The following is a 115,343-nucleotide window of genomic DNA, read 5'->3' as shown; positions in this document are numbered from 1 at the left end:
AGCGAGAAGATCGATCTGGCCTTGCGCGTTGGCGTGCCGACCGCCGACCCTCGTCTCATCGTGAAGCGGCTCGGCCACAGTGCGCGATGCGTCGTGGCAAGTCCGGCGTACTTGCAGAGGCGAGGCCATCCACACGCAGCTTCGGAACTCGTTGCACACGACTGTCTGCGGTTTGCGTATAAGCCCGGCAACCGGCAGAAGTGGGTATTCCGCTACCCTGACAGAAGCGAATCCGTCGATGTCGGCGGTCAATTGTTGACGAACAATCTCGACATGCTCGCGGGCGCGGCGCTCGGCGGGCTGGGCATCGCTCTGCTGCCGCAATGGCTCGTCGGGGCGTCGGTACGCGACGGATCTTTGATTGCCTTGTTCGACGACGCGCAGGTCACGCCGGAGGGCGGCGACGCTTTCGTCTATGCGACTTACCTGCCTAACCGGCGTCATTCGCGAAAGGTGCATGCGTTCATAGACTTCGCACAGCGCGCGATTGCGGCGCCGGGTCATGCGGTCAGAACCGGGCCTTAGTCCGTCGATACCGCATCAAACAAACCGCGCCAGCATCGGCAACAACACCGGCACGACGAACGCCGTGAACACACCGTTCAGCCCCATTCCAAGCCCGGCAAACGCGCCCATCTCCTCGCTCACCTGAAACGCGCGCGCCGTTCCGATGCCGTGCGACGCCACACCGAGCGCAAACCCGCGCGCTTCGACTTCGTTCACACGAAGAAGGTTGAGGATGCCCCGCGCGGCAACCGCACCGAAGACGCCCGTCGATATCACCAGCACCGCCGTGAGCGACGGCACACCGCCGACCTGTTTGGCAACCGCCATGGCGATAGGCGTCGTAGCCGACTTCGGCGCAAGCGATGCCACCGTCTGGCGCGATGCGCCCATGAGCGCGCCCACCGACACCGCCGAGACGATCGCCGTCAACGAGCCCGCCGCAAGGCTTACGATGATCGGCAACGCGAGCCGCCGCAGATTCGCAAGCTGCCGGTAAAGCGGCAACGCGAGCGCAACGGTCGCGGGTCCGAGCAGAAAATGCACGAACTGCGCGCCATCGAAGTACGTGTCGTACGGCGTGTTGCTGGTCTTTAGCACGACGACGACGATCGCCACCGCGATCAACACCGGGTTTGCCAGCGGATTGAATTTGAAGGCTGCGTAGATGCGCTGCGCAATGAGGTAAGCGAGCAGCGTGATCGTGAGCCCGAGCAGCGGCGTGGCCGCCAGATAGACCCAAATACCTCCGAGGCGTGGGATCGCGGTCATGCGGCGCCTTTCGTATCGTTGGAGAGGCGGCGCTGTCGGCGCAGCATCGCGCGCATGACGAGCGCGGTGACCGCAATCGCCAGCGTCGTGCTAACCGCGATGGCCACGACGACCGCGACGAGGTCGCCACTCAGCGCTTTCGCCGACACCATGATGCCGACGCCTGCAGGCACGAAGAGTAGCGAAAGATGACGGAGTATTTCGAGCGCGGTGGGTTCGAGCGCGTTGGCGGCCTGCGGACGTATCGCGAGAAAGCCGAGCAGCATGAGCATGCCGACGACAGGTCCAGGAACGGGAATGCTGAACAAATAGGAGACGCCTTCGCCCAGACACTGGAAGACGAGCAAGGTGGCTAGCGCTGCGAGCATGGAGTCTGTGTGGTCCGATTGAGAGAACGCGTTGCGCCCGTATTCTAGTCAATCGAACTCCGATGCGCCGCGTGACGCATCGGATGCCTTGCCTGCGAAGAGACGTTACTTGCCTTGCGTGGCGCTGGCCGTGGCAGGTTCTTCGCTCGTGGAACTCTCCGGGTCCTCGGCTTCCAGTTGAGTGCGTGCCTGCTCCCAGAATTCTTCGGCACGTCCATCGGGGCTGCCTTCTCGTTCCCATAGTTCATAGGCGCGGCGGCGAATGCGGTCCTGTTCCTTATGATCTTCCATGTCTTCTCCATGATTGGCTACGAACCGGCGCCGACGCGCTACCTAGAGTCGAAGCCCCGGCAATTGTGAATACCCTCAACAACGCTTATTGCCGCAATACCAGTCCGACCAACGAGGTCTTGTCATAGATCGCCACTTTCCAGCACAACGAAGCCGGATCGGCTGCGCGCCTGCTTGATCATCGCCGCCCGGCCGATTGCCGGCGCATGCCTGATGAACAGAGCGAGTTCGGGCTCGGATACACCTGGCACGCCGTGACGATCGCGCAAGGCGTCGTGCGTGACGGCTCCGCGGTGCTCCACGCCACGCACATTGAAGCGAAAGTTGACCGCTTCGGAAAAGCTGTCGTCGACCGCGCCGAATACGTCGGCGGAATCGATGTTCCTTTGGGCAGCGCTTTCCTCATCGACCAGACCTTTTCCCTTCAGAAACTGGGAAAACTGGCGACCCATGTCGAAGGACACGCGTTCGAAGTCCACGTTCTGAAGAAATGCGAATCTCATGGCTCTCTCCGTTGCAGCATTTGAGTTACGACAAGCAGGCGGCGTGCCGGGACGGATTTTCTCTCCGACGACTGTGCGCAAGCGCACGGCCGCGGTGCGTTCACATGCATCGGAAGACTGTGGATCGGGCTGCGCGCGACTACCGCTGTCGCTAGGCATGGCCATTGCAGAGCCGAGCCGTAACCGTCGCTTACGCTAAATCCAGAATCAGCGCCCTGAAATGACGCCGCGAACACTCATCCCTTTTTGCAAGTAAGGAACGAAACGATGACCGCAACGAAGAACCAGTACACGATGCAGGACCCGCTCAAGCAGTACCCCGGTCCCGACTTCGAGCGCCAGCCGCAGTCCGCGCCCGGCCTCGCTCAGGACATGAAGCCGCGTCCCGATCACGGCGAGGACAGCTATCAAGGGTTCGGCCGTCTCAAGGGCCGCCGCGCACTGATCACGGGCGCCGACAGCGGCATTGGCCGCGCCGTGGCGATTGCCTTTGCGCGTGAGGGCGCGGACCTCGTCCTCAATTATTTGCCGTCCGAGGAGCCGGACGCGCGCGAAGTGCTTGAACTCGTGCAAGCCGCAGGCGTGAAGGCCGTGGCGCTGCCAGGCGACATCGGCAGCGAAACCTTCTGCGGCGATCTCGTCAGCCGCACGGTTGCCGAACTGGGTGGACTGGATATTCTCGTCAACGTGGCGGGCAAGCAAACGTCGGTGGAAACCATCGTTGAACTGACGACAGAGCAATTCGAAGCCACTTTCCGCACGAACGTCTTCGCGATGTTTTGGCTGTGCAAGGCGACGCTCCCGCATATGCCGCCGGGCGGGACCATCATCAATACGACGTCCATCCAGAGCTATCAGCCGAGCCCGTCCTTGCTCGATTATGCGCCTTCGAAGGCCGCGATCACTGCGTTCACGCATGCGCTCGCCAAACAGGTCGCATCGAAGGGCGTGCGCGTGAATGCGGTGGCGCCGGGCCCGGTGTGGACGCCGTTGCAATCGAGCGGCGGCCAGCCGCAGGACAAGATCGAGGTATTCGGTTCCGAAGTGCCGATGAAGCGGCCCGGCCAGCCCGCCGAACTCGCGCCCATTTACGTGCTGCTTGCATCGCAAGAGTCTAGTTTCGTGACCGGAGAAGTCTATGGTGTGACAGGCGGCAATCACTTGCCTTGATGCCTCGGTGCGGGCGGGCGCGATTGGCGATCAACATTTATGATGCTCGTCATGGCTCTGGCGCCTCGACGCCAGAGCCGAACCGAACCGAACCATGCTCCCTTAGGCGAAGAAACCATGACCAAGATGCCCTACCGCAACGCGTTGATCATCGGAGCGGGCTCCGGCATCAGCGGATCGCTCACCCGGCTTTTGCGCGACGCCGGTCTGCCGGTCGTGATTGCCGCGCGCAACATCGACAAGCTGAAGCCGCTCGTCGATGAAACCGGCGCCATCGCCCTGACCGTCGATGCCGCCGATCCCGCTCAGGTCGAGCGGCTCTTTGCGGAAACCGAAGCGCGCATCGGCGCGCCGGAGATCGTCGTGTACAACGCGAGCGGGCGAGTGCGCGGTCCCATTGCGGAACTCGATCCGGCGGAGGTCGGGAAAGCGCTCGGCGTCACGGCGTTGGGCGCGTTCTACGCGGTGCAGGCAGCGGCGAAGCGCATGACGCCCGCGGGCAAAGGCGCCATTCTGCTGACGGGCGCGACAGCGGGCATCAAGGGCTTTGCGCTCTCCGCGCCTTTCGCGATGGGCAAGTTCGCGCTACGCGGTCTTGCGCAGAGCGCGGCGCGCGAGCTAGCGCCGAAGGGCATTCATGTCGCGCATATCGTCGTCGATGGCGGCGTGCGGGCGGAGCATCGGCCTGATCCCGTGGACAAGCCCGACAGCACGCTCGATCCGGATGCCATCGCGCAAACTTATATGGATTTGCTGCGACAGCATCGCAGTGCGTGGTCTTGGGAGATCGAGGTTCGGCCTTGGGTGGAGACGTTTTGAGGGGATTTTCCTTTCGATACCGACGCTCCCCATGAACCTCTCCTTCGAAGTCCTCCAGGCCCTCGACGCCATCGACCGCACCGGAACCTTCGCAAAAGCGGCGGAAGCGCTTCACAAAGTCCCCTCGTCGCTGACGTATCTTGTTCAGAAGCTGGAACTCGATCTCGGTGTGACGCTCTTCGACCGCACCGGGCGGCGCGCGACGCTCACGCAGGCAGGACGCCTCGTCGTCGATGAAGGCCGCCGTTTGCTCGAAGCCGCCGCCGATCTCGAACGCAAAGCCAAACGCGTGCAGCACGGCTGGGAAACGGAACTGCGGCTCGGCATCGACGAAATCATTCCGTTCGACATGTTGTGGAAGCCCGTCAGCGCCTTCTACAGTCTCAAGCTCGACACGCGCCTCGTGCTCTCCAAGGAAGTGCTCGGCGGTTCGTGGGACGCGCTGCTCACGCGCCGCGCGGATCTCGTCGTCGGCGCGGCAGGCGAGCCGCCGCTCATTCCCGATCTCATCGCCAAGCCAATCGGCTCGCTCAAGCATGTGTTCGTGGTCGCGCCCAATCATCCGCTCGCGTCGGCAAAAGGGCCGCTTTCCGCCGATACCGTCGCGCAGCACCGCGCCGTTGCCATCGGCGATACCTCGCGCGAACTCGCGCCGCGCACCATCGCCATCGGGCCGAATCAGGAGGTGCTCACCGTGCCGTCGCTCGAAGCCAAACTGCACGCGCAGTTGCAAGGCATCGCGGCCGGCACCATTCCCGAATGTCTCGCCGATGAACATCTCCGGCGCGGCACGCTCGTCAGCAAGGAAGTCATCGGCATGCGAGATATCACGTACTTCTATCTCGCGTGGCGCAGCGATCGCGTCGGACGCGCGCTGCAATGGTGGGTCGATCAGCTCGATCGCCCGGACCTGATCGATGAAGCCGCGCATCAACGCATCGCGGCCGCGTGATGGCGATGCGGTTATGAAAGGCGTGCGGCGGACGCATCGCCGCATGGCGCTCGCGTGAGATCGGCTCAACGCCGCCTTCCATCGAATGCGCCGAATCGAACGCGTTCTTAGCGTATTCAGAGGGCACGGAGCCGCGCACAAGTTTGTCCAACTCGCGCGCCAGAGCAAGCAAATGACTCAGCGCCGCGCTTCCCTTGAATCCGCGGAATCCGCCGAATCCGCTGAATCGCACGCGGTCTTGAGCGTGTTCAAAAGGCGCAACGCCGCGCGAAAATCGTCCCACTCGCGCCATTGCGGAAAGCGCGCGCACGCCGTTTCCAGCACCGTCATCGCCTGCGCGTTGCGGCCGCTCGCATGCAAGTGACGCGCGTAGCTCGTGGCCGCGGTCAGATAGAACGAATCGCTACCCTGCATCGACGCCGTTTCCAGCGCGGACGCAAAGCAGACTTCCGCATCGAGCGACGCGGCCTCGCCCGGCGGCCCCATCAGCAGAAGTTCGCCCTGCGTGCGCAAGAGTTCGCTCGCATACCACGCGTCGCCATTGTCGTTGCAACGCTTGAGCGCGCGCACGGTCGTGTCGATGGCCTCGCCGTGCCGTCCCGCCTGCCCGAGCGCACGCGCATATTGCGCGGCAAGCATGGAGCGCGGCGCGTTGAAGCCGAGCGTATCGAGTTCCTTCAACGCCGCGTCGAACGCTTGAAGGACGTCGGGCGTGATGTCATCGAGCGAAATCAGGTACGCGTCGAATGCCGCGCCGCACGCCTGCGCAACGTTCAAACCCGTGCGCATCGAAATCCCAAGCAGCATGTCGATAGCCTGCCGCGCCGCCTCCCGTTCGCGCGAGAGCAACGCCAGCGGGATGCGCGCTTCGATCAGCACATAAGCGGTCACGATAGCCTGCTCGGCGGCGCATGCATCCACGACGCACGCTTCGGCCAACCGCCGCGCCTCGTCGCGCGCGCCTTGCAGCCAGAGCACGCGCGCAAGCGTGGCCTCCCCGACGATCCGCTGATCGACCGATCTCCCAAGCGGCATACGCGTCTGCAAGCGCGCCGCATGCTGCAGAAAGTGTTCGAGCGATGCCCGCGCCTTCGCCTGTTCGCCCGCATAGTGGGAAGCAATGCCGAGCAGCCGGTAGCCGAGCAGCACATCGGTCGATTCCGGCTCGGCGTCGGTGGTCTGCGAATCGGCGGCGAGTGCCGCGAAGCGCCGGGCGAACGACAACGCGCTGCGCACTTCGCCCGCGCTTTGGCTCGCGTTCCACATGCCCCAGAGCGCGCGTGCCTCGAAGACGCGATCCGCCAGCGCCAGCGACAACGCCAGCACCTCCGACCACAACGCGCGAGTCTCCTTGTCCGGACCATGCACATAGACGAGCGCGGCAGCAAGCGCCGCCTGCAAACGCATCCGCACGCGCATGCAGCGATGCGAGAAAGCTTCCGCCTCGCGTCCGGTTTGCAGCGCGGCAAGCGAGCGCCGCGCCCACACGCAGCATTCCTCGACGAGCGAGAGTTCGAACAGCAGCGAGACGAATTTCACGCACAGCGTTTCCGCCAAAATGGCATCGCCTTTGGGCGAAAGCGTCCATGTCAGCGCGGCGCGCAGGTCGCCGAGCATGTCGCGCATGCGCCGTTGCCAACCTTCGGAGTGATGTCCGCCGCCATGCTGCGCGTCGTCGTTCAAAAGGCTCGCGAAATGATTGGCGTGACCGAGCGATACGCGTTGCCGCTCGCCGTTGTCATCGAGTTTTTGCAAAGCATAGGCGCGTGTCGATTCCAGCAGACGATACGCCGCTCGGCCGTTCCCCGTCTGCCGTGCGACGAGCGATTTCTCCACGAGTCCCGATACCGCCGCGATCACATCGAACTCGCGCAATGCATCGTCGCCGACAATGGCGACCGCCGCTTCCATCGAAAAGTCCGCCACGAAAATGCCGAGGCGGCGCAGGGTCGTGCGTTCGGCGTCATCGAGTAAGGCGTGGCTCCAGTCGAGCGTCGCGCGCAAGGTCTGATGCCGTGGCAGCGCCGTGCGATTGCCGCCGGTGAGCATGCGAAAGCGGTCATCGAGATGCGCCGCAAGCGTTTCGACACCGAGTATCGTGGCGCGCGATGCAGCCAGTTCGATGGCGAGCGGTATGCCGTCCAGCCGCCGGCAAACGGTGCCGATGAGTTCCATACTGCGTTCATCGCACGAAAAGCGCAGGTCGATGGCGCGCGCGCGAGCCAGAAACAGTTGCACGGCGCTGCATCGCTTTATGTCGACGCCCGAGGCGCTTGGCGCGGGCACGCTGAGTGGCGCGACCCAGTAAAGATGCTCGCTCACCACCTTGAGCGGTTCGCGGCTCGTGGCCAGTACGCGAATGGAATCGCTCACCGTGCAAAGCGCATCGGCGAGACTCGCCGCAGGCGTGAGAACGTGTTCGCAGTTATCGAGCAGGACGAGCATGCGGCGCTCGCGCAATTCCTGCGCGATGACGGCAAGCGAGCGCGACCCCGCCGCCGGATTGATGCCGAGCGTGCCGGTGAACGCCGCCAGCACGCTTGGCAAATCTTGCGCGGGCGAAAGCGAAACGAGATACACGCCGTCGGGGAAGCGGTCGAGCGAACGCCGTCCGGCTTCGATCGCAAGGCGCGTCTTGCCGATCCCGCCCGCGCCGATCAGCGTCACATGCCGCGCCGCTTCGAGCGCGAGCAGGATATCGGCGATGGCGGTATCGCGTCCGACGAGCGGGGAGGTATTCGAAGGCAGGTTGTGTGCAACGCCGGCGTTGGCGACGCTCGTGGGCGCATCGGCCGGTTGCCTCGTCCTGACGAGCCGGTAACCGCGTCCCGAGACGGTCTGGATCAGCACGCGGTTCGAGCCCAGCACCTTGCGCAGCGCCGACATGTGCACCTGCAGATTGTTCTCTTCGACGAGCGTATCCGGCCATACCGCCGCGAGCAGGTCGTTCTTCGAGACGAGCGCGCCGTCGGCGGCCACGAGCACGGCGAGAATATCGAACGCACGGCTTCCGAGTCGAACAAGTTCGTCATCGAGCAGCAATTGCCGACGCTCGAGATCCACCTGAAGCGGTCCGATGCGAATCATGCGCAATGGTCCAGCATATGAAGGTTTGAACGTAGCCCCGGCGCCGCACCCAAAATTCTGGCGCCCGGAAAGTGCCCCCGAAGCATAGAGCACCCGCCTTCTCCCATGTTTGGAAAAAACCGGGCTTATCGTTCAATAATTTTGCACATGCGTTTTGCACATGCGGCGCAGCGTCGAACCTAGTCGGGCAACGCGGAAGCCAAGATCATGGCGCGTGCATTGCCCAACGAAGCGTTGCGCCGTTGCGGCTTGTAGACGATATCGCCACGCACGATCCCCGCGCCCGTGAGCGCGCAACGGCCAATCTTGCGCGCCTGGCAACGCACCCAGACCTGATCCGCATAGCGGCAACGCGTCGCGTCCTGCCAGAGAATCGCGATGGTTCTCGACGACAGCCGCTCCAGCACCTCGATGCGCGCATGGTCCGCAAACGGCTGCGTCTCGCGTCCGCGCATGCGCTTCAAAGCTTCCAGCGCCGCACGATGCGCCATGTCGTTGCCGCCTTGCAGCGCATCGATCACATGCGTCCAGACCGCGCCGCGCGTGAGATTCGCGATCACCTCCGCCCCTCTTGCGGCACGCGGCGGCAGGGTTCTACGTTCTGCTACGAGGGCTTCTGGCATCGCGCATCTCCGCGTGGTCAGGCGCCGGGCGCGTCAATGGCCCGGATCGCCTTCGTAGTTGACGGGCACCCACTCGTAGCGGGCGCCCTCCTTTCTCACATGTCCCAAACCCGGAAACGCGATGTGCGCCGCCGCCACGAGATCGCCCTCGCGCGCCACGAGATCGAGCGCGGCGCGACGCGAACGGCGCGCGGCCGGTGCATCGGTGTCGTACTCGACGGACGCCTGCGGATTGCGCAACTGAATGCTCGCCACGTGGATCACGTCGCCCCACGCGAGCATCGTCTTGCCGCCGCTTTCGATGCGATACGTCGTGTGTCCCGGCGTATGACCCGGCGTCGCGATGGCGCGAATGCCGGGTTCGAGTTCGACATCGCCCGAGAACGGCACGAAACGGCCCGCCGCCACGTAAGGCGCGACGGAGGCGCTCGCGGCATCGAAGAAAGTCGAGAGGAACGCAGGCGCCTTCGGCTTGTTCGCGGCATCGAGCCAGTAGTCCGCCTCGGTCCGGTTCACGCGCAGCACGGCGTTTGGAAACGCCATCGCGCCATCGACGATGACGCCGCCCACGTGATCCTTATGCAGATGCGTGAGCAGAATCTCGTCGACGTCTTCCGGCCGATACCCCGCCGCCCGCAGGTTCGCCATCATCCGGCCGCAGCACGCACCGTACAACACGCCCGCGCCGGAGTCGATCAAAATCAGCTTCGCGCCCGTGTTGACGAGGAACGCGTTGATCGAGCCTTGAACCGGCGCATCGAGGAAATCGCGCTGCAAGTCCTCGGCGATTTCCTTCTTCGATACACCCTCCACCACCGTATCGATGGGAAACGGATGCGTGCCGTCGGACAGCGCCGTGACTTCGAATCGCCCGAGCATCAGGCGATAAAAGCCCGGCCCTTGCGTGCCGACCATCGGCGCGCGGGCGAATGCCGCGTCCGTCGTCATGAAGGCGCTGACGCAAAGCACGAGGCATCCGAGACTTCTCCACTTCGACATGAGCGTTTCCCTTGCACGCACCGGTTCTCACGAAGCATAGCCACGCATAAATCGGCAGACGCGCTAATCGTCCTTAAATGTTATTAATCGGCGGTGACCGACAAGCTCAGGTACGCATGAATCTGACTGACCACCGCCGCGCCGTCGCCGACCGCGGAAGCCACGCGCTTGGCCGATTCCGAGCGCACGTCGCCAACCGCGAAGATGCCCGGCACGCTCGTCTCCAGCGCGAAGCGCAGCCGCGTGCCGTGTTCCGTGCGCCCCGATCCCGTCATCACGAAGCCGCGGTTGTCGAGCGCGACGCCGCTCGCCGCGAGCCAGCGCGTCTCCGGGTCCGCGCCGATGAAGAGGAACAGATGCCGCGTCGCGATGGCCTCGTCACGCGCCTCGTCCGCATGATGGACGCGAACGTGCGTGAGGCCCGCCTCGTCGCCTTCGAGGCCGCTCAACGTGCAGCGCGTGCAGAGCATCACGTTCGGCAGGGAAGCAATGCGGTCGATCAGATACCGCGACATGCTCGCGCTCAGGCTTTCGCCGCGCACGAGCACCCGCACGCTGCGCGCGAAGTTAGCAAGAAAGACGATCGCCTGACCGGCCGAATTGCCGCCGCCGATCAACACGATATCCTGCCCCTTGACGAGCCGCGCCTCGATGGTCGACGCCCAGTAGTACGTGCCGCGCCCTTCGAAGCGGTCGAAGTCCTCGACGTCCGGCTTGCGATACGCCGCGCCGCTCGCCGCCACGATCGTGCGTGCGCTCACGCGCTGGCCATCGGTGAGCGTGACGACGAAGACGTCGTTCTCGGGCGTGACGCACGTCACCTTGCCCGGAATGGCGAGGTGCGCGCCGAACTTGAGCGCCTGCTGAAACGCGCGGGCCGCCAACGCCTGACCCGAGATGCCGGTGGGAAAGCCGAGATAGTTTTCGATCCGCGCGCTCGCGCCCGCCTGACCGCCCGGCGCGCGCTGATCGAACACGGCCACCGAAAGCCCTTCGGTGGCCGCATACACCGACGCCGCGAGCCCGGCCGGTCCCGCGCCGACGATAGCGACATCGTAGATATGCGAAGGCTCGAACGCCGGCACGAGTCCCAGGCACGACGCGAGTTGCGCCTCGTCCGGCGCGCGCAACACGTAGCCGTTCGGGCAGAAGACGAGCGGGAAGTCGTCCGGACCGGTCGTCATGCCGGAGAGCAGCGTCACCGCTTCGGGATCGGTGCGGGCATCGACCACGGTTGCCGGGTGCGCGTTGCGGCGCAGGAAGCCTTGCAGACGGATCAGCCGCGCATCGTCTCCATTGCCGACGATGATCGGCCCGAGCCCCTGCTCGATCAATCCGAGCCGCCGCAGGATCAGCGCACGCATGATGTGCTCGCCGAGTTGCGCGTCGGCGACGATCAGCGCGCGCAGCTTGTCGGGTTCGATGACGAGCGTTTCGGCGTCGGTGAGCGCGACGCCGTCGATCAGCGCGGGCTTGCCCGAGAGTTGCGCCATCTCGGCCATGAAATGCCCGTCGTCGTGTTCGGTGACGAGCGTGGAGCGCCCGAAGCTGTCGCGCGAAGAGATACGCACGCGCCCCTTCAGCAACACGAAAAGACCGAGCGCCACCTTGCCCGTTTCGAAGATCATGTCGCCTTTTTTGAACGACATGGGCCGCGCGAAACGCCGCACGCTTTCGATCTCGGTATCCGAGAGACGCGGAAACATCTGGTGCTGACGAAATTCAAGCGAGGAAAAAGGCACTTCGAGTTCGGATGGCGTCGCGGCACGCCCGAACGGCCTCGGTAGATCGGAATCGCTCATGACTCAGGCTCCATCGAATGCTTTACCAGCCGAACTTGAGTTCGGCGCCCACGTAGTCGGCATTGCTCGCGCCGAGATCGCGCAAGGACGAGCCGACTTGAAAATGCACGGCCTCGACCGAGGCCACGAGATTCGCCGCGACGTTATAGTCCGCGCGCACTTGCGTATAGAAGCCGGTCCAGCGCGAGCCGCGCCCGGCTGTTCCCGGCACGACCGCCGAGCCTTGTCCATAGACGGCGTCCGCGGTGGTCTCACGCCATTGCAAGCCGACGCCCGCGAGCAGCGAGAGCTTGCTGTTGGGCTTGAGCGTGAGCGACGGCTTGATATGAATCAGGTTGGTGTATCCCGTGTAGCCCGCGAGCGTGAAGTAATAGCCGTTCGGAAAGAGCGGATTGAACGTGCCGACGCGCCCATCGCCCGGATGACGGTCGCCCGAGGCGGCATCGATCTGAATGCCCAGACGCGGGGTCCAGGGCGCCGCCGCCAACGTGTAACCGGCGAGCGAACCCACGGCCCATGCGCTGATCGTCTTCTCGCCGACATGACCGCTTTGATACATGCCTTCCACGTCCCAGTCGATATGCGAGACATTGCCCGCGTATCGCATGTCGAAGACATCGCGATGCTCGTCGCCGCTGGCATCGAGAAAGCGCGCATTGCTGCGGTTATAGCGCGAGTAATATGCGGACAGATCACCCGGCCCCACGCCCTGACGTTCGACGCGCGCGCCGCTGAAGGTGAGATGACGATTGGAGACATCGTCGAAATCCGTGTTGAAGCGATACTGCACCGGCTGCGTTGCATAGGCGATCCAGCGCCACGGACCGGTCTCGTAGTCGCCCCAGAAACCGTCGAAAGCCTGCCGCACGTTCGGGCCGTCGCGCACCGATACGAAGCGCTGCAAGTCGAACGCCATCTCCTGCCGCCCCGCGCGAAATTTGACGAGCCCGCCCGCGAGCGGATGCGTGAACGCAATGAACGCCTGACGCAGATCGAGCGGATTCTTGTCGACGGAGGTCACGTTGTCCTTGCCATACGGACGCGCGTCTTCCAGTTGCGTGAACACTTGCACATAGGGGCCGAGATGCACATCGGCGTGGACTTCGAGACGTTGCAGCACGTAGGTATCGTCGCGGCCGGAGCCTAAGCCGAAGAGCGGCGCGTCGTTCATCTCGACGCGTTCTCGCAGCACCGCGCCGAGCGACACATACGCATCCGGATTGCCGAACAGCGGAATGTACTTGAGCGCGTCGAGCGGGCGTTTCGGCACGCAAGGCAGACCGAGCACGGACCAGTCTTCCTGCCAGCGATTGAACTTGATCGCCGGCCGCGCGCACGATGCCCCCGGCGCGGCGCTGGCGTTGGTATCGTCGCCTGCGCTGCCGAGCGCCGTATCCGCCGCGGATACGGGCAGCGCCGCCGCGATCCCCGTGCCGATCAAGAACATACGCAGCGAACGCAGCGCACGGCAGCGTCTGGAACGATCAGCGGCCATCGTGGATTTCGGCGATATATCCGCCCGGGAACTCGACCATCGCCGTCTTGTAGCTTGCGCTCGCATAAGGCGGGACCAGCACCTTCGCGCCTGCCGCTTGCGCACGTTGCAGGGTCGCGGCGAGGTCATCGACGCCATAGCCGGTCGTTTCCTTGCCGAACGGAAACGGCAGCTTGCCATCGGTTACGAAGACGACCATGCGCCCAAAGTTCGAGTCGATGCGAATCTGCCGGAACGTCTCGCCCGGTTTGCCGATCACGCCCGCATCGGCACGCGCATTGTCCGAGACCACCTTGCCGTGAGAAAAGCGCAGCCAGCGGCGCACGAAGTTATTCGCTTCGTAACGCGAGACATAAACGCGGTTGTCGGGCACGCTTTGCAGCGGCGCGTAGTTCGGCGCCTTGGTGTGCCAGTAGAGCTGCATGACGAGGCCGCCCGGCCACTGGATGATCGCGTCCTTGCCGATGGGGTCGTCGAACGGTTCGACGATCACGTCCGCGCCCGCCGCGCGCGCGGCCTTCACGGCGTCGTCGATATCGGTCACGAGATAGCCCGTGCGCTCGTTGCCGAACGGATAAGGCACGGGCGTTTCGAAGCCGAACACGGACAGCATGCCCACGGGCGTCTGCACGTATTGCGAAGCCGTCTTGCTCGGCGTGGGCGTCACGGTGAAAACCGCCTTCTGCGATGCCTTGCCGCCGAAGGTCGCGAGAAAGCTCTGCACGAAGGTATCGACATCGGCGGATGCGACGTAGACGTGGGTCGTATCGTATTGCGGACCGACCGCGACTCGACCCTTGATGGCGGACGCGGCGGTAGCGTCATGCGGACCGGCATCCGCCAACGATGCGAGAGGCGCAATGCCGATGAGAAATGCCGCCGCGATGGCGCTTGAGCGAACGAGCTTGATCATGTCGATACTCATTGATGTTTGAAGTGAGCGAACCATAAGTCACGCCGCCCGGGCAACGCGCGGCGGCCATGCGAGCAACAGAAGCAGCGCGATGGGCAAGATCAGGCCGTAGAACGAGAGATGCACGAAGGCGAGCGCGCCGCCCACCGCGCCGATAGCAAAGGCAAGCATGGCCGTGAGCGTGGCGCGCAAACGCGCAAGCACTTGCGGCCCTTCTGCATGATGCGAACCGCGATGCGCGAGATCGACCAGATCGAGCACGATCTGCGTGACATTGCCGGTCATCACTGTGTTGGGCAGCCCGGGCTTCTGCAAGACTTTGGGGCGCGCGTTCTGCACGCCCATTGCGGTGGCGCCCAACACGCCGCAGAGCAGCACCATGCCCGATGAAGCGTCATCGATAGGCAACGCGAGCAGTCCTGTGCCGAAGAACGCGAACAACAGCAACGCTTGCCACAGATGCAATGCTGCGGCGATGTAGGCGTCGCCACGTGCCTTCATGATCTTTGCCGCCACGCTCGCCGATCCCACGCCGACGATGAACGCCGGAAACGCCAGCAGCTTGAGCAGCACGCCTTGCCCCACGCCCGCGACCTCCGCGCCGATCAGCACGAAGTTGCCCGTCACATGCGCCGTGAAGAGGCCGAACAACGCGACGAATCCCAGCGTATCGACGTATCCCGCTATGAACGCGAGCACCGTCTCTTCATGCTCTTTCAAGGGACTTCTCCGGTGAAACCTCAGCCGCCTTCACGCGACGTGCCTGCCTTGTCCTTCGATACGACGTTCACGCTTTCGGTTTGCGCGAAGAACTGCGACTTCACGACCGGTATTGCGTGTTCGCCGAGTACCATGCCGAGCAGTCCCGCTAGCGCGATCAAAGGCGGCGCGGGTGACTGCACGCGCAAGAGCCAATAGAGCAGGCCGACCGCGAAGCCCACACCGAGTGAAATGACATAGCCCATGTTCTCTGTTCCATCCTTTCCTAAAGAAGAAACGCTGTCTCTCCCTTAAGGGAAAGCCTAGCAAGCCGATTGATAATTGGCCTTGGATAAAGCTTAAAAAACCTTAAGACCTCAAAAGGTCAATTGATGAAAACGCTTCACGCTCTCGCGAATCCATCCGAAAAGACTGCTATGTTCCGATGCCTGCCCGGCAGGCGCCGCGCGCAACATCTGGTCGCTCGCCCGATGCTCGGAAAGCAGCCTGCACATCTCGCTCGTGACCTCGGGACGTCGCGCGAGGATGGGCGTGAGCGCCTCCTTGTCGAGCCGGTACACGACGACGCGCGTCGTCGCACGCACGGTCACATCGCTTTGCACGCCCGCGAGAATGCCGGATTGACCGATGGAATCGCCGGGTGCAAGTCTTCGCACTTCGAGATCGTGCGATGCTTTCGGCACCGTCACGCTTGCCACGCCACGCGCAATGATGTGCAACGCCTGACCTTCGTCGCTGCCCGCTGCAAACACCGTTTCGCCCACTTCGAAAACATGACGTGTGAGGCGTTTGGAGAGCTCGTTCAGTTCGTCCGCATCGAGCGTATGAAAGATGGTCACATCGCGCAACAACACGAGCTTCTCGTCGATGGCTTGCGTCGTTTGCCGTGGCGCCGACAACGGACGCAACACGACCGCACGCGAACCTAGATGCCGATGCGCCAGATCGAAGAGATCGCTGCGCACCGCTACTTTCTTGTCGAGCGAATCGACGTAACAAAGAATCTCGTATTCGATGGCGTCTTCGGTCGCGCGCCGCACACTTACGACCGGCGCGGGACGGCCGATAACGTCGATGCAACTCGCTGCGGCATCGCCGAGCGCATCGAGCACGACAGCGGGACGCACCGATGGATCCACCGAGAGCACGACGCTGATGCCGTTCGTATCGAACGGCTGATTCGAATTAACGATGTTCGTGCGCGCCGCGACGCTGTTCGGGATCACGACGATATTGCCCTGCCCGTTGAGCAGGCTTGTCGCGCGCCAGTTGCTCTCGACGACCTTGCCTTCGGCATCGCCGATAGTGATCCAGTCGCCCAGACGAAACGGCTGCGTCGCGTTGAGCACGATGCCCGAGAACACATCGTTGAGCGTGCTTTGAATTGCAAGTCCGATGACAATGGCCACCGCGCCCGAGGTCGCCAGCAACCCGCGCACGGGCAGCTGCAACACGAACGCAACGGCCGCGACCGCGGCAGCCAGATAGACGAGCGCACCGAGCACGTCCTGAAAGAGCCGCTCCTTGTGCCACGCTTCGGGCAGCACGATGCGGTCGAGCATGATCGTGACGAGCCGCGCGCCTTGCAGCCACCACATCAACTCCAGCACTTGCGCAAGCAGATGCCGCAGCGGTTCGTTGGGCCAGGGCGCCGCAAAGAGCGGATTCATGCCGTGCGCGAACAACACCCACGTCGATAACGCGAACATGGACGCACGAAACGCGAGCCTCATAGGCTCGCTTCTGCGGTCCATGAAGCGCCACGCGAGGAAGTCTACGACGAGTATCGCGATGCCGAAGAGCAGGCCGTCGGTCAGGGTCGGCATCGCGTCACTCGCCCTTGTTCAAAACGCGAAACAACTGCATCCCAGCGCGCCCCAGAAGCCGTTCGAGTCGCTGACAGGTACGTTCTTGCGCCACGCGAAACCGTGCGCATGCGCATGCACGTTGCAAAGATTCACGCAACCGTCCACGCAGGCAACCGCGGTCGGCTTGTAACGGCTATAACCGCCGAACTCCGCCACCGGCGACCATGACGGACTCACCGGCAAGTCCGGGGGACCGTACGGGGTGAACTCGTCGCTCGCATAGACGACCTTGCCGCCCACCACGGTCATGACCGAATCGAGAAACTTGATGCGGCTTTCATCGACGGTGAAGAAGTCTTCCGATAGCACCGCGAAGTCCGCGAACTGCCCCGCGACGAGCGCGCCCTTGCGATCGTCCTCGCTTGAAAACCACGCGCTGCCAACGGAATAACGGCGCAATGCTTCCATGCGGTCGAGTTTGTTCGCGCCGTCGTACATGGCCGTGCCACCGACCGTCTTGCCCGACACCATCCAATAAAGCGAGACGAACGGGTTGAAGCTCGCCACGCGCGTGGCATCGGTGCCCGCGCCCACGGGCAGACCGGCATCGAGCATGTGGCGGATAGGCGGCGTGCGCTTCACGGCTTCCTCGCCGTATCGTGCGATGAAATACTCGCCTTGATACGCCATGCGATGCTGGATTGCGATACCGCCGCCAAGCGCCTTTACACGGTCGATATTTTTCTGCGTGATGGTCTCGCAATGATCGAAAAACCAGCGCAAGCCATCGAAGGGAATGTCGGCATTCACACGTTCGAACACATTGAGGAAGCGTTCGATCGATTCGTTATAGGTGGCATGCAGACGGAACGGCCAGCGGTTTGCAACGAGCAGACGCACTACCGCTTCGAGTTCGGTTTCGAGCGTGTCGGGCAGGTCGGGGCGCGGTTCCAGAAAGTCTTCGAAATCAGCCGCCGAGAACACCAGCATTTCGCCTGCGCCGTTCACGCGCAAGAAGTCGTCGCCTTCGCCGGGCTTCGTCATCTTCACCCACTTCGCGAAGTCTTCAATCTCCTTCTTCGCGTTCTGCGTGAAGAGGTTGTACGCGATACGCACGGTCAATTCGTTGTGCTTCGCCAAGTCCATGATGACCGCGTAATCGTCGGGATAAGCCTGATATCCGCCGCCTGCATCGATCGCGCTCGTCACGCCAAGACGATTCAACTCGCGCATGAAGTGGCGCGTGGAATTGCGCTGCTCGTCGGGCGGCAGCTTCGGACCCTTGGCGAGCGTCGCGTAAAGAAGGCCCGCGTTGGGCCGCGCAATCAGCATGCCGGTCGGATTGCCGCGCTTGTCGCGCTGAATTTCGCCGCCGGGCGGATCGGCTGTTTCCTTCGTATAGCCGACCGCGCGCAAGGCCGCCGCGTTGAGCAATGCGCTGTCATACAGATGCAGGATGAACACCGGCGTGTCCGGTGCAATCGCGTTGATCTCTTCGAGCGTCGGACCACGGCGCTCCGCAAACTGAAATTCGTTCCAGCCGCCGACCACGCGCACCCATTGCGGGGCGGGCGTGCGTGCAACCTGCTTCCTCAGCATGTCGAGCGCGTCCGCAAGCGACGGAACGCCATCCCAACGCAATTCCATGTTGAAGTTGAGGCCGCCGCGTATGACATGCAGATGCGAATCGTTGAGGCCGGGAATCACGGTGCGCCCGTTGAGATCGATGAGGCGCGTCGCGTCGTTCGCATGACGCATCACGACTTCACGCGATCCTGCTTCGATGACCTTTCCATCGGCAACCGCGAGCGCATCCGCGAACGAACGCTTGTCGTCCTGCGTGGCAATCTTGCCGTTGAAGAATACGGTATCGGCGCGCGCGGGCGTGCCAGAACCCGTGCCTGAGCTCGTGCTTGAATTCATGGGCGTTCTCGTGTGAGGCGTGCCGCGACGCGGCGCTTGCTGGAAGCCGGCGCGATGAACTTCGCGCCAGCCTTTTCGATACGACTGCGAGCCGAATCAGCCCGCTTCGCTTGCGTGTTCGCCGAGAATCGATTTCGCATAACGCACGCCGATGCCATACGCGCTATGCGACTTGAGAATGTCCATGCAACCTTCGTAAGTCTCGGTGCGGCCCCAGTCGCGTTGCAGTTCGAACATGAACTGAAGCGACGTCATTGGCACCGCGCCGGCCTGGATGATTCGCTGCACGGCGCGTTCGTGCGCTTCGTGCGTGATGTCGCCACAAGCATCGGTCGGGACGTAGATTTGATAGCCTTCCGCGATCATCTGCACGGTCGGAAACGTCACGCATACTTCCGTCCAAAGACCCGCGAGCACGATCTTCTTGCGGCCCGTCGCTTCGATTGCTCGGCGAAAGCCCGCGTCTTCCCACGAGTTCATCGAGGTACGGTCAACCGGCTGCTGCTCCGGAAACACGCCTTGCACTTCGGGCACCATGTCGCCGCTAAAGGTTTTGGCGGCAACGGTAGTGAGAATGGTCGGCACCTTGAACAACTTCGCCGCCTTGGCGATAGCCTGCACGTTATGCAGGATGGTGGTGCGTTCATGCGAGGTCGTGCCAAAAAACATCTGCGGCTGATAGTCGATCAGCGCAACCGCGCAGGTATCCGGGGTCAATAGTTCTTGCGGCATTTGCAGGCTCCGTTGGAAAAGATGCGGCAGTCAGGACGAACATGCCGTGCTCGGGTGAGCGGCTGGAAGGATTGAGATGGATGATAGCCACGCGTCTTCGCCGAGTCCTTGAAAAATCCCTTAATTGTTCTTAACGAATATTCGCTAAGAAAATGCACTTCAATCTTTAGCGCGTGGGATTTTCAGGAAATGAATTTCAGGACTTCGCCTTTCGCTGGCGGGAGCATGCACCGCGATTAAACCGCCTTAAGAACAATTAATCTTTTCTCAAGTTCAGGCGTCTTCCACGCGGCTAAGATTCGGTCAACGCGTCGCGCTCAAGGAATGATTCTTAGCGCACGCGCTCGACCAACATCGCTAAAGGACACGCCATGAGCACCGTAAAGACCAAGGACGGCACGAATATTTTTTATAAGGACTGGGGCAGCGGCAAGCCGGTGGTCTTCTCGCATGGCTGGCCGCTTTGCGCGGATGCATGGGACCCGCAAATGCTGTTTTTGGCGCAGAAGGGATACCGCGTCATTGCGCATGACCGTCGCGGTCATGGCCGCTCCGACCAGACTTCGGAAGGCAACGACATGGACACGTATGCGGACGATCTAGCCGCCGTGCTCGACGCGCTCGATCTGAAGGACGCCATGCTCGTCGGCCATTCGACGGGCGGCGGCGAGGTTGCGCATTACATCGGACGTCATGGCAGCGGGCGCGTCTCGAAGGCCGTGCTGATCGGAGCCGTGCCGCCGATGATGCTCAAGTCCGAGAGTAATCCGCTCGGCTTGCCGATGTCGGTGTTCGACGGCATCCGCGACAATACGGCTTCGAATCGCTCGCAATTCTTCAAGGATCTGGCCGTACCGTTTCTGGGCTACAACCGTGACGGCGCGAAGGTCATACAAGGCAACATCGACGAGTTCTGGCGGCAGGGCATGATGGGCTCGATCAAAGGCCAGTACGAGTGCATCAAGCAATTCTCGGAAGTGAACTACACCGATGATCTGAAGAAAATCGACATTCCCACGCTCGTTTTGCATGGCGACGACGATCAAATCGTGCCGATAGAAGCGTCGGGACGACGCACGGCGGAGATCGTGAAGAACGCGACGCTAAAGGTTTATGCTGGCGCGCCGCACGGCATGTGCACGACGGAAGCCGATCGCGTGAATGCGGATCTGCTGGCGTTCTTGCAAAGCTGATGCTGCACGTGACATGCTCGCTACGAAGCGAGCATGTCAGCCGACCGAATAGTCAGTACCGCGCTTAATCCCGGATGCTTATCGGCGAATTCGATTTTGCCGTGATGCAACGTCGCCACCGCCTTGACGAGCGCGAGCCCAAGTCCCACACCGGGCGTCCCACGGCTCGCGTCGCCGCGATAGAACCGCTCGGTGACCTTGTGCTTTTCCGCGTCGGGAATACCGGGGCCATCGTCGGATACGGATAACTCTATGCCGTCATCGCGCGCCAGGAGCGACACTTCGACCTCGCCATTTTCACGCGCGAACTTGATAGCGTTATCGATCAGATTGCCGATAGCCTGCGCCAGCAGCAAGGGATCGACCACAGCATACAGTTCGTCCGCCTGCGTCATGGAAAGCGTCACGCCACGCAGTTCCGCCACGGGCTGATAGAACTCGACTGCATCCGAGACAATGGCGAGCAAATCGCTGGACTCGAAACCCGAGCGACGCACGCCCGCATCGATTTCGGCGAGCCGCAAGAGCGCATTGAAGATGCCGATCACGCGATCGACATCCGCAAGCGCGGGCTCCAGTTGCGCGAGCGTGGCTTCATTCCCTTCCTTGCGCAAGCCGATCATCAGCACTTCGAGACGCGAACGCAGTTCGGCAAGCGGCGTACGCAAATCATGGGCGATTGCATTCGACACGTTGCGCACGCCGTTGATGACTTCGATCAGCGCTTCCTGCGCCTGCTTGCGCGTGTTGACCTCTTCCTGAAGCCGCAAATTCTGCTCGCGCTGCAACTTCTGCAAGGCCCGCAACTTGAGATGCGTATGCACTCTCGCGGCGACTTCCTCCATGTGCAGTGGCTTGGTGACGAAGTCCACGGCGCCAGCGCTGAAGCCCGTGATCTTGTCCTCGGTCTGCGTGAGCGAGGTCATGAAGATGACCGGAATGTCGCGCGTGTTCGGGTTGGCCTTGAGCTGACGGCAGGTCTCGAAACCGTCGAGACCGGGCATCATCACGTCGAGCAGAATCAGATCGGGCTGCACGAGTTCGGCGCGGCCCAGCGCCTCGCGGCCATCGCGCGCAACGGTCACGCGCAAGTTGTTTCCTTCGAGCGCATCGACCACGAGGCCGAGATTCGTTGCGGTATCGTCGACAACGAGAACGACTGGCGTGGCGGTATCGGGTAAGTCTTGCGTACTCACGAGCTTGGGTCCAGATGTTCTTCGATCAGGGACAACAGCGCTTGCGATTCGTACCCGGCGGCAAGACATCGCAGACGCGTTGCGAAAATTTCATAGCGCTTGTCGAGTACCGTCAGATGCTCGGCCCGCTCAATGATGTCGCGCATCGAACCGAGCAGCGCAAAGCGATGCAGCAGCGCCATTTCCTCGGGCGGCGGCACGACGAGCGCTTCGTCGGCCCGAGCATGTCTTCCCGTACGCGGCGCCCATTGCAACGCCAGAAGGCCGGTGATCTCCTTGAGCAGCACATGCAGGTTCAGCGGCTTCTCGATGAACACATTGGCGCCCGCCGCGAGATTGGCCTGCGCATTGCCGCGCGATGCATCGGCCGATACGGCGATCACCGGCACGTCGCGCAACGCTTCCAGCGCGCGCAGACGCTCCAGCATCTCGATGCCACCCATCACCGGCATGAGCGTATCGACGACGATCAGATCGGGCCGGTCCTCGCTCGCCATCGCAAGTCCCTCGCGGCCGTTCTCTCCTTGCGATACGCGAAAGCCGCTACGTTGCAAGGTATCGACGAGCAGGATGCGATTGGCCGCGACATCGTCGAGCACGAGTATGTGACGCTCGCGGCCTTCATAGCGCGTGACGCCCACCGGCAGAATCGCGGGCACGGGTTGCGCCGTGGCGCCGGGCGCGTCGAGTTCGAACCAGAACGCGCTGCCTCGGCCAAGCGAACTCGCGACGTGAATATCGCTTCCCATCATGCGCACGAGTTGCCGGCTGATGGCAAGACCGAGTCCCGCGCCGCCGCTCCGACGCGTGAGTTCGCCCGCCTGCTCGAAGGGCTGAAAGATCACATCGAGCCGGTCGGGGCTGATACCTATTCCCGTGTCCTTCACTTCGAAGCGCAGACGTCCGGGCCATATTTCCGAAACCGCGAGACTGACTTCGCCCTGATCCGTGAACTTCACTGCATTGACGAGCAGATTGAGCAACACCTGACGCAAGCGCTTTTCATCGACGCTGATCGCGCGCGGCAGATTCGGCGCCGCATGATAGTGGAGTTGCAGGCGCTTTTGCTGGGCGCGCACGCCGACGATCTCCGCGATGACATCGAGAAACGGACCGAGTGGCACATCGCGCACCTGCATTTCGAGCTTGCCCGCACCGATGCGCGCGAAGTCCAGCAAATCGTTGATGAGCATGAGAAGATGCTCGCCACTCTGTTCGATCACGCCAAGACTAGACAACTGTCTGCGGCTCAACGTTTCATCGCGTCGCAGGATTTGCGCATAGCCGAGAATGCCGTTGAGCGGCGTGCGCAATTCGTGGCTGATATTCGCGAGAAACTGATCCTTCGCCTTGTTGGCCGCTTCGGCGGCGTCGCGCGCCACGCGCACCGCATCTTCCAGTGCCTTGCGCGCCGAGATGTCCTGAATGATGGCGATGGTGTGACTCGTGTGCCCGGAAGAGTCGTATTGCAGCGCCACCGATAAATTGACCCACACGCGCTGACCGTCGCGTCTCACGAGCGGTTTCTCTTCCGAGTAATGCGAAACGCCGCCCTCGGTCAACATGAAATAGCGTTGCAGGCTTCCGGTCACGAAGTCGTCGTCGGTGACATCGCGCAGGCGCTTGCCGAGCAACGCATCGCGTTCGTATCCGACGATCTCGCAAGCACGCTGATTCACGCGCAAAAAGCGGCCTTCGAGGTCGCAATGCGCAATACCCACTGCCGCGTTCTCGAAGGTGCCGCGAAAGCGTTCCTCGCTCGCGCGTAGTTCGTTCTCGGCGTGCTTGAGCTCGGTGATGTCCACTAGACTCCCGACGAAGCGCACGGGCTTACCGCTCGCATCGCGCCTTGCCATGCCGCGTACCAGCACCTTGCGATCGCTGCCATCGCTATGCAAGAGGCGGTTCTCCATCTCGAACACGCCATTCGCATGTTCGAGATAACGCTCGACGGCCGCTTCGGTCGCGGCCCGTTCCTGCGGGTGCACCACGCTCATGTACGACTCGTAGTCGAGCAATGGCTCCTTGCCGCCATAGCCGAGCCATTCCCAGATGTTCGAGAAGCGTGCCTTGCCGTGGCGGAAATCGCCGTCGGGCATGTCGATTTCCCATACGCCGACATTCGATCCGCACATCGCCGCTTCGAATCGTGCATTGGTCTCACGCAAAATCTCCGCTTCTTCCGCGCGCCGCCGTTGCGTGACATCGCGGAACACGAACACGATGCCGAGCCCTTCGCCGCGTTCATCGACGATAGGCGAACCGCTCGCTTCCACCGGCACTTCCTGGCCGTGACGCGCGATCAGCAGATTGCGGCTCGGCAAGCCGATGTCTTCATCCGCGCGCAAGAACGACGACACCGGCTCGCGCGTGATTTCATCGACGACGCAAAAGACCTCGCCCAGCAAGCGGCCGCGTGCTTCATTGCGTGGCCAGCCCGTCAACCGTTCGGCCACCGCGTTCATGAAGTCGATGCGCCCTTCCGGGTCCGTGGCGATCACGCCATCGCCGATACTCGACAGCGTCACCGCATAGCGCTCGTCGCTTTCGCGCATGCGCCGCTCGGCCGCGTATTTGTAGAGCGCCATTTCGACCACGGTGCGCAATTGCGTGTCGTCGAATGGCTTGAGCACATAACCGAACGGCTCGGCCGTGGTGGCGCGCTGCACGGTTTCCTCGTCGGCATAAGCGGTCAGGAACACGACCGGCAGCCTGAATTGCTCGCGCAGAAGCCGCGCCGCATCGATACCGTCGAGCTCGCCTTCGAGCCGCACATCCATGAGCACGAGATCGGGACGCACTTCCTTCGCCAGCACGAGCGCATCTTCGCCGCGCGCGGTCGAGCCGACCACCGTATGACCGTTGCGGATCATTTGCTGGGCGATATCGCGGGCGACCACTCGGTCGTCTTCCACAATCAGGATGCGTGCAGGTGCCATCGTTCGTTGAGGTCAGCTTGCTTCGGCTTCGAAGGCTATGGTGAAGACCGTGCCGCCTGCGCGGTTCACATCGACATTGCCGTGCAATTGATGCGCGAGATCATGCACGAGTTGCAGCCCGAGCGTGTCGGCCTGATCGAGCGAAAACGCGGGCGACAGTCCCACGCCATCGTCGGCGATCACGAGGCGGCAACGGTCCTTGTCCGTGATACGAAGCTCTATACGCAACAGTCCGCCGCGTCCCTCCGGAAACGCATGTTTGAGCGCATTGGACACGAGCTCGTTGATGATGAGCCCGCACGACACCGCGCGATTCATGTCGAGCTGGATATCGTCGACGACCACGTCCATGTCCACGCTGAGACGCCGCATGTCGTAAGCCTGCGCGAGATGCTTGCACAGGTTCCTCACGTGCGGCGCCATCATGATGCGAGCGAAATTGCCAGCACGATAAAGGTTTTCGTGCACCATCGCCATCGATCGCACACGGTTGCGGCTTTCGGCGAAGAGTTCGGCTACCGCCTTGTCTTCTACACGCGAAGCCTGCAGATTGAGCAGGCTGCTGATGAGTTGCAGATTGTTCTTCACGCGATGATGCACTTCGTGAAGCAACGCTTCCTTCTCTTCGAGCATGGCCTCCTTCTGTTCGAGCGATGCGTTCTCGAGCGAAATAGCCGCCTGCGACGCAAGCAGTGTCAGCACCGTGATACGCGCTGCCGTGAACACGCCGGGCGCGAGATCGTTCTCGAGATACAGCACGCCCTTGAGCTTGGCCTGCTTGATGATGGGCACGACGAGCACCGAGCGCGCGCCGCTCGAACGCAGATACTCGTCGGCGGAGAATTCATTGGGCAACGTGGCGTCGTCGATATGCACGCGCTCCCGCATGCGCATGGCGAAGTGCACGATGGATACCGGCAATTCACGCGGCGTCATCGGAGCGCTTTCCATGCGGACCTGCACACCGTCCCTGCCAGATACGGCCTGCGCCTCGATCCACAGTTTCTCTTCGCGCGGCAAGACGAGCACCGCGCGACGCGCGCCCGCATGTTCGAGCACGATGGTCATGAGCGTGCGCAAGAGCCGTTCGAGCACGATCTCGCCTGAGATTGCTTGCGACGCCTGCACGACGGTTTCCACATCGAAGCGTTCCGCCACGACATTCCTTGCCGTCAGGCTTTCCTCAGGGCTTTCGACGAGTTCCGGATAAAGCCGCTCCAGCGCGTGAACCTTCGCCATCGCGCCCCAGCGCAGATACGCGCGCCGTGCATGGCCCAGATAGACATGAGCGATCGTCGTGAATTCGCGTTCGATGTAAAAGCGCGCGGCCGTTTCATGGGCCAGCGCTTCGATCTGCACAAAGCGATGTTCGCGTGCGAGCGCGATAGCGTCTTCGTAATGACGCATCGCGTCGAACGGCCGGTTCTCGATGCGCGCGACTTCGCCTTCCACGAGCGCCGCCCGGCAGCCGAAATTCGCCGGACCGTGATAGGCCCAGACCTGCAACTTGCCGTGATACTCCGCAAGTGTTGACGACACATCGTGTTTGCGCGGATCGTGCATGCGTGCAAGCACCAGCGCCGCATGAAAATAGTATTCGGCCATTTCGAAGTGGCCGGCGGAGGTCCACAAGAGCGGCCTGGCTTTATCGCCCGCGGCGGCGGCGCCCGCTATGTCATCGGCGAAATGGAGCCATTGCTGCTTGCGAATCCAGTACCAGCATGCGGCAATCGCGAGACTGGCATCGGCTTCGAGGCGGCGCTCGAACTCGGCTTCGTCGAATCCCGCGAGAAGCACGCTGTCGCCACGCAAGTGACCGATCAGCCGCAACTGCGAAGTAACGATATCGACGATAAGCCCGAACTTCGCGCTCTTCACGACCGACAGCCGCTCTTGTGCCTCGCGCTCCACGTCTGCAAGCGGTTCGCCCGCAGCCAGCAGACTCGTGATCAACGTGCAACTGCTGAAGCCCGTATAGGTCAGATCGCCGCTCTCCGTCGCGGCATCGAACGCGCGGCGCAACAAGGGCAGATTCGTGCGAATGTGCCGCGTCCACGGCGTGACGTGATACGCGAAGCACATGTAGACGCGCGCCTTGAAGCGGTCGAGCGCGCGTTCGTCGACGAGCGCAAGTCCCAGGCGTCCAAAGCCGAACCCCGCCTGATAGTCGCCGAAGATAGGACCCGTCACCATGCCGAGATAGGCATAGCCGAGCGACGATGCATCGCTGTTGCCGTGCGCCACGCTCAGATTCGCCATGCGGCACAGCACCAGGCAGACGAGGTCTTCGTCGCTGAAGAACGCGGGCGGCAGCACGGCCGTGAGCACATCGAGCGTGGCGGCGAGATCGGACGATTCGAGCAAGGGCAGGTCGATCAGGCGTTCGATCGGCTTCGAGCCGATCTGCCGAAGCAGCGCGTCGTATTCGAGGCGCGCGGCGGCGCGTCCCGGATGCGGCTCCCACTCGATACCGACGTGCCGCAAATACTCCAGACACGTTTGCACGGCAAGCTGCATCTGATCGAGCGCGGTGTAGAGCGTGACGCGCAGGAACGTGACAATGGCGCGATCCGGCAGCGTGTTTGCCCGCTCGGCGAGTTCGGTCAGTCGCTTGCACGCGGCTTGGGTATCGCCTGTCAGGAACTCGCACTCGGCGCGGTTGCTTTCCAGCGCGAACTTGCGCGCATAGTCGTCGTGCCATCGAGCGGTATCGAGAAGATCGCTTCCCGTCGAGAAGTACGTCAAGGCGGAACCGAACGCCGACGAAGCCTTCGCGCGCTTGCCCGCCTGCAAATTGAGCTCGACGATTCGCTCGCGCTCCGCCGCGTTATCGACCAATGCGATCGCGCGATCGTACTGATTGACGATCTCGAAGATGTCGGCCTCGGCGTCATGCGCTTTGGTCGCATCGAACATTCGCGCGATTCGCAAGTGCGCGAGCGCGCGCTCGCCGGGCGGAATCATCGCGTAGGCTGCTTCCTGCACGCGGTCGTGAACGAATGCATAACCGTTCTCGCGCCTATACACGAGACCTGCTTCGACCGCATTGCCGAGCGCGGCGTCGATGTCGCCTACGGCATCGGCGCACACTTGCGCGAGCGTCGCATCCGTTGCCGCGTTGCCGAGACACGCGAACCACTTCAGCATGTCTTGCGTCGCTTGCGGCGCGCGCGCAATGCGCTCCACCATCAGATCGACGACGCTTTCCGCAAAACGCGCCGCACGAATGCGGTCGATTTCCCAGCGCCAAACGCGTGTATCGCGGTCGAAATGCAACAGCCGTTCTTCTTCGAGAATGCGCAGGAACTGCACCACGAAAAAAGGATTGCCACCGGTCTTGTCGAATAGCAGGCTGGCGAGCGGTTCTGCTTCAGCGGCGTCGGCATGCAGCGTATCGGCCAGCAGATTCGATACATCGCCGGGCGCAAGGGGCGCCAGCAGAATGAGATGCAGCGGCGTGCTGGTTTCGCGCACCGTCGCGAGCACGCGTGAGAGCGTGTGCGTGGGGCCCACTTCGTTGTCCCGATACGCGCCGATGAAGAGCACGTGACGCGTATCCGCGGACGCCGCCATATATTCGATCCAGCTGCTCGTGCCGGAATCGAGCCATTGGAGATCGTCGAGAAAGAGCACGAGCGTCTCGCCTGGACCACAGAACGTGCCGATGAAACGCGCGAGCACCGCTTGCAGACGCACATGTGCCTCGCGTGGCCCGAGCGCCGGCACAGCGGGTTGCGGACCGATCACACGTTCCAGGTCCGGCACGAGATCGACGATGAGTTGCGCATGCGCGCCAAGCGCATCGGCAAGACGCGTCTGCCATGACGGCAGGTCGAAGGCTTTATCGTCGAGCAGTTGGCGGATCAATTGCTGAAAAGATTGCGCGAGGGTGGCGTAGGGAATGTCGCGCTTGTATTGATCGAACTTGCCTGATGCGAAGCGCCCGTTACCGGCCACGAGCCTCTTTTGCAGGTCGCCAACGAGCGCCGATTTGCCGATACCCGAGTAGCCCGACACCAGCACGAATTCCGAGCGACCTTGCTGCGCCACGCGCTGAAATGCGTTCGCGAGCGCCGCGCTTTCGACTTCGCGTCCGTAAAGGCGTTCGGGAATGAGCAAATGTTCGGGCGCGTCGTGCTCGCCCGGCGTGAACGCTTCGATACGCTCGCTGCGTTGCCATGAATCGAGACAGCGGCGCAAATCGTGTTCGAGCCCGAGCGCGGTCTGATAGCGTTCCTCGGCGGCTTTCGCGAGGAGCCGCGCGACGATGGCGGCCAACTGTCGCGGCACGTGAGGCGCTTGTTCGGCAAGCGGAATCGGCTGACGCGCGATATGACAATGCAGCCATTCGGCGGGCGACGCGGCGCGATACGGCAGCTTGCCCGCGAGCATCTCGTAGAACACGACGCCAAGCGAATACAAGTCACAGCGCGAATCCACACCGCGATTCGTGAGCCCCGTTTGCTCGGGCGAAAGGTAAGCGAGCGCGTCCATGGTCACGGGCGCGAGTTCCGTTGCGGGACGTTCGCGCGTTGCTCTCGATGCGCGTCCGAAACCCGTGAGCGCCACTTCGCCGCTCGCTACATCGACGAGTATGTTGGCCGGTCGCAAGTCCTTGTGCATGACGCCGCGCGCATGCAGCACCTTGAGCGCCGCTGCAAGATTCACCGCGATGCGCAAGCTCTCATGCACGCCGAGTGTTCCCGCAGATATCGATGCAAGCGAAACACCGCCGCGATCTTCGAGCAGAAGCGTGGCCGCGCCACGCAACTCCACCAGCGCATGCGGCCGCGTGAGAACCGGGCTGTCGAGTAGCGCGCGCAGTTCGAACGCACGCGTGAGCCGCGCCTGACTCTCCACGACTTGCGCCACGTGCGCCACAGCAAGCCAGGTCTGCGCGTCTTCGCGACGCCACAGCCGCGACAGGACGAACTCGCCGTCATCGCACAGGGTTCGCCGCTCGAAGTTCCGCAGTTCCAGCATGCTCGCGCCCTCCCGCTACGCTTCTGCGGTCAGCATATAGCCGGCATTGCGGACGGTCAGGAGCAGCGACTTGTCGAAGCCGGTATCGATCTTCTGACGCAGCTTGCTCACGTGCACGTCGATCACGTTGGTCTGCGGATCGAAGTGATATTCCCAGATGTTCTCCAGCAGCATGGTGCGCGTCACGACTTGTTCCGCGTGGCGCATGAGATATTCGAGCAGCTTGAATTCGCGCGGCTTGAGCACGATAGCCTTGCCCGCGCGCACGACCTTGCGCGAAAGCAGGTCGATGCTCAGATCGCCTACCTTCAACGCCGTGTCCACGAGGTTTTCTTGCGAGCGTCGCGTCAATGCGTCGAGCCTCGCCGCGACTTCGCCCAGCGCAAAGGGCTTGACGACGTAATCGTCACCGCCGGCCTTGAGGCCGCGAATGCGTTCATCCACTTCGCCAAGCGCGCTCAGAATGAGGATAGGCACCTTGTTGCCGGTCGCGCGCAACGCCGAGATGATGCCGAGGCCGTCGATACCGCCCGGCAGCATGCGGTCCAAGATGATCGAATCGTAGGTCTCGCCGGCCGCGAGAAACATGCCGTCGCGGCCATTGTCCGCGCAATCGATGACATGGCCCATTTCGGCCAAACCCTTGCGCAAGAATCCGGCGACTTGCTCGTTGTCTTCGATGACCAGGATTTTCATTTTATGGCTCGTAACAGGCTCGAAGCGCACTCTGATTTTCGAGTACAGTGCTTCCCGCCGTGCATTATGCGCCCGCATGGTCCGCGCATAAATCCGGTCATTATTAAATTAAGTTAACGTGCGCGCGGAAAATGGCAAGGTATTCCCGAATTACTAATGAAGGCGCGGAGTTAACTAAGCTTAATGATTTTCTCATCGGGCGCAAAGGCTGAAAAGCATAGGATCGGTTATGTGATCGGACATCCATCGCAAACGGAACGACACCATGAACGCCATTGCCGAGTTGCCCTTACCCGGATCGCACAGCGGCATTATCGATCTGGGCGGCATACGGATCGACCTCGAAGCGCGTACCTTGCACCGTCAAGGCGAGATCATGTCCGTGGGCTCGCGCGCATTCGATATTCTCGTCGTGCTGGCTAAAGCGGAAGGGCGCCTCGTCACCAAGGACGAATTGATGAGCGCGGTCTGGCCGCGCACCGTCGTCGAAGAAAACAATATCCAGGTTCACTTATCCAGCCTGCGTAAAAACCTGGGCAGCGATCGCGACATTATCGTGACCGTGCCGGGCCGTGGGTACAGACTGACAAGGCGAACTGTCAGACCTTCGTGTCCGCATGCCGAGGCGCGTTTCGCTCGACCGGAACTCATCGGGCGAGAAGACGCGCTTGCCCGTATTGCCACGATGCTCGCCGCGACGCAAGTGCTCACGCTCGTGGGCGCGGGCGGCATCGGCAAATCGGCGCTCGCGCTCGAAGCGGCGCGTCAATGGACAGCGGCGCGCGCAGAGCCGATCTTCTTCGCCGATCTCGCGCGACTCGACCACCCGCGCTCGGTGCAAGAAGCCATCGCGCGCGCATGCGGTTTGCCGGAACACGAGCCGCTCGACTTCTCGTCGCTGCCCGAGCGTGGACTCGTGTTCATCGACAATGCCGAGCATGTGATCGCGCATGCCGCGCAAATAGTCGATGCGCTCGCCGCCGCCAATGACGGCATCCGCGTTCTGGTTACGAGCCGCGAGCCATTGCGCATCATGTCCGAGACGCTCTATCGCGTCGATCCGCTCGACGTGCCGCGCGCCGGATCGACGGATGCGCAAACGCTCGAACATGCTTCCGTGCGGCTCTTTCTCCGCCGTGGCCGCGCCGTGCAGCGCAATCTCGGCGACGACAGCGCGCAGATCGGCCGCATAGGGACGATATGCCGGCGGCTCGACGGCAATCCGCTTGCCATCGAACTGGCGACGGCGCGTCTTGCCGCGCTCGGCCTCGAAGATATTCATCGGCGGCTGGACGACCGTATGTCCATGCTCGCTGGCGGATACCGCACCGCGCTGCCGCGTCATCAGACGTTGCGTGCGAATTTCGACTGGAGCTACGGGCCGCTCGCCGCGCAGGAGAAGACCTTGCTGCGCAGGATGGCCGTTTTCGAAGACTCGTTTTCGTTCGAAGCCCTGTGCGCTGTCGCATGCGATGACGGACTTGCGCTCGCAACCGTGATCGACGCCGCGAGCGAACTCGCCGCGAAATCGCTGTTGATCGTCGAATATGGCGGCCCCGTCGTGCGCTACCGGTTATCGGAATCGATGCGTGCGTATGCGCTGGAAAGACTCGCGGCGGAGAACGACAGCACGGCAATCGCCAGGCGTCTCGCGCATTATCTGGAACGTTGCGCCGACTTCTCCGGTGCCGACGAAGCGAATGAGCCCGACACCCCGCGAGGTCTCGTTGTCGAGTAAGGTTAGACGTTAAGCGAAGCGTGAGAAGATCACGCGGCACCAGGTCAATCCCGCCACGAAAGCCGAGGAACGCATGGACCGCCTGACCGGCATCGAAGTATTCGTCGCGACCGTCGATGGCGGCAGTTTCGCCGCTGCCGCGCGACGTTTCGGGTTATCGCCCGCGATGGCCGGCAAGTACGTGAGCGCAATCGAAGCCGAACTGAACGCGCGGCTTCTGCATCGCACGACGCGCAAGCTGAGTCTGACCGAGGTCGGCCAACACTATTACGAGCGATGCAAACGCATCCTCGAAGCCTACGAAGAGGCCAATCGCGAGGCGAGCGACGCACAGGACACGCCGCGTGGCGTGTTGCGAATCGCGGCGCCCGTCACGTTCGGAGCGATGCATCTCGGCGATGTCCTCGCTGCATATCTTGAGCAGCATCCGCATGTCACGATAGAAGTGTCGTTGAATGACCGCTATGTCGATCTGCTCGAAGCCGGCGTGGACGTGGCGATACGTATCGGTCGCCTCAACGACTCCGGCCTCGTCGCGCGCAGGCTCGCGCCGTGTCGAATGGTCATCTGCGCATCGCCCGGCTATGTCGAACGACACGGCACGCCGCGCAACCCCGACGACTTGCGGCAAGCGCCGCGACTCGCGTTCAGCGAAGCGGTGTCGGTGGGAGACTGGACGCTCGCCGATACGAAAGGCCGCGCGCATGTCATCGACGGGCCATGCCGCATGGCCGCGAACAACACGCAGATGCTGCTGGCTGCGGCGCTTGCGGGCGCGGGTATCGCGTATGGGCCGACCTTCGTGTTCGGCGAACACATCGCGCGGGGGAATCTCGTCGCGCTGCTGCCGGACTATCGGACGCCGGAGTTGGCGATTCAGGCGGTTTATCCGAGCGCACGACATATGCCGCTGAAAGTGCGGCTTCTGCTCGATAGTTTGGTCGCCGCGTTCGGCGACGAGCCGCCTTGGGACCGCACGTCACGCTGATTCCGTTCAACGCGCTTGCAGTTCGTCGATGAACTTTTCGATAAGCGCAGCGACCGCTGCTGGCGCTTCAAGTGGCGATAAGTGCCCGACGCCGGGCAAGACATGAAGGCGCGCGTCCGCTATGCGAGGCAACAGTTCCTTCCGCAAGGTCTCGACGCGGTCCACCTGGTCGAGTTCGCCTGAGATCACCGTGACGGGAACACTGATCGACCCGACTTCATTCGTGATGTCTTCGAGCATGGCGGCGTTCGGCCACGCCGCCTTGGCTTGCGGCGCGCCACGCAAGCTGTCGGCAATCACTTGCTCGCGCAACTCGGGCGCAAGCGGACTTGCGGTGAGCACGTTATCCATGACCCATTCGACCGATTCGCGCGAGTCGTAGGCTGCGGCCATCGCGGCTCGCTGGGCATCGGGAAGCTGCATCGGCGAGGGCGGCGAGGGCGCGATAAGCACGACGCCCTGCAATCCGCGAGGCCTGCGCGATGCGAGCAATTGCGCGACCTTGCCGCCCATCGAATGACCGATCAGGATGTAGCGCTGCAAGTGCAGTGCTTCGACGACGTCTGCTGCGTCGTTTGCAAGATCGGCTATTGCGTAGGCTTGCTCGGTCGCGCCGGATTCGCCCCATCCACGATGATCGAGCGCGATGGTGTGTCGAGCGTTCGACAATGCGCCGATAACGCCGTCCCATGTCCGTGACGACCCGCCCCAGTAGTGGAGAAACACGAGTGCCGGCTCGCTGCTTCCTTGTTCCTTGACGTGAATCCTCGCTCCGCGTGTTTCGATGTTCATGGCGATGCTCCTTGGGTTTAGTGATGAAAGAGCATCTTAGGTGCGATCGTTTGGATTGATAATTCGCTCAACATGATCGGCACTCGATCACGCCGGGATCGAATTCGATGCCTTGGCAAAGCGCCGGACAGCGCGAATCGTGGACGTAAGGGAGGAAAGCAGAGCACCCCGGATGCCGCTCAACACCATGCATCTCACTTAGAATCGCCATCGGGTCTTGTCGACTTGGAGCGTTTTCATGATCAAGAGAGTGCTGACGACCGGTGCAATGCTCGCGAGCATTGTCGTGACGACGCCTGCTCACGCCGATGCAAACGCCGACAAGGCCGCGATCGCGCAAAGGCTGCAAGCATGGTCAAAGGCTTTCAACGCGCGCGATGCCAAAGGCGTCTGCGATATCTTCGCGCCCGACCTGGTTTCGACCGTCCCGGAAGCGCTCGATGGCAATCGCGACACGATCTGCAAGAAGCTCGCGGTGCTGTTTGCAAAGCCCGGACTAAGCTTGAAATACGACAGCCCAGACATTCGCGAGATCATCGTTTCCGGCGATATAACCATCGTGCGATTGTTCTGGACGCTCACCGCCCGCATGGGTGACAAAGAGAGCGTGACCGAAGAAGCAGGCATGGACATTTTCCAGCGGCAACCGGACGGTCAATGGTCCATCGCCCGCTTCATGTCGTTCAGCGCGACGCCTAACACCGTACTCGAATAAGCGAGAGCAGAACCAAGGGAATATTCCGCGCGCCCGGTTCGTTTAGATGGAGGATGCCGTGTCTTGCGGCCGCCTCGTAGCTATTCGACCTGGAGTGACCCATGAAACTCGTTCGTGCGTTTTCGCTATTGCTTGCCGTGCTCGCCCTATCCCTCGCTGGCTGTCAGACCGACGGCGCCGGTGCAAGCTCGTCGGGCACGTCATCGAGCAGCGGCAGCAGCGGCGGCTATTGACCCGCGCGGTGGCGACGCCGCCTCCGCGCGAATTTAAAAGCGCGCTGACTGCGTTCATCGACATAGTTGGCCGCGCCGCCGTGCTTTCGTTCAATGAGGCGCAGCCTGCTTATCTCGATCCTTTCGCTCCCGGCGATGCCCGCATGTGGCAAGCGTCAGCGGTCGTCATGCCATCAAGCGTGGAGCAGATCCGCGCGGTCCTGCAAGTGGCGAACCGATTCAAAGTGCCGCTGTGGAGCGTATCGACGGGACGCAACTTCGCTTACGGCGGCGCGGCGCCAAGGCTTGCGGGCAGCGTCGTGCTCGATCTGCAACGCATGAACCGCATACTCGAGATCGACGAAAAACTGGCTTATGCGCTCGTCGAACCCGGCGTGAGTTACTACGACCTGTATCGTGAATTGAAGGCGCGTGGCACGCGTTTATGGCTCGATCCGCCGGCGGCGGGCTGGGGCAGCGTCATCGGCAACACGCTCGAGCGCGGTTATGGCACGACGCCGTATGGCGACCATGCCGCGATGCAATGCGGCATGGAAGTGGTGCTTGCAAACGGCGATGTCGTGCGCACCGGCATGGGCGCCATGAACGCGAGCCGCGACTGGCAAGTGTTCAAGCCCGGTTTCGGTCCTTCTTATGACACCATGTTCGCGCAGTCGAATCTGGGCATCGTGACCAAGCTCGGCGTGTGGCTCATGCCCGAGCCCGAGGGCTACATGATCGCGCGCTATGCCTTCAAACGCGATAACGACCTCGAACGGATCGTCGAAACGCTGCGGCCATTGAAGCTGGACGACACGATACAGAGCAGCGCTGTCATCGAAAGCGCGGTGCGCTGGGCGGCGGGCGTATCGACACGCAAGCGGTGGTACGACGGCCCCGGTGCGATGCCCGAAGCGGCCATCGACGCAATGGCGCGCGACATCGACATCGGCCGCTGGAACCTGCGCTTCTGTCTTTATGGACCGCGCGAACTGGTCAACGTGCGGCGCGACATCATCCATCGGCGCTTTGCATCGATTGCCGATGCACGCCTCTTCGACATGCCCTATCGCGACGCATCCGATGAACCGACAGGCGGCGGCGATCGCAGTCAGGTCGGCATTCCCGGACTCAATGCGTTCAACATGCTGAACTGGCGTGGCGGTTCGGGCGCGCATGTCGACTTCTCGCCGATATGCCCGCCAACCGGCGCCGATGCAACCAAGCAATACATGATGGTGCGTGACCGCGCCGCACAGTTCGGCTTCGATTACTACGGCGGCTTCACGGCGGAACGGCGACACATGCATCACATCTTCGCGGCCATTTTCGACCGCGACGACAGCGCTCGAACAAATGCTGCGGGCACGCTGGTGCGCACGCTGATCGAGGATGCGGGCCAGGCCGGCTATGGCCAATATCGCACGCATCTCGCGTATATGGACCTTGCGGCTTCGCAATACGACTTCAACGACCACGCGTTGATGCGGCTCACGAACACGCTGAAAACCGCGCTCGATCCGAATGGCATTCTGTCGCCCGGCAAGCAGGGTATCTGGCCTGCCGCTCGGTCGAAGGACGCTCGATGAGACGCGCCCGCCGCGAATTCTTGACTGGCGTATCCCTGGCGGCGGCGTATGCGTGGGCCATCGGAAGCATCGGCGATACGAAGGCGGCACGCATGCGTCTCCTCGTCGTATGCGATGAACGTTGCTCGGATAGCCGCGCGTTTGCGCATCGCGCGAGCTTGAACGGTGCGCGCGTCGTTGCATGGCGAAACGATGCCGGCTTGCTATGGCACGAACGCTTGCTTCCGGATGCATCGCTCGGCGTACCCCTTGCCGGTCTGACGACATACGCGGATGCCTTCGTTCTCTCGCGTCTCGCATGGACGTGCGGCCTGCGCATGACGAAGCTTGCATGCGATGCCGAGGCGCTCGTCGCATGGCGCATGGAGCAACTGAACCAATCCTCTGTTGATTGAAACACCGTCTACCTGCCGATCGATCGACGCAAACGCTTTCGGTTGTCGACCTGCAACACCGCTCGACGCGTTTGAAAAAACGTATATGCGAATCGTTCGCATTTCACTAAAATCGCAGCACGCATGCATCCGTCCTCTCGCGACGACCGCATCGCATCTTCTCGGCACCACACGTGGCAACGCATAGCACCTCTAACAGCGGTTCTCCTTCGGATTTTCTTCGCTATGTCAGCAACTGCTCTGTCGCGCCCGCGCGTTCGCAAAGTTTATGCGGCGGTTCTTCGACTTTTTGTCTGCGCCGTGTTGCCCGCCTCTTTGAGTATCACCGCACGAGCGCAAACAGAGCCGCAGGCATCGCCGGCCAATGCAGACACCGCGCTGCCCGCCGTGAACGTGCGCGGCGTCGCCGAAACGCTTCCCGGCGATTTCGAACCCGCATACGCGGGCGGACAGGTTGCGCGCGGCGCCCAGTTCGGCGTGCTGGGCAGTCAGAAGCTCATCGATGTTCCGTTCAGCATGACGAGTTATACGGCAAAAGCGATCGAGGATTCGCAAGCGCGCACCATCGGCGATCTGCTGGCGCACGATCCCGCCGTTCGTCCCGCATATGGCTTCGGCAACTTCTCTGAAGTATTCGTGATTCGCGGCTTCCAGCTCAATGGCGACGACATCTCGCTCAACGGCCTGTACGGCATCACGCCGCGTCAGCTCGTCTCGCCTGATGTATTGGAACGCGTCGACGTATTCAAAGGCGCCAACGCGTTCCTGAACGGCGCGTCGCCGACTGGCTCGGCAATCGGCGGCGGCATCAATCTCGAACTTAAGCGCGCCGACGATAAACCGCTCACGCGCGTCACCGTCGATGGCAGCGCGTCCGGTCAGATCGGCACGCACGTCGACGTGGGTCGGCGCTTCGGCAGCGAAGGACAATTCGGCGTTCGCGTGAATGGCTCGATAGACGGCGGCGAAACCAGCATCGACGACGAGTTCCGCCATAACCAGACCACCGCCGTTTCGCTCGACTGGCGCGGCGACAAGCTGCGTTTGTATGGCGATTTCCTTTACCAGCGCAAGAACATCGACCAGGGCCGCTCGACGGTTTCCGTCACGGGCGACGTGGTGCCCGAGCCGCTGTCCGCCACGCACAACTTCGCGCAGCCGTGGACGCATAGCACGCTGGAAGACACGGTAGGCATCGCGCGCGCGGAATACGACTTCTTGCCTGGATGGACCGCATACGCCAGTGGCGGCATCCGGCGCACACACGAGGACGGCACGTATTCGTCACCGACCTTCAACGCGCTCACGGGCACCACGAGCACGCGCGGCGACGTATTGCGCACCACCGACGCGCTGTCCGGCGAAGCCGGCGTGCGCGGCCGCTTCGTGACGGGTCCGGTCTCGCATCTCGTCTCGGCGGGTTTTGCCATCACGAGCGTCGAAGACCGCGAGGCATTCGCCTTCAGCGGGCCCTTCCCGACGACGCTCTATGGCGGCGGCGTCGTGCCGGAACCGGCGGCGACGAGCTTCGTCGCGGGCAGTTTCTCCGATCCGGGTCTCGCGGACCGCATCCTCACGCGCAGTTTCGCAGTATCCGATACGCTCGGCTTTCTCAACGACCGCGTGCTCTTCACCATCGGCGCGCGTCATCAGCAACTGCATCAGAACAACTATACGGTCGGCACGGACGCGATCTCGAACACCTATGATCAGTCGATCAACACGCCGATCTTCGGTCTCGTCGTGAAGCCGACCAACACGATCTCCCTCTTCGCGAATCGCGCCGAGTCGCTCGCGGCAGGACAGACGGCGCCGTTCGGTGCCGCCAATGTCGGGCAGACGCTCTCGCCGAACCGCACGAAGCAATACGAAGTGGGCACGAAGTACGATACGAATCGGTTTGGCGCGGAGCTCGCGCTGTTCCAGATCGAGCAGCCCACGGCGTACACGGACAGCACGAACAACATCTTCGCCACGAACGGAACGCAACGGCATCGCGGAATCGAAATGTCGGTGTATGGCGAACCGCTCAAGGGCGTGCGCGTGCTCGCCGGCGCGACGTTGCTGAACGCGAAGCAACTCGATACGAACGGCGGCGCAACCGATGGTTATCGGCCCATTGGTGTGCCGAGTTATCTCTTCAATTTGGGCGGCGAATACGATCTGCCTTGGGTGCCCGGCCTGACGTTCAACGCGGCGTGGATCCACACGAGCAATCAGTATCTGGACGCGGCCAACCATTTATCGATACCCGCGTGGGACCGCTTCGATCTCGGCGCGCGCTATACGACGACCGTGTTCAAGCACGTAACGACGCTGCGCGCCACGGTGGAAAACGTGACGAACAAATCGTACTGGTCGTCGACGACGGGCGCCTATCTGACAATGGGAAAACCGCGTACGTTGCTGATGTCGGTGACTGCGGACTTTTGATGCCGCGCGCGCGATCTTCGTTACGCTGATAATCGCGCGCCGGTTCAGTTAGAGGAAGTCGCGCCTGCGCCCGGCTTCACCGTACCATCGGCCTGTGGAACTTCCACGGGTTTGACTTCGACGGGCGCGGTGCCGTTTTCCTTCAAGCCGAGCTTATCGGCGGTTTTCGGCGATACATCCACGATCCGGTCTTTCACGTAAGGACCGCGATCCCTGATCTCGACTACGTCGCTATTGCCGTTCTCCAGATTCGTCACGCGCGCTTTCGTACCGAGCGGAAGCGTCTTGCTTGCCGCCGAATTGGACTGCGGATTCATCGGCGTACCGTCGGCCATTTTCTTCTTGTAGAAGTTTCGGCCGTAATACGAAGCCTTGCCCTTGCGTTCCTTGCCGGAGCGGTCGAGATTCACGGGTTCCGCAGCTGCCGCTTTTGCTGTCGCATTTACGTTTGCCTGGCTATGACGCGCATGCTTCTGCGCGCGCTTATGCGCGTGTGTGTGCGTTTGCGTATGCGTTTTTTCCTGCGCCGCCGGGAATGCGGCATTGAGCCAGCACGTCAGCGTGACGAAGACAAGCGCTCGAATCTTCGATCTTTGCGCTCGTTCCTTCAGATGTATCGTGCTGAGGGTGTCATTCCCCATCGTACGAAGTCGCATTCGTCTCTTCTCCTTGGGCTTTGTGCAGCCATTGACGCCTCGTATGTTTGATTTTGATTACTCGTACGACGAGCATGCGGTGCTCTCCGTGCTTTCCATCCATTCGCTACGCGTGCCGTGGATGCACGAATCGCTCCCGAACGACAAGTTGACGCTCGATGGGACCACGCTCTAACGTAAGATCTTTGGTGCGCGATACGCGCGACCTAGATAACGATGACGGAGTCCACGCAATGAGCCATGATCTCGACAACAAAATCGCCCTCGTCACGGGAACATCGGGAATAGGTGCGTCTGTCGTCTTGCGAATGGCTGCGGGAGGCGCGCACGTCGCGGCGTTAGGCATCGATGAAACGTTGAACGCCGCCTTGCGTCGACGCGCCGAGGATGCGGGGCTGAAAGTGACCGTGCTCAAGGCGGATGTGTCGGACCCGGCGCAAGTCGAAGCGGCGATGCGCGAGACGGTCGAACTATTTGGCGGGCTCGATATCATCGTCAATTCGGCGGCCATTCATCCTTATGGCGATCTCGTCGAGACATCGCACGAGACGTTTGCGCGCTGCATGAACGTGAACGTAGGCTCGATTCATCTGACCGCGCACTTCGGCGTGCCCGAAATGCGCAAGCGCGGCGGTGGCGCGATCGTCAATATATCGAGCGTTCAGGGCTTTAGTTGTCAGGCAGGCGTCGCGGCCTACGTGGCATCTAAAGGCGCGATCCATGCAATGACGCGAGCGATGGCAATCGACTTCGCACCCGACAAGATTCGCGTCACGTCGGTGAGCCCCGCATCGGTACGCACGCCGATTCTCGAACTCGCCGCGCGAACCTTCGACGGACCGGACGCGAACGTCGAGGAAGCCTTCGCGCGATTCGGCGCAGCGCATCCGCTCGGGCGGATCGGCGAACCCGAAGAAGTGGCCGAACTGGTCGCGTTCCTCGTGTCGGATCGCGCGCTTTTCATCAGCGGCTCGGATCACAAGATCGATGGCGCGTTGCTCGCAGGGCTTGGAGTTCGGTAAATGAATGGCACGTTCGCGGCTTTTTGGAATCGCTGCATCAAGCGGTGGAGGTGTATAGCAGATCACGTTGCGATGAAGTTTTCGCGAAGCTTCCTCACCGCCTGACAGTGAGGCCGGCAATACGCCGGCTTCCGATGGTCGATCATCATGTCAACCGTCTACCAACTCGACGACAAGTCGCCCGGACGCGCCTTCAGGGCTCCATCGAAAGTACAGGCGTTGCGTCCAGCGCGCTGGCCCATGCAAGCAACTCGTTCGCTGGCAATGCTTGCGAGAAGAGAAAGCCTTGCAGTTCATCGCAACCGATGCCGCGCAGCGTATCCGCCTGATGTTCGCTCTCCACGCCTTCCGCAACCACACGCAAGCCCAATTCGTGCCCGAGATCGATGATCGCCTTCACGATAGCGAGATCGGCTGGCGCATCGAGCATGTCGTGCACGAACGCTCGATCTATCTTGAGACGGTCAAGCGGAAAGCGATTGAGGTAACTGAGGCTCGAATAACCGGTGCCGAAGTCATCGAGCGAGAGCTTCACGCCGAGCGCACGAATCGCGCGGATGGCCGCGACGTAGCTCTCGGCGTTATCCATGAGCACCGTTTCGGTGATCTCGAGTTCGAGAAACTGCGGCAACACGCGATACTTCGTGAGACTGCGCGCGAGCACGCCCACGAGTTCGGGATCGCGCAATTGAATCGCCGATACGTTCACGGAAGCGCTTATTTCCAGACCATCGCGCTCGCGCCACGTTGCAACCTGACGACATGCTTCGTCGATGACCCACGCGCCCATCGGAATGATGAGCCGCGTCTCTTCGGCCACGGGAATGAACTGCGAAGGCATGACGGAGCCAAGCGCCGGACTATCCCAACGTAACAAGCCTTCGACGCTCGTCAGCATGCCGGTGCGCGCATCGAGACAAGGCTGCCACGCAATGCGCAATTCGTTGCGTTCTATCGCGGTACGCAGACATGCTTCGAGCGAGAGCCGATAACGCACGTGCTCTGCCATGTCGGCCGAAAAGAACTTCACGAGATTGCGCCCCGCCGCTTTGGCCTGATACATCGCGGAGTCGGCGTTTTGCATGAGCGTGTCGATGTCCGCGCCATCTTCCGGATACAGCGCGACGCCCACGCTGCACGACACCTGCAACGTCACGCCGCTCACTTCATGCGGCTCACGCAAGAGCGCGAAGAAACGCTCTTCGACGGTACGCAGCACATCGGCTGCGTTGGTCACGCCGTTGAGAATGACGGTGAACTCGTCGCCGCCAAGACGGCTGACCGTATCGTTGCTGCGCACGGCCTTGAGGAGACGCCGCGACACCGAACGCAACAGACCATCGCCGATATGATGACCCAGCGAATCGTTGATATTCTTGAAGCGGTCGAGATCGATGAACAGCACCGCTACGCGTTGCCGCGTGCTTTGAGCTTGCGCGATCGCCACTTCGAGACGCGTGCCGAACAACGCGCGATTCGGCAGTTCCGTGAGCACGTCATGCTCCGCCAGAAACTGGATACGCGCCTCGCTCTTCTTGCGGTCCGTGATGTCGATCAACGTGCAGATATAGTGCGACACGCTGCTATGCTTGTCGCGCACGGTGCTGACCATGAGCCACGCTGGATAATCGCCGCCTTGCCTGCGTCGCACCTGCGCTTCGCCGTTCCACGTACCGCTGCGTTCAATTCGATTCGCAAGCCGCGCGATGATGCCGCGCTCATCGCTTGCGTCGTGTGCCGCGATAAACGCGGGCGGCTTGCCGACCACGTCATCGCTGCGATATCCGGTTGCACGATAGAACGAGGGATTCGCGGTGACGAGCCGCGCGTCGGCATCGAGAATGACGATCGCCTCCGACGATGCCTCGAACACCCTGCCCCAAAGCTCAAGACGTTGCTCCATCAGCTTGATCTGGTTGATCGGCGTAAAGGCCGTGAGAATGGCGTCGCGGCCCTGGAAATTGAGGCGGCGCGCGGAGAGCATCGCCCACGTGGGTTGCGCCGTGGCTTTCCAGTGAACCTCGAACTCGTCGATAGCCTCGCGGTCGGACAGTTGCTGGAAAAAGCGTGCACGCGTCGATGAATCGAGACCGAAGGCCCACGGGTCTGTTGCGCAACCGTTGAGCCAGAAGAGGCCGGGCGTATTCGCGTGCAGCACTTCGTGGCCGGGAACGGCGGTGACGACCATCGGCACGGGCGTGGCTTCGACGAGTGCGTATTGCGCGGCGGATGCGCGCGTCGTGGCCGCGAGTTCCTTCTGCACGTCGCGTTCGTGGTCGAGTTGCGCAAGCATCTCGTTGAAGCCACGCACCAGTTGACCGATTTCGTCCTGACTATGCCAGCTTGCACGTTGCGAATGATCGCCCGTTCGCCGCACGATATCCATCACGCGCGCGAGCTTGCGCAAGGGCGACGAAATCTGCTGCGCGACGCAATACACCATCGCCAGAATGCCGCATAAGAGAAAGAGCGCGGTGCCCAGATGCAGCCACATGCGTGAGAACAGCATATGTACACGCACATGCAGCAGCTCGTCGAGTTGCGTGCCTGTCACGCGCCAGCTCGTGCTTGCGCTTGCGACGAGCGCTTGCTGCGCGGTATCGACGATGGATACGACAGCGGGATCGGGCGCGGCGTTGCCATCCACGACGATGCGCGCCGCGTGACGAAACGCTTCGACCGAGGTACGCATGCGTGCAAACGAAGGCGTGAGCGTTGCATCGAGTTCGTGATTCGCGGCGCCTGCTTCAGCGAAGTCGGAGCGCAGACCTTGCATGACGCCATCGAGTTGTCCTTCGAGCACGAGATAGCGCGTGCGTACTTCCTCGCGCGAGCGTGCTGGATCGAGCCCTTCGTGCAGATGTTTGCCGATGCCATCGACTGCATCGATCAGCGCCGGATAGCGCAGAATCGATTGCGACATCGCGTAGTAGCTGTCGAGGTCGGGATCGAGAATCAGGTTCGATTGATTGCCGATGCGTGTGATGAGTTCGCGGCAGGCATCGAGCGCGGCGCTGGTCGTCGCGGGCTTCGGCGGCGTTTCGTGAGAGAGCGCGTCGAGCGCTTCGCGCAAGGTCCCGTTGAGCTCGGCGCTCTTCATGTGCTCGCCGTATTGCGCTTCCGCGTTCGCGAGATCGTCGATGGACTTGCGCCATGCACCCGATGGCAGACGTTGCCCCGCGCCCGCGAATGCGACTTCGACGAGCGCGTCTTTCACCACATGCACATAGGCGTTGCCGACGATCTCCTTGTTCGAGAAATCGATGGCTAGATACTTCTCGTGGATCAGGATGCCGCTGATGTAGATCACCGCGCTCAGGTCGAGCAGATAGATGAGCAGCAGCTTGTGCCCGACCCGCAGGCGCGCGAGCAGCCGGAAGAAAGGATTGCGCTTCATGGAGCGCTTCGCTTCGCGCGACTCAGCGGGATCAAGTGAACCTCGTGCAATGGTTGGCGCGCCGGCACTCGATGAGCCGGACCGATATCACGCGCTAACGGCCGGAGGTTATTGAACTTTAGTTATTGATCGAAGTTCACTGTTCGGGTGCTGGAGTGGGCGATTGAGGTGCGTAAAATGCGCTAAAGATGCGCGGAAATTTGCGTTTCACGGTGCTTAGTGTCGGTTCACGATCCTCAATCCAACTCGTGTATGCCATCCCATCGGCCGCCTCGGCCACACTCGACGACGCCCTCCTCAATCGCAAGGCTTCCGGCGTTTCGTTCAGCTCTTCGTCGCGCCCTTCTACTCCCGCGAAGACAACATCGACGAATAACGAACGACGTTACCCCGCAATCGACGCCTCCACCGCCGCGAGATACGCCGACAAAGCGCGCCTCACTTCACGCAGATAACGGCCGGCAAGCTGCACATCGCCCATGGCGGGACGCAGCTTGATGGCAAGCGCGCCCGTCGCGAGCGCATGCAGCATGTCCACATACAACGCGCGCTCGGACGCTTTCACGCCAGGAATGCGCGCGTCGAGGACCTTGCGTAACGTGCCCGCCTTGCGCTTGTTCTTGTGATCGTCGTCGTGCGGCATGATCGACATGAGAATCAGGCAGTCGGGATGCTGCTCAAGGTACGTGATATACGGCGTCATGAAGCGGTCGATCACCGCTTCCGCCGAAATACCGCGCCAGTAATCCGTATCGAGTCCGACTAGCTCGGCTTCGATCTCGTCGGTCGCCGCCATGTGGCGGTCCCACAGCGCGTTCAAGAGACTGTCGCGGTCCGGAAAGAAGTGATACATCGAGCCGATCGGCGTGCGTGCCTGCCGCGCGACGCCGTGCATGGTCACGCCAGTCAGCCCCTTTTCGACGATCAGTTCAGCCGCCGCATCGAGCACCGTCTCGATGCGCGCGCGGCCACGCGCCTGCAATGGCGCACGCGCGCTGCTGCCGCGATCGCTCGCTGTCGTGGCTTCTTCCCGTGGCGACGATGGCTTCTTCATTGTCAATCCCCTCCATGATGAAACTGGACGCGTCCGTCTAGTTTGCGTCATACTAGACGATATCGTCTAGTATCAGCGGCCCCGATTGCGTGCCTTACACGCGTAATTATCTCGCGGTCGCGTTAAACGTTGGAGAGAAACATGGCAGCAGAAGCGCCCGCCGATAGCGGCAAGATCAACGACACCACCACGCGCAAGCCGTCGCGCAAGGGCGTGCTTATCGTCGTCGGTATCGTCGCGGTGGTAGTCGGCATCGCATGGGGCGTGCGCTGGTGGACGGTCGGCCGCTTCATCGAAACCACGGACGACGCCTATCTCAAGGCCGACAGCGTGACCGTCGCGCCGAAGGTGAGCGGCTATGTCACCGAAGTGCTCGTCGCGGACAATCAGACGGTCGCCGCCGGCGCGCCGGTCGCGCGGTTGGACACGCGGCAGTATCAGGCGCAACTCGATCAGGCCAAGGCCACGCTGGACGCCCGCGCCGCCGACATCCTCCGTGCCGAGGCCGAAGTCAAACAGCAGCAGGCCAACGCAGAACAGGCGAAGGCGCAAGCGGAGGTATCGCGCGTGAGTTTGCGGCAAGCCGAAGCCGACGTGCGCCGCTACGAGCCACTTGCCGCGAGCGGCGCGGAAACCGCCGAACGTCTTGCCAATCTCGTCAGCACGCGCGATCAGGCGCGCGCCACGCTCGCCGCGAATCTCGCGGCGGCGCGTTCGGCCAGCACGCAGATCGGTGCGACCGAAGCGCAAATCGTGCAGGCGAAGGCACAGATGGAAGCCGCACAGGCGCAACTGGATCAGTCCAGCCTCGACGTGCACGACACCACGCTTTATAGCCCGCTCGCGGGGCGCGTAGGCGACCGCAGCGTGCGCGTCGGTCAGTATGTGCAGCCGGGCACGCGGCTCATGACCATCGTCCCGGTCGAAGCGCTCTATCTCGAAGCGAACTTCAAGGAAACTCAAGTGGGCCGCATGCGCGTAGGCCAGCCGGCCACGCTGCATGTCGACGCCATCAAGGGCGCCGATCTGCATGGCGTGGTCGAGAGTTTCTCGCCGGGCACTGGCGCGCAGTTCGCGCTCTTGCCGCCGGAAAATGCCACCGGCAACTTCACGAAGATCGTGCAGCGCGTGCCGGTGCGTATTCGCGTGGATACGGGTCCGCAAACGCGCAAGGTGCTGTTGCCGGGTCTGTCCGTCACCGTCGATGTCGACACCCGCTCCGCCACCGACGACAGCCGCCATATCGCCGAAGAGAACAGTCATGACTGAGGCCCGTGCCGCGCGCGCGAGCGCCGGCGACTGGATCGCCGTCACGGCAGGCGCGCTCGGCGCGCTGATGGCCACGCTCGACATCTCCATCACCAACTCGGCGTTGCCGCAAATTCAGGGCGAAATCGGCGCGACGGGCACCGAAGGCACGTGGATCTCGACGGGCTATCTGATGTCCGAAATCGTGATGATTCCACTCGCCGCGTGGCTCACGCGCGTTTTCGGCCTGCGCAACTTCCTCCTGAGCAACGCAACGCTCTTCACCGTGTTCTCGGTGATGTGCGGTTTCTCGCACTCGTTGCCCATGATGATCGCTGGCCGCATCGGCCAAGGCTTCACCGGCGGCGCGATGATTCCCACGGCGCAGACCATCATCCGCACGCGGCTGCCGCGCGAGCAGATGCCCGTGGGCATGACCATCTTCGGGCTGATCGTGCTGCTCGGGCCGTTGCTCGGTCCCGTGCTCGGCGGCTGGCTCGCGGAGAACATTTCATGGTCGTGGTGCTTCTTTCTCAACATCCCCGTGGGCGTCGCGCTGATCGCGTTGCTGATCACCGGTCTGCCGCAGGAAAAGCCGCAGTGGGACGCCTTTTTCAAGGCGGACTGGCTCGGCATCGCGGGACTCGCCATCGGGCTGAGTTCGCTTACCGTCGTGCTCGAAGAAGGTCAGCGCAATCAGTGGTTCGAGTCGAGCGAGATCGTCTTGCTCACGTGCGTCACGGCATTCGGCTTTTTGCTGATCGCGCTGTCGCAAGTCTTCGCGAAGCGGCCTATCGTGCGGCTGTCTCTGTTGCGCAATCCGCGCTATGCAAGCGTGATTCTCATTGTCTTCGCGGTCGGCGCGGGGCTTTACTGCGTGTCGTTTCTGCTGCCGCAGTTCCTGAGCATCGTCGCGGGATACAACGCGTTGCAGTCCGGCTCGATCATGCTGGTGTCAGGCGTGCCGGCGTTTCTCATCATGCCCGTGTTGCCGCGTCTGCTCGGCAAGTTCGATTTCCGCGTGCTCGTCATCACCGGCTTGCTGTTCTTCGCGGCGAGCTGTCTGCTCGACATATCGCTGACGGCGCAAAGCGTCGGACACGACTTCTACGCCTCGCAAATTTTGCGCGGCTTCGGCCAGATGCTCGCAATGATGCCGCTCAATCAAGCCTCCATGGCCGCGGTCTCGCGCGAGGAATCCGGCGATGCCGCGGGCCTCTACAACATGGCGCGCAACCTCGGCGGATCGGTCGGGCTCGCGATCATCGGGACGGTCATCGACCGGCGTAATGACTTTCACGGCGAGGCCATCCGCGAGACGCTCACGGCCAATTCGGTGCTCGGCCAGGACCGGCTCGCGGCCAACGCGGCGGGATTTTTCGCGCAAGGCGGCGACATGGCGCACGCCAAGATGCAGGCGCTCGGGCAATTGTCCGTGCAGATCGGCCAGCAAGCCATCGTCATGACCTACTCCGAAACCTTCTTCATCCTCGCGATCGCGTTGCTGGCCTGCGTGCCGCTCGCCCTTCTGCTCAAAACGCCGCGTCATCAGGCTGGCGAAACGCCATCCGCCGGCCACTAATGTCATGACTGATTCAACGATGTCTCTCAACTCCTTCCGCTGCCGGCGCGCCGTGCCGTTCTTGCTTGCGCTCATTTGCTCCGCGTGCACGGTGGGTCCGGATTACCGTGGCGCGCCGGATATCGCGGCGGAATCGCTCAAAAGCGGGACGTTCGTGCGTACGCCGCAGCAGGGCGTCGACGTCTCGCATGCACCCGCCAAGTGGTGGCTCGCGCTGAACGACCCGAAACTGAACGATCTTGTCGATGCAGCGCTTTCCAGCAATCCCGATGTGAAAATCGCGCAGGCGAAACTGCGGCAAGCGCGCTCGCAATTGCGCGGGCAAGAGGCCAACGGCATGCCGAAGGCGTCGGCATCGGCGGCGGCGTTGCGTATGCGCTCGCCCGATCTCGGCAGCTTCGCTGCATCCAATGCGGGAGGTTCGGATCAGGGCACGGCGACATCCAGCGGGCGTGGTCCGCTCGACTTCTACACCGCCGGCTTCGACGCCTCGTGGGAACTCGATCTCTTCGGCGGCACGCGTCGCGCGGTCGAAGCGGCATCCGACGAAGCCGACGCTGTCAAAGCGGATCTCGCCGACACGCAGGTGTCGCTCGCGGCGGAAGTCGCGTCCGCCTACGTCGGCTTGCGCGACCAGCAACGACGTCTCGCGCTCGGCCGCAGCACCGCCGAATATCAGCAGCAAATGCTCACGCTCACCGAGCAGCGCCGCGCGCGCGGCACGGCGGCCGACGTGGATGTCGAGCGCCTCACGACGCAAGTGGATACCACGCGCGCGACGCTCGTGCCGTTGCAGGTGCAGATCACCGATTCGCTGGATCAACTCGCCGTGCTCACGGGCCGCGCGCCCGGCGCGCTGGACGCGCAACTCGGTGAGGCCGCGCCCTTGCCCGACCTGCCAGCTTCGGTGGCTATCGGCGAGCCATCGGCGATGCTGCAACAGCGTCCGGACATCCGCGCGGCGGAACGGCGCCTCGCATCGAGCAATGCGCAGATCGGCGAGCATGTCGCGGACTATTTTCCGAAGGTGACGTTGCTCGGCGATATCGGCTTCACGGCGTCGGACCCGGGACATTTACTGCGCAAGCAGAATTTCTCGTGGCTCGGCGTGCCGTATCTGCAATGGAACGTGCTGGACTTCGGCCGCACGGCGGCGAGCGTGGATACCGCGAAGGCTTCGCGCGACGAAGCCGAGGCGCGTTATGAAAAGACCGTGCTGGCCGCGCTCAAGGACGCCAATTCGGCGCTCGCGCGCTACGGCTATCAGCGCGAGCATCTAGTGCGGCTCGAAGAGGTCAATGCGTCGTCGGAGCGCGCCGCCATCCTCGTGCGTCAGCGCTACAAGGCGGGCGTGTCGACCTTGATCGATCTGCTCGATGCCCAGCGCACGCAGTTCGCCGCGCAGCAGGACGTGGTTGCGGCGCAGGGCGAATTGCTCAAAGACTTCGTGTCGCTACAAAAGAGTCTTGGCCTCGGCTGGCAACAGGGAGATGACACGAACCAGCTTGCGGCGGCGCATTGAGCCGTTTAGAAGCCAGCGTCTCGTGCGCAAACCGGAATGCGCGCGGTGAACCTCGTGCCGATCTCGGCGCTCGATTCCACTCCGAGCGTTCCGCCGTGCGCCGAGACGATCTGCTTGCAGATATAGAGCCCGAGTCCGAGCCCGCCGCCCGGTGCGCTCGTCGCGGGACGCCAATAAGGCTCGAACACTTTTGAGAGCGTCTCCGGCGCGATAGGCTCGCCGCCATTGGTCACCGACAGCGTGAGGTGATCGCGCTCTACCGCAATCTCCACCGTGACGGGCGTATCGGCGCCGCCGTGAGTCATCGCGTTGCCGAGCAGGTTGGAAAGCAACTGCTGAATGCGAACGAGATCGCAACTGACCGCGGAATCAACCTGTATGGCGCGATTCACCGCGCGCGACGGGTTTGCCACGCAAAGCTCGTCGACGACCGCGCGCAGGTAAGGCGCGATGTCATCCACCGCGACGATGCTAACCGACATGCCCGAGCCGAGACGGCCGCGCGCGAGATCGAGCACGTCGTCGATCAGCCGCGCCATGCGCGCCGCCGTCGCCTTGAGCCGATTGCCGATACCGACGAGATCCGGCTCGCTCTTGCGCCGGCTCAACAATTCGCCATTCGCGCTCACGGCGCTCAACGGATTGCGCAAATCGTGACCCAATACCGCGATGAACTGCTCCCGAAGATGCGCCGTCTCGCGCTCGTCGAACAGTTGCGCTTCAGTGGACCATTGCCGCTTTTCGCTGGCGAGCTGCATGCCGATGAGATTCGCGAACACCTCGAACATGCGCACGACGCGCGGCTCGGATACCTTCGCCGGACGCGGATCGACTGCGCAGAGGTTGCCGAAATACTCGCCGTCCGGCAAAACGATAGGCACGGAAATATAGCTTTCGAGACCGTAAATGGCGGGTGTGTGATGATCGCGATACGTGGTGTCGCTGCTGAACCGATCGACGATGATCGGCGCACGCGAGGCCCGCGATTCCGAGCAGAGCGTGGTGCGCAGTTCGAGTTGTCCGCCCGGCACCAGTCCGAAATTGATGTTGTCCTGAACGGCGCACGCTGTCCAGGTCGAGTCGGTGACGCGCGCGACGGCCGCGAAACCCATTCCGGTTTCGTCGCAGATCATCTTGAGTATCGACGGCACCGCGCCGATTCCAGCCACGGCGCCCATGTCGCGCGCCAATGCCTCTCGCGAATCCGCCGGTAAAAGTGGTCTATTCACGGCTTCCCTCCTCATCCGCGACATTGTGACAGAGCACGCTCATGCGGTACCAAAGTTTTACGGATAACCGTGCGGCAAATAGCCGATCGATCTGCGCTGCCATGCACCGCAAAGGTTTGCGCATCGCGCGTTAAACATTATTCAGCGGGTTTGAATGTGCAAGCCGTCAATAAATACGCTGTGAGCCCGATAACAGGTGATTCCCGCTTATTTAAAGGATGCGAGGGACGTGGTGCGCGGCTCGCGTGCGAGTTGCATGATAATGAATCTTCATGCATAGAACTAAAACGATCTGGGGCCGACGAAATGCCGGCTGCGGTTATCGATCTCGCAAAGCGCACTGCAAATCCACTCACGGATTTGCAACATTGGACGCGCGGAATCAAATAACTTTTTCTCGGGAACCGGCTGCGTAGCATTGCAGCGCGAGCGCGCAAGGCGCTCTTTGGTTCGGCTCGGATCGCTCGGTCTTGTTCGAGCAATCGCGCCTTTTGACTCTCACTCTCACTGGCATAGCTGCTTCCTCCACATGGCCGGCCGGTCACGCGCGTGGCGCCAAGGACATAGGCCATGATGCACAACTTCCTCTCCAATAATCGCTCAGAGCTGGTGGAGCGGTGTCGAGCCAAGGTTGCGAGCCGCCCGACGCGCGCAGCCTCAGATGCGCAGCTCGAAAACGGCGTACCGATGTTTCTCGACCAATTGATCAAGACGCTGCGCATCGAGCAAGGCAGCGATCCGCTCGCGAGTCGCGCGGTATCGGGTGCGGCCGGCGGCATCATGACGGAATCGGAGATGGGCGCAACGGCCGGACAGCATGGTCACGCGCTGCATTTGCTCGGTTATACGATCGCTCAGGTCGTGCACGATTACGGCGATCTTTGTCAGGCCATTACCGATTTGGCGCACGAGCGCGATGTGCCATTCCAGATCAATGAATATCGGACGTTAAACCGCTGTCTCGATAACGCTATTGCGAAGGCTGTCACCGAATTCAGTTATCAACGCGCGCAAAGCACAAATCAGGAACAACAGCGCGCCGCTCAGGAACGGGCGGGTGAACTTGCACACGAACTGAGAAACGCACTGTCCATCGCGACAACGGCCTTCGAAGCCGCAAGAACCGGAAGTCTGAGCCTGACGGGCGCCACGGGAACGGTACTTCAGCGTGGCCTGGCTTCGCTGCGCACGCTAATCGACGGCTCCATTGCGGACGTCAAGGAATTGGCGGACGGCGGGACGTCGGCGGCGACGTTTTCGTTGGCCGACTTCATTACCGAGGTGGCGCACGCGGCTGAACTGGCAGCGCAAGTGCGAGGCGTGAAATTCACGGTGTCTCCCGTCGACAGCACGCTTGCCGTCAGCGCCGACCGCGATGCGCTTTATTCGGCACTCGGCAATCTGCTGCAAAACGCGTTTAAGTTCACGCGCCCGCAAAGCGAAGTGTCGCTCAACGCTTATGCCGTGGCCGGCCGCATTCTAATGGACGTGAAAGACCATTGCGGGGGACTTCCGCCCGACTCCACGCTCACCATGTTCGAACCATTCACGCAGCAGTCCGCCGACAAGAGCGGCCTGGGCCTGGGCTTGTCGATTTCCAAAAAGATCGTCGAGACGTATGGCGGCGTGTTGAGCGTGGCGAACCTACCGGGCGTCGGGTGTATCTTCACCATCAACCTGGCGCGCCATTCGGTTTGACGACGGCGCTCGAATCAGCGGGCGCTTTTTAGCGAACTGGCGTGAAGCGCCAGCGTTTCGAGTAGCGCGCTCAACCTGAGCGGCTTCGTGAAGTGGTAATTGAAACCGGCGCGTATCGATGCCGCGCGTTCCGCCATCGAAGACAACGCGGTCACGGCGATCAGGAGCGTCAGTTTGTGCTCGTCGGCCTGGCGCAACTGACGCGCAACCTCGCGCCCGTCCATGAGCGGCATTTCGACATCGATCAGGGCAATCTCGGGGCGCCACCGGCGAATCTCGGCCAGCGCGGCGCAACCGTTTTGGGCCGTATGGACATCGTAGCCTTCGAGCGATAGTGCTGAAGCGCAGGCCGCACGAATGGCGGCATCGTCGTCCGCAACAAGGAGACGGGGCAGGTGCTTGCGCATGATGGTGCTCGCTTTTTAATGACTAATACATCTATTCGAGCATTGAGCATTCCCGACCATGCAGACTATTCGTGCGGCGCGCCTCTAATAGCCCTGCTCGGGCTCGCAAACGACATGAAAATTCACGAGCGTGGTCTGCCCGAACGTGTTGCTGAGCGCGACATCGGCGGCATCGCGGCCGTACGCCATCAGCACGCGGCCAACGCGCGGCGCGTTATTGCGCGGGTCGAAGACCTGCCACGTGCCGCCGACATAGGCCTCGAACCACGCCGCGAAATCCATCGGCGCATAAGGCGGCGGCAGGCCGACATCGCTGATATAGCCGGTGCAGTAACGTGCCGGAATATTCAGCGCGCGGCACAGCGTCACCGCGAGATGCGCGAAGTCGCGGCACACGCCCACGCGCTCCTGGTAAGCCTCCCAGGCCGTCTTGGTCGGGCGCGCATGGTGATAGCCGAACGTGATGTGATGATGCGCGAAGTCGCAGATTGCCTGCACGCGGGCCGCGCCCGGCGCGGAATTGCCGAAGAGTTGCCAGGCGGCTTCCGATAGCAGATCGGTTTCGCAGTACCGGCTGCCGAGGAGAAAGACGAGGCACTCGTCGGGCAGTTCTTCCACCGCGTGTTGCCGGCCATCCACGGGACGCGTTTCGAACTCGCCCGATACATTGAGCAATGCGGAAGTCGACAGTTCGAAACGCCCCGGCGGCGCGACGATCCGGCTGCACAAATTACCGAAACCATCGCGATACTGAGTAATCGGCACCGGCGGATTGGTGGCGAGCACGTCCGCCACGATCACATCGTTGGCATGCGAGTAATGCGTGTTGAGCATCAGCATCATGGGTGTCGGCTGCGGACACTCATAGGCAAGATCGTAGCCAACGCGGAGTCTCATCGGACGTCCTTTGCTGTGATGATTCGTGTGGGGCGTCTCGAAGGACGCCGCAAGCGAGGCGCTTGCAGCCACACTATACTGCGCCGCCCTGAAGTCATTAAAGCCGGAAAATTAATGTGGAGCGTGCGGTATCGCGCGGTTCAAAAGCGCGCGCCCGGCACGCATCGCACACATCGCACGCTACGCGCCACGCAGCAGGATAGCTTCGAGATCGTCCTCCTCTTCTTCCGCCGTATGCAGGCGCAGGGTAGCTTCGATGTGCGCGAGATGCTCGACCATGAGCTTTTGAGCCAGCTTGACGTTGCCGGCTTCGAGCGCATCGATCAGGCGCGCGTGCTCGTCGTGCGGACACGCCTCCGAGGTCGGCGCGTTGTAGAGCAGGATGGTCAGACACGTGAGCATCTGCAGGCCGCGCATGGTGCGCTCGATGAAGCGATTGCCGCCAAGCTGCGCCAGCAACACATGGAACTCCCCCGAGAGCCGTACAGCGGTGCGCCGGTCATTGCGCTTGCGTGCATCTTCCTCGCGCGCGACATGCGCCCTCAATGACGCAATGTCCTTCTTCGTCGCGGACCGGCAAACCTTCTCGACCACGGGCAGTTCTATCTGCCGCCGCGCCTCGAAAAGTTCGCGCGCTTCTTCCACCGTCGGGCTCGCGATAAACGCGCCCCGGTTCGGCACGATAGTCACCACCAGTTCATGCGAAAGCTGTTGCAGCACCGCGCGCACCACCGTGCGGCTCACGCCGAAGATGGCGGCGAGCCGGTCTTCCGCGAGCTTCGTCCCCGGATGCAGGCGATGTTCGGCGATGGCGTTCATCAACCGTTCGTAGATGGGATTGCGTTGAACGCCATCGAATGACCCTTTGACGTCGAGTTCATTCGATGCGCTTCGTTTCTTGTCTGTGGGCATGAGGTCTTCCTGAGTCCTGCGGTATTCCTGGCGCGATTATCCGCTTAGATTGCATACGATTCAAATCGGGATTGTATGTATCAGCACTGTGAAGCGCCGAACAAACCAAGCAAAAAGCAGCATTGTTGGTGCCAAAAAGCATCGCGAAGGTGCAGCGTTACACGCCGATGGTGCGAAATGGTCCAATTGAACCGCAGCAAGTCTCGTATACAAACGTAGCTGATTTTGTAGTCAATAATCTGCATCTCTAGTAAACAAAGGCAGTCGCGGTTAACGTCAACTTACGTATGCAAAAGTGGCACGGTCTTCGCTAAAGCTCTCGGGCGATGCCTCTAAGCGCTGCGCGACGTCTCACGGAACGAACCCGACCACTGGGAACACGATGCGAAAGTTGTTGCTGGCGCACGGCGGTGCGCTTTCCAATCTGCCGCTCTTCGTCGCCATCGACGCGGGCTTGCTCGAAGCGCGCGGACTTCACGCCGAAGCACCAGAGCTGGCCGAATTCAAATCGACGGCCGCGCTGTTGCGTACCGGTGCGGCGCAACTCGGCACCACGGGCTTCACGCAAGCGTTAGTCGATCACGCGTTGCCCGATCCGCTGCGCATCGTCGGCGGCAGCGGCAAGCTCGGCATGGCGCTGGTCGGGCAAGGCGGTTTGACCGTCGAGGCACTGCGCGGCCAGCGCGTGGGCACCTTCGCCGACGACCCCATGGAAGCCCTGCTCTACGACGCCTTGCGCATTTACGGCGTCGGCATGCGCGAGGTCGAGTGTGTGCACTTCGGCTCGCTGACCGCCGCCGCCGGCGATCTGTTCGCCGGCCGCATTGCCGCGTTGACGCTGGTGGAACCGTATATCTCGCGCTTCGTGGCGCAAGGCTTCGATGTGCTCTGCGACGGCATCGAAGCATGGGGCGGCGACTATCCCGACACACTGCTCGTCGCGCGTGAAAGTTTTCTCGTGGCACAGCCGGACATCGTGCGCGAAGTGCTCGCCGGCATGCTCGAAGCGCAAGCGCTCATCGAGCGCGATCCGCACGCCGCGTTGCGCGCAAGTGCGCATCGATGGCCCGAGTTTTCGCATGACGAGTTGCTCGCCGGCATGGCGCGTCAGCCATCCGATGTCGACATTCGGCCGTTACGCGCCAGCGTGCTCGCGCGGGCATCGGCGCTCGAAGCGCTTGGACGCATGCGTATCACGCCGCGCTTGAGCGACATCTTCGCCCTCGATCTGCTCGACGGCTTGCTCAAGTCCGGACCGATTTTCCAATGAAACGCCTTTGTTCAATTTGACGGGGATATCACGATGTTCAGGAAATTCATCGATAAAAACGCGGCATCGCTGCGTCTTAGCGCAATCAGCCACGAGCGGCGCGACTTTCTTGCGCGCAGTGCCTGCATGGCGGGCGGCGCGATGCTCGGCGGCGTATGGCTCACCAACGCCAGCGCGGCCGGCGGTCTCACGCTCAAGGCGACGCACGGCACGGGCCTCTGTAATTGCCCGTTCTTTCTCGTGAAGGAGCGCAATCTGGCGCAAGGCGTGACGCTCGATTTCGTGACCACGCCGACCAATGCCGACATCGCGGCGCTCTTCGGCGCGGGCGTCGTGGATGTGAGCGTCGTGCCGTACACCAACTTCATGACGCTCTACGATGCGGGCGCGCCCATCAAGGTCGTCGCGGGATCGGGCGTGCAGGGCTGCGTGATCGTCGCGCAGCCGGGCATCACGTCGGCGGAGCAGTTGCGCGGCAAGACCATCGGCACGTTCCAGGCCGATACGCTCGAAATGCTGCCCTACGACTATCTGAAGAAAGCGGGCATGAGCTTCAAGGACGTCAAGGTGCGCTACTTCGGCACGTCGCCGGAACTGGCGCAGGCGTTCATCGCGGGCAATATCGATGCGATGTGCCATATCGAGCCGTACGCCACGCAGGCGCTGAAGTCGCGCGCGGGTTCGGTCATGCTTTCAAATGGCGTCGATGTGTACGGCGCGAACTATTCCGACTGCGTGCTCGCGGTGCGCGAGAAGTTGCTGCACGAGAATCGCGATGCCGTGAAGTCGCTCATCAAGGCCATGATGGTCGCGCAGCATCAGGAAGAACAGGATCGCGCGACCGCCGTGAAGGACACCGTCGGCAAGTACTTCAAGACGAGCTACGACGCCACGCTCGACGCCGCCACCAAGCAGCCGCCGATGATCGATCAGCGTGGCAACGAAGCGTTCATCCTCGGCCGCGCGGAAAATCTGAAGGAGCTTCGCTACATCAAGAAGCTGCCAGGCAAGGACATGTTCGACTGGGGGCCGCTCACCGAAGTCATCAAGGAAAACGGCGACCTGTACGCGCAATTGCAGCGAAAGACCGCATGAGCAGCCTCATGGGATACGCCACTTCCCGCCTGAAGCGCGCGGGCGACAAGACCGCCGATGGACGCGCGCGGGCGCGGCGCGCGCCGCTCCTTGCGCGCATCGTGCCGCTTCTGTGGGGCATCGCTTCGCTTGCGTGCTTCATCGCCGTGTGGGAAGCGGCCTGGGCGCTGCACTGGGCCGATCCACTCTTGCTGCCGCCGCCGCATATCTTTTTGCGCAACTTCGGCTCGCAGGCGCAGTACTTTTTGTCGAGCGATGTGATCGGCGAGCAGTCGAGCGGCACGGCCTTCGGCGCGCTGGCGATGACCATCGTCGCGACTACCTTGCGCGTGCTCGCCGGTCTCACGCTCGGCTTCGTTTGCGCGGTGGCGATGGGTGTGGCCATCCGTTACTTTCGTCTCTTCGGCAATCTCACGCTGCCCACCATTACGCTGCTTGCGCCGATCTCGCCCATTGCGTGGCTGCCTGTCGCGATCTTTCTGTTCGGCATCGGCAATGGGCCAGCGGTGTTCATGGTCTTCATCTCGCTCTTCTTCGTGATGACGGTATCGACCATCGGACAAATAGACAGCGTGAGCCGCACGCAGCTGAACGTGGCCGCCGTAATGGGCGCCACGCGCGCGCAGACGTTTCGCCATGTGATCCTGCCCGCGATTCTGCCGTCGCTTTTCATGGTGCTGCGCATGAACCTGTTCGGCGCGTGGATGGTCGTGCTGATTGCGGAGGCGACCGGCGTGGGCAGCGGGCTTGGACAAGTGGTGATGCTCTCGCGCAATACCTTCAACGCGAGCCTTTCGTTCTTCACGATGACGCTGATCGGCGTGCTCGGTTTCGCGTTCGATTACCTGCTGCGCATCGTGCAGCGCAAAGTGCTGTTTTGGGTGCCGGAAAGCGGCCTGAGGAAATGACATGACCGAACAAGCCTTTGCCGACGTTGCACCGAAGCGCCGCGGCCAGCCGCCGCTCGTGACCTGCACGGGCGTCGGCAAGACGTGGGAGACGGACGGCGAACCGTTCGTGGCTTTACGCGACATCGACCTCGAAGTAGCGCGCGGCGAGTTCGTCGTCTTTCTGGGTCCGAGCGGATGCGGCAAGAGCACGCTGCTCTTTCTCATGGCGGGACTCGAACAGGCGACCGAAGGCCGCATTGTGTGCGGCGGCGCGGAAGTGCATGCGCCGGGCACGGATCGCGGGCTCGTGTTTCAGGAGGCGTCGCTTTATCCATGGCTCACGGTTGGCGAGAACGTCACGTTCGGCTTGAAGATGCAGCATGTGCCGAAGGATCGCCGCCGCCAGGTCGCGCAGGAGATTCTAGAACGCGTGGGACTTTCCGAAGCCATCGACAAGCGGCCGGATCAGTTGTCGGGCGGCATGCGGCAGCGCGCGGCCGTGGCGCGCGCGCTTGCGCTCAAGCCGGAAATCCTGCTGCTCGATGAACCCTTCGCCGCACTCGATGTGCAAACGCGCGCCCGCATGCAGGACTTTCTGATTCAGGTGTGGCGGCAAGCGGGCGTATCGATGGTCTTCGTCACGCATCATATCGACGAAGCCATTGCGCTCGCGGATCGTATCGTCGTGTTCACGGCGCGGCCCGGGCGGATCAAGACGATCATTCCCGTCGACATGCCGCGTCCGCGCGATTCGCGCAGTCCGGCCTTTCACGCGCTCGCCGATCGATTGACCGACCTGTTGCGCGACGAAGTTGACCGCGCGTTCGCGGAGCAGGAGCGCATCAAGTGACCGACGACGTGCTTCGCGTAGCCGCGATTCAATCGCCGCCCTGCACCACCGATCTCGCGCACAACGCGGCCATCGCTTTCGATGCGGTGCGCCGCGCCGCGAACGAAGGCGCGCGTCTCATCGCGCTGCCGGAACTCGCGACGGTGCCGTATTTCGCGGGCTCGCCTGCGGGACGTTATCGCGAATGGGCGAATCCCGCGCAAGGCGCTTTCGCCGATAAGTGGGCCGCGCTCGCAAAGGCATGCGATGCCGCGCTCATCGTGCCGTTCTACGAGCACGATCCCGCGAGCGGTTGCTATCACAACGCTGTGCTTGGCTTCGATGCCAAAGGCTTACCGTTGCGTGCGAATGCAAGCCCGGTTGCCCGCAAGCTGCACTTGCCCGTCGGCGACGATCCCCCGCCCGGCTATGACGAGCCCGCGCATTTCACGCCCGGCTCGGGTCTGCATGTGGTGAACGTCGGTGTCTGGCGCGTGGGCGTGCTGGTTTGCTACGACCGGCGTTTTCCCGAGTGCTGGCGCGCGCTGCGGGCACAAGGCGCGGACCTCGTGATCGTGCCGGTGGCGGGCAGCGGCGGCGACGACATGGACTTCTTCGTCGGCGAAATGCGCACGCATGCCCGCGAAAACGGCCTCGCCGTGCTGTGCGCGAACAAGGCCGGCGACGAGTTTCTCGATGACGCGCGTATCGACAACTTCGGCGAATCGTGTGTGATCGCGGCCGATGGAGCGGTGCTCGCGCGACGGTCCGGCGCGCTCGGCGCAGGCATCGTGAGCGCGACGCTCGTGCACGCGGATATCGCGCGCACGCGGCGTCGGCTCAATTATTACGCGCATCGGCGGACCGATCTATACGGCACGCCGTCGTTCTGATTTTCCCCATTCACTTCGAGAGAGCAGAGAACGCGATGTCCGAATCATTGATCGTGGCAGGATGGATTGTGAAAGGCGCGGCCGACCGGCATGCGGCCGAGGTGGTGCGCGACGCGGCGCTGTATCAACGCGATGGCGTGATCGTCGAGATCGGCCCCCGCGATGCGATGGTGCAGAAGTATCCGCACGCGCTGCGCCTCGGTTCGCCCGACACGGTGCTGATGCCGGGCTTCGTCAACAGCCACCATCATGTCGGTCTCACGCCGGTGCAACTCGGCTCGCCGGACCATGCGCTCGAACTTTGGTTCGCGAGCCGCATGGGGGCACGCGATATCGACTTGTATCTGGACACGCTCTACTCCGCCTTCGAGATGATCGCCTCGGGCATCACGACCGTGCAGCATATTCACGGCTGGCGTCCCGGTCCGCTCGATGCCATCCATCGGGCCGCGTCGCGCGTGCTCGATGCTTATCGCGATCTCGGCATGCGCGCGTCGTACAGCTTCGCGGTGCGCGATCAGAACCTGCTCGTCTACGAAGCCGACGACGACTTTTGCAACCGCCTGCCGTCCGAAACCGGCGATAAGCTGCGGGCGCATCTGCGGCGTTTTCGCATTCCGCTCGCGGATTACCTGCAACTCTTCGATACCCTCACGCGCGAGAACGAAGGCCATGCGCTAACGGCCATTCAGCTCGCGCCGGCCAACCTTCACTGGTGCAGCGACGACACGCTGCTCGCGCTCAAGGAGAAGTCGGCACGGCACGGCGTGCCCATGCACATGCATCTGGTCGAAACCGCGTATCAAAAGGAATATGCGCGGCGTCGCTCGGGCAAGACGGCAGTCGGCCATCTGAACGATCTGGGCCTGCTCGGTCCTTCGCTCACGCTCGGCCACGGTGTCTGGCTCACCGAGGCGGACATCGAGACCATCGCGCATACGGGCACCTGCATCTGCCATAACTGCAGTTCGAACTTCCGGCTGCGCAGCGGCGTCGCGCCGCTAAACGCGTTTGCGCGGCATGGCGTGACGGTCGGCATGGGGCTCGACGAAGCGGGCATCAACGAAGATCGCGACATGCTTCAGGAGATGCGTCTTGCGCTCAACGTTCACCGCACGCCGGGCATGGACGACGACGTGCCGACATGCCCGCAGATTCTCAAGATGGCAAGCGAGGACGGCGCGCGTACGACGCCGTTCGGCGCGCGTATCGGCAGGCTCGAAGAGGGGCGTCTCGCCGATCTCGTGCTGATGAACTACAAGACCGCGACGTGGCCGTATCAGGACGACGACATTCCCATGCTCGACGCGTTGATGATGCGCGCCAAGACCAATGCCGTCGATGCCGTGATGATCGGTGGCGAAGTGGTGTATCGCGAAGGCCGCTTCACGCGTATGGATCGCGATGCGGTGCTCGAAGACATCGCGCGTACGCTCTCGCAGCCGCGCAGCCCGGAAGAGACCGCGCGCCGCGAATTGGGGCGCGCCGTGTTTCCGCACGTCAAGGCGTTCTATGATGGCTATCTAACCGGCGAAAGCGAGACGCCGCGCGAGCCGTTTTACGCGCCGTCGTCGCGCATCTGATGCGGAGACCGAACGTGCAGGCGCTTTTACAATCGATCGATACGCGCTTCGAAGCGCAAGTGGAATTTCTCGCGGCGCTCGTGCGCAAGCCTTCCGACAATCCGCCCGGCGACTGCGCGCAGCACGCGCACATGACTGCCGGGCTGCTCGAAGCGCTCGGCTTCGAAGTCGAACGTCACGCGGTGCCGCAAACGCTCGTCGAGGCGGCGGGCATGCAGAGCGTGACGAATCTCGTCGTGCGGCAACGCTTTGGCGTTGGACCTGTCATCGCGCTCAACGCGCATGGCGATGTGGTACCGCCCGGCGAGGGGTGGTCGAGCGACCCGTACGGCGCGCAGATTCGCGAGGGCGCGTTGTACGGGCGCGGCGCGGCGGTATCGAAGTCGGATTTCGCCACGTATGCGTTCGCGTTGAAGGCGCTGGTCGAAAGCGGCGTTGACCTCAAAGGCACGATCGAGCTGCATCTCACCTACGACGAGGAAACCGGCGGTCTGCTCGGGCCGGGATGGTTGCTTGCCGAAGGCATCGTCAAGCCGGATTACGCCATCTGCGCGGGCTTCAGCTACGCCATCACGGTTGCGCACAACGGCTGCCTGCATCTGGAAGTCACGGTGAGCGGCAAGTCGGCGCATGCGGCACGGCCCGATACCGGACACGACGCGCTCGAAGCCGCGACCGTCGTGCTGAACGCGCTGTATGCGCATCGGCGCGAGTTGCAGGAGATTCGCTCGGCCACGCCCGGTATCGAGCATCCAACGCTCGTCGTCGGGCTGATCGAAGGCGGCATCAACACCAATGTCGTGCCCGACCGCGTGAAGCTGCGGCTCGACCGGCGCATCGTGCCCGAGGAAGATCCGGCGCGCGCGCGTGAACGCCTGGAATGCGTCGTGCGCGATGCGGCGCGCGAACTGCCGGGCATCACCATCGCCACGCGCGAAGTGCTGGCCGCGACGCCCATGCGCACGCTGCCGGGCGCCGAACGTCTCACGCACGCATTGCAGGACGCGGCGCTCACGATCATGGGCATCGACATACCGGCCGAAGGCGTGCCGCTCTATACCGACGCGCGTCTTTATTGCGAAGCGGGCGTGCCGACCGTGATCTATGGCGCGGGGCCGCGCACGCTGCTGGAAGCGAACGGACATCGCGCGGACGAACACGTCAAGCTCGAAGACATGCGTATTGCGACGAAGACCGTCGCGCTCGCGCTGACCCGGCTTTTGGGCGGCGCTTGAGTTCAGGCCACGAATCGAACGAAAGGAAGTCATGCGCATCAAGCTCATCAATCCCAACACGACGCAAGGCATGACCGACGCGATGGCCCGCTGCGCGCGCGCGGTCGCTTCGCCCGGCACGGAAGTCATGGCGGTCAGTCCGACAATGGGCCCGCCTTCGATCGAAGGCCATTACGACGATGCGCTCGCCACGCCCGGCCTCCTCATGGAAGTGGCGCGCGGCGAGCAAGAAGGCTGCGACGCGTATGTGATCGCCTGCTTCGGCGACCCCGGCCTCTACGCCGCACGCGAACTTGCGCGCGGACCGGTAATAGGCATCGCGGAAGCGGCGATGCATGCCGCAAGCGTGCTTGCGCCGGGCTTTTCCGTGGTGACGACGCTCGGACGCACGCGCGGACTTGCCTGGCATCTCGCGCAGCGCTACGGCATGGAGCGCTTTTGCCGCAACGTGCGCGCGACCGAACTCGCCGTGCTCGAACTCGAAACGCCCGGTTCGGCCGCGCGCGCCACGATCCTCGAAGAATGCCGGCGCGCACTCGACGAAGACGGCAGCGAGGCGATCGTGCTGGGCTGCGCGGGCATGGCCGATCTGTGCGCGGAGTTGCAGGACACGCTGGGCGTCCCCGTCATCGACGGTGTGACGGCCGCGCTCAAGTGGTGCGAGGCGCTCGTCACGTTGAAGCTCAATACCGCCAAGCGCGGGGAATTCGCACGGCCGCTGGCCAAGCGCTACGTCGGGGAACTCGCGGCATTCAGTCCGCTTTGACCCGGTAACTCAACGCCCTCCGCTTCAAACCCTTCCTTCTTCACAAAACCACGCGCGCCCGGACCGTTGAACGTCCCGGCACGCTGCCGCTGATCGGCTGGAAATCTAGTCAACAACGTTGTTAACAACAAAAGTATTTTTGACGCGCTATTTTTCGGTGTAGTTTACTTGAACATGTCAACAACGCCCGCTACACCGGAGCATGCATGGACGCAGAATTCGACCTCGTGATTCGCAACGCCCAAGTCGCCACCGCAAGCGATACGTTCCTCTCCGACATCGGTGTGAAGGACGGCCGCATCGTGCAGATGGGTTTGTCGCTCGGCGCGGGCAAGCGTGAAGTGGACGCGCAAGGCCGCATCACCACGCCCGGCGGCATCGACGCGCATTGCCATCTGGATCAGCCCATCGCGCCGCCCGCCCGCATGACCGACGACTTCGAGTCCGGCACGCGCTCGGCGGCCTGCGGCGGCACCACGACGATCATCCCGTTCGCGGCGCAGCAAAAAGGGCAAACGCTGCGCGCGGCCGTAGACGACTATCACCGGCGCGCGGAAGGACGGGCGAGCATCGACTACGGCTTTCACCTGATCGTCTCGGACCCGACGCCGGACGTCATGGCGAATGAGTTGCCGCAGCTCATCGCGGAGGGCTACACGTCGTTCAAGATCTACATGACCTACGACGACATGAAGCTCGACGACGGCCAGATTCTGCGGCTGCTCGCGCTGGCCCGCGCGCACGGCGCCATGGCGATGATCCACGCGGAAAACAGCGAGTGCATTGCGTGGCTCACCGAAAGCCTGCTCGACGCGGGTCTCACCGCGCCGCGCTATCACGCCGCCTCGCGTCCCATGCTCGTGGAGCGCGAAGCCACGCATCGCGCCATCAGCTTGGCCGAACTCGTCAACGTGCCAATGCTGCTCGTGCATGTCTCCGCGCGCGACGCGGTCGAGCAGATTCAATGGGCGCGAAGCCGCGGCCTCAAGGTGCTGTCCGAGACCTGCCCGCAATATCTGTTTCTCACGGCCGAGGACCTCGGCATGGACGACGGCTACGAAGGCGCGCGCTGTGTGTGCAGTCCGCCGCCGCGCGACAGCGATAGTCAGGAAGCGATCTGGAGCGCGCTCGCGGACGGCACGTTCACCGTGTTCTCGTCCGACCACGCACCCTTCTCCTTCGAAAGTCCCACGGGCAAGAAGCCCGGCGGCGAGGAAGTCGCGTTTCCGTATATCCCGAATGGCATTCCGGGCATTGAAACGAGACTGCCGCTGCTCTATTCCGAAGGCGTGATGACCGGGCGCATTTCGATCAACCGCTTCGTCGAACTCACCGCGACCAACCCCGCGAAGACCTACGGGCTGCATCCGCGCAAAGGCACCATCGCGATCGGTTCGGATGCCGATCTCGTGATCTGGGACGAGCATCCCGACGACCCCGTGCGCCTGACCAACGCCATGCTGCATCACGCCGTCGATTACACGCCATACGAAGGCCGCTCGCTCGATTGCTGGCCGGCCTACACCATCGCGGGCGGCGAAGTCGTGTGGGACGGAAGGCGCTACTTCGGCACGCCGGGACGCGGACGCTTCTTGCCGCGCGGCCTGCCCACCATCGTTCCGGCCAAACCTGCCGGCCGCGCGGCGCGATGAAGCGCGACGCGTCTGTTTCGAGTTCGCATCAACGGTTTCATCCGATCCCACCGGTCTCATCTTCACGCAAGGAGCGTGTCATGTCGCAAACCTACGACGCCAAGCCCGCGTCCGCATTGACGCGAGCGGGTTCCATCCAGCTTGCGCGGCTTATCGCGGCGGCCGCCGCGCTCGGCATCGGCGCGCTTGCCATGCCCGCCTTCGCGCAGAACAACAATTCGGTTCTGGTCGTGGCCGGGCCGCGCACGCCGGAGTCGCTGGATCAGGAATATCCGCCGACCGAAGCCAGTCACGAGGCGCGCCGCAACGTGTTCGAACGCTTGCTCACCTATGAGATGAAGCCGGGTGAAAACGGCGTGACCGTCGAGGACTTCAGCAAGCTCAAGGGTGCGCTCGCCGAAAGCTGGGAGACTTCGCCCGACAAGACTTCGATCACCTTCCATCTGCGCCCCGGCGTCAAGAGCTATGCGGGCAACACGCTCACCGCCGACGACGTCATGTGGACCTTCCAGCGCGGCTGGAATCTGAAGGCCACGTTTCGCTGGTACATGACGCAGGTGCTGAAGATCACCGACTTCGACACGGCCTTCAAGAAAATAGACGACCACACGGTGAAGGTCACGCTGCCGGGTTCGTCGCCGCTGATCGAACGGCTGTGGGTGAACAACGATCTCGGCATCATCGATTCGGTCGAGATCAAGAAGCACATCACGCCGGACGACCCGTGGGGATCGCGCTGGCTCGCGAGCCATTCGGCATCGTTCGCGCCGTATCAGGTCACGAAGTATTCGCCCGGTCAGGAAGTGGTCTACGAGAGCAACAAGAACTACTATCGCGGCGCGCCGAAGCTCACGCGTATCGTGTTCCGCGAGATGCCGACGTCGGCCAACCGTCTCGCGGCGTTGCAGGCGGGCGCCGTCGATGTGGCCGAATGGCTCGCGCCGCGCGAACAGGCCACGCTCGAAAAAATGCCCGGCGTGAAAGTATGGAAGGTCTACGGCAATTACATTCAGCGCGTGGAAATGAACAACGCCGTTGCGCCCTTCAACAACGACAAGGTGCGTCAGGCGCTGAACTACGCGGTGCCGCGCGAGCAGATCCTCAAGTCCGTGTTCTACGGCACGGCGCGGCCCACCAAGAGCCCGGTATCGGAGATCTATCCCGCGTACACGGATCAGTACTACCACTACACCGAGGACCTCGACAAAGCGCGTGCTTTGCTGAAGGAAGCGGGCTACGAGAAGGGCTTCAAAACGCAGTTGGGCTATCCCACCGGCGACCAGACCGAGGAAGAACTGGCGATCATCCTGAAGACGGCTTTCTCGAAGATCGGCGTGGACGTGGAATTGCAGAAGCTGCCTGCATCGACGCTCGTCGAGCGCTATTCGAAGGGCACCATTCCCATGTACTTCTTCCGCGACATGGCTATCGTGCCGGATGCCGCGTACGTGACGAATCTCTGGCTCAACAGCGCGTCGCTCATCAACTATTCGCATTACAAGAATGCGGAAGTCGACAAGCTCATCAACGACAGTCTTTCGATGACCGACGAAGCCAAGCGCAAGACTTCGATGGAGCGCGTGCAGCAACTCGTGATGGGCGAAGCACCGTGGGTGTTCCTCATCAATCCGGGGTATCAGCTTGCCACGCGCGCCAACATCAAGGGCTATAGCTGGAACACGACCAACGGCAATACCTGGTACGACTTTTCCAAGAACTGAGGTCCTGACGCCGTGACGCCGCCGCGCAAGCCGGCGGCGTCTTCGCGGCGCGATCATCCTGAAGGAGTTCGCGATGTCCCTCTTCACCGCGTGGCGTTCGGCGCCGCGACCGCTTCGCATCGTCGTCGCGCGGATCGGCATTCTCATCCCGCAGATGTTCGGCGTGATGTTCGCGACCTTCCTGCTGATCCGCCTCCTGCCGGGCGACCCCGCGTTGCTCATGCTCGGCAACATGGCGACGCCAGACGCCATTGCATCGTTGCGCGAGAAGCTGCATCTCAACGGCACGGTGTGGTCGCAATTCGGCGGCTATCTCGTCGCGTTGATGCACGGCGACCTCGGCACCTCGATGTTCACCTCGAACCCCGTCACCGTGGATCTGCTGCAACGCGTGCCCGCCACGCTCGAACTCATCACCTATTCGATGATCCTCACCGTCGTGCTCGGCGTTGGGATCGCCGTGACCTCGGCGGTGCGAGCGGGCGGACTGGTGGATCGCGCGAGCCGCGTCTACGGACTTGCCGCCGGCGCGATACCGGACTTCTGGGTCGGGCTCCTCCTCATCTACGCGCTCTTTCATATGGCGGGCATTGCGCCCGCGCCGTTCGGACGCGTCGATTCATTCGTCACGCCGCCGCCCACCGTCACCGGCTTCTACACCATCGACAGCGTGATTGCCGGCGACTGGGAAGCGTGGCGCTCGGCGGTCGCGCATCTGTGGCTGCCGGTGCTCACGCTCACCATCGTCAACATGGGCGGCCTGATGAAGCTCACGCGTTCGACTTTCGAGGGCATCTATCGCAGCGAGTTCATCCGCCATGCGCGCGCGTCCGGGCTTTCCGAGCCCATGCTCGTGCGAAGCGCGCTGCGCAACAGCCTGCCGCCCATCATCACCATGATCGGTTTTCTGTTCGGCTTCCTGCTTGGCGCGGCCGTGCTCGTGGAGACCATCTTCGCGTGGGGCGGCCTCGGGCAATACGCGGTGCAGGCCGTGATGAACAGCGACTATCCCGCGTTGCAGGGTTTCGTGCTCGTCGCGGCGGCCTTCATTCTGCTCGTCTACACGGCGGTGGACGTCCTCTACGGACTCGCTGATCCGAGGATCGAAATATGAAACCGATGAACGCGCTCTCCGCTTTTCGCCAGCGTCTCGACAAAGCGCTGATCTTCGGGCTTGCGCTGCTCGTGTTGCAGATCGTGCTGATCGTATTCGCGCCGCTCATCGCACCGCATTCGCCAATAGAAGCGGACCCGTCCAACATTCTGAAGGCGCCTTCGTGGCACTACTGGTTCGGCACCGATGTATCGGGCATGGACATTCTCTCGCGCGTGATCTACGCAACGCGCATCAACCTGCTGATCAGCGTGACGGCGGTGGCGATTGCCTTCGTGATCGGCGTGCCGATTGGTCTTTTCATCGGCTACTACCGGAATATGTTGAGCACACTCGTGATGCGCGTGTTCGACTTCATTCAGTCGTTTCCGGTGTTCGTTATCGGCATGGCGCTGGTGTCGGTCATGGGCCAGGAAATCTGGAACGTGGCGATCGTGCTCGCCGTGCTTTTCATTCCGATGTTCGCGCGCCTGATCCGCGCCGAAGTGCTCTCGTTGCGCGACCGCCCGTTCATCAGCGCAGCGCGTTGCAGCGGCGCGACGGACGCGGGCATCATGTTCCGCCACATTCTGCCGAACGCGATCACGCCGGCCATCGTGCAGGTTTCGATCAGCATCGGCATGGCGATTCTTCTAACCGCGGGTCTTTCGTTCGTCGGCGCGGGCGTGCGCATGCCGACGCCCGAATGGGGCTTGATGGTTGCCAACGGCGCGCAGCAAATGATTCTCGGCGTGTGGTGGGCGGCGCTCTTTCCGGGCCTTGCCATCATCGTGTCCGTGCTGACCTTCGCCATTCTCGGCGACGCCGTCAAACGTATTGCGGAACCCGTCTCGCGAGGTGAGCAATGAACGCGTCTACGCGACCCGTGCTGCTGGAAGTCGAACGGCTCACCGTCTCGTTCGGCGAGACTCCCGCCCGCCGCGTTCTCGATGAAGTGAGCTTCACGCTGCGCCAGGGCGAGATTCTCGGCATCGTCGGCGAAACCGGCGCGGGCAAGTCGGTGCTGGCGCGCTCGATCATCGACCTGTTGCCGGAGGGCGGACACATCGACGGCGGGCGGGTGATGCTCGCGGGGCAATCCGTGCTCGACATGCCCGCGCGCGAGAAGCGGCGCTTTCGCGGCGGCGAGGTCGCGCTGATCGGCACCAATGCAAAGATGCTGCTCGATCCGGTGGAGACAGTCGGCGCGCAGATCGTGCGCGTGTTGCGCGTGCATAAACGCATTGGACGGCAGGCGGCATGGCGCGAGGCGATCGAACTCTTTAAGCAAGTGGGGATCGTGAATCCGGAAGCGCGCGCGCATGCTTATCCGCACGAACTATCGGGCGGCATGGCGCAGCGCGTGGTCATTGCGATGGCGTTGATCGCCCAGCCCAAGGTCTTGCTCGCCGACGACGCCACGCTCGGTCTCGACGCGACAATCCAGTTGCAGGTGCTCGATCTGCTCGCGCAGAAGGGCCGCGATCTGGGCCTCGGCGTCGTGATGGTCACGCACGATCTCGGCGTCGTCGCCAACTATTGCGACCGCGTGGCGATCATGAAAGACGGCCGGCTGATCGAGCTCGCTTCGGTCGGACCTTTTCTGCGCAGCCCGCAAGAACCGTACAGCCGCGAGTTGCTCGATGCCGCGAAAGCGCGCCCCGCGCCGCGCGAGCCCGATCTGCGCACGGACGCCGACAAGGCCGCCGCGCGCCGTCCTTTGCTCGAAGTCGAACACCTGGTGAAGACCTTCGTCTCGGACCGCAATCATGCCGTCGTGCGCGCGATCGACGATGTGTCCTTCGCCATCGCGAAGGGCGAGACCCTCGCGCTCGTCGGCGAGAGCGGCTCGGGCAAGACGACGACCGGCCAATGCTTGTTGCGTCTGCTCGATGCGGACTCCGGCGTGATTCGCTTCGATGGTGTGAACACGCTCGATCTGTCGGAACGCGCATTCCGGGCCGTGCGACGGCGCATGCAGATGGTCTTCCAGGAGCCTTATGTATCGCTCAATCCGCGCTGGCAGGTCCGCGATCTGATTGCGGAGCCGTTCGCGCTCGGCGAGAAGCTCACGCGCGCCGACCGCGAGGCGCGCGTGCTGCATCTGCTCGATCTCGTGAATCTGTCGCGACGGCGCGCGACTGCATATCCGCATGAGTTGACGGCGGGCGAACAGAAACGCGTGGGCATTGCGCGGGCGCTCGCGGCCAATCCCGACTTCGTCGTCTTCGATGAATGCACGACCGCGCTCGATATTCGCGTGCGTGCGCAGATCATCGACCTCGTGCGTAACCTGCAGGCAGAGATGGGCTTGTCCGCCTTGTTCATCACGCACGATCTGAACTCCGTGCGCTCGCTCGCGCACTATGTCGCGGTCATGCGCAACGGCAGGATCATCGAAACTGGCGCGGCTGAAACCGTGTTCGAGCGGCCGGTCGAAGAGTACACGCGCAAGCTCCTGAAGGCCGAGTTGCCGATAGAGGAAGTCGCAAAGACGGTTCACCATCTCGATGTCGCGGGAGAAAGACAATGAGCGTGCCGCAGAGAATCATCGTAACGGGCGCGGCGGGGCTCGTGGGCCGCGCGGTGGTCCGGCTTTTAAACGCGCGTGGCGATGAAGTCGTCGCGATGGATCGCAGCGGCGGGTTGCGCATAGACGATGTCACCGTCGCCGAATGCGATCTGCGCAACGTGCACGGACTGCATGCGCTGGCGCGCGGCGGCGTGTCGGGCGTCATTCATTGCGGTGCGTTTTCCGGGCCGATGGTCGCGCGCGATAACCCCGCCGCCATGTTCGACGTGAACATCGGCGGCACGGCCAACATGCTGGAAATAGCGCGCATACATGGCGCGCGCCGCTTCGTGTATTGCTCGTCGACGAGCGCTTATGGCGATACGCCGCCTGGTCCCGTCACCGAAGACGTCGTGCTCGCGCCCGCCAGTCTTTACGGCGCAAGCAAGGTCTGCGGCGAGCAACTCGTCAGCGCCTACGCGCGGCAATACGGCGTGGATAGCGTGAGTCTGCGGCTGTCGTGGGTGTACGGCCCGCATCGCACGACCGACTGCATGATCCGCCGCATGCTTACCGACGCCATGGCGAAGCAGCCGACGCGCGTGCCGTTCGGCCTCGACTTTCATCGCCAGTACATTCATGTCGACGATGCCGCCGCCGCGCTCGTCGCCGCGCTCGATGCGCCGTCGCTGCCGCGCCGCACCTACAACATCACCGGTGGCGTGCGCGCGACGCTCGGCGAAGTGGCGGATATCGTACGCCGCGTGATGCCCGGCGCGGATATCGAACTCGCGCCCGGTCCCGATCCGCTCGACGAGAATCAGGAACGCCTCGACATTTCGGCGGCGGCCACGGACTTGGGTTACAGGCCGCGCCTCGACCTCGAAGCGGGCATTCGCGCTTACGCGCAATGGCTCGCCGAAACATCGGCCGAAACCGCATGATCGAATCAAGGAGGAGCATCAGCATGGAATCGTTCTCGCTGAAGGGTCGCACGGCATTCGTGACCGGCGGCAACACGGGTATCGGCCGCGCCATCGTGCAACTGTTCGCGGCTCAGGGCGCGAAGGTCGGCATTTCGCATATCGGCGATGCAGCCGGCGCGCAAGCACTCGCCGACGAACTCGCCGCCAGCGGTGCAGAAGCCGCCGTGACCGAATGCGACGTCACCGATGCCAATGCCGTCGCGCGCCTGAACGCATGGAGCCGCCAGCATCTCGGCCCCGTCGATATTCTCGTGAATGCGGCGGGAATCAGCGGCGAGACGCCGTTCGTCGATCTGTCCATCGACGAATGGGACCGCATGATGGCCGTGAATCTGCGCGGCACGTTCCTCGTCACCAAGCAGTTTTTCGCGGACATGATCGCGCGGAAGTACGGCCGCGTCATCAACATCGCCTCGCAACTCGCGTACAAGGGCACGTACGACATGAGCCACTATTGCGCGTCGAAGGCGGGCGTGGTCGGCTTCACGCGCGCGCTGTCCTACGAAGGCGCGCCGCACGGCGTGACCGTCAACGCCATTGCGCCGGGCCCCGTCGAAACCGCGATGCTCGCGAGCTTCACAAACGAATGGCGCGCGATGAAGTTCGCGCAGCTTCCCGCCGGCCGCTTCGGTGAAACCGGCGAGATCGCGCCCACCGCGCTCTTGCTCGCATCGGAAACGGGCGGCGCGTATTTCATCGGTCAGACGCTCTCGCCCAATGGCGGCGACGTGATGCTTTGAGCCCGCTCATCCTTTCGAAACACCACGACACGACACAGGAGTGCAGCATGGATCTCGATCGCGATTTCATCGGTTATGGCGCGCATCCACCCCACGCGCGATGGCCGGGCAACGCGCGTATCGCCATCAACTTCGTGATGAATTACGAGGAAGGCTCGGAGCCTTCCATCGGCGATGGCGAAGCCGCCACCGAGACCTGGTTCACCGAATCGCACGGCTTGAACTCCGGCGTGCGCGGCCGCGATCTTGCAGCCGAAGGTCTCTTCGAATACGGCAGCCGCGTGGGGTTCTGGCGCCTCATGCGGCTCTTTCGGGAGCGCGGCCTGCCGCTCACCGTGTATGGCTGCGCGCTGGCGCTCGAACGCAATCCGCAGGCAGCGGAAGCCATACGCCATTCAGACTTCGACGTGTGCAGTCACGGCTGGCGCTGGATCAAGCATTACGACCTGAGCGAGGAAGAGGAACGCGAGCATATTCGCCGCGCGATCGAGTCGCTTGAGCGCACGACGGGCGAGCGTCCGTACGGCTGGTATTGCCGCTATTCGCCTTCGATAAACACGCGAAGGCTGCTCGTCGAGGAAGGCGGCTTTCTCTACGATTCCGACTACTACGGCGATGAATTGCCCTTCTGGAAGGTGGTTCAGGGCCAGCCGCATTTGGTGATACCCTACTCGCTGACCACGAACGACGGTCAGTTCGCCGGGTCGGTAGGCACGGCCAATCAGTGGTTCGAATTCATGCGCGACAGCTTCGACATGTTGTATAGCGAAGGCGCGACACAACCGAAGATGATGTCGGTCGGGCTGCATATGCGGCTCATCGGTCATCCGGCGCGCGCGGCGGGTCTTCAGCGTTTCCTCGATCATGTGATGAAGCACGAGGACGTGTGGGTCACGCGGCGTATCGACATTGCGAACCACTGGATCAAGGAACATCCGTTCGTGCGGTAAGCGGTCGGGCGAAGCGAGCCTGACCATCGGCATGTCTCTTTCGACATGCGCCAATCCATCAGACGCGGCACATGCTAAAAACCGTCGGCGAAACGCAGAAACTCAAGCCCCGCAAGACAGGCGACGGCGACAACACCAGCGAAGAGATTTACGAACAGATCTACGTCGCACTACTGGAGCATCGGCTCGTGCCCGGCACGAAGCTCGCCGAAGAACGTCTGGCCAGCATCTTCGGCGTGAACCGGGCACGTGTGCGCGACGCGTTGAGCCGGCTTGCGTATGAACAGATCGTCGAGGTGTATCCGAAGAAAGGCTGGTTCGTCGCGAAGCCTTCGGTGGACCAGGCGCGCGATGTTTTCGAAGCGCGCAGGGTGATCGAACCCGCGGTCATTGCGCGGCTCACGCGCAGCATCACGCCTGACAAGCTCGCGCAAATGCGCGAGCACTTGCGGCTCGAAATGGACGCGCGCGAGCGTTCGGACAAGCGCGCGGTCATCCGGCTCTCGGGCGAATTTCACAATCTCGTGGCGACGCTCGCGGGTAACTCGTCGTTCACGCGCAGCGTGCGCGAACTATCGACACTGACGTGCCTCGTCATCCTGCTCTATAACGCGCCGATAACGTCGAGTTGCCGCGCCGATGAACACACCGCTATCGTCGATGCAATCGCCAAGGGCGACGGCGACAAGGCAGCGGAGTTGATGCTCCATCACCTCGATCACATTCAAAGCGCGCTCAATCTGGATGTGGTCGAGGAGGAAGTGGACCTGGAAGCGATATTCAAGCGCTAGGGTGCTTCTTTGAAGGCATTGAGCCACCCGAGCCCCGCGACCGTCGATTCACGAGGCCGATACTCGCAGCCAATCCAGCCTTCGTAACCCTGCGCCCGGATACTCGCGATCAACTCGTTCCACGGCATGTCGCCGGTGCCGGGTTCGTGGCGGCCGGGTGCGTCGGCAAATTGAATGTGCGCGACGTCGGGCGCGTACAAGGCGAATTGCTCGACGACATCGAGGCCGCTCATGCGGCAATGATAGGCATCGAAAAGCAGACGCAACTTAGGTTGCGCGATCTCCTTCATCAACGCATGCGTCTCTTCGAGGCTGCGCAGAGCGTAGCCTGGTACGTCGATCTGATTGAGGCATTCGAGCAGCAGCGTGACGCCGCTATCGCGCGCCGCATCCGCAGCCCATGCGAGATTTTCGCGCAACGTATCGCGCACCTGTTCAACGGGCACGCCGCCTGGCGCAAGTCCAGCCATCACGTGAATGAGCCCGCACTTCAGCGCCGACGCGTAATGCAGCGCACGCAACACGCCATCGCGATACCGCGCCCGTTCGCCAGGAATGCATCCGAACCCGTTACCGCCGATACTTCCAGGCGGCGCGGCGGGCGTGTTGATCAGCACTTGCCGAAGCCCCGTGGCATCGAGCTTCGCCTTGAGAATCGCAGGCTCGAACTCATAAGGCGACGCGTACTCGACCGCGCTAAAGCCCTGCTTTGCGGCCGCCTCGAAGCGTTCGAGAAAGGGCAGCTCCGTAAAGAGCCACTTGAGGTTCGCGCAGAACCTGAGCGAAGTACCGTTCGATGTCTGCATCACTTCAGTCCGACGATCAGCTCGACTTCCACCGGCGCGCCATGCGGAAGCTGCTGCACGCCGATCGCGCTGCGTGCGTGGCCGCCGACTTCGCTGCCCAACGCGTCGATGAGTACGCGCGAGGCCGCGTCGATCACCTTGCCCTGCGCCGTGAAGTCCGGCGAGCAGGCAACGAAGCCGGTCAACTTGAGCACGGCCGCGATTTTCTCGCGCGAGCCGAGCGCGCGCTCCAGCGCCGCGAGACACGCATGCGCGCAAAGCGCGGCCGCGGCTTCGGCGTCGGGCATCGCAATCTCTTCGCCGACCTTGCCGCGATACTTCAGGTCGCCCGCCTCGCGCGGAAGCTGTCCGCTTACGAACGCAAGATTGCCGAATAGCCGTACCGGCGTGAGCAGGGTGGAAGCATTCGATGAATTCATGTCACCGCCCGTTCAATAAACGCTGCGCGAAATGTCGATTCCAAAGTACTTCTTCCAGACCGCGTTGAGCTTGCCGTTCTGAAGATTGCTCGCGACCCACGTATCGAGCCAGCCTTGCATGGCGGCATCGTTTCGCTTGAGGCCGATGGCGAGCGGGTCTTCGGCCACCTGGAACTGATACTCGAAGTTGGATGCGGGGCTCGTCTCTTTGACGGCAAGCGCATCGGCAAGCGCAGCCACGAAGATGCTCTGCTGACCCGACGACACCGCCGTACGCTCGGTGGCCTCGTCCAGATAGCGGACGATGTTCACGTCCTTCACGCCCTTGTCCTTGATCGCCGCAACGAGATCCAGATCGGCCGTGGTGCCGCGCGCCGTAGCCACCGTCTTGCCGGCAAGACTCTCGACATCCTTCAGCGTGTTCTTGCCCGGCGCGACGACGAAGATCGGCTCGGTGGCATACGGGCGGCTGAAGCCGATCACCTTCTTGCGTTCATCGGTGACGGAGAACGACGCAACGACGATATCCGCCTTGCCCGTCAGCAAGAACGGAATGCGGTTGGGTCCGTTCACGGGGACGATATTCAGCTTCACGCCGAGGTCGTTCGCAATCAGGCGCGCGATATCGAGGTCGGTGCCGGTCTGCACGGCGTTCGCGTCGATCATGCCGTAAGGAGGATGTGTGAAGTCGATACCCACGTTGATGCTGCCGCGCGACTTGATGTCGGCGAGCGTGTCGGCGCTGGCCGCGCTACTAAGCGCGCATAAGGTCAAGGTCATTGCAAGGAATCGGGTCCAGCCGCGCTTCAGGTTCATTTCGCGTGCCTCTGGTTCAAAGATTGATGAGTAAAAGAGTTACAGCCCGTTGCCTACGAAAATTTGAAGCTCGGCGGTTCTGGGCGCTTCGAGCATCGCGCCGCTACCCGCTTCCCAAACCACGCCGTCGTTCATAAACACCACTTTCTGCGCGACCGAACGCGCAAACGCCATCTCGTGCGTGACGATCAGCATGGTCATGCCATCGCGCGCAAGCCGTTCCATCACGCGCAGCACTTCGCCGGTGAGTTCGGGATCGAGCGCGGATGTCACTTCGTCGAACAGCATCACGGCAGGTTGCATGGCGAGCGAACGCGCAATCGCCACGCGTTGCTGCTGACCGCCCGAGAGTTCATGCGGATACGCCGATGCACGCGCGCCGAGGCCCACCTGATCGAGCACGTGTGCCGCGAGTTCGTCAGCGGCGGCGCGCGCGAGACGGCGCACCTTGAGCGGCGCGAGCGTGATGTTCTGCTTGACGGTCAGATGCGGAAACAGGTTGTAGCTCTGGAACACGATGCCCACGTCGAGCCGCAATGCGCGCAGGTCCACTTCCGTATCGCCGAGCTTGTGCCCGCATACTTCCAGCGTTCCGCCAGTGATGCGTTCGAGGCCGTTCACGCAGCGTAGCGCCGTGCTCTTGCCGGACCCCGAGCGGCCGATGAGCGCGACGACTTCGCCCTTGCGCACATCGAGATCGATACCCTTCAGCACTTCGGTCGAACCGTAAGCCTTGCGCACGCCCTTGAAAGTGACGATGTTGTTCATTGCGTCGAATCCTTGCCGAGTCTCGCACCGAAGCGTCCCATGCGTTCCAGCCGGACACTCATGCGCGCCACGGGATAACAGAGAATGAAATACACGCCAGCCGCGAGCGTGAAGATGACGAACGGCTCGAACGTGGTGTTGTTGACCATGCGCGACGTGTAGGTCAGCTCGCTCATGCCGATGACGACCGCATACGACGTGTTCTTGATGAGCGCGACGACGAAGCCAACTGTCGGTGGCACCGAAATGCGCAGCGCTTGCGGGAGGATCACGTGCACCATGCGCTGCAGATACGAGAGCGCGAGCGACTCTCCCGCTTCCCATTGCGTGGCGGGCACGGCGAGAATCGCGCCTTTCCATATCTCGGCGAGATAGGCGCCGGCGTTGACCGCGAGCGCGACGGATGCGGCAATGACCGGCAACACGTCGAAGCCGAAGAGCCCAATGCCGAAGTACACGACGAACATCGCGACAGGCAGCGGAATGCCCTGCATCACGGTGACGTAGGCGCGGCCGAGCCTCAACGCAATGCCGCGTCCCGACACGAGCAAGAGCGCCACGGGCAAGCCGATGATCGCGCCACCCACCGCTCCCGCGACCGACAATTCGACGGTGGCGAGCGTGCCCTTGAGCATGTAGGCGAGCTGGGCGTCCGTGAGGTTGAAGATCATGAACGTCCTCCGCGCGCACCCGCAAGACCCAGACGCGGAAACATGAACGCGCCTGCCGCAAGCAACGCCCAGCGCAACGCGCTGGCGAGCGCCAGATAAGCGAGCGCGATCACCATGTACGCCTCGAAACCACGAAACGTGATCGACTGAATCAGATCGGCAATGCCCGTGAGTTCCTCCGCCGATATCTGCGACATGATGGAAGTGGCGAGCATCATCAGGATGAACTGGCTCACGAGTGCGGGATACATCTTCTCCACCGCCTGCGGAATCTCGACATGCCACAACACTTGCCGCCGCGACATCGCGAGACACGACGCCGCTTCGATCTGGCCTTGCGGCACCGCTTCCAGCCCCGCGCGCATGATCTCCGCCGTGTAGGCGCTGACGTTGACCACGAGCGCTGCAATGGCTGCCTCGAACGCGGGTACGTGCAGCTTGATCGCCGCGAGCCCAAAGAAAATCCAGAACACTTGCAGCACGAGCGGCGTGTTGCGGATCACCTCGACATACGCGCGAATGGCACGCGAAAGACCGGCGCCGCCATGCAGACGGCCCACGGCAAGCGCCACGCCCAAGGCGAACCCTGGCACGGTCGCGACGATGGTCATGCGTATCGTCAGCCAGATGCCGTAGAGCAGATCGCCCCAGTACTGCTGCAGGAAGCTGAAATCGAATTGATAGTTCATGGCCGGCGGAAGGCTGTGGCTGCTGAATTAATCGAGACACTCGAGGCCGAACTTCTCGTAGGCATCGCGTGCGGCGGGCGAATCGAGTGCGAGGAGCAAGGCTTCGGTTTCAGGCGTTTCGTCGGCACCCGCGAAGGCGGCGATGGAGAAGCACGTGTACGACTGCACTTCCTCGGGCAGCGGACCGGCGATCTTTACGCCCGACACCATCGCAAGTTCGCTGAGTTGTTGAATGGCCACATCCGCATCGCCGCGCGTCACGCATTCGCCCGTGAATCCCTTGGGGATGACGGTCGCGTTCGTGTCGATCTGATGCGCGATTCCGAGCCGCCCGAGCAAGGTCGCGAAGTAGACGCCGCTCGCGCCGCTGCGCGAATACGCAACGGACTTGGCCGCTAGCAGACAGCGCTTCAACTCGTCGACGGTGCGAAGCGGCGGCACAGACGCATCGCTCGCGACCGCCACGCCTATCCCGGTGCGCACGATTGCACGCGCCCCGCGCGGGCTCAGAACACGTTGCGCGATGAGATCGTCGATGGCGGAGGTCACCGCGACCATCACGCTCGCACGCTCGCCACGCACGATGCGTTCGAGCAGCACGTTGGTGGGATCGAACGTCGCGTTCACAGCCAAGCCGTGGTGCCTCTCGAAGGCGGGCAGCACGCTTTCCGTGAGCGCGCCTTTCACGGCCAGCGTGCTCATGAGCGTAAGCGGCCTTGTCTCGTGGATCATCGGTTAGCTCCTTCTCTCAAAGACCAAGGCGGCTTTTGAGCCGCCGCACCGCGCTTTGCGGAGCGGCGAACACGGGAACACGCACCGCTTCTGTCACGAGCGCCTGCGCACGCGAAGTGGAGAAATGCGCGAGCAGGATCGCGTCGTAGCCATGCAGCTTCGCGGCTTCCTGGGCCACGAGCGCGTTGTGTGCCGATGCATCGCCCGCACGCAGCTTCGTCATGGCTTCGGCGGCCACGAACGTATCGAGCGTCGCTTGCGGATTGATGCGCGCGGCTTCCTCGGCGAACTCGGCTTCCATCGTCGGCACAGCCGGGGCGAAGGTCGCGATCATCGCGAGACGGCTGCCGCAGGCAAGCGCGTCCTGAAACATCGCGTCGTTCGGCTTGCAGACCGGCACCGGCAACTCGCGATCCGCTTTCTCTATGGCCGGACCAAACGCCGAACAGGTCGCGAGAATCGCGTCCGCGCCCGCTTCGTAGCCATAGCGCACGAGATTCACGAAGCGCTGCATCAGCGCCGGCGTGAGTTGCTCGTCCGCTGCGCGCGCGGCCGTGAGACCGTCGTCGAGCAGATTGCTCAAGCGCGCTTCGGGCCAGTCCGCTGCGAACGCGCAATGGATAGGCTCCATCGCGACCGGCGTGGCATGCAGCAATACGATCGAAAGATCCTGTCTCATGGCCCGTGCCCCTAGCGCGCCACGCCCGGCGAAGACGAACGCGCGACCAGCGCCTGAATGCCGTCGATGATCGCAACGTGGTCTTCCAGCGGCAACCGGTCGATGGTCATCTGCAGCTTGCCGGGACGATCCACGCGGCTATCGTCGATGGCCTGACCGATCTCCACGGCCGCCGCCAGCACCTTTTTCTCGAACGCGCCGTTGAAATGCGCGAGAAGCGGCTGTGCCAGCTCCGGCTTCAACTCCGCGACCGCGCCGAGCAAGCCATACGCGCCCCAGTTGGCGACGCCAGACACGATCAGATAGTCGGCCGGCGTGCGCGCGGCGATGAGCGGCCCGTTCGGGATGTCTGTTTCGACGATCTCTTTCGGCAACACGCCCATGCCGATCTCATTGCCGCCGTCGCCGATCCCGATGGTCTTCCACGGCGCCTGCCATCCTTCGTCGGCGAAGAGGTAGTCGAGCGCGGCGGTGTCGTCGGAGATATCCCAGCCATGCTCGCGATGCGCGCGCCCGTCGGAGCCCAGCGAACAACGTTCGATGGCGATCAGATGCGTAATCGGATGCTCCGCCGTTTCGAGGCGCTTGCGCAGATCGCGCACGGCGGTGTCGTCGACATCGACCACTTCGAGCGCGACCTTGCCCGGCAACACGCGCGTCACGGCCCATGCGGCCTTGGCGCAAGGCGCATCGGTAATGACAGTCACGCGCATTCCCGCTTCGACAAAACCCGCTGCCAGTTGCGCCATGCCGTTGAGCCCGTCCGTTTCGGGCGAAGGCGGCTCGGCATGACGCACGAAAAATCCGCAGACGATGCCGATATGCGGCTCACGTTGTCCCGCAATGCTCGCGGCGGCGCGCGCCAGATTGCCCTTCGCGAAGGCGACCAGACGGCTGATGTCGCGCCGTACTTTCTGGCCGACGAGCGTTTCGATTCCTTCTATTGCGTCGCTCAACTCGTTCTCCCTTATTGGTGTGTCGTGCACGAACGGCCTGTTCGCAGGCGTGCCAGGGTCCTTCCGGGTCAGCGCCAGAACGTGTTTGGAACCTGGGTCGTCAGTGAAGAAGCCGGGTGCTTCGAATTGCTCGTCGATGAGCAACGACCCAACCTTAGCATGTGAATATACGTCGCGTATACTTTTCAAAAAAATAGTTGTTCATGCGCGCAAGAGCGTTATTGAGCAAGGCAAAGGCGTAATAGCCGACATCCTATATACTTCGCATATACGAAATTGAACGCCTGCGCCAGGGCGGGAAAACGAGAGACTATGCCGAAGCTGAAAACCGCCGCCGCGAAGACCGCCGGCAGAACCGTGTCGCGCAAGACGTCGGCGAAAGCCGCGCTCGTGTCATCCGACGATCCATCGCAATCGATACTCGATGCAGCCGAACCCGTCGCCGCCGAAAGCTCGATGAGCCAAACCGATTCGGCCGTGAACGCCATTCGCTCGCGCATCATCGATCTGACGATTTCGCCGGGCAGCCGTATAGACGAACCCATGCTGCTGAACGACTTCATGCTCGGACGCACGCCTGCGCGCGAGGCCATCAACAGGCTGGTCGCGGAAGGCTTCGTGAATATCGTGCCCAACCGCGGCGGGACCTTCGTGCGCCGGCTCGACTTCGAGGAGATCGGCGAGATTCTCGTCGCGCATCAGCTAGCCGAGAATATCCTCGCGCAGATGATGCGGTTCGAACCGGGACTGGCGGAAGACCTGACGACGATTCAGACGCAATACGTCACGCAAGTTCAGGCGCGCGCGTTTCTGAACATCACCGCGCTCAACGAGAAGTTCCACATGCGAATGAATCAGGCCGTGGGCAATGGCTTTTTCTATGAGTTTGCGCAATCGACGCACCGCCATGTCCGGCGGCTTTTAGTGCATCTCTACAAGATGGAAGCCGAATCGACGCCCGAAGAGCAGGACCTGCAGTTCGACAGGAACTTGCGTGAGCACGACAAGATCATCGATATCGTGAAGCGCAAAGACCGCGCGGCGCTCGTGAAGTATCTGCCCGCGCATGCGCGAGCGACACAGGACAGGTTCGTGCATCTGCTCAAGAGTCGCAATGCCCCGCCGTTCGATCTCAACGTCAAGCAGTTTCCCTGACGCGCCGGTGCATCTTCAATATGCGTACTCGCCGATCACCCGCCTCACTGTCTCGAGCGAATCGCGCAGCACATCGCGCTCGACGGAACCCAGCGCCAGCCGAATGGCATGCGGCACATGCGGCGAAACCGAATAAGGTTCAGCGGTCGCCACCGAAATGCCCTCGCGCATGAGTGACGCTGCAACCTGATCGGCGCGAACCTCTTCCGCGAGCGGCAGCCACACGAAATACGACGCAGGATGACGGACGCATCGCATGCCCGCGAGGATGTCGGCGGCCATTGCCTGACGATGCTTCGCGTCGCGACGCTTCTCCGCTTCGAGCCGGCGCACGGTGCCATCGGTGAGCCATCCGCAAGCAATTGCCGTCATCACGCCCGGCGTGTTCCAAGTGGTCGCTCTTACAGCGCGTTCGATCGCTTTCATGGCGTCGGCGAATGCCACCACGAAACCCACGCGCAAGCCCGTCGCGACGCTCTTCGAAAGCCCGGAGACATAGACGGTCGACTCGGGTGCGAGCGCGGCCAGCGGTGTGGGAGGATCGTCGACGAGGAAGGCGTATGCGGCGTCCTCGATGATCAAAAGCCCGTGCTTTCTTGCAATCGCCACGAGTTGCTTGCGACGATGCGCGCTCATCACCCAGCCAAGCGGATTGTGCAGCGTGGGCATGGCGTAGACCGCCCGCACGCGGCGCGTTTTGCATAAGTGGTCCAGCGCATCCAGATCAGGCCCGGAGCCGGCCGTTGGAATCGGCGCGAGTTCGAGCCCGTGCGCCTCGGCCAGTACCTTGAAGCCGGGATACGTCAATGCATCGGCCGCGACGACATCGCCGGGACGAAGCAAGCCCACGACGGTCGCCGCGAGCCCCGCTTGCGCGCCGTTGACGATGGACACTTCGTTCGCGCTCACCGCAAGCCCGCGCGCCTTCAAATGTCGCGCCACGATTGCCCGTTCATGCGGACGGCCACCGTGAGGCTGGTAACGAAGCAGACTTTCGAGATCGCCCGAAGCGGCGAGCTGGCGCAAGGCGTTGCGCAGCAACTCGGCCTGACCCGGCAGCGACGGATAATTGAAGTTGAGATCGATCATGTCCGATCCCAACACGTGCTGATCGACACCCAGGCCCGGCGGCAGCGAGATTTCCCGCACGAAAGTGCCGCGCCCGGTCTCGCCGCGCACGAGGCCCATGGCTTCGAGTTCCGCATAGACGCGCGACGCCGTGACGAGAGCGAGGCCCTTCGTGGCCGCAAGCTGGCGATGCGTGGGCAGGCGCGTGCCCGCGCGCAAACGGCCCGCGCGGATATCGGCGGCCAAGGAATCGACGAGCGTCTTGTAGCGGGGCTGGGCCATGCGAAGATGTATCCATGACAATTATTTGATTGTAATGGACTCCTGGTTTAGCATCGGCTCATTCGATCATTCAAACGCTCAACGGTGCGCCATCATGCATATCGCCATTCTCACGTTCGAAGGCTTCAACGAACTCGATTCGTTCATCGCGCTGGGCATTCTCAATCGCATCAAAAAGCCACACTGGCGCGTGTCGATTGCGACACCCGAAACGCGCGTGAAGTCGATGAACGGCGTGGTAATCGAAGGCCACATTTCCCTGCGCGAGGCGAGTGACGCGGATGCGGTCATCGTCGGAAGCGGATTGCTGACGCGCGAAGTCGTCGCCAATGCAGCACTCATGGCGCAGATGCGGTTCGATCCGGCGCGGCAGTTACTCGGCGCGCAGTGTTCGGGCACGCTCGTGCTGGCAAAGCTCGGATTGCTTGGGGGCGTTCCCGCTTGTACCGATCTGACGACGAAGCCATGGGTCGAGGCAGCCGGCGTCGATGTGTTGAATCAGCCGTTTTTCGCCAACGGCAATGTGGCAACCGCTGGCGGCTGTCTTGCTTCGCAGTATCTGGCAGCTTGGGTTATTGCGCGATTCGAAGGCGTGGAAGCGGCCGAAAGCGCGCTGCATTATGTGGCGCCTGTGGCCGAGAAAGAGGACTACGTTGCGCGCGCCATGCGCAATATCACGCCGTACCTGGCGCTCTCGCTTACGCGTTGATGTGCGGCGAGAGCGCTTTGAATCTTCAAGCGCTCTCGGCCACCGCAATCGGCCGCCCTTCTCGCGCCGACCGATAAATCGCCTCCATCAACACCTGATCGCGCAGACCTTCTTCACCCGGTGTGTCGGGCTGGCGATCATCGCGCACGCACTGCGCGAAGTGGTCGATTTCGAGCATGAACTGATCCTTGAATTCGAGCCGCTGCTCTTCGACCACTTCGAAATCGTCCTTGCGTCGCGCAATGCGCATGCGCTGTCCCTTGTACGCAAACGCGTTCTCGATATCGATCCAGCCTCTCTCAAGACGGATACGCATATCCTTCGATTCATGCGCGCCGTAACTGCTTGCGCATTGCGCAATCGCGCCCGACGGAAAGCTTAACGTGAACGCGATGGTTTCCTCCACTTCCCGATAGCGTTCGTCATCGGCGGGATTCACGATCTGCGCATAGACCTCGACGGGTTCCTCGCCGAGCACATGACGCACGCCATTCAAACAGTACAAGCCGATATCCGGCAAGGCGCCGCCGCCCGCCAGGGCCGACCTCAAACGCCATTGACCGCCGGGACCTTGCACCTGCGCATTGGTCGCCTCGATGATGCGCGCCCTTCCCAGCTCGCCCGATTGCACGAGTTTCGTCGCTGCACTGTTGAAGACTTCGAATTGGCAACGGTAGGCCACCATGAGCTTGACGCCCGCCTTCGCGCAGGCGTCGATCATCTGGCGCGCCTCGTCGGCGGTGTTGGCCATCGGCTTTTCGCATAGCACATGCTTGCCGGCCTTCGCTGCTGCAATGACGTGCGGCAGATGCAAGCCGTTAGGCGTGACGACGTATACCGCTTGAATGTCGGGATTGTCGGCGAGACGCGATATGTCATCGTAGCCAAGTACGGCCGCTTCGTTCACGCCGTATTGCGCGGCCACCGCCCGCGCCTTGTCTGGACTGCCCGACACCAGCCCCGCAACCCGCGCGTGCTTACTGTTCACGAACGCCGGCAAAATCTGTTCGAGCGCCAAACGTCCCAGACCGACGATTGCAAAGCCAACACGTTTGTCCGGCGATGTCGGTGCTGGCGGCGGAGGCGATGGCTTGTCCGCATCGCCCTTCCAGTTCGGGAACTCGACCTTGCCGTCCTTGACGCTGCCCACGTCGATCTCCGCGGGCGCTTGCCATTCGCCGGATGCGGGCAGCTTCGGGCCATCGGCGGTGCCGGGGCCGGTGACGGAATAGGGAGTCGTATCGTTGCCAGACATGAGTAGTTTCTCCATCGTTGAACGATTGCTGGACGAATCGAACAGCAATCAATGCGCGAGCCGTTCCGCGTGCATGGTGCTGCCATACACGGTCGCAGTGAGTGCGCAGACGAGTCCAACAAGCGCAATGGCCGCCAGCGCACCAGGGCCGAACAGAATATTCAGCACCGTGCCCGCAGCCGCGCCGACGATCCACGATATCCAGCGCAGCATGCCGAGCGCAGCCGCGCCGAACTTGCGGCTAGCGAGTTGCCTGCCGACGCTAATGAACGTACCCGTAATGAACGTGACGCCCGGCTGATCGGCGAGCGCCTGATTGATCGCGCCCATGCCTGCCGCGACGAGACACGTCGTGAGCGGCGAGAACTGCTCGCCCGTGAGCGGCACGGCGCAAGCGAGGAGGATTGCGGTGAGCGTGAGGGACAGGGCGGCGCGCCATCGGGGAAAGCGCGTTCCAAGCCACGCGGCAAGCGTCGTGAACGCAAGAAAGCACGCGATGACGCAGATGAGCGGAATCGTCTTTTCGAACGCGCCTTGAACAAGCGACTGACTCAGCTTGGTGGAATTGCCGGTCATATAGACCGCGAGCCATTCCTTGCTGTGAAGCATGACGAGCGCATCCGTGCCGCCAGCGATAGCAACGAGCACGAAGACCGGAAGAGGCGAACGAGCGAGCCGTTCGAGTATCGAAGAATTGGGTGAAGGCAAGGCGATGCTCCGTGACTGGCGGCATGGCGAAAGCGGTGCTCCGCGATGCAGGTGCGCGTGACGAACATCGTTCGCCAGGACCCTTTGCCTCGAGCATCGGGCGCAAGATCGATGCCCGACGCTTACCAGTCAGCTTGGCTTCTACCTTCGTTGTTACTTCTTCAGACTGGCGCGCCACGCAGCCGCATGACTTGCGTTTCACGCACGGCGATCCACAAAATCAGCATGCCGAGTGCCGACAACGCGCTTGCGAGAATGAAAGCCGACGAGTAACCCGCGCCGTACTGAATCAGAAAGCCGGTAATGCTCGGCGAGAGAATGCCCGCGAGATTCGCGAGCAAATGTACGAAGCCGCCCGTTGCGCCAATGCGATCGCGCGGCACGATGTCCTGCAACAGCGACCAGCACGCTTGCGGCGTCATGAAAGCGAAGAGACTCGCCACCGCGATCAACGCGACGGCAGGCGCAAGCGAACTCACGCGCGACACCAGCAACACGCAGATTGCCGCCACGCCAAGTCCCAGAATGATGACCGTCTTGCGCGCGAAGAGCACGTTGCCGGTCTTCTTGTAGAGCGCGTCGGAGATGATGCCGCCGAGCACGAAGCCCGCCGTCGCGCCGAGCCACGGCAGGATGCCGATCACGCTCATGTGCTTGATGTCGAGATGCTGATAGTCCGTGAAGTAGCTCGGCAACCATGACAAGAAGAAGTACAGCACGTAGTTGAACGCGAAGAACGCGGCAGCCACGCCGAGCACCGGCAACGACAGCAAATAGTGCATCACGCCCGCTTGCGAGCCTGCTTCAGCGGAACCTTCCGCGTGATGCGGCACGAGCCTGTCGCTCGCGATATGCGCGGCTTCCTCGCGCGTCACGGCAGGATGATCTTCCGGATGATCGCGAAAGCACCGCAACCAGAACGCAATCCACACGAAGCCGAGCATCGCGATCACGACGAAGGAGATGCGCCAGCCGAACTGCAAAGCGACCAGCCCGACGATCGGTGCGGCAATGGCGGCGCCCAACGGCTGACCGGCGTTCGTGAGACCCACGGCGCGGCCCGCTTCACTGCGCGGGAACCAGTTCGAGATCGACTTGTTGGTCGTCGTGCCCATTGGGCCTTCGGCGACACCGAACGCGACGCGCGCCACCATCAGCGTGGCGAAGTTGCCCGCGAATGCCGTGGCGCCGCAGAACAGTGACCAGAACGCGGCAGCAATGGCGAACACCTTGCGCGGACCAAACTTGTCGGCCGCCCATCCGCCGATAAAGCAGAACACGCAGTATCCAATGAAGAAACTGCTGAACAGCACGCCGAGTTGCGCGTCGTTGATATGCAGTTCGCTCTTGACGAGCGGTGCGACCACGGAGAGCGCCGCGCGGTCCAGATAGTTGAGCATGCCGGCAAAGAACAGCAGCGCGGCGACTATCCAGCGGTAGCGGAATCGCATGTCTTCTCCTTTGGGTGCTATCGAAGCGCGTAGGAATGCGCGCACGCGAGACCTGACGACGAATCTGTAAAGATACGTCATCATACAAGTCCAGTTGCTTGCCTCGCGTCCGTGAAAACCCTACGAACCGCCGGTTTCATGCGGTCCTTCGCACACAGAATGCTTTCCTTACATAGCGCCAAAAGGTGCATTACGATTGACTAGTTGTACGACAACCGGCATCAAGTGACGTCTATCACCACTTTTCCAAAGTGGCCACCCGATTCGAGATAGGCATAGGCATCCTGCGCGGCATCGAAGGGAAAGACGCGATCGATCACCGGTTCGATTCGGGACTGTGCGATGGCCTTGACCGCATCGGCGAGATTGGCCGTCGAGCCAGTCTGATTACCGACAATGCGCAAGGTCTTCACCATGACCTTGAGCAAGGGCATCTTCGTTTCCTCGCCGCCTATCAGCCCGACGACGAAGATCGTTCCACCGATTGCCGCCGCGTTCACCGAGCGCTCGAAAGTCGCCACGCCGACGGTTTCCACGACGAGATCCGCGCCACGCCCTTCCGTGGCTTCGAGCAACGCGACGTCCCACGCGGGCGTGGTCCGGTAGTTGATGGTGACGTCCGCGCCCAGCTTGCGCGCGCGGGCGAGCTTCTCGTCCGATGAAGACGCGATGATCACGCGCGCGCCCGCCGCCTTGGCAAGCGGCAGCGCAAACAGACTCACACCGCCCGTACCCAGCAACGCCACGGTGGACCCCGGCCGCACATTGCCCGCGACGATGGCGTTCCATGCGGTCGTCGCGGCGACCGGCAAACTTGCGGCCTGCACGAACGGCATGGCAGCGGGAATGGCGACGAGCGCGGTAGCGGGCACGACCGCATATTCCGCGAGCGAGCCCGGCATGGTGACGCCGCGAAGACGCTCGCCGTTCGCTACCGTGAGCGGTCCTGCGGCCCAATCCACGATCATTCCGGCGATCACGCAATCGCCCGCCTTCCAGCCTTTCACGCGCGATCCGACCTCGACGATCTCGCCCGCGCCATCCGCACCCGGCACGAAGCTCGCGTCCACGTTGCCGAAGCGCGCGTTCGCCACCATGAGATCGAGATAGTTGAGTCCCGCCGCGCGAATGCGGATGAGCACTTCGTCGCTTTCCGGTACGGGCTCGAGTGCGTAATCGGTCAACGTCAATTCGTAGGGCTTGCCTGCCTTCAGTCGATACGCTTTCACGGTGCGCTCCTTTTTCGTTAAGCACAGAGGTCATGCTAACGAAGACGCGCCTCTATAATCGACCCATACGGCATAACATTCGTGCATGGGGTGCATCAATGAACGGCATCGAAACGGATCAGGTTCAGGCGTTTCTCGCGGTGCTCGCGACCGGGAGTTTCACGGCGGCAGGCCGCCAGTTGGGGCGCGACGGCTCGGTCATTTCCCGACGTATCGCGGAACTGGAAACGCGTCTTGGCATTCGTTTGCTCGAACGATCCACACGTCGCGTATCGGCGACGGAAGCAGGCACGCGTTATCGCGATCGCGTGCGCGAAGCGTGGGACATCATGCGCGATGCGGAAGACGAAGCGCGCTTGCAAGCTGCGACGCCGCGCGGACTCTTGCGCATCAGCTTGCCCGCAGGGTTCGGGCGCATGTGGATTGCGCCGCGCATGCCGGAGTTCCTTGCGCGCTATCCTTCGCTCGATGTCGAATGCACGTACACGGACCGTTATGTCGATCTGATCGAAGAACGTTTCGATGTAGGCGTGCGTATCGGCAAACTGGAAGACAGCCGGCTTGTCGCGCGGCCGCTTGCGACCATGCGGCGCTTACTGTGCGCATCGCCGGATTATCTCGCCGCGCACGGACGTCCCACGAAGCCCGAAGACCTGATGCGCCATGAATGCATCGGCTTTTCGCGGCTCTCCACGCATCCGGTATGGCATCTGAAACGCGACGACATGCACCGCGCCATTCGCATCAACGCGAGAATGACGACCGATGAGATCGATGCCGTGCTGCATGCGGCACGCGCGGGCGTCGGCATCATATACGGGACGGACTGGCTCGTCGGCCGCGAATTGCAGAGCGGAGAGCTGGTGCAAGTGCTGCCCGGCTGGAAGGTGGACGCGGGCGAACAACTCAGCGTGGTGCGCGCGTCTTCCAAGCATGCGGCCGCGAAAACGCGTGCGTTCATCGACTGGGTGGTGCAATCGTTCGAGACGCCGCCGTGGGGGACTACGCGCAGACGTCGAGCGAAGTCCGTCTAGTGGCGGATCATCCACGGCGGGCCGCCGCCGTTGCTCTTCATTCCATTGCGCATGCGGGCGTCTGCTTGATCTTTGCGCGGCAGCGATGTTAATCACGGATGCCAGTGTTCGCAAGAGTTTTGTGGAATCACTGTTCTACGCGACGCCTGAGGACTCCTGCTATCGACAGCAGCGTCAAAGAGGTGAATATGGAACCGAAGACGGTATAGGCGAACTTTCCGAAGCGATGAATAAACGCGGACGGTCGAGTCGAGATACTGCATTTGTCCTGCTGCCGCAGATTCAGCAACGGAACGAACACGTCGATGGGATAAAGAAAAGGATCGACCTGCTCGCCGCATCGGTACTCCGGCGCAACGCGCTTGTCCTCGTCAAGTACGCGCTCCATGGTCGGATTGCCAAAGCCGCCCGAATCGACCGTTACAAGCGGACTGACGGCCGCGGCGTCAACGACCAGAATCGGTTCATTCTGAGTCCATCCCAGCGTACGCGTTTGAGGAAACCACCTGAGATATCCATAATTGAGATAGTCGAAATACACGCCCCCGAAGATAAGCGCCACGCAGCACCACAATATTCCCCATCCCGGACGCAGACCATGCCGTGAAAAGCCAAACATGAACAGCGATATCATGCGACTAACACGGCCAAGCGTGAGCAGGCGTTCCAGCCGTAGTTGATCCAGCCGGACTTCGATGGCCTGGTCAGCCTCGCCTCGGGCACGCAGGATACGAGCTAGATGCTCATGTGGCTGTTGCGAGAACCCGTTTTCGTTGTGATGCTTACGCGGGTCGCGATCCGGGAACTGCAGCGATAGCCAGTCACAATGGCGCTTCTTTGCAACTTTCTGAGGCGTCTTGGGCGCGGGTTCGGTGATCTGCGTCACGCCGGCAAAGTCATCGATCACCTGAGCGTCGTCATGCTCGAGTCGTCCATATTCGAAATCCGCGAGTTGCACCAGTATTCCCGCTCCCCACGCCTGGGTCGAATGAAAGCGCACTGCGCCGGCCTTGAGTCCCTTGAGCGACACAGTCGCCTTAGGCTGCTGTCCTGCTGCGCTGGCTACCCCCGCGAGCCTACGCAAAAGCGCGTCGCAGGAGGATGGCGGCTCCTCCAGTCCTGCATTTTCCGCATACTCGCTAACCCAGAAACGCGGGACGCTTGCCTCGCCTCTTTTTTGAGCCCGTGCATCACTCACGTGATCGGTCTGAATTTGATCTTTCGCTGGCTCCGTCTGTGAAGGAACAAGGCGCAACGGCTGAATCATTTTCAACGGCGGCGTTTCCTGAATTTTACCGACAGGCTCGCTTTGCGCCATTGTCACCATGCCATTCGATTCAACGACGAATTCGCATTCCCAAAGCGTCTCGTCATACGACACTAGCGCCGTGCATTGCCATTTGTCGTCTGACAAGACTGCGGAAATCGGGCGGAACCGACTTGTTTTGTCGATTGAGTGCTGTGCCCCCCTGTCCGCTTCCTGTAGCGACTCGATGATTCTGAATCGACCTTCATCGGCCCATACGTAGCTGCAAAAAAAGCGCAGATATCGGCTTACGTTCTCCGCGCTTCCCAGCTTTAGCGCGCCAGTCTCGTTCAATTGATGAATGGGTAAGGAACTTCCGGACAACAGAATCAGTTGATCATCCAGATCCATATGGCGAAGAAACGCCACGATCCCGGTGCCCTCCTTGGTGAAATCATATCTGGCTTCGTAGAGCCGCCATCCTGGATAGAACGACAGATCACCTGAGGAGACTTGCACTGGATTGATATATCCCCACGCGGTCTCGTGAGCGTGGCGTACGTTGACTGCCGTGACGTGAAGGTCGCGTGTGATAATGGCGTCGTCCAGACTGAGCCGTGGCTCCGTGCTTGGCGCCTGTTGGAATTGCACTTTGTTGATGTGAAACTTGCCTCCGAACTGCCCGCCGTCAAAGCTCGCGCTACTCTTTTTCTTGACCGAGAGCGAGCCCGTAAGTTCAACTGGACCATCCACAACGATATCCCGGGCATCTAGGTTCGCAAGGCGCGAAGCCGATATCTCCAGACGCCCACCAATATGCGCGGAGTTCATCAGCAACTCCCCAGATACGTTAGTCAGAATGCAGTTGTTCTCGACGTCGATGTTCCTTGCTATTACCGATGCCAGATCGAGGTGTTGAATCGACGGCTCGGGGAACTTTATTTCCATGTCGTTTTCGATCCGCGCTCCTTCAAGCTCGATGGTGCATGGCGAGACAATCAAGCGCAGATCTTCGCCGATTTCCAGGTTAGGCGCGGTGATGCGGTTCCGGTATTTCACCTCTTCGCTACTGCTGACCTCAAATGTGCCTTTGACTACGGCGCCGCGTGCTATCAAGTCAAACGAGTTCTTTACCGTCAGCCGTACGCAACCGCCTATTTCTGCGTTGTCAATGCCAATCGTGCCTTTGAACTCTTGCACCACCATGTCACCCCGAAGACTAAGTCCGTATGCAAGAATCAGCTTTGAGGGTTCATCCAGATCCATGTCGTCCCCGTCGGACGGTTGCGCTTTATTCGATTTATCACTTACTTCTGTTGGAGCAGCGTTTTCAACGTCTTTCGAAGGCGCTCTTACGCGCAGCGCCCCATGAATCTTCGCTCCGCTTAAATTCATCATCTTGAACATGGAGGTGAGGATAACGAAGTCCTCGCCTATCTCCAGGTTTAACGCGAGTATTTGATTAGCAAGGCGCGCCCCTTCGACGCCTCGGATGTCAAAAGTCCCTTTGATGATGGCGCCGTGAGCAATGATTTGCGTCCTATCGGATGCGACTAATTGCAGATCGCCATCGATTTGTGCGTTGTTGATGCCGAGCGTTCCATGGAACGCCGCTATCCGCATGTCGCCTCTGACGCTTATTCCCCGTGCATTGATATGTTGATCGGCCATATCGCCAGCGCCTTCTTGGTCTGCGCTGGGAGCCCGGTTACTCAAGGGATGCGCGGCAGACTTGGATGCCGCAGCTTTCACATTGTTCTTCGCGATTTGCGTACCGGAGTCGCTTTGAATCTCGAATGAGCCGGAAATGATCGCGCCGTTCGCGCTGAAATCGGTGGGACCTGCGATGTGCAAACGTAAGGCAGCGCCGATCTTCGCGTTGTCAATCACAAGCCTTCCACGAAAGCTCTCAATGATGAGGCCTCGTTGAATTTCGATACCATCGGCGTCGAACTGCATGCGGCGGTCTGCTTGAACCGCGCTTTCTGCTGCTTTCTTTGGCTCGCCCGAGTGATTCTGATTAGCTTCCGTCGACTCGGTCGTGCTGTTGCCATCTGATAGCGCAGCCGCGATATGGACCATTCCTCTCACCGTCGCGCCGCTCATGTCGAGCACATTCGTCGATGGATACGAAACTTCGACGTCACCGCCGACCTCACATCCGCGCATGCGAAACTGCGCTCGTGTTCCACCGGCTAGAAAGGCGGCGCCAACACGAGTATTGAATGCAGCGATAGTAAAGTCCGTGGATCCGTCGGCGGATAAGCGCGATACGTATTCGAGATTGACTGAATTCCGGATCGTTGCCATGCTAATATCAATTGAAGGCGTGGCTTGCGGGGTCGATGCCTTAGGCGTGATATTCAGATCGTTCAATACTAGAGCCGCGATATCCGCGCCCTTGAATTCGACATCGCCTTCGATCGTTGTGGCGCGCGTGTCCGATCGACTCAGCGAGATCGCCCCCGAGCACGACACCGCTTGACCGCGTAAGGCGTACCCGGCTCCAGCCGTGATATGAGCGCCGAGACACCAAAGATCGCCTTCGATCTTCGCCCCCATGACGCTTAATCCGCCGATTGCGCTGAAGCCCGGATATAGATAGATGGAGCTGTCAATGCGAGCATCGTTCAGATCGAACGCGTAATCGACGATATCGAAGTTGGGAATGCGCGCGTCAGAAGCAATGCGGAAAGTGGACTTGCTCGCGTTGATGCGTCCGGTAATCTTGGCGCCTCTGGCGGACAAATGGCAATTGCGGGTGTCGTCGATGGGATCGACGCGGTCAATCGCCAGATCTCCGTCGATCTGGGCGTCGCAGAGATCGACGCGCCCGACGCGAGATCCGGTCAAGGCGATTCGTGACAGGTAAGCGTGACGCGCAATCAGGACCGCATCGGCGGTATCTGCGGGATTTCCCTCGAGCACGCAGTTTTCCAGAAGAAGGGGAGGAAGTGCGCCCTGATCCGGATTTCGCCCTTCGCGCAAGTCGATCTGGCCGACGATGTAAGCACCACGTATCCGCACGCCGAACGGATACCGTCTCGGATCGTGACCGGACGTTCCACCGATCAGCAGTTCGCTCACGAAGGTGCCATCGACAATGGTTTCAGGCCTCTTCTGTGGGACGCCCTGGCCCACGTTGAACCATCGCCCGTTGTTCATGAATCTGAGCAATTCTTCTTCGTTGATCGCCATTGCAGCCCTCGCATGAAGGTCGGGTAAGCATTGCTTTTGTTAGTTAATTGAACTAAGTAACGAAGACTGCAGACAGACTGGAATAAATTTAGCAGGGGAAGCAGTCAAGACAAGATAAATGTATGTTAAATTTGGTTCGGCGCCGCACATACTCGCTTTGCGTCATCAACTAGAAGGCCGGCACCCAAACGCTACCGCGTTTTCAGCTTCTCAACCAGTTCACCGAAGCCCTGCAACACGATATCCGGCTCCATCGCCGTGCAACGCGCCTTGTCGCCGTAGCCATAGGCGGCCCAGCAAGCAATGGCGCCGATGTTGCGTGCAAGGCCCAGATCCGCTTGCGTGTCGCCGACGACGGCAATCTCACCTCGGGGAACATGCGGATAGCGAGGCGCGATAAGTTGCTCGTAACACGCCGCATCCGGCTTCTTCGGCAAGCCGGGCGGGTCGCATACGAGCATGTCGAAGAAGTGGGCGATCCCGTAATGATCGATTGCCTTCTTCACCGACGCTTCCGCCTTGTTGCTCGTGATCACCAGGGCAACGCCCAAGGTCTGCAACTCCGTGAGCACGCGTTCGACATCGGCGAAAAGCTGCGTATGTTGCAGTCCACGTTCGACGTAATACGCGCGATACGTGGCCGCCCATTCATCCGCTTGAGCCACGCTCAGGCGCGAGCCCATGAGCTGCTGCATGGCCTCGGACATGACCACGCCCGCTTCGATCACGTGCTCGATGCGCGCGGCATCGGGCCGCTTCACACCGTAATGATCGAAGGTCAATTCGATGCAGGTGCGAATTGCGTCATGCGTGGCGCACAACGTTCCGTCGAAATCGAGCAGGCAGAGTTTGATCATGCTTGGGTCATGTGCCTCAGGCCTTCACGATGCCCAATGCGACCAGCGCTTGTGCGACTGCCGCGCGCATTGGCCAGCTCCATTCGGCTTCGTGCTCTTCGGTATAGCCTTCGAGCACGCTGCCAGCCGCTACCGCGCCGGGATCGGCAATGGCATACGTAAAGATGAGCGAGTTGTCGCGCGGACGGCGCGGCAGGTCCACCGGATGCTGCTCGTAAATGAGCTTGCCCAGATTGCCGTATTGCACATTGGCGCCGCGATAGCTGGCATAGCCCGCGGCCTTGGCCAACTGCATGGCGGTGATGGTGCGCGCGGGCGCCTGATAGTGCGCGACGAGCATCTTCCGTTGCCCTTCGCTGACGGGCAAGATAGCCTTGAACGCGGCGATGTAGGCGTCCACTGCCGCATCTCCCGCGCCGGTCGCCGGTCCCATTTCCGCATCGATCGCCGCACGCACGGTGCGTTCGGCGTCGTCGAGCGTCTCTCCGGTTTCCTTGAACGCGGCCTTCTGATCCTTCCACGCCCAACATTGCGCGACACCGTTGGACGCGTTCTTGATAACCAGCTCATAGCCCCGGTACGTGACCGTCGATCGACTCATTCCAGCCCCTGAACAAAGATATCTTTTCGAGCGCGAACGCGGCTTGCTTGCCTGTTCGCATTCGATTCCACGAGGGACAAGTATATCCGGTCGATGCTTCCAGCATGGTTGCAGCGCTGCGCGGCTCACTGGATTCGGTTACGCTTGGCTTTTTTTCGGCACTTCGGGCCTTTGCCTGAAGCCTCTTTATCGAACGCTCATGAACACGCCACAAGCCGATTACGCTCTGAATCTCGACATCATGTCCGCCGACGAAGCGGCCGCGCGCCTGCCCGCATCCGTGCTCGCGTCGCTGAACGGCGCAAACGTCGATGTGTTTCGCGTGCCCGACGACGCCTCCGATACCGCCGCCTGCAGCGCGCGCTTCGGTATCGATCTCGACGACTGCGCGAACACCATCGTCGTGCGCTTCAAGAAGGACGGAGGCGAACAGTTCGCCGCTATCGTCACGCTGGCAACGCGCCGGCTCGACGTGAACGGCGCGGTCAAACGCGAACTCGGCGCGCAACGTATTTCGTTCGCGTCGCGCGAAGCGGCCACGGAGTTGTCGGGCATGGAGTACGGCGGCATCACCGCGTTTGGCTTGCCTGAGTCGATGACCGTGCTCGTGGAAGCGTCCGTGATGGAGCGCGAGCGCATCGTGATGGGCGCAGGCATCCGCGAGGCAAAGCTGCTGCTCGCGCCGCAGCGTTTGCTCGCACTGCCGCAAGTGATCGTGGCGGCGTTGGCCGTGTAGCCTGGGATTGCCGTCAGTTCTTCGCCAGTTCGCAGAACCGAATGCGATTGCCGAACGGATCGGCGACTTCCATCACGCGTCCCCAGTCCACCGTTTCGACGCCGGGCTTCGCATATCGATACGCCTTCGCTTCCAGCTCGCGATGCAACGTATCGATATCTTCCATCGGCACGAAGATGGTCGAACCGGGTGTTGCATCGCCATGATGCTCGCTCAAGTGCAACGTGAGGTCCGAGCGCCTGATCTGCGCGTAGAGGGGAAAGTTCTCGCCGAACGTATGCTCCCATTCGAGCGTGAAGCCGAGGAAGTCGAGATAGAACTCCTTGGCCCGATCGACGGCAAAGATGCGGATGATCGGTATGGCAGGATGAATTCGCATGCTGAGTTCAGTCGAGTATGGGATGCGACTCGCCCGGAATCGGAAAGCCGCGATTATCTGTCGGCACGAGTTGCGTTTGAAACGCCACGAAGAGCGCCTGATACTTGCCATCCACTTCGACGATCACGGCACCATCCTGCGACACACCGTTTTCATTCGAATGATCCTTCACGTGGCTACCCTTCATGGGCTTTGGATTGCCCTGATTCATATGCGTCTCATGAAGCCCGTCTTCTCCCGGCTGAAAGAGAAAGCCGAAACCATAAACCGTGACGTCCTTCGTTGGTTTCCAGCCGCGCCGTTCATCCTTGTAGCTCGGCGTCGGATAAACATAGTTCACCGGATCGGCTGACATATCGAGCTGCAGCATCTCGTTGACGAGCGCGTTGATGTCGTTGTGCTCGCTTGCCGTGTCGAGCGGAATAGGACGCATGGCGCTTAGATCGACGAGGCCTTCTTCGTGCACGTAGTCGAGTTTAGGAAAGCTCGATGTGGTGACGCCCGCATTCAGTTTCGCGAGGTCTGCCGTGATCGCGTTGTCGAAGTTCTGATTCAGCACATACAACACGAGGTAACCCGCAGGTCCCGTCAGCGAGCTATCCGACTTCACGTTAGTGACGATGCGAAACTCGTTGCCCTTCTCGTCGTCGCTTACGATCACATAGTGCGGGTCGCCTTTGTAACCGTCCAGAAAGGGAACGCCAAGCCTTACCTTTCCCTTGAACACCACGTACTCGTTGCTTGCCATTCTTCGCTCCTGTTTTCACCTAAGCCGGTCGTGCAGGCCGTTTGTCATAGCCGGGTCATACCGATAGTAATAATGTCTCCGGACACATCGCGTCCTGATCAAACGAGGAGACGGCCCGTCCATGGTAACGAAGAACCCGCAAGACTCCGCATCTATTGCATCGCGCAGAGGCTTTCTCAAGCTCGCCGGTGCGTCCGGCATAGCTACCGCGGCCAATGTCATGAGCGCGACGGCGAACGCGGCATCGCCCGGCCCGGATGGCACGCCCGAACAAGTGCATCTGACTTGGGGCCAAGACCCGACGCGCGAAGTCGTCGTGAGCTGGGCATCGCTTGCGCAGGCCGTGCATCCGCGTGTTCGCATCAGAACGCACGAAGGTCATGCAAGCGTGATTCACGGCGTACAACGCACTTATACCGATGGTCTGAACGGCGAGATTGTCTGCACGTATCATGCGCGTCTTGGCGACCTTCATCCGGACACGACGTATCACTACGAAGTCACCGCCGATAACGACAGCAACGCGGCCCAGCCTTTCAGCGCGAGCTTTCGCACGGCGCCGCGCGGCCGTCGCAAGTTCCGCTTCACGAGTTATGGCGACCTCGCGACGCCGAACACGGGCTGGGTGTTGTCGTCGCCGCAAAGCCGTTTCGCGGTGCAAGCTGTGGAACGTTTCGACCCGCTCTTTCACTTGCTCAACGGCGATCTCTGCTACGCGAATCTCAACGCCGCTCATCAGCCTGAAGTGTGGCGCGACTTCGGCAATAACGCGCAGGTCTCTGCCGCGAATCGTCCGTGGATGCCTTGTCCGGGCAATCACGAAGTCGAGTTCAACAACGGCCGCCAGGGCTTCGATTCCTATCTCACGCGCTACACGTTGCCCGACAACGGCACGCAGTTTCCGGGGCGCTGGTATAGCTTCCGCGTGAGTTCGGTGCTGTTCGTTTCGCTCGATGCCGACGACGTCGTGTATCAGGATGCCGCCGCATTCGTCGCCGGTCCCGCTCCGCTCGTGCCTGCCGCGAGCACGGGCAATCCGGCCATTGAACCGGGCACGTCGTTCTACATTCGCGGCTACAGTCAGGGGGAGCAGACGCGCTGGCTCGAAAAGACGCTGCGCGATGCGTCGCGCGACGACGACATCGACTGGATCATCGTGCAGATGCATCAGGACGCGCTGAGTTCGTCGAAGACGGGCAATGGCTCCGACAAGGGCATTCGCGAAGCATGGCTGCCCTTGTTCGACCGATACGGCGTGAACCTCGTGCTGTGCGGCCACGATCACGATTACGAGCGCAGCCATCCCGTGCGCGGTTGCAATCATCACGCAGGCCGCGATGCGACGACGGGCGAACGCGTCGACACCTTGCAACCGCGTCCGGTGATGACAGCGCAGCGCGCGAACGATCCTATCGATACTTCGCACGGCACGGTCCATCTGATTCTCGGCGGCGGCGGCACCAGCGCGCCGCTCGACGTCTACGGCACGGATGCGGGCACGGGCAATCCGCAAGCGCAGGTCTTCACGAAACGCAACCGGCCCATTCCGGGCGCGACGGCGGGCACGTTCGTGCGTCCCGTAGCGGATGCGGTGGAAGACGCCATCTGGTCCGCGCAACGCGATACGGGCACGGGCTACGGCATCGCCGTTTTCGACTGCGATCCGGGCGAGCATGGCGGCAAGACATCGATCACGATGAACTACTACCACGCGCCGGGCGCGGACCAAACGCCCACCGCGGACTACGAGTTGTTCGAAACCATCGTTCTCGAAAAAGGATGCCGTCGCTGATTGGCCCGCATTCACGCCCGCAGCGCCGCGCGTTGCGGGCGTTTTGCTTCTTACGCATCTAGTACAGGCACTGTACGCACCCTTACAATCGCCTGACTATTTCGGAAAAAGTTCCCTGGAATTGTGAAATTCTTTCCAAATATTTCGGCCTTTGTGTAATGATAGTGATTCGCATTCACCTGAATTAAGGGCTTATTTCTGATTCGTGGATGCCGAGCCAAGAACAAGTCAATTGCGCATGCGTCAGCGACACGCATGCGGTCGAAAAAATTTGAGGAACGACATGTTGAGGAAAACACCGCTTGCCGCGGCGTTGGCCGCGTTTACCGTTGCGCCGATTGCGGCGCCGCTTTACGCGCAAACCGCCCCGCAAGTGACGCAGACGACCCAGGCCGATGCCCCGGTGAGCAACGCATCCGCACCGGAAACCGCCGCGCTGCCGGCGGTCAAGGTCACGGGACAGGCCGATCAGCAAGCCGACTTCCAGCCGGAAGTCTCGAGCGTCGGCGCCAAGGTTCCGACGGCGCTGCGCGACATTCCGCAGGCCGTCGTGGTCGTGCCGAAAGCAGTGCTGCAATCGCAAGCGGTGAGTTCGTTTTCCGACGCCTTGCGCAATGTGCCGGGCGTGACCCTCGGCGCGGCCGAAGGCGGCCAGATCGGCAACAACATCAACCTGCGCGGCTTCACGGCGCGCACCGACATCTATCTCGACGGCTTCCGCGACCGCGGCCAGTACTACCGCGACACCTTCAATCTCGAATCCATCGACGTGCTGTATGGCCCGTCGTCGCTGTACTTCGGGCGCGGTTCCACGGGCGGCGTCATCAATCAGGTCAGCAAGCAGCCGAACCTGAAGCCTCGCGCCGATGTTTCCGTGCAAGCGGGCACGCACGACCGTTATCGCAGCACGGTCGACATCAACCAGCCGCTCACGGATACCTCCGCGTTCCGTATCAACGCGTTCGGACAGGATCTCGGTTCGACCCGCGATCAGATGAAGAACAAGGATTACGGCGTGGCCCCGGAAGTGAAGTTCGGCATCGGTACGCCTACGCAGGTGACCTTGTCCGCGCTGATCCAGCATAACTACGATCAGCCCGACTATGGTATTCCGCCGCTGAACGGCCATCCCGCGCCGGTCGATAGAAAAACCTTCTACGGCTTCACGGACGACCGCACGATCCAGGACGTGCAGACGGTGAACGCGCGTGTGGAACATCGCTTCAACGACATGTTCACGCTGCGCAACCAGACGCAGTTCAGCCACTACAGCACCGAGGCGCGCGCGACCAACGCAGCGGCCGTGCTGACGGGTCCGCTCGGAACCTCGACCGCGCTTGCGAACGGCAACTACACGGCACTGCCGCTGTCGTCGCTATTCGTGCGGCTGCAGGGCAAGGACCGCAACATCAACGATCACTCGGTCTATAACACGACCGATCTTCAGGGCAAGTTCGCAACCGGCTTCCTGAAGCACGACATGCTCGTCGGCGTCGATCTGAGTCACGAGACCTACAGCAACCAGAGCTTCACGGCGACCACGCCCGGCCTGCCATCGAATACGCTCGCCATCGTGCCGCTCGTCGATCCGGCATACGTGCCGCGCCCGGCGAATTATCGTGAAGTCGCGACGAATCTGGCCGAATCGAGCGCGAACGGCATCGGTCTTTATTTGAACGATACGGTGTCCATCGGCGAGAACTGGAAGTGGATTGGCGGTGTGCGCTGGGACCGCTATGAAGCGTCGATCAACAATTCGATCAACGCGCCCGGTTACGCCACGCAGACCAACTTCTTCACGAGCGTGCGTACCGGCGTGGTGTGGCAGCCGGCCGACTGGCAATCGTATTACGTGTCGTACGGGACGTCGTTCAACCCGTCGCTCGAAGCACTGACGCTCACCAACAATCAGCAGAACACGCCGCCTGAAAAGAACCGTTCGTACGAGGTCGGCTCGAAGTGGGACTTGCTGAACGGCGGCCTTTCGGTGACGCAGTCGCTCTTCAACATCGAGAAGACCAACGCTCGCACGCAGGTTTCGACCGGCGAATACACGCTCGATGGCGACGTCCGCGTGCGCGGTTATCAGTTGGGCGTCGCGGGCCACATCACGAAGCAGTGGCAGATGTTCGGCGGCTACACCTACATGGACGGCACCGTGCAGAAGGCGCTCGACGGCACGACCGGCAACACGCTCGCCAACACGCCGCATCACATGCTCAACTTCTGGACGACCTACGACTTCACGCCGGCATGGCAGATCGGCGGCGGGCCTTCGTATGTGTCCTCGCGCTATGCAGCCAACAACAATCTCGTTCAGGTGGGCGGATACGTGCGCTGGGACGCGATGGCCGCCTATCATCAGAAGCGTTACGATATCCAGTTCAACGTGCTGAATCTGACGGACAAGCGTTACTACGACGCGCTGATCCCGTCGGATGGCGGACGCGCGGTGCCGGGCTACGGCCGCACCTTCCTCGCGACGTTGAATTACCGCTTCCGTTGATGTGCCTGCGCGCGCCACGCCGAATCAAGGCGCGGCGCGCGCAGTTGAAAAGCCAGAACGATGATCCTCTCCATACCCGGCGTTCTCACGCCCGAAGATGCCGCCGCCATGCGCGCACGGCTTGAAGCCGCCACGGACTCATGGGTCGACGGCCGCGCAACCGCTGGCTATCAGGGCGCGCCGGTCAAACATAACCGGCAGATCGCGGAAGGCTCGCCCATTGCGCATGAAATGGGCGACGCCATCGTCGGCGCGCTCGAACGGCATCCGCTCTTCATCAGCGCGGTGCTGCCCAATCGCGTGTATCCACCGCTCTTCAATCGCTACGAAGGCGGCATGCACTTCGGCAGTCATGTCGATGGCGCAATCCGTATCGTGCCGGGTCATGGCGCACGCGTGCGTACCGACGTCTCCGTCACGCTCTTCCTGTCCCGTCCCGAAGACTACGATGGCGGCGAACTCGTCATAGAAGACACGTATGGCGTGCAGGAAGTGAAATTGCCCGCGGGACATGCGATCGTTTATCCCGCGACGAGCCTGCATCAAGTACGGCCCGTGACGCGCGGCGCACGCGTGTCGAGCTTCTTCTGGGCGCAAAGCCTCGTGCGCGACGACGCTCAACGCGCCCTCCTCTTCGATCTCGACAACTCCATTCAACGCCTGAACGCCACGCAAGGCGATGAAGCCGCAAAGCGAACGCTCGTCGGCTGCTATCACAATCTGCTGCGCATGTGGAGCGAGACCTGAGCGGCCCTGCTTTTGTCGGAGCACGGCCACGAACAAGTTGCCTTGACAATGCCGACTGCCGAAGCGTACGTTTGATGAACACTTACTCGAGGCACCATCATGGCCACCGACGAAAACGGCTTGAGTGACGAGTTCATCGCAAAGCAGCGCGAACGTCTGGAAGCATTGCAGCGCGAATTGCTCGGCAACGAAGAAGGCACGATTGCGAGCGAGCGAAATCTACAGGAAGAACAAGGCGCCGAAGCCGAGGAATACGAAGACGACGCACAGCGACGCGAGCAATACGTATCGAATCAGGCACTGCGCAACGTGAACGACTTGCGTATCGCCGACATCCAGCGCGCGCTGCAAAAAATCGCGGAAGGCAGCTACGGTCTTTCCGACGAAAGCGGCGACCCCATTCCCAAGGCGCGCCTCGAGGTCATGCCCGAAGCCATTCTCACCGTCGCCGAGCAGAGCAAGCGCGAAACGGGCCATTGAGGCTTTGCGCGTCAGGCACTTGCCGTGAATGCTTCGATCAACGCGCGTACCCGCGCGGGCCGCACACGCGAGCCCGGCAGCACGAGATTCACGGCAAGCGGCGCGGGGCGGCAACTCGCCAGCACTTCGACGAGCGCGCCCGCCGCGAGATACTGACGCGCGAAGAACTCGGGCATCTGCGCAAGGCCGATACCGAGCAACGCCGCCTCCGCCAGCGCCTCGCCGTGACTGATGCGAAACGGCGCTTGCGGTTCCACCGATACCTTTTCTCCGTTCTCGATGAATTCGAGCGGCCGGTCGCGCCCGTTCGTCGGCAGACGAAACGCAATCAACGTGTGATCTTCGAGGTCCTTCACCGCGCGAATTCTTGCGTGCCGCGAGAGGTACGTCGGGCTCGCACACAACACGAGCGCCTGCTCGTCGATCTTTTGCGCAATCAGCGACGAGTCTTCGAGCTCGCCGAAGCGGATCGACGCATCGAGTCCTTCGTCGGTGAGACTCACGCGTCCATCGGAAAGACGCAGATCGAATTCGAGTAGCGGATAACGTTCGCGCAGACGCGCGAGCACCGGCAACACGACACGCACGCCATAGCCTATCGGTGCGCCAATGCGCAGCACGCCTGCGGGCTCGTCGTTGTCGCTGACAGAGTCCAGATCGAGCGCTTCGATTTCTTCGAGCAAGCGCGCGCTTTTCGCAAACAGCGCGCGTCCTTCTTCGGTGAGCGTGACAGCGCGCGTGGTCCGGTGAAAAAGCCGCGCCCCGAGATCCTTTTCTAAGCGTGCGACGCTTTTCGCCACGGATGAAGGCGCAAGCCCGAGTTCACGTGCTGCTTGCGCAAAGCTGCCGTGGCGCGCGACAGCAGAAAAATTAACGAACTGGCTGAGATTCTTCATGGCGTCATTCGCGACAGATTAGCGTGAAAGACGTGGCACGGCTGCCTCCAATGCATGGCCGATATTCGCTTAGAGTAGCGCGGTGAGAGCGATTTCGGCTCATGTCTAATTAGTACGTCATACGAACTATATAGAGAATTTTGCATGTTCATGTTGAACGATAACCCGGTCGAATACGATTTCGGCGGTTCCCGCGCTCGCCTGCTCGTGTCCGGCAATCATACGGACGATGCTTACTGCATGCTGGAAATGTTCTCGCCCGCCGGACGCGCCACGCCCATGCATCGTCACGAGAATGAGGAAGAGACGCTGCTGATGCTGGAAGGCGAACTGGATGCCATCGTCGATGGTACGCGGCATCGCTTGCTGGCTGGCTCGACCGTGGTGCTGCCGCGTGGCTCGCGGCATCAGCTCATCAATTCCGGCGCGCAGACAGCCCGTTATCTCGTGATCTGCACGCCCGCAGGCTTCGACCGCTTCGTCGATGCTTGTGCCGATGCGCAAAGCGGCCAGGTCGTCCCGCACGACCCGACCGACGCGGACAAGGCCCGCATGCGCGAGGCCGCGTCGCGCTCGGCATCACGCTTTATCCGCCGGCCGCGAAGGCTTGAAGACGCGCGGCACTTTTTGGTTTCGCAGAAGAATCATTCAAGAGGCAGACCCATTATCAAGCGACATCGATGAACGCAGAATGGCTTTCATGCAAGGCGCATTGCAAGCAATAACCGAGTCCGCGTTGCGCCGCTTAAACCTCATACGAACAGCCATTCACGGAGAACATCATGTCGCTCTTACGTATCGTGTCCGCTGCCCTTGGTGCAGCACTTGTTGCAAGTGCGCTGCCGGCGTCCGCTGCCGATAACCTCGTCGAGCCGCAGACGCTTATCGTCGACAAAACTCTGTCGAAGCAGCAGGCGGCGCGGCAGATTCACGCGGCCCGCACCTACGACACGTTCTGGACCACCGGTGACGAAGCGCAGGCACGCGCCGCGCTCGCCGACGACTTCACGGACCGCACGCTGCCGCCCGGCCGCCCGCAGGGCATTGCCGGGCCGCTGGCTGCATCGAAAACGTTTCATGCAGCCGTGCCGGACGTCCACGCTGCGGTCGAACAGATGATCGTCACGGGCGACCGCGTCGTCACGCATCTGCACTTCACGGGCCATTTCACCGGCACGTTCAACGGCGTGCAGGGCAACGGACAGCCGGTGGATTTCATCGCGACCGATATCTACCGTATCCGCGACGGCAAGATTACCGACAATTGGCATCTCGAAGACAACCTCGCTTTCCTGCAGCAACTTGGCGTGGTGAGCAAATAAGGGCGCGGGTATGATACCCACGCGCACCTCGGCGCGATCGTCCCACCTACCAAACCTGGAGCGGCAGCGCGTGGATAACCTGGGTGACATCCGGCTTTTCGTCGAAGCAGCGGCGCTCGGCAGTCTTTCGGCGGCCGGCCGCAAGCTCGATCTATCGCCGGCTGCGGCCAGCGCGCGGCTCGTGCGACTCGAAAGCGCGCTCGGCGTGCAACTCTTCGAGCGCACCACGCGCAGTCTGAGACTGACCGACGAAGGCCGCACATACCTGTCGCACTGCCAGCACGCGCTGCAAACACTCGACGACGCCCACGCCGCGCTGCACGCCGGACGCGCCGTGGTGAGCGGCAAGTTGCGCGTCTCGGCCACGTCGGATTTCGGCCGCCATGTCCTCACGCAATGGCTCGACGCCTTCAACGAGATGCATCCCGAGGTCAGTATTGCGTTGGTGTTGTCGGACTCGCTGTCGCATTTGCTACTCGACGATATCGACCTCGCGATCCGTTTCGGCGTGCCCGCCGACAGCACGATGATCGCCAAGCGCATGGCGCCGAACCGTCGCACGCTATGCGCGTCACCGGCTTATATCGAGGCGCATGGCAGGCCAGAGAACGTCGCGGCGCTCGCTCGGCATCGCTTCATTTTGCTGAGTTCAGCTGCTGGCGTGGCGAACGAATGGCGTTTCATGCGCGATGCCCACAGCGAGAATTTCACCGCTCCGCTCACGCATGCACGCGAGACGAACGATGGCGCACTCGCGCGGCAATGGGCGCTCGAAGGACATGGTGTGGCGATGAAGTCCATATGGGACATCGGCGCGGATCTGCAGGCTGGCAGGCTCGAGGTTCTGCTGCCCGAATGGCGTTGCCCCGACACGCCCGTGCATGCGTTGTTTCAGCGGCGTCAGTACATGGCGCCGCGCGTGCGTGCGCTGCTCGATTATCTGAGCGCCAAATTCGCGGATGCGACGCGAGACCTCGCGCCTTATCTCGACAATTAACCGCACGTGCCGTCTGCCTCAATGGAAGCCGATTCGCGCCCGTAACGAAGCAAGCGTGCGCCACGTGACGGAGATATCGCGGCTGGCTTGCGCATCGCGAATGCGTGACGCAAGCATCGCGACGGCGCCATCGAGCGAGACGAGCGCATCGCTGGTGCGGGTATCGATAGGCAGCGTGTTACGTATCGGCCGTGCATAACGCGCGCGTACGCTTTCCAGCCGCGCCATCACCGAGCCGAAGCTGTGTTCGCTGCCTGCATCCTGTCGCGTATCGGAGCGCTCGCTGAGCATGGCGCGCACGTTGTGGACGCAGCACTGCAAGGCTCCGGCGATCTGCTCGTAACGCGGCTCCCAAACAAAGACGCGCTGCGGACGCAATGCAACGCGGAAGTCGTGCCATTGACGATCCAGCGCTCTGACCGCGGCGGCGGCACGTCCCTGGTTTTCATCCGCATTGGCTGAAGCCGCGCTCACGCCTTCGATCAAGGCATCGACCACGCCGACGAAGCGCGCCTCGATATGGCTCGTGGTATCGAGCGGCTTGACGGTGAACGCGGCGATCAAGGCGGCGAGGCATCCTATGGCCACTTCTTCGATCCGCAGTTCGACGAGCGGTTGCACGGCAAGGCCGAGACCGCCATAGACCAGACCCACGAGCACGGTGATGAAGAACACGCCCGGCCCGTATGCGCTCATGATGAAGTACGCCCAACCGAAAACGCAGAGCAGCATGGCGGCTGCAATCGCGGCGGGCTGATCGTGCAGACTCGTCACCAGAAGCGCGCTGACCAGTCCGCCCGCGAGTGTTCCGGCAATGCGCTGCATGGCGCGATACAGCGTGTCGCCGCGCGAACGCGTACCGAGGAACACGACGAACACCGTGATGACGGCCCAGAACCAGCGCTCCGACGAGAGCACGTGACCCGCGAGCATGGCCATCAGCGCTGCCGCGCCCGTGCGCAAGGCGGGCAGCCATGAAAGGCTCGTGCGTAGCTGGCTCATGTCGATTCTCTTGCGCGGCGGCGGCGCGTTCTTGCGCTTCGAATCCGTCGTCTCGATGCCTTCGAGCTTCGCAATCGCCGAGCGGAAGGCGCTTTCGCGTGCGGGGCGGCTCGTTGCATCGAAGACATATTGGCCTGCGGCGACTTCGAGTTCCACGAGCGCTTCGCGCAGCGCGCCGGCGTCGTCCGGGTCTAGAAGCGCGAGCCGGTCTTCGAAGGCGATGGCCGCTTCGTTCATCGAGGACAACGCCGTGTGCATGCGCCCCGCGCGCTGCGTTTCGCGGAGCACGTCTCTTGCGCGCAAGGCGACGGTGCGAATCGCCAGTTGTATCGCGGCGATACGGCGTTGCGGCACGATTCCGCGCGCGACGCACACGATCACGCACGGCGCCACCATCGACAGCGCGAGGATCAAAGCAGCCTCGTTCGACGATGGATGCAGATACACGCCAAAGTAAAAAGCCACGATGCCGATCAGCGCGCTGCCAAGCGCTCGAGGTCCGCAAGCCTGCACCAGCATGCCGGCGAAGAGCAGCGCGATGAACACCGCATCGGCGACGAACGGCACGACATCGAGCGCGGCCGCCGTGGCGAAGCTCGACACGGCGACGAGATAGAGGGAAGAGAGGGAGACTAACCAGCCGTGCAGCGTGTGATCGCGCAAGAACAGCGGGGCGATCATGCAGAACAGCACGGCTAGTCCGGCGACCACCGGCGGTGACCCGAATCGCGCGGCCACTTCGGTGCAGATGAAGACGCTAATCAACGTGGCGAGCGTCGCACGAAGCGCCGTGACGAAGCGCGCGAGGCCGGGATCTGCTACGAGCAGGCGGTCAGCCGCTCGTCGAAAGACGATCGCAATCATGGGTCGACATCCGGTCGGAGATCGGACACGGCTTTTGGCCGGCGCCGATGCAAAGGGACAATGCCGATTCGTCGTCGGCCGGGATCGCCGGCACTCGGACAAATACGGGTTTTCCCGGATGATAGCGCGTCAAAATTCTTTTTTGCGTGACTCAGGTCACGGATACGCCGCTGCCTTGCGCTTATCGACTCGATCCGTGATCCACACAGCCGCGACCATGGCCACGATGAGAACGACCGAAGCCGTGAAGCGGCTGAAAGCGAGTCCACCCTGGTCGACGGGTTTATCGAAGAAATCGCCCAGCGTGGCGCCGAGCGGCCGCGTCAGCACGAACGCGAGCCAGAAGAGCAGCGTGTGGGAAATCTGCGTAAAGAAGTACATCAGGCACACCGCAAGCAGCAGCGTGCCGAAAATCAGCGCGCTCACTTCGTAGCCGAGGCCGAGACCGCCGCGATCGTCGCCTGCGAGCCAGTCGCCGACGGCGGTGCCCAGCGTTTGCGAGAACAGGATCGTGATCCAGTAGAACCATTCGGCGCGCGGGGTGGTCACGCTCGACACCGCGACCGTTCCTTCCACGCGATACCAAAGAAAGATGCACAGCACCAGGCACACGACGATCAACGAGACGCCGCCCGGATAACCGAGCCCAACGGAGCGATCGGCAAAGTCGGCGAGCGTGGTTCCGAGCGTCGTGGTCGCGACGATGGTGATCCAGTAGAACGACGGATGGAAGCCCTTCGCCCGCACCTGCGCCATGACGAAGCCGACGAACAGGATCGCGAAAATCGCGGAGCCCACCAGATAGCCGAGATTCAGCGACATCGTGACCCAATCGCCGCCGGTCTCGCCGAGCGTCGTCGCCGCGATCTTGATGAGCCAGAAGCCGAGCGTGACGGCGGGCACCTTGAGGTCGTGTCGGTCCTGCGTTTCCGTATTGATTTGCATGTCGAAGTATTCCGTGAGAGCCGTGAGTCTCCGCAGAATAACAATCGATTCCTTAGCGGACGCTTAGCGCCGTTGGTCAAATTGCATCGAACGGACGCTCCCAGCCAAACGCTCGCACGCGTTCGAACGGTCTTTCGAGCACGACAGCGCCACGCGCTTCGCCCGGCAAGAGCAGCGGCAGCGTATGCCATGTCGTCTCCTGCGCGGCCCGCTCTTGCAGCGATCGCACCTCACCGCGTTCCGCGCGCGCTCGTGCGGCTGCGAACAAATCCTTCGTATCGCGCGGCGCGAACAGATTCGGCGCTATCTTCAGCCCTACTCTGTCAGCCGCCATCGCAATGACGATCCAGATACCGCAATAAGCGATGTCGACGCCGACCGACTGGCCATCGCGCAGATTCGCCACCACGATGCGTTCCTCGGGCCCTTCCTCCAGCTTCACTTCGTGTTGCCGGCACGCGAGCACCCCGGAAAGCAGCAGCCGAAGCGTCGCCCGTCCGACGCCGAAGCGCCGTCCCACCGCCGCGTTTGGATGAATGCGCGCGCGTTTGCGCTCGGCGACCGTGAGCCAAAGACCGACGTTCGATGCGGACACGAAGCGGAATTCGGTAGGCACGAGCCAGAGCGCGAGTTCGCCCGGCGCGGGGAGCCGTTCGAACATTACATTCGATTGCGAGAGATCGTAATGTTCCCACGCTAACGGGCGGGCGAGAACGGCGGACGGCGGCCGTCGCGGGGCTTTTTTCGTGGGCGCGGTGGTGGTCATGTCTGTCTTATGGGCGAACGGGCGGGCGATGATTCCGTGCAGAGCGACACCGTTGCAGCCGAGACTTAGCTCAAACTTAGGATTGGCGGCGATGCGGGTTTTCGCGGATGGCATGGCCCGTCGAGCAAACGATTCGCCTGGTCTTTTATTCCTAAGCACCAGCTAAGTCTACGCTTCGAGACTTCAGACTCAGTCAAGAAGACGCATCCTCCATGCCGATGTCCCCATCCCCCTTCTCACTCGGTGTAAAGTCGCTTTTGCCGCCCTTTTCGCAGATGTTTTGCGCGCGGGGGCGAAGGTGAGCCCACGGAGAAATGGCATGAGGGTGTTGCTGGTCGAGGACGACCGCATGATCGGCGAAGCTGTGCAAGACACCCTTAAGGACGGCAGCTACGCCGTCGACTGGGTGCGTGACGGCCGGCTTGCGTTGACGAGCCTGGAAACGCACAGCTACGACGTTGCCCTGCTCGATCTGGGCTTGCCGGGCAAGGACGGCATCGACGTGTTGCGCGCGGTGCGGGCCGGCGGCAATTTGGTTCCGTTACTTATCATCACCGCGCGCGATGCGGTGGAAGAGCGTATTCGTGGCCTCGATGCAGGCGCGGACGATTACATCCTCAAACCCTTCGAGATGTCCGAACTGCTCGCGCGGATGCGCGCCGTGGTGCGGCGGCGCAGCGGTCAGGCGGCGCCCGTCATGTCGAACGGCATCATCTCGCTCGATCCCGCCACGCGCGAAGTCACGGCCGCGGGCAACGTCACGCGTCTGTCGAGCCGCGAGTTTGCGTTGCTTCAGGCGCTCATGCTGCGCCCCGGCGCCATTCTCTCGCGCACGGAACTCGAAGACCGCATCTACGGCTGGAATGAGGAAGTCGAAAGCAACGCCGTCGAATTCCTGATTCATTCGCTGCGCAAGAAGCTCGGCGCGCAGGCGATCAAGAATGTGCGCGGCGTGGGCTGGATGGTCTCGAAGCAGACATGAACCGTTCGCTCCAGTTTCGTTTGTCGGCATGGCTGTCGGTGTTGATCGTGGCGATTGCGCTCATCGGCGGCTTCATCGCGTTCAAGACGGCTTTTCACGAGGCGAACGAGTTGCAGGACGGGCAGCTCAAGCAGATCACCGCGCTCGTGACGCCGCGCAGTCTCGCCGTCATGCGCCGCGAAACGCTTGCCGATGTGCCGGGTGTGGACTTCGCATCGAAGATCGTGATTCAGACACTCGATGAACGCGCGCCGCTCGCGCTCTCCGCCGACCTGCGGGACGGCCTTCAGTATGCGAACGTGGCTGGCCTGCGCTGGCGGATCATCGTGAAGACGCTCGAAGACGGCGTGCGTGTCGTGGTCGGACAGAAGACCATGGGGCGCGACGAGATTGCGCGCAACAGTGCGCTTGCCACCGTCATTCCGTTCGGCACGCTCGCGGTGGTTTTGCTCATCACGCTTCATTGGCTCGTGCGCCGCATGTTTCGTCCGCTCGCGCTTTTGGCGGGCGATCTCGATCAGCGTCCCGAGCACGATCTCTCGGCGCTCACGGAAGATACGGTTCCTTCCGAGATCACGCCGTTCGTCGTGGCGATCAATCGCATGCTGATCCGAGTGGACATTTCGCTGGCGATGCAACGCCGCTTCGTCGCCGATGCCGCGCATGAACTGCGCTCGCCGCTAACGGCGCTTTCGCTGCAAGCCGAGCGCCTCGACGCCTCGGAGATGCCCGCCGCCGCGCGCGAACGATTGTTCTCGTTGCGGCGAGGTCTCGCGCGCACGCGTGCGCTGCTCAATCAGTTGCTCACGCTCGCGCGCGTGCAGGACAAGACCGTGGGCAAGCCGAGCAGGCTGCGTGTACAGGAAGTTTTTCGCAACGTGCTCGAGGATTTGATGCCGCTTGCCGAGGCGAAGCGTCTGGACATCGGCGTGTCGAGTACGGAGGATGACGTGGTGATCGACGTGCCCGAGGCCGAGCTTTCGATCTTGCTGAAGAACCTCGTCGATAACGCCATCCGCTATACGCCGGAAGATGGGCGCGTGGATTTATCGGCCGGCGTGATCGATGGCCGCGCGTTCATTCGCGTGGAGGACTCCGGCGCCGGCATTGCGGCGGAAGAAAGGGAGCGTGTGTTCGATCCGTTCTATCGCGTGCTCGGCACGGATACCGAAGGCTCGGGTCTTGGTTTGTCGATCGTCGCCACGGTGGCGGCGCGGATCGGCGCGGAAGTTGTGTTAAGGGATGCGGAACCGCATGGGCTGGTTGTGGTGGTCAGGTTCGCGGCGGAAAGGGAAGTGCGGAGAGCGGCTTGAAGCGGTCTCTCACGCAAGTACGGACAGTGTGCGACGAAGCCGTCGTCGACCGGCAGCGCCACGCCACAATTCCAGACAACACAGGTATTGTGCAAGCCGCCGGCAGACGACGCGGGCGACGACCGTAGTGATTGACGCGCTGCGGTAACGCGAATCAGAATGGCGCCCCCTCGAACTCCATCACCGGATACACGGTCTGCTTACCCTCGACGTCCAGCACCAACCGCATCGCATGATGAAAACTTGCATAGCGGCCCACGAACCGGCTTAGCACATCACCGAACAGCGCTGCGTCACCCGGCCCGTCGAATGCCCTAGCGTCGAGGCGCACGTACACGCGAACCTCGCGTCGCATATGTCCTTTGCCCACCGACTCATGCTCGGCCAACCACACATCTTCGATAGCATCGATGCGCCGCTGAGTACTGTCGTCAGGCGACCAGTCGTAAAGCTCCAGCGCCTCGCGAAATGCAGGTGCGCCCACCATCCCGATCATGTTCAATTCATTCGCGCCGCCCGCCGTGAAATGGCCGAGCAAGCGCCAGTCGTACTCCGGGTGATGGCGCGGCGGATACAACGGCAGCGTCGGCGCGCTCAGGTTGCGCACCGACGCGATACCAGTAAAGCCCGACACTGTCTCGGTGATCGTCGCCTCGGAAAGCGCCATGCGCGGCAAGCGTCCATTGTTCGCCAGTGCCCTCACCGTCAGATGGCGATCCGGTTGCGGACGGTTCTCATCGTGCGCAGCGTCCGCGTGGAGACGCTCCCACAACTGCCCGGATAGCGTCAGCCAAAGCTCCCGGCCCGTCACGCCCAAACGCATCGAGGTATGGAAATAGCGCTCTGGCTTCTCGTACTGCAGCGTCCAGCCGCGATGGCGAAAGCTCGTGAAGGCGCTATATGCGTGACGTGCGCTGTCCTCCGGATCTGCGGCGGTCACTGCGAGCACGTGATACGGCTCGACGTGCCCCGCCACGCCGGGTTGAACGCGATGTTCGCGATCATGCCAGTCCGTGGGTCGCAGCGGCAGCGCATCCACTTCGAACAGGTTGATCACTGGTGTGCAGAACAGACGGAAGCTCTCGCGACACACCGGATAATCGCCCGGTACGCGCCCGCTCAGTTCGATTTCAAACGTCATCTGCGATTCGCCCGCCGGCAGCATCAAGGCGTCGAAGCCGCACAGATCGACGAAGTGAAACTTCTGCGGAAACACGAAGTATTCCAGCAGCGTCTGCTCGCGGTCCAGCGCTCGGTCGCGCTCGGGCTCGGTGACCGGCCACAGCCGCGTAGTCGGGCCAAAGCCCGCCCCTTCGAATTGAACGCCCTCGAGCGGCTGCAACTCGCCATTGCGCACCGAAGGCAAGCGCAGGCTAATCGAGGTGACCTGACGCGTTAGCGCCGCATAGAGCGCGGCCGCGGCGGCCCGCTCGCCGTGCAGATACAGCCGAATGCGCGACAGGTCCGTAGCCTCGCGCTGCTCGCCGAGCCACAGCCGGAAGGTAAGGCGGATGACTGTGCGCCCGCCGTCGCGCACCGCAACCTCCGCGTCCTCGACTGAAAGTGGCAGTAGCTGGACGGCCTGCGTCGTCCGGTAGAGACACTTTATCTGATCGGGACCGACAGGCGCCGAGCGCACCACGGCACCCGCAGGAATCTGCACCGCGCTCTCGGTGCCGTGTCCAAGCGGCGAGCATTCGATGATCGACAGCGAGGGAATCGCCCGCGCCGCATGCTCGTACAAATTGTCGATCAGCGCTTCGGTGAATTCCGGGCCGCCATCGTCGAGCTTCATGCGCAAACGCGCCATGAGCAGCGAAAAGCCCTCGAAGGTGGCGCGCACGCTGTCGCCCACCTCGCCGTAGCGCATACCCAGACGACGGGCAGCATCAGGATGGGCCTTGGCAAACTCGCCCGATGCGGCGCGCAAGTAGCGCATTTCCGCGTCGAAGTATTCGAGAAACGGATTCTCGTGCTCAAGCGCGGAATGCTTCCAAGGCGCGGTCATGGTCGCATCTCCGGCGGCAGAGGTGGCAAGGACAGTCCGCCGGCGGGCATCATCACACCCTTGCCGACGAGAAACACGCGCTGCGGCATCTTGAAGCCGCGCAGCTTGAGCAAATCGAGCGGCCCCGCGCCGACCTGCGCTTTGAGGTCGTACTGCAGAGGAAAACCGTTGCCTTGATTGAAGGTCAGCTCATAGGTGATGCTGTCAAGCGGCTTGACTTGAGCAGTAGCGAGCAAGCGCAGCCATGCCCAGTCACCGTTGGCGGCGAAAGCAATGCGTGCTCCCGCGTCGAGCGACTCCCACGTCAGTTGTACACGGCCGTTCTGGCCGCTGGAGCCGCTTTGCCCGATCGCCGGCCACACAATCGAGGTATATGTCTCCAATTGATTGAAGTACTCGATCTTCGCGCCGTCGATGCTCAGGATGTTGCGGGTGACGTCCGGATTTGGATGCGGCATGAGCTGGAACCGGTAGCTGGCATCGCCCTGCGCATACAACTGCGCGCCGAGCGTCGACAACTGGCGCAGTGCCGAGAGGAACTCCGGATCGAACTGCAATGCTTGTGGCGCGAGTTCGTTCGGCGCCCACGCATTGCCTTCAGGCTGAAGCGTGCCTGCGAGCTGTGTCGTCACAAAGCGCGAGATCAGTCCGGTGTCGGGCTTGATGTAGCGACCCAGCTCGGCAAACGAGGCATCTGCGTCGGTGTCCGAGAATGGGTAGTGCCCGTTGAAGCTGCTCGCAAACGGCGCGGCGATCGACAAGCGCCACGCCTCGTTCAAACTGGCCGCAGCCGGCTGCAGAATGGTTTGCCACGCCACGTCGAGGGGCCGCGAGAACAGCGCGTCGCCGAAGCCCGACCATTGCGAGCCGAGGCTTGCGGCAGTAAGCGCGGCATCGTCGCGTGCCTGCGTGAGTTCCGAAAGCTTGCCCTGAAACACCGCCTGCGCCATCTGTCGGGCCATCGCCTGGGCGTCGGTGCTGGTGGCGATTTGCTGCAGCTTCAGACGCATGGTCGTGGCCACCGTCAGGAAGTGCGCGAGGCTCACGCCGCTGAAGTCGGCGACGCTTTTCGTGGGCTTGCCGTTCGACTTGCTGGCCGTGCCTGTCACCACGTCATCGCCCATCAACGCGAGCAGCGGGCCGAAAGGTTTGTCCAGCGGATTGACTTCCTGAGCACTCGCGATGCCTGTCTTGTTGCCAATCAGGTCCTGTGCTTTGCGCACTAGCGTGTCCGAGAGCGCCTGCGAGGGACGTCCCGCCTGTGCCTGATACTGAACCGATTTCATCAGCGCAATCAGCGGCGAGGTCTGCGCATCGGTCAAGCGCGTGAGCTGCGTGATCGCGCTGCCTAGATTGGTCGCATTCTGCCATTGCAGGCTGTTCAGCATCGCCTGCCACGCGGCGGTATAGCTTGCGAAATAGCGCGCGCGCAGGCGCTGCCTCACTTCCTCGATGTCCTGATGCGCTTCGAGCGCCGCGCCCGGCACGCGCGCGGCGCGTTCGTCGGCGAGCACCCAGTCCGCCGCCACGCGCCCTTCCTTGGCGGCCTTGT

100 protein-coding genes (2 of these 100 cut by a window edge) are annotated in these 115,343 nt (G+C 62.2%); 48 read left to right on the top strand and 52 right to left on the bottom strand.

Annotation, left to right across the window (positions count from 1 at the left end):
* Positions 1-525, top strand: the 3' portion of a protein-coding gene (locus NCR98_RS21350; protein ID WP_250527201.1) for a LysR family transcriptional regulator. Its footprint begins 405 nt before the window's first position; 525 of the gene's 930 nt are visible here — the last part of the coding sequence; its start codon lies beyond the left edge, outside the window; the stop codon is at positions 523-525.
* 15 nt (positions 526-540) lie between these two features.
* On the opposite strand, the gene NCR98_RS21345 is transcribed toward NCR98_RS21350, so the two are convergent.
* From NCR98_RS21345 to NCR98_RS21330, 4 genes are all read right to left on the bottom strand, one after another.
* A complete protein-coding gene (locus NCR98_RS21345; RefSeq protein WP_244831223.1) occupies positions 541-1,275 on the bottom strand; it encodes an LrgB family protein in 735 nt (244 codons plus the stop codon).
* Positions 1,272-1,643 carry a CidA/LrgA family protein gene (locus NCR98_RS21340; protein WP_250467901.1) on the bottom strand — a complete coding sequence of 124 codons (372 nt, stop codon included), beginning with the start codon at positions 1,641-1,643 and terminating at the stop codon, positions 1,272-1,274. The genes NCR98_RS21345 and NCR98_RS21340 overlap by 4 nt, the downstream gene beginning before the upstream one ends.
* A gap of 105 nt (positions 1,644-1,748) precedes the next feature.
* The gene (locus NCR98_RS21335; protein ID WP_250527200.1) at positions 1,749-1,934 is read right to left on the bottom strand and encodes a DUF2934 domain-containing protein; all 186 of its coding nucleotides are present in this window, start codon (positions 1,932-1,934) and stop codon (positions 1,749-1,751) included.
* Positions 1,935-2,056: 122 nt separating this feature from the next.
* Complete coding sequence (locus tag NCR98_RS21330) at positions 2,057-2,398, bottom strand: hypothetical protein (RefSeq protein ID WP_244831220.1); 342 nt, start codon at positions 2,396-2,398, stop codon at positions 2,057-2,059.
* Between the two features lie 306 nt (positions 2,399-2,704).
* Here NCR98_RS21330 and NCR98_RS21325 point away from each other — a divergent pair, with 306 nt between their 5' ends.
* From NCR98_RS21325 to NCR98_RS21315, 3 genes are all read left to right on the top strand, one after another.
* A complete protein-coding gene (locus tag NCR98_RS21325) occupies positions 2,705-3,607 on the top strand; it encodes an SDR family oxidoreductase (RefSeq protein WP_284503897.1) in 903 nt (300 codons plus the stop codon).
* A gap of 117 nt (positions 3,608-3,724) precedes the next feature.
* Positions 3,725-4,426 carry an SDR family NAD(P)-dependent oxidoreductase gene (locus NCR98_RS21320; RefSeq protein ID WP_250527199.1) on the top strand — a complete coding sequence of 234 codons (702 nt, stop codon included), beginning with the start codon at positions 3,725-3,727 and terminating at the stop codon, positions 4,424-4,426.
* A 31-nt stretch (positions 4,427-4,457) separates the two neighbouring features.
* Positions 4,458-5,378, top strand: coding sequence for a LysR family transcriptional regulator (locus NCR98_RS21315; RefSeq protein ID WP_250467898.1), 921 nt, complete (start codon positions 4,458-4,460; stop codon positions 5,376-5,378).
* Positions 5,379-5,555: 177 nt separating this feature from the next.
* Here the strand turns inward: NCR98_RS21315 and NCR98_RS21310 are convergent, their stop codons facing one another.
* From NCR98_RS21310 to NCR98_RS21260, 11 genes are all read right to left on the bottom strand, one after another.
* Positions 5,556-8,465: an ATP-binding protein gene (locus NCR98_RS21310; protein WP_250527198.1), complete on the bottom strand. Its 2,910-nt coding sequence runs from the start codon at positions 8,463-8,465 to the stop codon at positions 5,556-5,558.
* A gap of 179 nt (positions 8,466-8,644) precedes the next feature.
* Positions 8,645-9,088 (bottom strand): DUF3331 domain-containing protein, encoded by a 444-nt coding sequence (locus NCR98_RS21305; protein ID WP_250511677.1) that lies wholly within the window; start codon positions 9,086-9,088, stop codon positions 8,645-8,647.
* Between the two features lie 33 nt (positions 9,089-9,121).
* On the bottom strand, positions 9,122-10,087 hold the full coding sequence (locus NCR98_RS21300; RefSeq protein WP_404989393.1) for an MBL fold metallo-hydrolase: 966 nt from the start codon (positions 10,085-10,087) through the stop codon (positions 9,122-9,124).
* Between the two features lie 83 nt (positions 10,088-10,170).
* On the bottom strand, positions 10,171-11,889 hold the full coding sequence (locus NCR98_RS21295; protein ID WP_244831214.1) for an FAD-dependent oxidoreductase: 1,719 nt from the start codon (positions 11,887-11,889) through the stop codon (positions 10,171-10,173).
* A gap of 22 nt (positions 11,890-11,911) precedes the next feature.
* Positions 11,912-13,450 (bottom strand): alginate export family protein, encoded by a 1,539-nt coding sequence (locus NCR98_RS21290; protein WP_502799784.1) that lies wholly within the window; start codon positions 13,448-13,450, stop codon positions 11,912-11,914.
* Positions 13,374-14,309: a VOC family protein gene (locus NCR98_RS21285; RefSeq protein WP_502799783.1), complete on the bottom strand. Its 936-nt coding sequence runs from the start codon at positions 14,307-14,309 to the stop codon at positions 13,374-13,376. Before NCR98_RS21285 ends, NCR98_RS21290 begins: the two co-directional genes overlap by 77 nt.
* A 27-nt stretch (positions 14,310-14,336) precedes the next feature.
* Positions 14,337-15,017 (bottom strand): YoaK family protein, encoded by a 681-nt coding sequence (locus tag NCR98_RS21280; RefSeq protein ID WP_250493938.1) that lies wholly within the window; start codon positions 15,015-15,017, stop codon positions 14,337-14,339.
* Between the two features lie 20 nt (positions 15,018-15,037).
* Positions 15,038-15,262, bottom strand: coding sequence for a DUF1427 family protein (locus NCR98_RS21275; protein WP_244831210.1), 225 nt, complete (start codon positions 15,260-15,262; stop codon positions 15,038-15,040).
* Between the two features lie 111 nt (positions 15,263-15,373).
* Positions 15,374-16,843 (bottom strand): mechanosensitive ion channel family protein, encoded by a 1,470-nt coding sequence (locus tag NCR98_RS21270; RefSeq protein ID WP_250527196.1) that lies wholly within the window; start codon positions 16,841-16,843, stop codon positions 15,374-15,376.
* A gap of 18 nt (positions 16,844-16,861) precedes the next feature.
* Positions 16,862-18,748: an amidohydrolase gene (locus NCR98_RS21265; RefSeq protein ID WP_250527195.1), complete on the bottom strand. Its 1,887-nt coding sequence runs from the start codon at positions 18,746-18,748 to the stop codon at positions 16,862-16,864.
* A gap of 96 nt (positions 18,749-18,844) precedes the next feature.
* Positions 18,845-19,480, bottom strand: a complete 636-nt coding sequence (locus NCR98_RS21260) for a hydrolase (protein WP_244831207.1) — start codon at positions 19,478-19,480, stop codon at positions 18,845-18,847.
* A 371-nt stretch (positions 19,481-19,851) separates the two neighbouring features.
* Here NCR98_RS21260 and NCR98_RS21255 point away from each other — a divergent pair, with 371 nt between their 5' ends.
* Positions 19,852-20,673, top strand: coding sequence for an alpha/beta fold hydrolase (locus NCR98_RS21255; protein WP_250527194.1), 822 nt, complete (start codon positions 19,852-19,854; stop codon positions 20,671-20,673).
* A gap of 20 nt (positions 20,674-20,693) precedes the next feature.
* Here NCR98_RS21255 and NCR98_RS21250 read toward each other — a convergent pair whose 3' ends face one another.
* From NCR98_RS21250 to NCR98_RS21235, 4 genes are read right to left on the bottom strand one after another with little or no spacing between them, the layout of a single operon-like run.
* Positions 20,694-21,869 carry a hybrid sensor histidine kinase/response regulator gene (locus tag NCR98_RS21250; RefSeq protein ID WP_250527193.1) on the bottom strand — a complete coding sequence of 392 codons (1,176 nt, stop codon included), beginning with the start codon at positions 21,867-21,869 and terminating at the stop codon, positions 20,694-20,696.
* Positions 21,866-24,808, bottom strand: a complete 2,943-nt coding sequence (locus NCR98_RS21245; protein WP_250527192.1) for a hybrid sensor histidine kinase/response regulator — start codon at positions 24,806-24,808, stop codon at positions 21,866-21,868. Before NCR98_RS21245 ends, NCR98_RS21250 begins: the two co-directional genes overlap by 4 nt.
* Positions 24,809-24,820: 12 nt before the next feature.
* On the bottom strand, positions 24,821-29,791 hold the full coding sequence (locus NCR98_RS21240; RefSeq protein WP_250527191.1) for an AAA family ATPase: 4,971 nt from the start codon (positions 29,789-29,791) through the stop codon (positions 24,821-24,823).
* A 15-nt stretch (positions 29,792-29,806) separates the two neighbouring features.
* Positions 29,807-30,487 carry a response regulator transcription factor gene (locus NCR98_RS21235; RefSeq protein WP_244831202.1) on the bottom strand — a complete coding sequence of 227 codons (681 nt, stop codon included), beginning with the start codon at positions 30,485-30,487 and terminating at the stop codon, positions 29,807-29,809.
* A 265-nt stretch (positions 30,488-30,752) separates the two neighbouring features.
* On the opposite strand from NCR98_RS21235, the gene NCR98_RS21230 reads away from it, so the two are divergent.
* Positions 30,753-32,225 carry an ATP-binding protein gene (locus tag NCR98_RS21230; protein ID WP_250527190.1) on the top strand — a complete coding sequence of 491 codons (1,473 nt, stop codon included), beginning with the start codon at positions 30,753-30,755 and terminating at the stop codon, positions 32,223-32,225.
* A gap of 73 nt (positions 32,226-32,298) precedes the next feature.
* Positions 32,299-33,213, top strand: a complete 915-nt coding sequence (locus NCR98_RS21225; protein ID WP_250511686.1) for a LysR family transcriptional regulator — start codon at positions 32,299-32,301, stop codon at positions 33,211-33,213.
* A 6-nt stretch (positions 33,214-33,219) separates the two neighbouring features.
* On the opposite strand, the gene NCR98_RS21220 is transcribed toward NCR98_RS21225, so the two are convergent.
* Positions 33,220-34,005: an alpha/beta fold hydrolase gene (locus NCR98_RS21220; protein WP_250527189.1), complete on the bottom strand. Its 786-nt coding sequence runs from the start codon at positions 34,003-34,005 to the stop codon at positions 33,220-33,222.
* Positions 34,006-34,243: 238 nt separating this feature from the next.
* Between NCR98_RS21220 and NCR98_RS21215 the strand changes: the two genes are divergently transcribed.
* From NCR98_RS21215 to NCR98_RS21200, 5 genes are all read left to right on the top strand, one after another.
* On the top strand, positions 34,244-34,720 hold the full coding sequence (locus tag NCR98_RS21215) for a YybH family protein (RefSeq protein WP_250527188.1): 477 nt from the start codon (positions 34,244-34,246) through the stop codon (positions 34,718-34,720).
* 101 nt (positions 34,721-34,821) lie between these two features.
* The gene (locus NCR98_RS33350; protein ID WP_255784980.1) at positions 34,822-34,953 is read left to right on the top strand and encodes a hypothetical protein; all 132 of its coding nucleotides are present in this window, start codon (positions 34,822-34,824) and stop codon (positions 34,951-34,953) included.
* A gap of 8 nt (positions 34,954-34,961) precedes the next feature.
* On the top strand, positions 34,962-36,521 hold the full coding sequence (locus NCR98_RS21210; RefSeq protein WP_502799782.1) for an FAD-binding oxidoreductase: 1,560 nt from the start codon (positions 34,962-34,964) through the stop codon (positions 36,519-36,521).
* Positions 36,518-36,916 (top strand): hypothetical protein, encoded by a 399-nt coding sequence (locus NCR98_RS21205; RefSeq protein WP_250527187.1) that lies wholly within the window; start codon positions 36,518-36,520, stop codon positions 36,914-36,916. The genes NCR98_RS21210 and NCR98_RS21205 overlap by 4 nt, the downstream gene beginning before the upstream one ends.
* Before the next feature lie 225 nt (positions 36,917-37,141).
* Entirely contained in the window at positions 37,142-39,349 is a 2,208-nt protein-coding gene (locus NCR98_RS21200; protein WP_250467881.1) for a TonB-dependent receptor, read from the top strand.
* Between the two features lie 44 nt (positions 39,350-39,393).
* Here NCR98_RS21200 and NCR98_RS21195 read toward each other — a convergent pair whose 3' ends face one another.
* Positions 39,394-40,005, bottom strand: coding sequence for a septal ring lytic transglycosylase RlpA family protein (locus tag NCR98_RS21195; RefSeq protein ID WP_250527186.1), 612 nt, complete (start codon positions 40,003-40,005; stop codon positions 39,394-39,396).
* 43 nt (positions 40,006-40,048) lie between these two features.
* Here NCR98_RS21195 and NCR98_RS33345 point away from each other — a divergent pair, with 43 nt between their 5' ends.
* Together NCR98_RS33345 and NCR98_RS21190 are read left to right on the top strand one after the other, a co-directional pair.
* Positions 40,049-40,180, top strand: coding sequence for a hypothetical protein (locus tag NCR98_RS33345; protein WP_284503895.1), 132 nt, complete (start codon positions 40,049-40,051; stop codon positions 40,178-40,180).
* Between the two features lie 58 nt (positions 40,181-40,238).
* Entirely contained in the window at positions 40,239-41,027 is a 789-nt protein-coding gene (locus NCR98_RS21190) for an SDR family NAD(P)-dependent oxidoreductase (RefSeq protein ID WP_250467879.1), read from the top strand.
* Positions 41,028-41,220: 193 nt separating this feature from the next.
* Here the strand turns inward: NCR98_RS21190 and NCR98_RS21185 are convergent, their stop codons facing one another.
* Together NCR98_RS21185 and NCR98_RS21180 are read right to left on the bottom strand one after the other, a co-directional pair.
* Positions 41,221-44,424, bottom strand: coding sequence for a bifunctional diguanylate cyclase/phosphodiesterase (locus NCR98_RS21185; RefSeq protein WP_250527185.1), 3,204 nt, complete (start codon positions 44,422-44,424; stop codon positions 41,221-41,223).
* Between the two features lie 385 nt (positions 44,425-44,809).
* Positions 44,810-45,478: a TetR/AcrR family transcriptional regulator gene (locus NCR98_RS21180; protein WP_244831191.1), complete on the bottom strand. Its 669-nt coding sequence runs from the start codon at positions 45,476-45,478 to the stop codon at positions 44,810-44,812.
* 141 nt (positions 45,479-45,619) lie between these two features.
* Here NCR98_RS21180 and NCR98_RS21175 point away from each other — a divergent pair, with 141 nt between their 5' ends.
* The 3 genes from NCR98_RS21175 to NCR98_RS21165 are packed head-to-tail and all read left to right on the top strand — an operon-like array spanning position 45,620 to position 49,830.
* Positions 45,620-46,747: an HlyD family secretion protein gene (locus tag NCR98_RS21175; RefSeq protein ID WP_244831190.1), complete on the top strand. Its 1,128-nt coding sequence runs from the start codon at positions 45,620-45,622 to the stop codon at positions 46,745-46,747.
* On the top strand, positions 46,740-48,308 hold the full coding sequence (locus NCR98_RS21170) for an MDR family MFS transporter (RefSeq protein ID WP_250527184.1): 1,569 nt from the start codon (positions 46,740-46,742) through the stop codon (positions 48,306-48,308). The genes NCR98_RS21175 and NCR98_RS21170 overlap by 8 nt, the downstream gene beginning before the upstream one ends.
* A 19-nt stretch (positions 48,309-48,327) precedes the next feature.
* A complete protein-coding gene (locus tag NCR98_RS21165) occupies positions 48,328-49,830 on the top strand; it encodes an efflux transporter outer membrane subunit (RefSeq protein ID WP_250527183.1) in 1,503 nt (500 codons plus the stop codon).
* Positions 49,831-49,835: 5 nt separating this feature from the next.
* On the opposite strand, the gene NCR98_RS21160 is transcribed toward NCR98_RS21165, so the two are convergent.
* Entirely contained in the window at positions 49,836-51,059 is a 1,224-nt protein-coding gene (locus NCR98_RS21160) for a GAF domain-containing sensor histidine kinase (RefSeq protein WP_250467874.1), read from the bottom strand.
* A gap of 687 nt (positions 51,060-51,746) precedes the next feature.
* Here NCR98_RS21160 and NCR98_RS21155 point away from each other — a divergent pair.
* Positions 51,747-52,757 carry a sensor histidine kinase gene (locus NCR98_RS21155; protein ID WP_350029515.1) on the top strand — a complete coding sequence of 337 codons (1,011 nt, stop codon included), beginning with the start codon at positions 51,747-51,749 and terminating at the stop codon, positions 52,755-52,757.
* A gap of 14 nt (positions 52,758-52,771) precedes the next feature.
* Here NCR98_RS21155 and NCR98_RS21150 read toward each other — a convergent pair whose 3' ends face one another.
* The 3 genes from NCR98_RS21150 to NCR98_RS21140 all read right to left on the bottom strand — a co-directional run bounded on the left by NCR98_RS21150 (position 52,772) and on the right by NCR98_RS21140 (position 54,973).
* Positions 52,772-53,164: a response regulator gene (locus tag NCR98_RS21150; RefSeq protein ID WP_250467872.1), complete on the bottom strand. Its 393-nt coding sequence runs from the start codon at positions 53,162-53,164 to the stop codon at positions 52,772-52,774.
* Between the two features lie 84 nt (positions 53,165-53,248).
* Positions 53,249-54,061, bottom strand: a complete 813-nt coding sequence (locus tag NCR98_RS21145; RefSeq protein WP_250493917.1) for a transglutaminase-like domain-containing protein — start codon at positions 54,059-54,061, stop codon at positions 53,249-53,251.
* A 180-nt stretch (positions 54,062-54,241) separates the two neighbouring features.
* Complete coding sequence (locus tag NCR98_RS21140; RefSeq protein ID WP_250493916.1) at positions 54,242-54,973, bottom strand: GntR family transcriptional regulator; 732 nt, start codon at positions 54,971-54,973, stop codon at positions 54,242-54,244.
* A 382-nt stretch (positions 54,974-55,355) separates the two neighbouring features.
* On the opposite strand from NCR98_RS21140, the gene NCR98_RS21135 reads away from it, so the two are divergent.
* The 17 genes from NCR98_RS21135 (at position 55,356) to NCR98_RS21055 (ending at position 73,979) form a co-directional block, all read left to right on the top strand.
* Complete coding sequence (locus NCR98_RS21135) at positions 55,356-56,243, top strand: ABC transporter substrate-binding protein (protein WP_250527181.1); 888 nt, start codon at positions 55,356-55,358, stop codon at positions 56,241-56,243.
* Positions 56,244-56,276: 33 nt separating this feature from the next.
* Entirely contained in the window at positions 56,277-57,338 is a 1,062-nt protein-coding gene (locus tag NCR98_RS21130; RefSeq protein WP_250527180.1) for an ABC transporter substrate-binding protein, read from the top strand.
* Entirely contained in the window at positions 57,335-58,246 is a 912-nt protein-coding gene (locus NCR98_RS21125; RefSeq protein WP_244831180.1) for an ABC transporter permease, read from the top strand. The genes NCR98_RS21130 and NCR98_RS21125 overlap by 4 nt, the downstream gene beginning before the upstream one ends.
* A gap of 1 nt (position 58,247) precedes the next feature.
* Complete coding sequence (locus tag NCR98_RS21120) at positions 58,248-59,078, top strand: ABC transporter ATP-binding protein (RefSeq protein WP_244831179.1); 831 nt, start codon at positions 58,248-58,250, stop codon at positions 59,076-59,078.
* Complete coding sequence (locus tag NCR98_RS21115) at positions 59,075-59,950, top strand: carbon-nitrogen hydrolase family protein (RefSeq protein WP_250527179.1); 876 nt, start codon at positions 59,075-59,077, stop codon at positions 59,948-59,950. Before NCR98_RS21120 ends, NCR98_RS21115 begins: the two co-directional genes overlap by 4 nt.
* 35 nt (positions 59,951-59,985) lie before the next feature.
* Positions 59,986-61,533, top strand: coding sequence for an amidohydrolase family protein (locus NCR98_RS21110; RefSeq protein ID WP_244831177.1), 1,548 nt, complete (start codon positions 59,986-59,988; stop codon positions 61,531-61,533).
* On the top strand, positions 61,533-62,768 hold the full coding sequence (locus NCR98_RS21105; protein WP_409014788.1) for an ArgE/DapE family deacylase: 1,236 nt from the start codon (positions 61,533-61,535) through the stop codon (positions 62,766-62,768). The genes NCR98_RS21110 and NCR98_RS21105 overlap by 1 nt, the downstream gene beginning before the upstream one ends.
* Positions 62,769-62,799: 31 nt before the next feature.
* On the top strand, positions 62,800-63,534 hold the full coding sequence (locus NCR98_RS21100) for an aspartate/glutamate racemase family protein (protein WP_250527177.1): 735 nt from the start codon (positions 62,800-62,802) through the stop codon (positions 63,532-63,534).
* A gap of 206 nt (positions 63,535-63,740) precedes the next feature.
* Positions 63,741-65,186 carry a dihydropyrimidinase gene (hydA, locus tag NCR98_RS21095; RefSeq protein ID WP_244831174.1) on the top strand — a complete coding sequence of 482 codons (1,446 nt, stop codon included), beginning with the start codon at positions 63,741-63,743 and terminating at the stop codon, positions 65,184-65,186.
* Positions 65,187-65,266: 80 nt separating this feature from the next.
* Positions 65,267-66,907 carry an ABC transporter substrate-binding protein gene (locus NCR98_RS21090; RefSeq protein WP_250527176.1) on the top strand — a complete coding sequence of 547 codons (1,641 nt, stop codon included), beginning with the start codon at positions 65,267-65,269 and terminating at the stop codon, positions 66,905-66,907.
* A gap of 73 nt (positions 66,908-66,980) precedes the next feature.
* Complete coding sequence (locus NCR98_RS21085) at positions 66,981-68,021, top strand: ABC transporter permease (protein WP_250493908.1); 1,041 nt, start codon at positions 66,981-66,983, stop codon at positions 68,019-68,021.
* Positions 68,018-68,869: an ABC transporter permease gene (locus tag NCR98_RS21080; RefSeq protein ID WP_250511705.1), complete on the top strand. Its 852-nt coding sequence runs from the start codon at positions 68,018-68,020 to the stop codon at positions 68,867-68,869. Before NCR98_RS21085 ends, NCR98_RS21080 begins: the two co-directional genes overlap by 4 nt.
* On the top strand, positions 68,866-70,533 hold the full coding sequence (locus NCR98_RS21075; RefSeq protein WP_250527175.1) for an ATP-binding cassette domain-containing protein: 1,668 nt from the start codon (positions 68,866-68,868) through the stop codon (positions 70,531-70,533). The genes NCR98_RS21080 and NCR98_RS21075 overlap by 4 nt, the downstream gene beginning before the upstream one ends.
* The gene (locus NCR98_RS21070; protein ID WP_250527174.1) at positions 70,530-71,456 is read left to right on the top strand and encodes an NAD-dependent epimerase/dehydratase family protein; all 927 of its coding nucleotides are present in this window, start codon (positions 70,530-70,532) and stop codon (positions 71,454-71,456) included. The genes NCR98_RS21075 and NCR98_RS21070 overlap by 4 nt, the downstream gene beginning before the upstream one ends.
* A gap of 23 nt (positions 71,457-71,479) precedes the next feature.
* Positions 71,480-72,238, top strand: coding sequence for an SDR family NAD(P)-dependent oxidoreductase (locus tag NCR98_RS21065; RefSeq protein ID WP_250527173.1), 759 nt, complete (start codon positions 71,480-71,482; stop codon positions 72,236-72,238).
* 47 nt (positions 72,239-72,285) lie between these two features.
* Positions 72,286-73,188, top strand: a complete 903-nt coding sequence (locus tag NCR98_RS21060; RefSeq protein ID WP_250527172.1) for a polysaccharide deacetylase family protein — start codon at positions 72,286-72,288, stop codon at positions 73,186-73,188.
* Positions 73,189-73,259: 71 nt separating this feature from the next.
* Entirely contained in the window at positions 73,260-73,979 is a 720-nt protein-coding gene (locus NCR98_RS21055) for a GntR family transcriptional regulator (RefSeq protein ID WP_244831166.1), read from the top strand.
* Here NCR98_RS21055 and NCR98_RS21050 read toward each other — a convergent pair.
* From NCR98_RS21050 to NCR98_RS21010, 9 genes are all read right to left on the bottom strand, one after another.
* A complete protein-coding gene (locus tag NCR98_RS21050) occupies positions 73,976-74,785 on the bottom strand; it encodes a hydroxypyruvate isomerase family protein (RefSeq protein ID WP_250527171.1) in 810 nt (269 codons plus the stop codon). The two genes, NCR98_RS21055 and NCR98_RS21050, sit on opposite strands and share 4 nt — an antisense overlap.
* Positions 74,785-75,204 (bottom strand): RidA family protein, encoded by a 420-nt coding sequence (locus NCR98_RS21045; protein WP_250527170.1) that lies wholly within the window; start codon positions 75,202-75,204, stop codon positions 74,785-74,787. The genes NCR98_RS21050 and NCR98_RS21045 overlap by 1 nt, the downstream gene beginning before the upstream one ends.
* 12 nt (positions 75,205-75,216) lie before the next feature.
* On the bottom strand, positions 75,217-75,984 hold the full coding sequence (locus NCR98_RS21040; protein ID WP_250527169.1) for a transporter substrate-binding domain-containing protein: 768 nt from the start codon (positions 75,982-75,984) through the stop codon (positions 75,217-75,219).
* Positions 75,985-76,059: 75 nt separating this feature from the next.
* The gene (locus tag NCR98_RS21035) at positions 76,060-76,788 is read right to left on the bottom strand and encodes an amino acid ABC transporter ATP-binding protein (protein WP_250493903.1); all 729 of its coding nucleotides are present in this window, start codon (positions 76,786-76,788) and stop codon (positions 76,060-76,062) included.
* Positions 76,785-77,459 (bottom strand): amino acid ABC transporter permease, encoded by a 675-nt coding sequence (locus NCR98_RS21030; RefSeq protein WP_244831161.1) that lies wholly within the window; start codon positions 77,457-77,459, stop codon positions 76,785-76,787. Before NCR98_RS21030 ends, NCR98_RS21035 begins: the two co-directional genes overlap by 4 nt.
* Positions 77,456-78,148: an amino acid ABC transporter permease gene (locus tag NCR98_RS21025; protein WP_244831160.1), complete on the bottom strand. Its 693-nt coding sequence runs from the start codon at positions 78,146-78,148 to the stop codon at positions 77,456-77,458. Before NCR98_RS21025 ends, NCR98_RS21030 begins: the two co-directional genes overlap by 4 nt.
* A gap of 27 nt (positions 78,149-78,175) precedes the next feature.
* A complete protein-coding gene (locus tag NCR98_RS21020) occupies positions 78,176-78,880 on the bottom strand; it encodes a substrate-binding domain-containing protein (protein ID WP_250527168.1) in 705 nt (234 codons plus the stop codon).
* 16 nt (positions 78,881-78,896) lie between these two features.
* The gene (locus NCR98_RS21015; protein ID WP_250527167.1) at positions 78,897-79,559 is read right to left on the bottom strand and encodes an aspartate/glutamate racemase family protein; all 663 of its coding nucleotides are present in this window, start codon (positions 79,557-79,559) and stop codon (positions 78,897-78,899) included.
* 11 nt (positions 79,560-79,570) lie between these two features.
* On the bottom strand, positions 79,571-80,515 hold the full coding sequence (locus tag NCR98_RS21010) for a glutamate cyclase domain-containing protein (RefSeq protein ID WP_250527166.1): 945 nt from the start codon (positions 80,513-80,515) through the stop codon (positions 79,571-79,573).
* Between the two features lie 312 nt (positions 80,516-80,827).
* Here NCR98_RS21010 and NCR98_RS21005 point away from each other — a divergent pair, with 312 nt between their 5' ends.
* Positions 80,828-81,670, top strand: coding sequence for a GntR family transcriptional regulator (locus tag NCR98_RS21005; RefSeq protein WP_244831156.1), 843 nt, complete (start codon positions 80,828-80,830; stop codon positions 81,668-81,670).
* A 15-nt stretch (positions 81,671-81,685) separates the two neighbouring features.
* Here the strand turns inward: NCR98_RS21005 and NCR98_RS21000 are convergent, their stop codons facing one another.
* Positions 81,686-83,020, bottom strand: coding sequence for an aminotransferase-like domain-containing protein (locus NCR98_RS21000; RefSeq protein WP_250527165.1), 1,335 nt, complete (start codon positions 83,018-83,020; stop codon positions 81,686-81,688).
* A gap of 94 nt (positions 83,021-83,114) precedes the next feature.
* On the opposite strand from NCR98_RS21000, the gene NCR98_RS20995 reads away from it, so the two are divergent.
* Positions 83,115-83,729, top strand: coding sequence for a DJ-1/PfpI family protein (locus tag NCR98_RS20995; protein WP_250527164.1), 615 nt, complete (start codon positions 83,115-83,117; stop codon positions 83,727-83,729).
* A gap of 25 nt (positions 83,730-83,754) precedes the next feature.
* On the opposite strand, the gene NCR98_RS20990 is transcribed toward NCR98_RS20995, so the two are convergent.
* The 4 genes from NCR98_RS20990 to NCR98_RS20975 form a co-directional block, all read right to left on the bottom strand.
* Entirely contained in the window at positions 83,755-84,984 is a 1,230-nt protein-coding gene (locus tag NCR98_RS20990) for a Gfo/Idh/MocA family protein (protein ID WP_250527163.1), read from the bottom strand.
* A 48-nt stretch (positions 84,985-85,032) separates the two neighbouring features.
* Positions 85,033-85,692 carry a YoaK family protein gene (locus tag NCR98_RS20985; protein WP_250527162.1) on the bottom strand — a complete coding sequence of 220 codons (660 nt, stop codon included), beginning with the start codon at positions 85,690-85,692 and terminating at the stop codon, positions 85,033-85,035.
* Positions 85,693-85,853: 161 nt separating this feature from the next.
* Positions 85,854-87,143: an MFS transporter gene (locus tag NCR98_RS20980; protein ID WP_250527161.1), complete on the bottom strand. Its 1,290-nt coding sequence runs from the start codon at positions 87,141-87,143 to the stop codon at positions 85,854-85,856.
* Between the two features lie 221 nt (positions 87,144-87,364).
* The gene (locus tag NCR98_RS20975; protein WP_250527160.1) at positions 87,365-88,372 is read right to left on the bottom strand and encodes a zinc-dependent alcohol dehydrogenase family protein; all 1,008 of its coding nucleotides are present in this window, start codon (positions 88,370-88,372) and stop codon (positions 87,365-87,367) included.
* A 98-nt stretch (positions 88,373-88,470) separates the two neighbouring features.
* Here NCR98_RS20975 and NCR98_RS20970 point away from each other — a divergent pair, with 98 nt between their 5' ends.
* Positions 88,471-89,406: a LysR family transcriptional regulator gene (locus tag NCR98_RS20970; RefSeq protein ID WP_250527159.1), complete on the top strand. Its 936-nt coding sequence runs from the start codon at positions 88,471-88,473 to the stop codon at positions 89,404-89,406.
* 127 nt (positions 89,407-89,533) lie between these two features.
* On the opposite strand, the gene NCR98_RS20965 is transcribed toward NCR98_RS20970, so the two are convergent.
* From NCR98_RS20965 to NCR98_RS20955, 3 genes are all read right to left on the bottom strand, one after another.
* The gene (locus NCR98_RS20965; protein WP_250527158.1) at positions 89,534-93,850 is read right to left on the bottom strand and encodes a translocation/assembly module TamB domain-containing protein; all 4,317 of its coding nucleotides are present in this window, start codon (positions 93,848-93,850) and stop codon (positions 89,534-89,536) included.
* 191 nt (positions 93,851-94,041) lie between these two features.
* Positions 94,042-94,707, bottom strand: a complete 666-nt coding sequence (locus NCR98_RS20960) for an HAD family hydrolase (protein ID WP_250527157.1) — start codon at positions 94,705-94,707, stop codon at positions 94,042-94,044.
* A gap of 16 nt (positions 94,708-94,723) precedes the next feature.
* Positions 94,724-95,308 (bottom strand): hypothetical protein, encoded by a 585-nt coding sequence (locus NCR98_RS20955; RefSeq protein ID WP_244831137.1) that lies wholly within the window; start codon positions 95,306-95,308, stop codon positions 94,724-94,726.
* Positions 95,309-95,507: 199 nt separating this feature from the next.
* Here NCR98_RS20955 and NCR98_RS20950 point away from each other — a divergent pair, with 199 nt between their 5' ends.
* Positions 95,508-96,044, top strand: coding sequence for a YbaK/EbsC family protein (locus NCR98_RS20950; protein WP_250467837.1), 537 nt, complete (start codon positions 95,508-95,510; stop codon positions 96,042-96,044).
* 13 nt (positions 96,045-96,057) lie between these two features.
* On the opposite strand, the gene NCR98_RS20945 is transcribed toward NCR98_RS20950, so the two are convergent.
* Both NCR98_RS20945 and NCR98_RS20940 read right to left on the bottom strand, forming a co-directional pair.
* A complete protein-coding gene (locus tag NCR98_RS20945; RefSeq protein ID WP_250493881.1) occupies positions 96,058-96,423 on the bottom strand; it encodes a glyoxalase superfamily protein in 366 nt (121 codons plus the stop codon).
* Between the two features lie 7 nt (positions 96,424-96,430).
* Complete coding sequence (locus NCR98_RS20940) at positions 96,431-97,171, bottom strand: DUF2278 family protein (RefSeq protein ID WP_250493880.1); 741 nt, start codon at positions 97,169-97,171, stop codon at positions 96,431-96,433.
* A 121-nt stretch (positions 97,172-97,292) separates the two neighbouring features.
* Here NCR98_RS20940 and NCR98_RS20935 point away from each other — a divergent pair, with 121 nt between their 5' ends.
* From NCR98_RS20935 to NCR98_RS20920, 4 genes are all read left to right on the top strand, one after another.
* Positions 97,293-98,963, top strand: a complete 1,671-nt coding sequence (locus tag NCR98_RS20935) for a purple acid phosphatase family protein (RefSeq protein WP_250527156.1) — start codon at positions 97,293-97,295, stop codon at positions 98,961-98,963.
* Between the two features lie 283 nt (positions 98,964-99,246).
* Positions 99,247-101,469, top strand: a complete 2,223-nt coding sequence (locus NCR98_RS20930) for a TonB-dependent receptor (RefSeq protein WP_244831133.1) — start codon at positions 99,247-99,249, stop codon at positions 101,467-101,469.
* Positions 101,470-101,529: 60 nt separating this feature from the next.
* Positions 101,530-102,216, top strand: a complete 687-nt coding sequence (locus NCR98_RS20925; protein WP_244831132.1) for a Fe2+-dependent dioxygenase — start codon at positions 101,530-101,532, stop codon at positions 102,214-102,216.
* 99 nt (positions 102,217-102,315) lie between these two features.
* Positions 102,316-102,696: a TraR/DksA family transcriptional regulator gene (locus NCR98_RS20920; RefSeq protein ID WP_250527155.1), complete on the top strand. Its 381-nt coding sequence runs from the start codon at positions 102,316-102,318 to the stop codon at positions 102,694-102,696.
* A gap of 11 nt (positions 102,697-102,707) precedes the next feature.
* Here NCR98_RS20920 and NCR98_RS20915 read toward each other — a convergent pair whose 3' ends face one another.
* Positions 102,708-103,592 carry a LysR family transcriptional regulator gene (locus NCR98_RS20915; protein ID WP_250527154.1) on the bottom strand — a complete coding sequence of 295 codons (885 nt, stop codon included), beginning with the start codon at positions 103,590-103,592 and terminating at the stop codon, positions 102,708-102,710.
* Positions 103,593-103,736: 144 nt separating this feature from the next.
* On the opposite strand from NCR98_RS20915, the gene NCR98_RS20910 reads away from it, so the two are divergent.
* From NCR98_RS20910 to NCR98_RS20900, 3 genes are all read left to right on the top strand, one after another.
* On the top strand, positions 103,737-104,276 hold the full coding sequence (locus NCR98_RS20910) for a cupin domain-containing protein (RefSeq protein WP_250527153.1): 540 nt from the start codon (positions 103,737-103,739) through the stop codon (positions 104,274-104,276).
* 98 nt (positions 104,277-104,374) lie between these two features.
* Positions 104,375-104,914: an ester cyclase gene (locus NCR98_RS20905; RefSeq protein ID WP_250527152.1), complete on the top strand. Its 540-nt coding sequence runs from the start codon at positions 104,375-104,377 to the stop codon at positions 104,912-104,914.
* A gap of 70 nt (positions 104,915-104,984) precedes the next feature.
* Positions 104,985-105,911 (top strand): LysR family transcriptional regulator, encoded by a 927-nt coding sequence (locus tag NCR98_RS20900; RefSeq protein ID WP_244831127.1) that lies wholly within the window; start codon positions 104,985-104,987, stop codon positions 105,909-105,911.
* 18 nt (positions 105,912-105,929) lie between these two features.
* Here the strand turns inward: NCR98_RS20900 and NCR98_RS20895 are convergent, their stop codons facing one another.
* The 3 genes from NCR98_RS20895 to NCR98_RS20885 all read right to left on the bottom strand — a co-directional run bounded on the left by NCR98_RS20895 (position 105,930) and on the right by NCR98_RS20885 (position 109,383).
* Positions 105,930-107,777: an FUSC family protein gene (locus tag NCR98_RS20895; RefSeq protein WP_250527151.1), complete on the bottom strand. Its 1,848-nt coding sequence runs from the start codon at positions 107,775-107,777 to the stop codon at positions 105,930-105,932.
* A gap of 156 nt (positions 107,778-107,933) precedes the next feature.
* Positions 107,934-108,722, bottom strand: coding sequence for a COG4705 family protein (locus NCR98_RS20890; RefSeq protein WP_244831125.1), 789 nt, complete (start codon positions 108,720-108,722; stop codon positions 107,934-107,936).
* Between the two features lie 76 nt (positions 108,723-108,798).
* Positions 108,799-109,383 (bottom strand): 4'-phosphopantetheinyl transferase family protein, encoded by a 585-nt coding sequence (locus tag NCR98_RS20885; RefSeq protein ID WP_244831124.1) that lies wholly within the window; start codon positions 109,381-109,383, stop codon positions 108,799-108,801.
* A gap of 424 nt (positions 109,384-109,807) precedes the next feature.
* Here NCR98_RS20885 and NCR98_RS20880 point away from each other — a divergent pair, with 424 nt between their 5' ends.
* Both NCR98_RS20880 and NCR98_RS20875 read left to right on the top strand, forming a co-directional pair.
* Complete coding sequence (locus NCR98_RS20880; RefSeq protein ID WP_244831123.1) at positions 109,808-110,470, top strand: response regulator transcription factor; 663 nt, start codon at positions 109,808-109,810, stop codon at positions 110,468-110,470.
* Positions 110,467-111,783, top strand: a complete 1,317-nt coding sequence (locus tag NCR98_RS20875; protein ID WP_250527150.1) for an ATP-binding protein — start codon at positions 110,467-110,469, stop codon at positions 111,781-111,783. Before NCR98_RS20880 ends, NCR98_RS20875 begins: the two co-directional genes overlap by 4 nt.
* 154 nt (positions 111,784-111,937) lie before the next feature.
* Here NCR98_RS20875 and tssF read toward each other — a convergent pair whose 3' ends face one another.
* The gene (tssF, locus tag NCR98_RS20870; RefSeq protein WP_284503894.1) at positions 111,938-113,791 is read right to left on the bottom strand and encodes a type VI secretion system baseplate subunit TssF; all 1,854 of its coding nucleotides are present in this window, start codon (positions 113,789-113,791) and stop codon (positions 111,938-111,940) included.
* Positions 113,788-115,343 carry the 3' portion of an ImcF-related family protein gene (locus tag NCR98_RS20865; protein WP_250527149.1) on the bottom strand. The gene runs 847 nt beyond the window's last position, so the window shows 1,556 of its 2,403 coding nt (coding positions 848-2,403); the start codon falls outside the window, past its right edge — the gene reads right to left on this strand; the stop codon is at positions 113,788-113,790. The genes tssF and NCR98_RS20865 overlap by 4 nt, the downstream gene beginning before the upstream one ends.

Origin of the sequence: Caballeronia sp. GAWG2-1 (assembly GCF_023631405.1) — a bacterium.
Taxonomy (GTDB): domain Bacteria; phylum Pseudomonadota; class Gammaproteobacteria; order Burkholderiales; family Burkholderiaceae; genus Caballeronia.
The sequence above is the reverse complement of the archived record's forward strand: the minus strand, read 5'-3'. Positions and strand labels throughout refer to the sequence as shown.

Coding starts and splice junctions, on each gene's coding strand:
- NCR98_RS20955 (WP_244831137.1), bottom strand. CDS start 95,308: ATGAGTCGATCGACGGTCACGTACCGGGGCTATGAGCTGGTTATCAAG.
- NCR98_RS21180 (WP_244831191.1), bottom strand. CDS start 45,478: ATGAAGAAGCCATCGTCGCCACGGGAAGAAGCCACGACAGCGAGCGAT.
- NCR98_RS20885 (WP_244831124.1), bottom strand. CDS start 109,383: ATGTTCGAACGGCTCCCCGCGCCGGGCGAACTCGCGCTCTGGCTCGTG.
- NCR98_RS20960 (WP_250527157.1), bottom strand. CDS start 94,707: ATGATCAAACTCTGCCTGCTCGATTTCGACGGAACGTTGTGCGCCACG.
- NCR98_RS21345 (WP_244831223.1), bottom strand. CDS start 1,275: ATGACCGCGATCCCACGCCTCGGAGGTATTTGGGTCTATCTGGCGGCC.
- NCR98_RS21170 (WP_250527184.1), top strand. CDS start 46,740: ATGACTGAGGCCCGTGCCGCGCGCGCGAGCGCCGGCGACTGGATCGCC.
- NCR98_RS21190 (WP_250467879.1), top strand. CDS start 40,239: ATGAGCCATGATCTCGACAACAAAATCGCCCTCGTCACGGGAACATCG.
- NCR98_RS21335 (WP_250527200.1), bottom strand. CDS start 1,934: ATGGAAGATCATAAGGAACAGGACCGCATTCGCCGCCGCGCCTATGAA.
- NCR98_RS21315 (WP_250467898.1), top strand. CDS start 4,458: ATGAACCTCTCCTTCGAAGTCCTCCAGGCCCTCGACGCCATCGACCGC.
- NCR98_RS21025 (WP_244831160.1), bottom strand. CDS start 78,148: ATGAACTATCAATTCGATTTCAGCTTCCTGCAGCAGTACTGGGGCGAT.
- NCR98_RS21325 (WP_284503897.1), top strand. CDS start 2,705: ATGACCGCAACGAAGAACCAGTACACGATGCAGGACCCGCTCAAGCAG.
- NCR98_RS20905 (WP_250527152.1), top strand. CDS start 104,375: ATGTCGCTCTTACGTATCGTGTCCGCTGCCCTTGGTGCAGCACTTGTT.
- tssF (WP_284503894.1), bottom strand. CDS start 113,791: ATGACCGCGCCTTGGAAGCATTCCGCGCTTGAGCACGAGAATCCGTTT.
- NCR98_RS21175 (WP_244831190.1), top strand. CDS start 45,620: ATGGCAGCAGAAGCGCCCGCCGATAGCGGCAAGATCAACGACACCACC.
- NCR98_RS21070 (WP_250527174.1), top strand. CDS start 70,530: ATGAGCGTGCCGCAGAGAATCATCGTAACGGGCGCGGCGGGGCTCGTG.
- NCR98_RS21285 (WP_502799783.1), bottom strand. CDS start 14,309: ATGAGTATCGACATGATCAAGCTCGTTCGCTCAAGCGCCATCGCGGCG.
- NCR98_RS21275 (WP_244831210.1), bottom strand. CDS start 15,262: ATGGGCTATGTCATTTCACTCGGTGTGGGCTTCGCGGTCGGCCTGCTC.
- NCR98_RS21290 (WP_502799784.1), bottom strand. CDS start 13,450: ATGCGAGCGCAAGCTACAAGACGGCGATGGTCGAGTTCCCGGGCGGAT.
- NCR98_RS33350 (WP_255784980.1), top strand. CDS start 34,822: ATGAAACTCGTTCGTGCGTTTTCGCTATTGCTTGCCGTGCTCGCCCTA.
- NCR98_RS21215 (WP_250527188.1), top strand. CDS start 34,244: ATGATCAAGAGAGTGCTGACGACCGGTGCAATGCTCGCGAGCATTGTC.
- NCR98_RS20930 (WP_244831133.1), top strand. CDS start 99,247: ATGTTGAGGAAAACACCGCTTGCCGCGGCGTTGGCCGCGTTTACCGTT.
- NCR98_RS21150 (WP_250467872.1), bottom strand. CDS start 53,164: ATGCGCAAGCACCTGCCCCGTCTCCTTGTTGCGGACGACGATGCCGCC.
- NCR98_RS21105 (WP_409014788.1), top strand. CDS start 61,533: ATGCGGAGACCGAACGTGCAGGCGCTTTTACAATCGATCGATACGCGC.
- NCR98_RS20920 (WP_250527155.1), top strand. CDS start 102,316: ATGGCCACCGACGAAAACGGCTTGAGTGACGAGTTCATCGCAAAGCAG.
- NCR98_RS20940 (WP_250493880.1), bottom strand. CDS start 97,171: ATGGCAAGCAACGAGTACGTGGTGTTCAAGGGAAAGGTAAGGCTTGGC.
- NCR98_RS20965 (WP_250527158.1), bottom strand. CDS start 93,850: ATGGCGATCAACGAAGAAGAATTGCTCAGATTCATGAACAACGGGCGA.
- NCR98_RS21100 (WP_250527177.1), top strand. CDS start 62,800: ATGCGCATCAAGCTCATCAATCCCAACACGACGCAAGGCATGACCGAC.
- NCR98_RS20880 (WP_244831123.1), top strand. CDS start 109,808: ATGAGGGTGTTGCTGGTCGAGGACGACCGCATGATCGGCGAAGCTGTG.
- NCR98_RS21200 (WP_250467881.1), top strand. CDS start 37,142: ATGTCAGCAACTGCTCTGTCGCGCCCGCGCGTTCGCAAAGTTTATGCG.
- NCR98_RS21295 (WP_244831214.1), bottom strand. CDS start 11,889: ATGAGCGATTCCGATCTACCGAGGCCGTTCGGGCGTGCCGCGACGCCA.
- NCR98_RS21300 (WP_404989393.1), bottom strand. CDS start 10,087: ATGTCGAAGTGGAGAAGTCTCGGATGCCTCGTGCTTTGCGTCAGCGCC.
- NCR98_RS21340 (WP_250467901.1), bottom strand. CDS start 1,643: ATGCTCGCAGCGCTAGCCACCTTGCTCGTCTTCCAGTGTCTGGGCGAA.
- NCR98_RS21040 (WP_250527169.1), bottom strand. CDS start 75,984: ATGACCTTGACCTTATGCGCGCTTAGTAGCGCGGCCAGCGCCGACACG.
- NCR98_RS21080 (WP_250511705.1), top strand. CDS start 68,018: ATGAAACCGATGAACGCGCTCTCCGCTTTTCGCCAGCGTCTCGACAAA.
- NCR98_RS21185 (WP_250527185.1), bottom strand. CDS start 44,424: ATGAAGCGCAATCCTTTCTTCCGGCTGCTCGCGCGCCTGCGGGTCGGG.
- NCR98_RS21165 (WP_250527183.1), top strand. CDS start 48,328: ATGTCTCTCAACTCCTTCCGCTGCCGGCGCGCCGTGCCGTTCTTGCTT.
- NCR98_RS21050 (WP_250527171.1), bottom strand. CDS start 74,785: ATGCAGACATCGAACGGTACTTCGCTCAGGTTCTGCGCGAACCTCAAG.
- NCR98_RS21225 (WP_250511686.1), top strand. CDS start 32,299: ATGGACCGCCTGACCGGCATCGAAGTATTCGTCGCGACCGTCGATGGC.
- NCR98_RS21155 (WP_350029515.1), top strand. CDS start 51,747: ATGTTTCTCGACCAATTGATCAAGACGCTGCGCATCGAGCAAGGCAGC.
- NCR98_RS33345 (WP_284503895.1), top strand. CDS start 40,049: ATGTTTGATTTTGATTACTCGTACGACGAGCATGCGGTGCTCTCCGTG.
- NCR98_RS20945 (WP_250493881.1), bottom strand. CDS start 96,423: ATGCGAATTCATCCTGCCATACCGATCATCCGCATCTTTGCCGTCGAT.
- NCR98_RS21090 (WP_250527176.1), top strand. CDS start 65,267: ATGTCGCAAACCTACGACGCCAAGCCCGCGTCCGCATTGACGCGAGCG.
- NCR98_RS21260 (WP_244831207.1), bottom strand. CDS start 19,480: ATGCCGCAAGAACTATTGACCCCGGATACCTGCGCGGTTGCGCTGATC.
- NCR98_RS21005 (WP_244831156.1), top strand. CDS start 80,828: ATGCCGAAGCTGAAAACCGCCGCCGCGAAGACCGCCGGCAGAACCGTG.
- NCR98_RS21020 (WP_250527168.1), bottom strand. CDS start 78,880: ATGATCCACGAGACAAGGCCGCTTACGCTCATGAGCACGCTGGCCGTG.
- NCR98_RS21145 (WP_250493917.1), bottom strand. CDS start 54,061: ATGAGACTCCGCGTTGGCTACGATCTTGCCTATGAGTGTCCGCAGCCG.
- NCR98_RS20950 (WP_250467837.1), top strand. CDS start 95,508: ATGAACACGCCACAAGCCGATTACGCTCTGAATCTCGACATCATGTCC.
- NCR98_RS20990 (WP_250527163.1), bottom strand. CDS start 84,984: ATGTCTGGCAACGATACGACTCCCTATTCCGTCACCGGCCCCGGCACC.
- NCR98_RS21045 (WP_250527170.1), bottom strand. CDS start 75,204: ATGAATTCATCGAATGCTTCCACCCTGCTCACGCCGGTACGGCTATTC.
- hydA (WP_244831174.1), top strand. CDS start 63,741: ATGGACGCAGAATTCGACCTCGTGATTCGCAACGCCCAAGTCGCCACC.
- NCR98_RS20995 (WP_250527164.1), top strand. CDS start 83,115: ATGCATATCGCCATTCTCACGTTCGAAGGCTTCAACGAACTCGATTCG.
- NCR98_RS21065 (WP_250527173.1), top strand. CDS start 71,480: ATGGAATCGTTCTCGCTGAAGGGTCGCACGGCATTCGTGACCGGCGGC.
- NCR98_RS20915 (WP_250527154.1), bottom strand. CDS start 103,592: ATGAAGAATCTCAGCCAGTTCGTTAATTTTTCTGCTGTCGCGCGCCAC.
- NCR98_RS20895 (WP_250527151.1), bottom strand. CDS start 107,777: ATGATTGCGATCGTCTTTCGACGAGCGGCTGACCGCCTGCTCGTAGCA.
- NCR98_RS21140 (WP_250493916.1), bottom strand. CDS start 54,973: ATGCCCACAGACAAGAAACGAAGCGCATCGAATGAACTCGACGTCAAA.
- NCR98_RS21120 (WP_244831179.1), top strand. CDS start 58,248: ATGACCGAACAAGCCTTTGCCGACGTTGCACCGAAGCGCCGCGGCCAG.
- NCR98_RS21265 (WP_250527195.1), bottom strand. CDS start 18,748: ATGAATTCAAGCACGAGCTCAGGCACGGGTTCTGGCACGCCCGCGCGC.
- NCR98_RS21060 (WP_250527172.1), top strand. CDS start 72,286: ATGGATCTCGATCGCGATTTCATCGGTTATGGCGCGCATCCACCCCAC.
- NCR98_RS21030 (WP_244831161.1), bottom strand. CDS start 77,459: ATGATCTTCAACCTCACGGACGCCCAGCTCGCCTACATGCTCAAGGGC.
- NCR98_RS20980 (WP_250527161.1), bottom strand. CDS start 87,143: ATGCGATTCCGCTACCGCTGGATAGTCGCCGCGCTGCTGTTCTTTGCC.
- NCR98_RS20875 (WP_250527150.1), top strand. CDS start 110,467: ATGAACCGTTCGCTCCAGTTTCGTTTGTCGGCATGGCTGTCGGTGTTG.
- NCR98_RS21235 (WP_244831202.1), bottom strand. CDS start 30,487: ATGAAAATCCTGGTCATCGAAGACAACGAGCAAGTCGCCGGATTCTTG.
- NCR98_RS21015 (WP_250527167.1), bottom strand. CDS start 79,559: ATGAGACAGGATCTTTCGATCGTATTGCTGCATGCCACGCCGGTCGCG.
- NCR98_RS21110 (WP_244831177.1), top strand. CDS start 59,986: ATGTCCGAATCATTGATCGTGGCAGGATGGATTGTGAAAGGCGCGGCC.
- NCR98_RS21270 (WP_250527196.1), bottom strand. CDS start 16,843: ATGCCGACCCTGACCGACGGCCTGCTCTTCGGCATCGCGATACTCGTC.
- NCR98_RS21055 (WP_244831166.1), top strand. CDS start 73,260: ATGCTAAAAACCGTCGGCGAAACGCAGAAACTCAAGCCCCGCAAGACA.
- NCR98_RS21085 (WP_250493908.1), top strand. CDS start 66,981: ATGTCCCTCTTCACCGCGTGGCGTTCGGCGCCGCGACCGCTTCGCATC.
- NCR98_RS21240 (WP_250527191.1), bottom strand. CDS start 29,791: ATGCTGGAACTGCGGAACTTCGAGCGGCGAACCCTGTGCGATGACGGC.
- NCR98_RS21195 (WP_250527186.1), bottom strand. CDS start 40,005: ATGCGACTTCGTACGATGGGGAATGACACCCTCAGCACGATACATCTG.
- NCR98_RS20970 (WP_250527159.1), top strand. CDS start 88,471: ATGAACGGCATCGAAACGGATCAGGTTCAGGCGTTTCTCGCGGTGCTC.
- NCR98_RS21230 (WP_250527190.1), top strand. CDS start 30,753: ATGAACGCCATTGCCGAGTTGCCCTTACCCGGATCGCACAGCGGCATT.
- NCR98_RS21305 (WP_250511677.1), bottom strand. CDS start 9,088: ATGCCAGAAGCCCTCGTAGCAGAACGTAGAACCCTGCCGCCGCGTGCC.
- NCR98_RS20935 (WP_250527156.1), top strand. CDS start 97,293: ATGGTAACGAAGAACCCGCAAGACTCCGCATCTATTGCATCGCGCAGA.
- NCR98_RS21255 (WP_250527194.1), top strand. CDS start 19,852: ATGAGCACCGTAAAGACCAAGGACGGCACGAATATTTTTTATAAGGAC.
- NCR98_RS20925 (WP_244831132.1), top strand. CDS start 101,530: ATGATCCTCTCCATACCCGGCGTTCTCACGCCCGAAGATGCCGCCGCC.
- NCR98_RS21320 (WP_250527199.1), top strand. CDS start 3,725: ATGACCAAGATGCCCTACCGCAACGCGTTGATCATCGGAGCGGGCTCC.
- NCR98_RS21220 (WP_250527189.1), bottom strand. CDS start 34,005: ATGAACATCGAAACACGCGGAGCGAGGATTCACGTCAAGGAACAAGGA.
- NCR98_RS21130 (WP_250527180.1), top strand. CDS start 56,277: ATGTTCAGGAAATTCATCGATAAAAACGCGGCATCGCTGCGTCTTAGC.
- NCR98_RS21135 (WP_250527181.1), top strand. CDS start 55,356: ATGCGAAAGTTGTTGCTGGCGCACGGCGGTGCGCTTTCCAATCTGCCG.
- NCR98_RS21000 (WP_250527165.1), bottom strand. CDS start 83,020: ATGGCCCAGCCCCGCTACAAGACGCTCGTCGATTCCTTGGCCGCCGAT.
- NCR98_RS21075 (WP_250527175.1), top strand. CDS start 68,866: ATGAACGCGTCTACGCGACCCGTGCTGCTGGAAGTCGAACGGCTCACC.
- NCR98_RS20890 (WP_244831125.1), bottom strand. CDS start 108,722: ATGCAAATCAATACGGAAACGCAGGACCGACACGACCTCAAGGTGCCC.
- NCR98_RS21205 (WP_250527187.1), top strand. CDS start 36,518: ATGAGACGCGCCCGCCGCGAATTCTTGACTGGCGTATCCCTGGCGGCG.
- NCR98_RS21310 (WP_250527198.1), bottom strand. CDS start 8,465: ATGATTCGCATCGGACCGCTTCAGGTGGATCTCGAGCGTCGGCAATTG.
- NCR98_RS20910 (WP_250527153.1), top strand. CDS start 103,737: ATGTTCATGTTGAACGATAACCCGGTCGAATACGATTTCGGCGGTTCC.
- NCR98_RS21125 (WP_244831180.1), top strand. CDS start 57,335: ATGAGCAGCCTCATGGGATACGCCACTTCCCGCCTGAAGCGCGCGGGC.
- NCR98_RS21245 (WP_250527192.1), bottom strand. CDS start 24,808: ATGGCACCTGCACGCATCCTGATTGTGGAAGACGACCGAGTGGTCGCC.
- NCR98_RS21035 (WP_250493903.1), bottom strand. CDS start 76,788: ATGAACAACATCGTCACTTTCAAGGGCGTGCGCAAGGCTTACGGTTCG.